Source organism: Kitasatospora sp. NPDC002551 (genome assembly GCF_040296005.1).
Lineage (GTDB): Bacteria > Actinomycetota > Actinomycetes > Streptomycetales > Streptomycetaceae > Kitasatospora.
Genome location: NZ_JBEOWI010000034.1, coordinates 1 through 102,194 on the forward strand (window position 1 = coordinate 1; position 102,194 = coordinate 102,194).

At 74.6% G+C, this 102,194-nt stretch carries 98 protein-coding genes and 3 pseudogenes; 53 read left to right on the forward strand and 48 right to left on the reverse strand.

Going from position 1 to position 102,194, the window contains the following annotated elements; translation table 11 throughout:
- Positions 1-233 precede the first annotated feature (233 nt).
- Positions 234-1,694, forward strand: a complete 1,461-nt coding sequence (locus tag ABT093_RS25735) for a dihydrolipoyl dehydrogenase family protein (protein ID WP_350568531.1) — start codon at positions 234-236, stop codon at positions 1,692-1,694.
- A 190-nt stretch (positions 1,695-1,884) separates the two neighbouring features.
- Complete coding sequence (locus tag ABT093_RS25740) at positions 1,885-3,009, forward strand: WD40/YVTN/BNR-like repeat-containing protein (protein WP_350568532.1); 1,125 nt, start codon at positions 1,885-1,887, stop codon at positions 3,007-3,009.
- 51 nt (positions 3,010-3,060) lie between these two features.
- Here ABT093_RS25740 and ABT093_RS25745 read toward each other — a convergent pair whose 3' ends face one another.
- Positions 3,061-3,513 carry a hypothetical protein gene (locus ABT093_RS25745; RefSeq protein ID WP_350568533.1) on the reverse strand — a complete coding sequence of 151 codons (453 nt, stop codon included), beginning with the start codon at positions 3,511-3,513 and terminating at the stop codon, positions 3,061-3,063.
- 192 nt (positions 3,514-3,705) lie between these two features.
- Between ABT093_RS25745 and ABT093_RS25750 the strand changes: the two genes are divergently transcribed.
- A complete protein-coding gene (locus ABT093_RS25750; RefSeq protein ID WP_350568535.1) occupies positions 3,706-4,485 on the forward strand; it encodes a GNAT family N-acetyltransferase in 780 nt (259 codons plus the stop codon).
- A 31-nt stretch (positions 4,486-4,516) separates the two neighbouring features.
- Here ABT093_RS25750 and ABT093_RS25755 read toward each other — a convergent pair whose 3' ends face one another.
- Entirely contained in the window at positions 4,517-5,365 is an 849-nt protein-coding gene (locus ABT093_RS25755) for an EamA family transporter (RefSeq protein WP_350568537.1), read from the reverse strand.
- An 81-nt stretch (positions 5,366-5,446) separates the two neighbouring features.
- Here ABT093_RS25755 and ABT093_RS25760 point away from each other — a divergent pair, with 81 nt between their 5' ends.
- Positions 5,447-6,310 carry a MurR/RpiR family transcriptional regulator gene (locus ABT093_RS25760; RefSeq protein ID WP_350568538.1) on the forward strand — a complete coding sequence of 288 codons (864 nt, stop codon included), beginning with the start codon at positions 5,447-5,449 and terminating at the stop codon, positions 6,308-6,310.
- Positions 6,311-6,449: 139 nt separating this feature from the next.
- Positions 6,450-7,484: a LacI family DNA-binding transcriptional regulator gene (locus tag ABT093_RS25765; RefSeq protein WP_350568539.1), complete on the forward strand. Its 1,035-nt coding sequence runs from the start codon at positions 6,450-6,452 to the stop codon at positions 7,482-7,484.
- A gap of 47 nt (positions 7,485-7,531) precedes the next feature.
- Here ABT093_RS25765 and ABT093_RS25770 read toward each other — a convergent pair whose 3' ends face one another.
- The 5 genes from ABT093_RS25770 to ABT093_RS25790 form a co-directional block, all read right to left on the reverse strand.
- On the reverse strand, positions 7,532-8,824 hold the full coding sequence (locus ABT093_RS25770; protein ID WP_350568540.1) for an FAD-dependent oxidoreductase: 1,293 nt from the start codon (positions 8,822-8,824) through the stop codon (positions 7,532-7,534).
- A 120-nt stretch (positions 8,825-8,944) separates the two neighbouring features.
- Positions 8,945-9,988 carry an ABC-2 membrane transporter-related protein gene (locus tag ABT093_RS25775; protein WP_350568541.1) on the reverse strand — a complete coding sequence of 348 codons (1,044 nt, stop codon included), beginning with the start codon at positions 9,986-9,988 and terminating at the stop codon, positions 8,945-8,947.
- Entirely contained in the window at positions 9,985-10,920 is a 936-nt protein-coding gene (locus ABT093_RS25780) for an ABC transporter ATP-binding protein (RefSeq protein ID WP_350568542.1), read from the reverse strand. Before ABT093_RS25780 ends, ABT093_RS25775 begins: the two co-directional genes overlap by 4 nt.
- Before the next feature lie 18 nt (positions 10,921-10,938).
- Positions 10,939-11,385 carry a GntR family transcriptional regulator gene (locus ABT093_RS25785; protein WP_350568543.1) on the reverse strand — a complete coding sequence of 149 codons (447 nt, stop codon included), beginning with the start codon at positions 11,383-11,385 and terminating at the stop codon, positions 10,939-10,941.
- A gap of 87 nt (positions 11,386-11,472) precedes the next feature.
- Positions 11,473-12,969: a DUF2079 domain-containing protein gene (locus tag ABT093_RS25790; RefSeq protein WP_350568544.1), complete on the reverse strand. Its 1,497-nt coding sequence runs from the start codon at positions 12,967-12,969 to the stop codon at positions 11,473-11,475.
- A 181-nt stretch (positions 12,970-13,150) separates the two neighbouring features.
- Between ABT093_RS25790 and ABT093_RS25795 the strand changes: the two genes are divergently transcribed.
- Entirely contained in the window at positions 13,151-14,209 is a 1,059-nt protein-coding gene (locus ABT093_RS25795) for a fatty acid desaturase family protein (protein WP_350568546.1), read from the forward strand.
- A gap of 45 nt (positions 14,210-14,254) precedes the next feature.
- On the opposite strand, the gene ABT093_RS25800 is transcribed toward ABT093_RS25795, so the two are convergent.
- Positions 14,255-14,767 (reverse strand): GNAT family N-acetyltransferase, encoded by a 513-nt coding sequence (locus ABT093_RS25800; RefSeq protein WP_350568547.1) that lies wholly within the window; start codon positions 14,765-14,767, stop codon positions 14,255-14,257.
- Positions 14,768-14,855: 88 nt separating this feature from the next.
- On the opposite strand from ABT093_RS25800, the gene ABT093_RS25805 reads away from it, so the two are divergent.
- Positions 14,856-15,980: a DUF4034 domain-containing protein gene (locus ABT093_RS25805; protein WP_350568549.1), complete on the forward strand. Its 1,125-nt coding sequence runs from the start codon at positions 14,856-14,858 to the stop codon at positions 15,978-15,980.
- Between the two features lie 67 nt (positions 15,981-16,047).
- Here ABT093_RS25805 and ABT093_RS25810 read toward each other — a convergent pair whose 3' ends face one another.
- Positions 16,048-16,374, reverse strand: coding sequence for a rhodanese-like domain-containing protein (locus ABT093_RS25810; protein WP_350568551.1), 327 nt, complete (start codon positions 16,372-16,374; stop codon positions 16,048-16,050).
- Between the two features lie 86 nt (positions 16,375-16,460).
- On the opposite strand from ABT093_RS25810, the gene ABT093_RS25815 reads away from it, so the two are divergent.
- Positions 16,461-17,075 carry a TetR/AcrR family transcriptional regulator gene (locus ABT093_RS25815; RefSeq protein WP_350568553.1) on the forward strand — a complete coding sequence of 205 codons (615 nt, stop codon included), beginning with the start codon at positions 16,461-16,463 and terminating at the stop codon, positions 17,073-17,075.
- Between the two features lie 7 nt (positions 17,076-17,082).
- Here ABT093_RS25815 and ABT093_RS25820 read toward each other — a convergent pair whose 3' ends face one another.
- Entirely contained in the window at positions 17,083-17,448 is a 366-nt protein-coding gene (locus tag ABT093_RS25820; protein ID WP_350568554.1) for a nuclear transport factor 2 family protein, read from the reverse strand.
- A gap of 192 nt (positions 17,449-17,640) precedes the next feature.
- Here ABT093_RS25820 and ABT093_RS25825 point away from each other — a divergent pair, with 192 nt between their 5' ends.
- Both ABT093_RS25825 and ABT093_RS25830 read left to right on the forward strand, forming a co-directional pair.
- Positions 17,641-18,015, forward strand: a complete 375-nt coding sequence (locus ABT093_RS25825; protein ID WP_350568556.1) for a YciI family protein — start codon at positions 17,641-17,643, stop codon at positions 18,013-18,015.
- Between the two features lie 95 nt (positions 18,016-18,110).
- A complete protein-coding gene (locus ABT093_RS25830; protein ID WP_350568661.1) occupies positions 18,111-19,385 on the forward strand; it encodes an RNA polymerase sigma factor in 1,275 nt (424 codons plus the stop codon).
- A 21-nt stretch (positions 19,386-19,406) separates the two neighbouring features.
- On the opposite strand, the gene ABT093_RS25835 is transcribed toward ABT093_RS25830, so the two are convergent.
- Positions 19,407-19,922: a MarR family winged helix-turn-helix transcriptional regulator gene (locus tag ABT093_RS25835; protein WP_350568557.1), complete on the reverse strand. Its 516-nt coding sequence runs from the start codon at positions 19,920-19,922 to the stop codon at positions 19,407-19,409.
- Positions 19,923-20,074: 152 nt separating this feature from the next.
- On the opposite strand from ABT093_RS25835, the gene ABT093_RS25840 reads away from it, so the two are divergent.
- Positions 20,075-20,857 (forward strand): dioxygenase family protein, encoded by a 783-nt coding sequence (locus tag ABT093_RS25840; protein ID WP_350568559.1) that lies wholly within the window; start codon positions 20,075-20,077, stop codon positions 20,855-20,857.
- A gap of 16 nt (positions 20,858-20,873) precedes the next feature.
- Here ABT093_RS25840 and ABT093_RS25845 read toward each other — a convergent pair whose 3' ends face one another.
- Positions 20,874-21,533, reverse strand: a complete 660-nt coding sequence (locus tag ABT093_RS25845) for an NAD(P)-dependent oxidoreductase (protein WP_350568561.1) — start codon at positions 21,531-21,533, stop codon at positions 20,874-20,876.
- A gap of 139 nt (positions 21,534-21,672) precedes the next feature.
- Here ABT093_RS25845 and ABT093_RS25850 point away from each other — a divergent pair, with 139 nt between their 5' ends.
- Positions 21,673-22,263 (forward strand): maleylpyruvate isomerase N-terminal domain-containing protein, encoded by a 591-nt coding sequence (locus ABT093_RS25850; protein WP_350568562.1) that lies wholly within the window; start codon positions 21,673-21,675, stop codon positions 22,261-22,263.
- 30 nt (positions 22,264-22,293) lie between these two features.
- On the opposite strand, the pseudogene ABT093_RS25855 reads toward ABT093_RS25850, so the two are convergent.
- From ABT093_RS25855 to ABT093_RS25865, 3 genes and pseudogenes are all read right to left on the reverse strand, one after another.
- Positions 22,294-22,665 (reverse strand): annotated as a pseudogene (locus ABT093_RS25855) (VOC family protein); the annotation flags it as partial.
- Positions 22,666-22,704: 39 nt separating this feature from the next.
- Entirely contained in the window at positions 22,705-23,241 is a 537-nt protein-coding gene (locus ABT093_RS25860) for a GNAT family N-acetyltransferase (protein ID WP_350568566.1), read from the reverse strand.
- Positions 23,238-23,696 (reverse strand): group II truncated hemoglobin, encoded by a 459-nt coding sequence (locus ABT093_RS25865; RefSeq protein ID WP_350568567.1) that lies wholly within the window; start codon positions 23,694-23,696, stop codon positions 23,238-23,240. The genes ABT093_RS25860 and ABT093_RS25865 overlap by 4 nt, the downstream gene beginning before the upstream one ends.
- Positions 23,697-23,929: 233 nt before the next feature.
- Between ABT093_RS25865 and ABT093_RS25870 the strand changes: the two genes are divergently transcribed.
- A complete protein-coding gene (locus ABT093_RS25870) occupies positions 23,930-25,462 on the forward strand; it encodes an AMP-binding protein (protein ID WP_350568568.1) in 1,533 nt (510 codons plus the stop codon).
- 18 nt (positions 25,463-25,480) lie between these two features.
- Here ABT093_RS25870 and ABT093_RS25875 read toward each other — a convergent pair whose 3' ends face one another.
- Positions 25,481-26,254: a LuxR C-terminal-related transcriptional regulator gene (locus tag ABT093_RS25875; protein ID WP_350568569.1), complete on the reverse strand. Its 774-nt coding sequence runs from the start codon at positions 26,252-26,254 to the stop codon at positions 25,481-25,483.
- A 217-nt stretch (positions 26,255-26,471) separates the two neighbouring features.
- On the opposite strand from ABT093_RS25875, the gene ABT093_RS25880 reads away from it, so the two are divergent.
- Complete coding sequence (locus ABT093_RS25880; RefSeq protein WP_350568570.1) at positions 26,472-27,302, forward strand: TIGR03084 family metal-binding protein; 831 nt, start codon at positions 26,472-26,474, stop codon at positions 27,300-27,302.
- Between the two features lie 89 nt (positions 27,303-27,391).
- Positions 27,392-27,925, forward strand: a complete 534-nt coding sequence (locus tag ABT093_RS25885; protein WP_350568572.1) for a hypothetical protein — start codon at positions 27,392-27,394, stop codon at positions 27,923-27,925.
- A gap of 299 nt (positions 27,926-28,224) precedes the next feature.
- On the opposite strand, the gene ABT093_RS25890 is transcribed toward ABT093_RS25885, so the two are convergent.
- From ABT093_RS25890 to ABT093_RS25905, 4 genes are all read right to left on the reverse strand, one after another.
- Entirely contained in the window at positions 28,225-31,470 is a 3,246-nt protein-coding gene (locus ABT093_RS25890) for an error-prone DNA polymerase (RefSeq protein ID WP_350568573.1), read from the reverse strand.
- A 59-nt stretch (positions 31,471-31,529) separates the two neighbouring features.
- Positions 31,530-33,467 carry a DNA polymerase Y family protein gene (locus ABT093_RS25895; RefSeq protein WP_350568574.1) on the reverse strand — a complete coding sequence of 646 codons (1,938 nt, stop codon included), beginning with the start codon at positions 33,465-33,467 and terminating at the stop codon, positions 31,530-31,532.
- 1 nt (position 33,468) lies between these two features.
- On the reverse strand, positions 33,469-34,212 hold the full coding sequence (gene imuA', locus ABT093_RS25900) for a DnaE2-dependent mutagenesis accessory factor ImuA' (protein ID WP_350568576.1): 744 nt from the start codon (positions 34,210-34,212) through the stop codon (positions 33,469-33,471).
- Between the two features lie 311 nt (positions 34,213-34,523).
- The gene (locus tag ABT093_RS25905; protein WP_350568577.1) at positions 34,524-35,636 is read right to left on the reverse strand and encodes a basic secretory protein-like protein; all 1,113 of its coding nucleotides are present in this window, start codon (positions 35,634-35,636) and stop codon (positions 34,524-34,526) included.
- A gap of 250 nt (positions 35,637-35,886) precedes the next feature.
- Between ABT093_RS25905 and ABT093_RS25910 the strand changes: the two genes are divergently transcribed.
- Entirely contained in the window at positions 35,887-38,028 is a 2,142-nt protein-coding gene (locus ABT093_RS25910; RefSeq protein ID WP_350568579.1) for a serine/threonine protein kinase, read from the forward strand.
- Positions 38,029-38,258: 230 nt separating this feature from the next.
- On the opposite strand, the gene ABT093_RS25915 is transcribed toward ABT093_RS25910, so the two are convergent.
- A complete protein-coding gene (locus ABT093_RS25915; protein WP_350568580.1) occupies positions 38,259-41,285 on the reverse strand; it encodes an AfsR/SARP family transcriptional regulator in 3,027 nt (1,008 codons plus the stop codon).
- A 342-nt stretch (positions 41,286-41,627) separates the two neighbouring features.
- On the opposite strand from ABT093_RS25915, the gene ABT093_RS25920 reads away from it, so the two are divergent.
- Complete coding sequence (locus ABT093_RS25920) at positions 41,628-42,263, forward strand: DinB family protein (RefSeq protein ID WP_350568581.1); 636 nt, start codon at positions 41,628-41,630, stop codon at positions 42,261-42,263.
- On the opposite strand, the gene ABT093_RS25925 is transcribed toward ABT093_RS25920, so the two are convergent.
- Positions 42,254-43,231 carry a helix-turn-helix transcriptional regulator gene (locus ABT093_RS25925; RefSeq protein WP_350568582.1) on the reverse strand — a complete coding sequence of 326 codons (978 nt, stop codon included), beginning with the start codon at positions 43,229-43,231 and terminating at the stop codon, positions 42,254-42,256. The genes ABT093_RS25920 and ABT093_RS25925 overlap by 10 nt on opposite strands.
- Positions 43,232-43,347: 116 nt before the next feature.
- Here ABT093_RS25925 and ABT093_RS25930 point away from each other — a divergent pair, with 116 nt between their 5' ends.
- A complete protein-coding gene (locus tag ABT093_RS25930; RefSeq protein WP_350568583.1) occupies positions 43,348-43,761 on the forward strand; it encodes a DUF3224 domain-containing protein in 414 nt (137 codons plus the stop codon).
- Positions 43,762-43,990: 229 nt separating this feature from the next.
- Here the strand turns inward: ABT093_RS25930 and ABT093_RS25935 are convergent, their stop codons facing one another.
- Both ABT093_RS25935 and ABT093_RS25940 read right to left on the reverse strand, forming a co-directional pair.
- The gene (locus ABT093_RS25935) at positions 43,991-44,845 is read right to left on the reverse strand and encodes a class I SAM-dependent methyltransferase (RefSeq protein ID WP_350568584.1); all 855 of its coding nucleotides are present in this window, start codon (positions 44,843-44,845) and stop codon (positions 43,991-43,993) included.
- Positions 44,846-44,948: 103 nt separating this feature from the next.
- Complete coding sequence (locus ABT093_RS25940) at positions 44,949-45,350, reverse strand: YciI family protein (RefSeq protein WP_350568586.1); 402 nt, start codon at positions 45,348-45,350, stop codon at positions 44,949-44,951.
- Positions 45,351-45,533: 183 nt separating this feature from the next.
- Here ABT093_RS25940 and ABT093_RS25945 point away from each other — a divergent pair, with 183 nt between their 5' ends.
- The gene (locus tag ABT093_RS25945; protein ID WP_350568587.1) at positions 45,534-46,469 is read left to right on the forward strand and encodes an oxygenase MpaB family protein; all 936 of its coding nucleotides are present in this window, start codon (positions 45,534-45,536) and stop codon (positions 46,467-46,469) included.
- A gap of 168 nt (positions 46,470-46,637) precedes the next feature.
- Positions 46,638-47,201, forward strand: coding sequence for a hypothetical protein (locus ABT093_RS25950; protein ID WP_350568588.1), 564 nt, complete (start codon positions 46,638-46,640; stop codon positions 47,199-47,201).
- Between the two features lie 69 nt (positions 47,202-47,270).
- Here the strand turns inward: ABT093_RS25950 and ABT093_RS25955 are convergent, their stop codons facing one another.
- Positions 47,271-47,711, reverse strand: coding sequence for a MarR family winged helix-turn-helix transcriptional regulator (locus tag ABT093_RS25955; protein WP_350568590.1), 441 nt, complete (start codon positions 47,709-47,711; stop codon positions 47,271-47,273).
- Between the two features lie 94 nt (positions 47,712-47,805).
- Between ABT093_RS25955 and ABT093_RS25960 the strand changes: the two genes are divergently transcribed.
- From ABT093_RS25960 to ABT093_RS25970, 3 genes are all read left to right on the forward strand, one after another.
- Complete coding sequence (locus ABT093_RS25960) at positions 47,806-48,921, forward strand: ABC transporter substrate-binding protein (RefSeq protein WP_350568592.1); 1,116 nt, start codon at positions 47,806-47,808, stop codon at positions 48,919-48,921.
- A gap of 196 nt (positions 48,922-49,117) precedes the next feature.
- Entirely contained in the window at positions 49,118-50,557 is a 1,440-nt protein-coding gene (locus ABT093_RS25965) for an APC family permease (RefSeq protein ID WP_350568593.1), read from the forward strand.
- On the forward strand, positions 50,554-51,573 hold the full coding sequence (locus tag ABT093_RS25970) for an acetamidase/formamidase family protein (RefSeq protein WP_350568595.1): 1,020 nt from the start codon (positions 50,554-50,556) through the stop codon (positions 51,571-51,573). Before ABT093_RS25965 ends, ABT093_RS25970 begins: the two co-directional genes overlap by 4 nt.
- Positions 51,574-51,580: 7 nt before the next feature.
- Here ABT093_RS25970 and ABT093_RS25975 read toward each other — a convergent pair whose 3' ends face one another.
- Positions 51,581-52,027 (reverse strand): SgcJ/EcaC family oxidoreductase, encoded by a 447-nt coding sequence (locus ABT093_RS25975; RefSeq protein WP_350568596.1) that lies wholly within the window; start codon positions 52,025-52,027, stop codon positions 51,581-51,583.
- 140 nt (positions 52,028-52,167) lie between these two features.
- Between ABT093_RS25975 and ABT093_RS25980 the strand changes: the two genes are divergently transcribed.
- Complete coding sequence (locus ABT093_RS25980; protein WP_350568597.1) at positions 52,168-52,932, forward strand: MerR family transcriptional regulator; 765 nt, start codon at positions 52,168-52,170, stop codon at positions 52,930-52,932.
- Positions 52,933-53,257: 325 nt separating this feature from the next.
- The gene (locus ABT093_RS25985; RefSeq protein WP_502884317.1) at positions 53,258-54,304 is read left to right on the forward strand and encodes an isopenicillin N synthase family dioxygenase; all 1,047 of its coding nucleotides are present in this window, start codon (positions 53,258-53,260) and stop codon (positions 54,302-54,304) included.
- A 104-nt stretch (positions 54,305-54,408) separates the two neighbouring features.
- Here ABT093_RS25985 and ABT093_RS25990 read toward each other — a convergent pair.
- Together ABT093_RS25990 and ABT093_RS25995 are read right to left on the reverse strand one after the other, a co-directional pair.
- A pseudogene (locus ABT093_RS25990) lies at positions 54,409-54,570 on the reverse strand (transposase); the annotation flags it as partial.
- A 399-nt stretch (positions 54,571-54,969) separates the two neighbouring features.
- The gene (locus tag ABT093_RS25995; RefSeq protein WP_350568599.1) at positions 54,970-56,865 is read right to left on the reverse strand and encodes a CocE/NonD family hydrolase; all 1,896 of its coding nucleotides are present in this window, start codon (positions 56,863-56,865) and stop codon (positions 54,970-54,972) included.
- Between the two features lie 204 nt (positions 56,866-57,069).
- Between ABT093_RS25995 and ABT093_RS41030 the strand changes: the two genes are divergently transcribed.
- Both ABT093_RS41030 and ABT093_RS41035 read left to right on the forward strand, forming a co-directional pair.
- Positions 57,070-57,288: a transposase gene (locus tag ABT093_RS41030; protein WP_502884318.1), complete on the forward strand. Its 219-nt coding sequence runs from the start codon at positions 57,070-57,072 to the stop codon at positions 57,286-57,288.
- Positions 57,289-57,291: 3 nt separating this feature from the next.
- Positions 57,292-57,849: pseudogene (locus ABT093_RS41035) on the forward strand (IS5 family transposase); the annotation flags it as partial.
- Positions 57,850-58,082: 233 nt separating this feature from the next.
- Here the strand turns inward: ABT093_RS41035 and ABT093_RS26005 are convergent.
- A complete protein-coding gene (locus ABT093_RS26005) occupies positions 58,083-58,283 on the reverse strand; it encodes a hypothetical protein (RefSeq protein ID WP_350568600.1) in 201 nt (66 codons plus the stop codon).
- 328 nt (positions 58,284-58,611) lie between these two features.
- Between ABT093_RS26005 and ABT093_RS26010 the strand changes: the two genes are divergently transcribed.
- The 3 genes from ABT093_RS26010 (at position 58,612) to ABT093_RS26020 (ending at position 61,745) form a co-directional block, all read left to right on the forward strand.
- Positions 58,612-59,433 (forward strand): AfsR/SARP family transcriptional regulator, encoded by an 822-nt coding sequence (locus tag ABT093_RS26010; RefSeq protein ID WP_350568601.1) that lies wholly within the window; start codon positions 58,612-58,614, stop codon positions 59,431-59,433.
- Between the two features lie 4 nt (positions 59,434-59,437).
- Positions 59,438-60,907 (forward strand): AfsR/SARP family transcriptional regulator, encoded by a 1,470-nt coding sequence (locus ABT093_RS26015; RefSeq protein ID WP_350568662.1) that lies wholly within the window; start codon positions 59,438-59,440, stop codon positions 60,905-60,907.
- Positions 60,908-61,007: 100 nt separating this feature from the next.
- The gene (locus ABT093_RS26020; RefSeq protein WP_350568603.1) at positions 61,008-61,745 is read left to right on the forward strand and encodes a MerR family transcriptional regulator; all 738 of its coding nucleotides are present in this window, start codon (positions 61,008-61,010) and stop codon (positions 61,743-61,745) included.
- On the opposite strand, the gene ABT093_RS26025 is transcribed toward ABT093_RS26020, so the two are convergent.
- From ABT093_RS26025 to ABT093_RS26040, 4 genes are read right to left on the reverse strand one after another with little or no spacing between them, the layout of a single operon-like run.
- Positions 61,746-63,923 (reverse strand): 3-hydroxyacyl-CoA dehydrogenase NAD-binding domain-containing protein, encoded by a 2,178-nt coding sequence (locus tag ABT093_RS26025; protein ID WP_350568604.1) that lies wholly within the window; start codon positions 63,921-63,923, stop codon positions 61,746-61,748.
- A 40-nt stretch (positions 63,924-63,963) separates the two neighbouring features.
- Entirely contained in the window at positions 63,964-65,178 is a 1,215-nt protein-coding gene (locus tag ABT093_RS26030) for an acetyl-CoA C-acetyltransferase (protein WP_350568605.1), read from the reverse strand.
- A gap of 46 nt (positions 65,179-65,224) precedes the next feature.
- On the reverse strand, positions 65,225-66,367 hold the full coding sequence (locus tag ABT093_RS26035; RefSeq protein WP_350568607.1) for an acyl-CoA dehydrogenase family protein: 1,143 nt from the start codon (positions 66,365-66,367) through the stop codon (positions 65,225-65,227).
- Positions 66,368-66,394: 27 nt separating this feature from the next.
- Entirely contained in the window at positions 66,395-67,564 is a 1,170-nt protein-coding gene (locus ABT093_RS26040) for a CaiB/BaiF CoA transferase family protein (protein ID WP_350568608.1), read from the reverse strand.
- Between the two features lie 269 nt (positions 67,565-67,833).
- Here ABT093_RS26040 and ABT093_RS26045 point away from each other — a divergent pair, with 269 nt between their 5' ends.
- From ABT093_RS26045 to ABT093_RS26075, 7 genes are all read left to right on the forward strand, one after another.
- Positions 67,834-68,322 carry a hypothetical protein gene (locus ABT093_RS26045; protein WP_350568610.1) on the forward strand — a complete coding sequence of 163 codons (489 nt, stop codon included), beginning with the start codon at positions 67,834-67,836 and terminating at the stop codon, positions 68,320-68,322.
- Positions 68,323-68,341: 19 nt separating this feature from the next.
- Positions 68,342-70,483 carry a DUF6571 family protein gene (locus ABT093_RS26050; protein ID WP_350568612.1) on the forward strand — a complete coding sequence of 714 codons (2,142 nt, stop codon included), beginning with the start codon at positions 68,342-68,344 and terminating at the stop codon, positions 70,481-70,483.
- The gene (locus ABT093_RS26055; RefSeq protein ID WP_350568614.1) at positions 70,483-71,553 is read left to right on the forward strand and encodes a hypothetical protein; all 1,071 of its coding nucleotides are present in this window, start codon (positions 70,483-70,485) and stop codon (positions 71,551-71,553) included. The genes ABT093_RS26050 and ABT093_RS26055 overlap by 1 nt, the downstream gene beginning before the upstream one ends.
- Positions 71,554-71,647: 94 nt before the next feature.
- Positions 71,648-72,517 carry a hypothetical protein gene (locus ABT093_RS26060; protein ID WP_350568616.1) on the forward strand — a complete coding sequence of 290 codons (870 nt, stop codon included), beginning with the start codon at positions 71,648-71,650 and terminating at the stop codon, positions 72,515-72,517.
- A 2-nt stretch (positions 72,518-72,519) separates the two neighbouring features.
- Positions 72,520-73,827, forward strand: coding sequence for a sensor histidine kinase (locus tag ABT093_RS26065; RefSeq protein ID WP_350568663.1), 1,308 nt, complete (start codon positions 72,520-72,522; stop codon positions 73,825-73,827).
- Between the two features lie 92 nt (positions 73,828-73,919).
- A complete protein-coding gene (locus tag ABT093_RS26070) occupies positions 73,920-74,576 on the forward strand; it encodes a response regulator (protein WP_350568664.1) in 657 nt (218 codons plus the stop codon).
- 147 nt (positions 74,577-74,723) lie between these two features.
- A complete protein-coding gene (locus ABT093_RS26075) occupies positions 74,724-75,383 on the forward strand; it encodes a Pr6Pr family membrane protein (RefSeq protein ID WP_350568617.1) in 660 nt (219 codons plus the stop codon).
- Between the two features lie 82 nt (positions 75,384-75,465).
- Here ABT093_RS26075 and ABT093_RS26080 read toward each other — a convergent pair whose 3' ends face one another.
- Both ABT093_RS26080 and ABT093_RS26085 read right to left on the reverse strand, forming a co-directional pair.
- The gene (locus ABT093_RS26080) at positions 75,466-75,837 is read right to left on the reverse strand and encodes a toxin Doc (protein ID WP_350568666.1); all 372 of its coding nucleotides are present in this window, start codon (positions 75,835-75,837) and stop codon (positions 75,466-75,468) included.
- A 56-nt stretch (positions 75,838-75,893) separates the two neighbouring features.
- Positions 75,894-76,106: a hypothetical protein gene (locus ABT093_RS26085; protein ID WP_344322900.1), complete on the reverse strand. Its 213-nt coding sequence runs from the start codon at positions 76,104-76,106 to the stop codon at positions 75,894-75,896.
- Between the two features lie 238 nt (positions 76,107-76,344).
- On the opposite strand from ABT093_RS26085, the gene ABT093_RS26090 reads away from it, so the two are divergent.
- Positions 76,345-77,817 carry a S41 family peptidase gene (locus ABT093_RS26090; RefSeq protein WP_350568619.1) on the forward strand — a complete coding sequence of 491 codons (1,473 nt, stop codon included), beginning with the start codon at positions 76,345-76,347 and terminating at the stop codon, positions 77,815-77,817.
- 10 nt (positions 77,818-77,827) lie between these two features.
- Here ABT093_RS26090 and ABT093_RS26095 read toward each other — a convergent pair whose 3' ends face one another.
- Positions 77,828-79,435: an ABC-F family ATP-binding cassette domain-containing protein gene (locus ABT093_RS26095; RefSeq protein WP_350568620.1), complete on the reverse strand. Its 1,608-nt coding sequence runs from the start codon at positions 79,433-79,435 to the stop codon at positions 77,828-77,830.
- A gap of 490 nt (positions 79,436-79,925) precedes the next feature.
- Between ABT093_RS26095 and ABT093_RS26100 the strand changes: the two genes are divergently transcribed.
- The 5 genes from ABT093_RS26100 to ABT093_RS26120 all read left to right on the forward strand — a co-directional run bounded on the left by ABT093_RS26100 (position 79,926) and on the right by ABT093_RS26120 (position 84,858).
- A complete protein-coding gene (locus tag ABT093_RS26100; RefSeq protein ID WP_350568622.1) occupies positions 79,926-81,197 on the forward strand; it encodes a trypsin-like serine peptidase in 1,272 nt (423 codons plus the stop codon).
- A 166-nt stretch (positions 81,198-81,363) separates the two neighbouring features.
- Positions 81,364-83,019: an ABC-F family ATP-binding cassette domain-containing protein gene (locus tag ABT093_RS26105; protein WP_350568623.1), complete on the forward strand. Its 1,656-nt coding sequence runs from the start codon at positions 81,364-81,366 to the stop codon at positions 83,017-83,019.
- Between the two features lie 79 nt (positions 83,020-83,098).
- Positions 83,099-83,788: a nitroreductase family protein gene (locus ABT093_RS26110; RefSeq protein ID WP_350568624.1), complete on the forward strand. Its 690-nt coding sequence runs from the start codon at positions 83,099-83,101 to the stop codon at positions 83,786-83,788.
- Between the two features lie 74 nt (positions 83,789-83,862).
- A complete protein-coding gene (locus ABT093_RS26115) occupies positions 83,863-84,510 on the forward strand; it encodes a GNAT family N-acetyltransferase (protein WP_350568625.1) in 648 nt (215 codons plus the stop codon).
- Positions 84,511-84,615: 105 nt separating this feature from the next.
- Positions 84,616-84,858 carry a hypothetical protein gene (locus ABT093_RS26120; RefSeq protein ID WP_350568626.1) on the forward strand — a complete coding sequence of 81 codons (243 nt, stop codon included), beginning with the start codon at positions 84,616-84,618 and terminating at the stop codon, positions 84,856-84,858.
- Positions 84,859-84,890: 32 nt separating this feature from the next.
- Here the strand turns inward: ABT093_RS26120 and ABT093_RS26125 are convergent, their stop codons facing one another.
- The 4 genes from ABT093_RS26125 to ABT093_RS26140 form a co-directional block, all read right to left on the reverse strand.
- Positions 84,891-85,847 carry an aldo/keto reductase gene (locus ABT093_RS26125; RefSeq protein ID WP_350568627.1) on the reverse strand — a complete coding sequence of 319 codons (957 nt, stop codon included), beginning with the start codon at positions 85,845-85,847 and terminating at the stop codon, positions 84,891-84,893.
- A gap of 349 nt (positions 85,848-86,196) precedes the next feature.
- The gene (locus ABT093_RS26130; protein ID WP_350568629.1) at positions 86,197-87,033 is read right to left on the reverse strand and encodes a hypothetical protein; all 837 of its coding nucleotides are present in this window, start codon (positions 87,031-87,033) and stop codon (positions 86,197-86,199) included.
- An 88-nt stretch (positions 87,034-87,121) separates the two neighbouring features.
- Positions 87,122-87,409 carry a DUF6191 domain-containing protein gene (locus ABT093_RS26135; protein ID WP_350568630.1) on the reverse strand — a complete coding sequence of 96 codons (288 nt, stop codon included), beginning with the start codon at positions 87,407-87,409 and terminating at the stop codon, positions 87,122-87,124.
- A 96-nt stretch (positions 87,410-87,505) separates the two neighbouring features.
- Positions 87,506-88,597: a restriction endonuclease gene (locus ABT093_RS26140; RefSeq protein ID WP_350568632.1), complete on the reverse strand. Its 1,092-nt coding sequence runs from the start codon at positions 88,595-88,597 to the stop codon at positions 87,506-87,508.
- Positions 88,598-88,729: 132 nt separating this feature from the next.
- Between ABT093_RS26140 and cutA the strand changes: the two genes are divergently transcribed.
- A complete protein-coding gene (gene cutA, locus ABT093_RS26145) occupies positions 88,730-89,062 on the forward strand; it encodes a divalent-cation tolerance protein CutA (RefSeq protein WP_350568633.1) in 333 nt (110 codons plus the stop codon).
- 43 nt (positions 89,063-89,105) lie between these two features.
- On the opposite strand, the gene ABT093_RS26150 is transcribed toward cutA, so the two are convergent.
- Positions 89,106-89,264, reverse strand: coding sequence for a hypothetical protein (locus ABT093_RS26150; RefSeq protein ID WP_350568635.1), 159 nt, complete (start codon positions 89,262-89,264; stop codon positions 89,106-89,108).
- A complete protein-coding gene (locus ABT093_RS26155; protein ID WP_350568637.1) occupies positions 89,248-89,727 on the reverse strand; it encodes an ATP-binding protein in 480 nt (159 codons plus the stop codon). The genes ABT093_RS26150 and ABT093_RS26155 overlap by 17 nt, the downstream gene beginning before the upstream one ends.
- 167 nt (positions 89,728-89,894) lie before the next feature.
- On the opposite strand from ABT093_RS26155, the gene ABT093_RS26160 reads away from it, so the two are divergent.
- Together ABT093_RS26160 and ABT093_RS26165 are read left to right on the forward strand one after the other, a co-directional pair.
- Positions 89,895-90,746, forward strand: coding sequence for a helix-turn-helix domain-containing protein (locus ABT093_RS26160; RefSeq protein WP_350568638.1), 852 nt, complete (start codon positions 89,895-89,897; stop codon positions 90,744-90,746).
- Between the two features lie 2 nt (positions 90,747-90,748).
- Complete coding sequence (locus ABT093_RS26165; RefSeq protein ID WP_350568640.1) at positions 90,749-90,934, forward strand: DUF397 domain-containing protein; 186 nt, start codon at positions 90,749-90,751, stop codon at positions 90,932-90,934.
- Between the two features lie 63 nt (positions 90,935-90,997).
- On the opposite strand, the gene ABT093_RS26170 is transcribed toward ABT093_RS26165, so the two are convergent.
- The 4 genes from ABT093_RS26170 to ABT093_RS26185 form a co-directional block, all read right to left on the reverse strand.
- A complete protein-coding gene (locus ABT093_RS26170; protein ID WP_350568642.1) occupies positions 90,998-91,948 on the reverse strand; it encodes a methyltransferase domain-containing protein in 951 nt (316 codons plus the stop codon).
- A complete protein-coding gene (locus ABT093_RS26175; RefSeq protein ID WP_350568644.1) occupies positions 91,945-92,607 on the reverse strand; it encodes a Scr1 family TA system antitoxin-like transcriptional regulator in 663 nt (220 codons plus the stop codon). Before ABT093_RS26175 ends, ABT093_RS26170 begins: the two co-directional genes overlap by 4 nt.
- A gap of 43 nt (positions 92,608-92,650) precedes the next feature.
- The gene (locus tag ABT093_RS26180; RefSeq protein ID WP_350568646.1) at positions 92,651-93,145 is read right to left on the reverse strand and encodes a DUF6879 family protein; all 495 of its coding nucleotides are present in this window, start codon (positions 93,143-93,145) and stop codon (positions 92,651-92,653) included.
- A gap of 147 nt (positions 93,146-93,292) precedes the next feature.
- Complete coding sequence (locus tag ABT093_RS26185) at positions 93,293-94,138, reverse strand: oxidoreductase (protein WP_350568648.1); 846 nt, start codon at positions 94,136-94,138, stop codon at positions 93,293-93,295.
- Between the two features lie 106 nt (positions 94,139-94,244).
- Here ABT093_RS26185 and ABT093_RS26190 point away from each other — a divergent pair, with 106 nt between their 5' ends.
- A complete protein-coding gene (locus tag ABT093_RS26190; RefSeq protein WP_350568649.1) occupies positions 94,245-94,691 on the forward strand; it encodes a LysR family transcriptional regulator in 447 nt (148 codons plus the stop codon).
- A gap of 28 nt (positions 94,692-94,719) precedes the next feature.
- Here ABT093_RS26190 and ABT093_RS26195 read toward each other — a convergent pair whose 3' ends face one another.
- On the reverse strand, positions 94,720-95,955 hold the full coding sequence (locus tag ABT093_RS26195; RefSeq protein ID WP_350568650.1) for a GNAT family N-acetyltransferase: 1,236 nt from the start codon (positions 95,953-95,955) through the stop codon (positions 94,720-94,722).
- 229 nt (positions 95,956-96,184) lie between these two features.
- On the opposite strand from ABT093_RS26195, the gene ABT093_RS26200 reads away from it, so the two are divergent.
- Positions 96,185-96,625: a hypothetical protein gene (locus tag ABT093_RS26200; RefSeq protein WP_350568651.1), complete on the forward strand. Its 441-nt coding sequence runs from the start codon at positions 96,185-96,187 to the stop codon at positions 96,623-96,625.
- Between the two features lie 18 nt (positions 96,626-96,643).
- On the opposite strand, the gene ABT093_RS26205 is transcribed toward ABT093_RS26200, so the two are convergent.
- Positions 96,644-97,438: an SDR family NAD(P)-dependent oxidoreductase gene (locus ABT093_RS26205; RefSeq protein ID WP_350568653.1), complete on the reverse strand. Its 795-nt coding sequence runs from the start codon at positions 97,436-97,438 to the stop codon at positions 96,644-96,646.
- Between the two features lie 138 nt (positions 97,439-97,576).
- Here ABT093_RS26205 and ABT093_RS26210 point away from each other — a divergent pair, with 138 nt between their 5' ends.
- From ABT093_RS26210 to ABT093_RS26230, 5 genes are all read left to right on the forward strand, one after another.
- Positions 97,577-98,170 carry a TetR/AcrR family transcriptional regulator gene (locus ABT093_RS26210; RefSeq protein ID WP_350568655.1) on the forward strand — a complete coding sequence of 198 codons (594 nt, stop codon included), beginning with the start codon at positions 97,577-97,579 and terminating at the stop codon, positions 98,168-98,170.
- A gap of 266 nt (positions 98,171-98,436) precedes the next feature.
- The gene (locus ABT093_RS26215) at positions 98,437-99,642 is read left to right on the forward strand and encodes a cytochrome P450 (RefSeq protein WP_350568656.1); all 1,206 of its coding nucleotides are present in this window, start codon (positions 98,437-98,439) and stop codon (positions 99,640-99,642) included.
- 83 nt (positions 99,643-99,725) lie between these two features.
- The gene (locus ABT093_RS26220) at positions 99,726-100,886 is read left to right on the forward strand and encodes a type III polyketide synthase (RefSeq protein WP_350568657.1); all 1,161 of its coding nucleotides are present in this window, start codon (positions 99,726-99,728) and stop codon (positions 100,884-100,886) included.
- Positions 100,883-101,587 carry an NUDIX domain-containing protein gene (locus ABT093_RS26225; protein ID WP_350568658.1) on the forward strand — a complete coding sequence of 235 codons (705 nt, stop codon included), beginning with the start codon at positions 100,883-100,885 and terminating at the stop codon, positions 101,585-101,587. Before ABT093_RS26220 ends, ABT093_RS26225 begins: the two co-directional genes overlap by 4 nt.
- A gap of 148 nt (positions 101,588-101,735) precedes the next feature.
- Positions 101,736-102,158 (forward strand): SHOCT domain-containing protein, encoded by a 423-nt coding sequence (locus tag ABT093_RS26230; RefSeq protein WP_350568659.1) that lies wholly within the window; start codon positions 101,736-101,738, stop codon positions 102,156-102,158.
- The last annotated feature ends 36 nt before the right edge of the window (positions 102,159-102,194 follow it).

The window sequence follows — 102,194 nt, forward strand, 5'->3', positions numbered from 1 at the left end:
CCGGAGAGCTACGCGGCAGGCCTGCACCTCCGCGGATCGATCATGTGGCTGAAGTCTCTGACCCCAGCCACATGATCCGAACCTTGAACAGCTCCAGCGGGCACGGCGGCGGGGCACCCGGTACGGTGGCGCGGACCGGTGCCCCGCCCGCGTGTTCGGCTGCGCCGGGCGGCGCGGCGGCGCAGGATGGGCACGGCACCACGGCACACGCGCGAGAGCACGGAGGAAGACGGATGACCTCTCCCCAGTCCACCGCCCCCGAGGAGTACGACGTCATCGTGGTCGGCGCCGGGCCGACCGGCGAGAACGTCGCGGACCGGACGGCCGCCGCCGGGCTGCGCACCGTGATCGTGGAGAGCGAGCTGGTCGGCGGCGAGTGCTCGTACTGGGCCTGCATGCCGAGCAAGGCGCTGCTGCGCCCGGTGGCCGCGCTGGCCGACGCCCGCGCGGTGGCCGGCTCCCGGGAGGCGGTCGGCGGCAGGCTGGACCCGGCCGCGGTGCTCGCCCGGCGCGACTCGTTCACCTCCGACTGGCAGGACGACGGCCAGGTGCGGTGGCTCCGCGACACCGGCATCGACCTGGTCCGCGGCCACGGCCGGCTGGCCGGCGAGCGGCAGGTGACGGTGGAGGCGGAGGACGGCAGCGAGCGGCTGCTGGTGGCCCGGCACGCGGTGGCGATCTGCACCGGCAGCCGGCCGGTGCTGCCGCAGGGCGTCCCCGGGCTGGCCGACGCGCACCCGTGGACCAACCGGGAGGCGACCGGCGCGAAGAGCGTCCCCGGCCGGCTGGCGGTGGTCGGCGGCGGCGTGGTCGGCGTGGAGCTGGCCACCGCCTGGCGGGCGCTGGGCTCGGAGGTGGTGCTGCTGGTCCGCGGCGGCGCTCTGCTGCCGCGGATGGAGCCGTTCGCCGGTGAGCTGGTCGCGGACGGCCTGCGGGCGGCCGGGGTGGACGTCCGGTTCCGGACGGAGGTCGCCGCGCTGGAGCGGCGGACGGCGGACGGCGGTGCCTCCGAGGTCGCGCTGGTGCTGGGCGACGGCGGGCGGCTGACCGTGGACGAGGTGCTGTACGCGACCGGCCGGGCCCCGCGCACCGCGGACGTCGGCCTGGAGCAGGTCGGTCTGCACCCCGGCGGCTGGCTCGACGTGGACGACAGCTGCACGGTGCTCGGGGTCGACGGCGACTGGCTGTACGCGGCCGGGGACGTCAACCACCGGGCGCTGCTCACCCATCAGGGCAAGTACCAGGCGCGGATCACCGGCGCGGCCATCGTCGCGCGCGCCCAGGGGCGCCCGTTGGACACCGCGCGCTGGGGCGCGCACGCCGCGTCCGCCGACAGCGCGGGCGCGCCGCAGGTGGTCTTCACGCACCCGGAGGTCGCGGCCGTCGGCCTGACCCTGGACGCCGCCGAGCGGGCCGGGCTGCGGGTCAAGGCCATCGACCACGACCTCGGCGCGGTCGCCGGCGCCTCGCTCTACGGCGACGACTACACCGGCCGCGCCCGGGTGGTCTTCGACCTGGACCGGGAGGTGCTGGTCGGCGCGTCGTTCGTCGGGCCGGGCGTCTCCGAGCTGCTCCACTCGGCGACCGTCGCGGTGGTCGGCGAGGTGCCCATCGACCGGCTCTGGCACGCGGTGCCCGCCTACCCGACGATCAGCGAGGTCTGGCTGCGGCTGCTGGAGGGCTGCCGGGGCTGACCGCACCCGCGTCCGCCCGTGCCGCCCCCGCCGGTGAACGGTCCGGGCGGTCCGGGCGGCGCGGCCCGGCACGGAGCCGGCCCGGAGCCGGCCCGGCGCGGCGAGATGTGGCGGGCCTTCGACAGCGGGACACTGGCCCGGGGAGGGGTGTCCGGGCGGGGCCGTTTCACCGAGCGGGTGGTGTGTGGCGATGAGTGAAGTGCTGTTGGCCGTCGGAACCGAGAAGGGCCTCTTCCTCGGACGCAGCCGCGACCGGTTGAACTGGACGTTCGACGGGCCGCACTTCCGGATGAACGCGATCTACTCCGTGGCGATCGACCGCCGGGACCGCGGCGACGGCGGGCCCCGGCACGACGGCGGTGTCCGGCTGCTGGTGGGTGCCGACAGCAGCCACTGGGGTCCGTCCGTCTGGCGCTCGGACGACCTCGGCGCCAGCTGGTTCGAGCCGCCCGTCCCGGCGATCCGCTTCCCCGAGCACACCGGCGCCTCGCTCACCCGGGTCTGGCAGCTCCAGCCGGCCGGTCCCGAGGCGCCCGGCGTGGTCTACGCGGGCACCGAACCCGCCGCACTGTTCCGCTCCGTCGACGGCGGCGAGAGCTTCACGCTGATCGAGCCGCTCTGGAACCACCCGCAGCGCAGCGAGTGGGGCGCCGGCTACGGCGGCCAGGGGCTGCACACGATCCTCACCGACCCGCGCGACCCGGAGCGGCTGCTGATCGCCGTCTCCAGCGGCGGCGTCTACCGCAGCAAGGACGGCGGCGGCAGCTGGGCGCCGTCCAACTCCGGCCTGCGGGCCGAGTTCCTGCCGGAGGAGAGCCAGTACCCCGAGTTCGGCCAGTGCGTGCACAAGATCGCCCGGGACGCCGTGAACCCGGACCGGCTGTACCTGCAGAACCACGGTGGCGTCTACCGCAGCGACGACGGCGGCGAGAACTGGCGCTCGATCGCCGACGGGCTGCCCGCCGACTTCGGCTTCGCGATCGCCGCCCATCCGCGCCGCGCCGACACCGCGTACGTGTTCCCGCTCGGCGGCGCCGACGACCGGATCCCGCCCGGCCGGCGCTGCCGGGTCTTCCGGACCACGGACGCCGGGGACAGCTGGCAGGCGCTCGCCGACGGCCTGCCGGGCGAGGACCACTACGGCATCGTGCTGCGCGACGCGCTGCGCACCGACGACGTCGAACCGGCCGGCATCTACTTCGGCAACCGGACCGGCGACGTCTACGCCAGCCACGACGAGGGCGAGCACTGGTCGCTGCTGGTCTCCCACCTGCCGGACGTGCTGTGCGTCCGGGCGGCGGTGATCGCGGACTGACCCGCCGACCGGCACGCGGACCGGCACGCGGCCGGGACCGGGGCGGCGGGCTCAGGTGTCGTACGTGCCGTCCCACGGGGCGTGGAAGCCGAGGCGGTCGGGGTAGAGCTCGGCCCAGTCGTCCTCCGTCGCGCCCTCGTGGTGCCGTTCGAGGACCAGGCCGAAGAGCACGCCGTCGACGTGCACGGCGAAGGGCGCGATCGCGACGTCCCCGAACTCCCGCTCCGGCAGGGCGTCCAGCCACCGCTCCAGCAGCCGGCCGGCGCTCTTCGCGACCTCGGCGCCGAAGGCACCGGGCACCGCCTCGATCCGGGAGTCGAGGTGGCGCCCGCCCTCGTCGAAGCGGTGCAGGACCGCGAAGCAGGACGGCACCCGCGGGTCCGCCGCGCCCTCCGGGAGGGCGAAGGTGACGGAGGCCAGGAACTGGCCGCCCCGGAAGCGGCCGATGGTGTCGGTGCGGTAGTCGGGCTCGTAGGCGATCGGGACGACCTCGGGGACGCTCATGCCCGAACGGTAGACCCCGGCACCGACAGTCCCGGCCCGCCCCCGGCCGGCTCGACGGTGGGCGCGGAGCAGGACAGGGCGCGGCCCACTCGGCGGGGCCGATCGGTTGATCCGGAGGGGACCGTTCACCGAGCATGGCGGGAACGGGCGCGCCGAGGGGTGCGCCGAAGCGGCGAGGATCGGACGAACGGCGTGTCGCAGACGGAAGTTGACTGGCAGTACGGCTACGGACCCGACGGCGCCGCCCTCCTGCGGTACGGGCTCGGGGAGCGGGAGGGACGGCCCTGGGCGGACCAGCTGGAGGTGCTCGACCCGCGCGCCGACCTGGCCACCGCGGTCGCGTACGTGCGGACCGAGCTGGCGGGCTGGGTGGTCTCCGGCCCGGTCGAGCTCGGCGAGGAGCTGGTGCGGCAGGGCGCGACGGTGCTGCGCCACGGCCACACCATGCGGCGCGAGCTCGCCGACGCGCCGCCGCCTGCGGAGGGCTGGGAGGCCTGGGCGCGGACCCCGCTGCGGGACGGGTTCCGTGCCGTCGCGTGCGACCGCGGCGCCGCCGCGCTCGTCCCGGCCACGCTGGCCGCCTTCGGACCCGGTCACCCCGACCACCGCCCGGAGGAGGCGGGGGACGACCAGCCCGCGGTGCAGCGGCTCGCCGAACTGCTCGCCGGGGAGATCATAGGGCCGCTGCTGCCGTCCAGCGCCCTGGTCGTGGACGACACCGACCGGGTGGTGGCCGGAGCCGTCCTGACCGACTGGGACGGACTGCCCTGGATCGCGAGCGTGTTCCGCGACCCGGCGCTCGGCTACCCCGGCCTCGGCCGCGACCTGCTGCGCCGCGCCGTCGGGGAGGTCGCGCTCGCGGGCGGGAACGCGGTCGGGCTGGCGGTGACCGAGGGCAACCGGGCCCGGCGGCTGTACGAGGAGATGGGTTTCACGGCGACCGGCACGTCGCTGACGGTCGTCGTCCCCTGAGCACCGGGCACCGCCGTCCTGGAGCCGGCCCTCAGGGGTGGGCCAGCTCCAGGACGGCTATCCCGGCCAGCACGGCCGCGCTCGCCGCCATCCGCAGCCGCCCGAGGCGCTCGCGGAAGACCAGGGCCGCGATCAGCGCGGCGATCACGATGCTGGTCTCGCGCAGCGCGGCGATCGTCGCGAGGTTCCCCCGGGACTGCGCCCAGACCACCAGCCCGTAGGCGGTCAGCGACAGCACGCCGCCGAGCACCCCGAAGGGGACCGCAGGGCCGGCCCCGGTCAGCAGGCCGCGCCCCCGGCGCGCCCAGGCGATCAGCGCCAGCACCGGCCCCTGGAGCAGGAACAGCCAGGCGACGTAGCCGCCGACCGTGCCCGCGTGCCGCACGCCGCCGCCGTCCGCGACGGTGTACGCGGCGATCATGACCCCGGTGCCGGCCGCCGCCGCGAGCGCGGGCAGCTGGGCCCGGCCCGGTATCCCGTGGGCCAGGGCCAGCCCGGCCAGGCCGCAGGAGATGACGGCCACGCCGAGCAGTTCCCCGCCGCCGGGCCGGTCGCCGAGCAGGGTGACCGACAGCACCGCCACCAGCAGCGGCGCCGAACCGCGCGCGATCGGGTACATCTGCCCGAAGTCCCCCAGCTGGTAGGCGCGCAGCAGGAGCAGCTGGGAGGTCACCTGCAGCACCGCGGAGGTGATCAGGTACGGCCAGGCGGCGGCCGCCGGGAGGGGGTTGAGCACCACCAGGACCAGCGCGCAGGCGGTGTACGCGAGGTTGATCAGGGCGAAGCCGACCAGCTTGTCCCGGATCCGGTGTGCCAGCCCGTTCCAGACCGCGTGCAGCACGGCGGCGCTCAGGACGGCCACGGGGACGGCGGCGGACATGACGGGGCTCCCCTCCGACGGTCGGCCGAGGGGCCGGCGGACCACCGCCCTCGGAATCATGTTCCACGCTACACTGCCGTCATGGAAGAGCGTTCCGAATTTTCTCCGCTGGAGTCCCAGCTGGCCGCGCACGTCCGCGCCCACCTCGGCGACCTGCGCGGCAGCGAGGCCCGGGTCGCCCAGGTGGTCCTCACCCGGGGCGCCGATCTGGTCCGCCTCAGCGTGAGCGACGTCGCCGAGCTGGCCGGGACGGCGCCCTCCTCGGTGGTCCGCGCCTGCCAGCGGCTCGGCTTCCGGGGCTACCAGGAGCTGAAGATCGCCGCCGTCCGGCAGGCCCCGGCCCCCGCCGCCGACCCCGCCGACGCCCGGGACCCGGCCGCCCGGGCGCTCGCCGACACCGTCCGCGCCGCCCGCGAGGCGCTCGACGGGATCGCCACCACGCTGCCCGCCGACCGGCTGCGGGCGGCGGCCGGGGCTCTGGACGCCGCCGACCACGTGCTGGTCCTCGGCGAGGGCCTGTCCGGCGCGGTGGTCCTGGACGCCGCGTACCGGCTGCGCGCGCTGGGCCTGCGCACCGACGCCCCCGCCGACCCGATCACCGCCCAGCTGGCCGCCGCGCAGCTGCCGGCCGGTGCCGCCTGCCTGGCCGTCAGCCACACCGGCGCCACCCGCACCGTGGTCGACGCCGCCCGCCTCGCCCGCGACAACGGCGCCACCGTGGTCGCGCTCACCAGCTACGCCCGCTCGCCGCTCGCCGACACCGCCACCCACACCCTGGTCGCCGGCGGCCAGGACCTCGTCTTCGGCCTGGAGACCACCGCCAGCCGGATCGCCCACCTGACGGTGCTGGACGCGCTCGCCCTGACCCTGCTCGCCCTGCGCGGCGAACCGGCCGAGCGGGCCCTGCGGCTGTCCGCGGACGTGACGGCCGAGCACGCGTACTGACCACGGACCCTGACGGCCGAAAGCGCCCTTCCCTTCCACCGCGGCACGCCATCGCACCCCCGCCGCAGCGCCGCCGCCCGGCGGTCCAGCCGGTGAAACGGCCGCGAGGGCGGCCGGTGGCGTGTGTAGGCTCGCGGGCATGGCAAGGGTGACGCGGGACGACGTGGCGAGGGCGGCGGGGACGTCGACCGCGGTCGTGAGTTATGTGATCAACGACGGACCGCGACCGGTGGCGGCCGCGACCCGGGCACGGGTGCTCGCCGCCGTCGAGGAGCTGGGGTACCGGCCCAACCGGGTCGCGCAGGCGATGGCCCGGCGGCGCACCGACCTCATCGGCATGGTCGTGCCGGACGCCCGCCAGCCCTTCTTCGCCGAACTCGCGCACACCGTGGAACGCGCGGCCGCCGAGCGCGGGCGGCTGCTGCTGATCGGCAACTCCGACTACGCGGACGAGCGCGAGGCCCACTACATCCGCGCCTTCCTGGGCATGCAGGTGGACGGCCTGATCCTGGTGACCCAGGACCCGTCCGCCCCCGGTGTCACCGGCGTGGACGCCCCCGACGGGACGCCGGTCGTCCTGCTGCACCACCGCGCCGAGACCGAGCGCGGGATCGCGGTGGTCGCGGACGACGAGGGCGGCGCCCGCGAGGTGGTCCGCCACCTGCTCGGCCACGGCCACGCCGAGGTGCACTGCTTCGGCGGCACCTTCTCGCTCAGCCCGAGCGACCCGGTGACGGTCCGCACCGCCGGCTGGGCCGCCGCCCTCGCCGAGGCCGGCCTGCCCACCGAGGGCCGGCTGACCCCGGCGCCGTTCGACCGCGTGCGGGCGCACCGGGAGGCGCTCGCGCTGCTGGCGCGCGCCGACCGGCCGTCAGCCGTCTTCTGCGCGACCGACGACCAGGCGATCGGCCTGCTGCGGGCCGCCGACGACCTGGGCATCCGGGTGCCGGAGGACCTCGCGGTGGCCGGGTTCGACGACATCGCCGAGGCGGTGATCGCCGGACCGCCGCTGACCAGCGTGGCCACCGCCCAGGCGGACATGGCGCGCGCCGCCGTCGACCTGGTGCTCACCGCGGGCACGGGCGCGGACGGCGAGCCGGCCCCGGCCGCCGGCGCCCGGATGTTCCCGGCCCGGATGGTGGTCCGCCGCTCCTGCGGCTGCACCGGAGCCTGAAGCCGCCGACCGGAGCGGACCGCCCGGCGTGATCCGGAGGGGAGGACCTACGCGCCGTCCGCCGCTCCGGGCGGCGGGCCCGCCATGAGGTGCAGGTTCTCGTGCCCGTCGGGCGCCAGCACCCGGTCGTGGTTGAACGCGGAGATCCCGGCCCAGAACGCGCTCCGCTCGAACATCGCCTTCTCGTAGCCGGCGACGGCGGCGTCGAGGGCCTCCGCGTCCCGGGAGCCGTCGGCCCGGGCGAGCACCGGGGCGACGGCGAGGGCGAGTTCGGCGGCGTCCCACATCGCGAGGTTGACGCCCTGGCCCGCGAACGGGGACATCAGGTGCGCCGCGTCCCCGACCAGCGTGACGCCCGGGCGGCGCGGCCAGCTCAGGCCGACCGGCAGCTTCTCCAGCCGCTGGGTGCGCAGCGTGTCGTCGCAGGCGGCCAGGGCGGCGCGGAACTCCGGTGCCCAGTCGGCGAAGTGACGGGCCACGGTGGCCCGGGTGCGGTCCGGGTCCTGGGCGGAGAGACCGGCCTCGGTCAGCCAGTCCTCGGGGCACCGGAAGAAGGCGTAGATCCGGATCCGGCCGTCGCTGTTGCGCTGGAGGACCAGGCCCTTGTTGTCGTGGAAGGCGAACAGGCTGCCGTGGCCGACGGCGGCGGCCGGCCCGGGGGCGGTGCGGTCGGCGTCGGGGATGCCGAGTTCGACCAGGCTGACGCCGGTGTAGTGGGGTTCGGCGGCGGTGAGCAGCGGGCGCACCCGCGAGTGGGCGCCCTCGGCGCCGACGAGCAGGTCGCAGGTCTCCACCGCGCCGTCGGCGAAGTGCAGCCGGTGCCGGCCGGCGCCGAGCGGTTCGGCGCGCTCCAGGCGGTGGTCCCAGCGCACGGCGGCCGGGTCGAGCGAGTCGAGCAGGAGGTCGCGCAGGTCGCCCCGGTCGATCTCGGGGCTCCCGGGAAGGCCGTCGGCCCCGTCCGCGCCGCCCGTTCCGGGGGGAGGTCCGGCCTCGAAGGCGACGTGCGCGGTGCCGTGCTTGTCGACGACCCGGAAGGCCTCCCCCTCCGGCCGGGACTTCGCCCGGAACTCCTGGGTCAGCCGCGCCTCCTGGAGAGCGCGCTGACCGGTGTCCCCGTGCAGGTCCAGGGTGCCGCCCTGGCCCCGGACGTCCCGGGCGGGCTCGCGCTCGTACACGGTGGCGGCGATGCCGTGCACCCGCAGGATCCGGGCGAGGGTGAGACCGGCGGGGCCGGCGCCGATGACCGCGATCCGCGGGGTGTCCGGGGCGGCGTCCTGCGTGGGGTCCGTATGGTCCGTATGGTCCGTGGGGTCCGTGGGGTCCGTCGTCGCTTCGGTCATGCTGCGCCGTGCTCCTTCCGGGACGGGGGAGACGCGTCGGGCCGTGACGCCGTCCCAGTCTGGTCGGCCGGACCCACCGGCAGTAGACCGGAACCGGACGGCGCGCGGCGGACCGTCCGGTCAGATCCCGGCCCGGGTGAGCCGGCGGAACACGACGACCACGACGACGGCGGTGAGCGCCAGCAGCAGCCCGGCCTCGACGAGTTGGATCGGAACGAGGTGCGAGACCGGGTGGTACTGCCCCCAGGAGGTGGGCGCCGCCGAACAGACCTCGGACGACGCCATGCATGCGTCGGACGTCATCCTGGTGCCGTCCGCGAGCACCACCCCGTGCTCCACCAGCCAGGCGTTGGTGGGCTGACGGAAGCCGCCCAGGGTGTCGTTGTACGGCTGCTCCCGCTCGACGACCGGCCAGAGGTGGGGCCGCAGCATGATCATCGCGGTGTGGGCGAGCGCCACCGCCGCGCCGCTCACCAGCACGGCGGCGACGGTGCGCCGCAGCAGCTGTCCGACCAGCACGCCCAGCGCCAGGCCGAACAGCGACCAGGCGACGGGGGCCACGCCGAGCACGGGGTAGGTGAACCCCTGGAACGGCGGGTCGAAGGCCCCGAAGGCCCCCCGGCTGTGCACGATGTCCGACCACCACACCCAACTGGTCAGCGCGGCCACCACGGTGGACAGCAGCAGCACGGCGGCGGCCGGGACGGCGAGCCGGGCCGCCAGCCAGCGGCCCGGGCCCACGGACTGCGCCAGCACCATCCGCAGGGTGCCGCGCTCGTACTCCTGGGCGAGCAGCGGCCCGCCGAGGAACGTGCCGAGCAGGATCGGGACGGCCGTGATGGCCGGTTGCAGGATGTCCGTGAACATCCGGAGCAGCATCTCCAGCCGGCCGTACTGCACCCGGCACTCCAGGGTCCATTCCCCCGAGGGTTCGCAGCCGGTCCGTGCCATCAGCTCGGCCCGGTCCTGGATGAGGAAGTGCAGCGCGACCAGGATCAGCGCGGTGAGGACCGCCGGAATGGCCATCGTCCGTACCGCCACCCGGCTCTGCTGCCACGACAGCCAGAACACGCCGCGCGGACCTCGGGAGCGGCGGGCCGCCGCGGGTCGTCCGGCCGTACGGCCCGCGGGGGCGGGCGGGCCGGTCAGGGTGCTGGTGCTCATGCGGCGGCCTCGCGATCGGGGGCGGTGGCGGGGATCCGGGGCGGGGTGCGGAGGTAGGCCAGCAGCAGTTCCTCCAGGCTCGGCCGGCTCGACTCCCACGGCCCGTCGACCGGCTCGCCGGTGTGCAGCAGCGCGGTGACCTGGCGGCCCCGGACCCGCCGCTCCACCGCCATGCCGGCGGGCAGTTCGGCGCCACCGGCACCGTCGGCGACACCGGTGAGCAGCTGGTGGCCGTCGAGGATCTCCTCGAGGTCCCCGGCCAGCCGGATCCGGCCCGCCTGGACCAGCAGCAAGTGGTCGATGACGCCGTCGAGTTCGGGCAGGATGTGCGAGGAGACCAGGATCGTGGTGCCGCGTTCGGCGGCCTCGGCCATCAGCAGGCCCATCAGCTCGTGGCGGGCCAGCGGGTCGAGGTCGGCCATCGGCTCGTCGAGCAGCAGCAGTTCGGCGCGCTTGCCGAGGGCGAGGGCGAGCGCGACCCGGGTCCGCTGGCCGCCGGAGAGCGCGCCGATCCGCGAGCGGGGATGCAGCTCCCCCAGGTCGACGACGCGCCGGGCCGCCTCCTCGTCCCAGCCGGGATTGAGCTCGCGCCCCATGCGCAGCGTCTCCGCCACCGTGAAGGAGGGGTAGAGCGGCTTCTCCTGGGTGACGCAGGCGACCCGGGCGCGGGACTCCGGGGTGCTCGACGTCCCTCCGAACACCCGCAGTTCGCCCTCGGTCGGCCGGATCAGGCGGGCGACCAGGGTCAGCAGGGTGCTCTTGCCCGCCCCGTTGGCACCGACCACGCCGCAGATCCGGCCGGCCGGGACGGTGAAGTGGCAGTCGCGCAGGGCCCATTGGTCGCCCCGGTAGCGCTTGCCCAGTCCCACGGCCTCGACGGCCGGCCGCCCCTCCCCCGGTGTCCCGTCCGGTACGGATGTCGCGTCCGTCATGCGGTCCCCCCGCCCTCCCTAGTTCGGTCCGGCCGGATCCACCGGGCCGGTTGACGTGTGCGCCGCCGGGGCGACGGTGACGCCGGTCTCGAAGCGCTGCTCCAGCACCGAGGCCATCAGCGCGGCGATGTCCTCCCGGTCGAGTCCGGCGGCGCGGGCCTCGTCGACCCACCCCACCAGTCCCGCCCGCAGCGGGCCGTCGGCGGCCGCCCCGGGCCGGGCGAGCGAGCGGCGGACGAACGTGCCGAGCCCCGGGCGGGGCTCGACCAGCCCCTCGCGCTCCAGTTCGCGGTAGGCCTTCAGCACGGTGTTCGGGTTGATCGCGGTCTGCTCGACCACCTCCCGCGCGGTCGGCAGCTTGTCCCCGGGCCGGAGCACACCGAGCCGCAGCGCCTGCTTGGTCTGCTGCACGATCTGCTGGTAGGTGGAGACGCCGCTGCGCCGCTCGATGCGGTACTCGATCACACCCGGCTCACCCTTTCACTAGTTCATTAGTGGAATCGTGGCGGACCACGGCATGCCGGTCAAGTCGGACCAGGGGGGTCGGGCGGGTCAGGGGCGCCGCAGGAGGCGCAGGTCCCCGTCGTCCACGACCCGCCGGTAGCCGAGCCCCTCGTAGCGGCCGAGCATCCGGAGGGTGTCGGCGATCGCGCAGGGCGCGTGCACGCTCGGATCGGCGAGGTCGACCACCACCCACTGCGGCCCGTCCTGCAGCGCGTCGGCCAGTGGCGGCGCCGGCTCGCGGCAGACCAGGCCGACCGTGGTGCGCCCGGCCAGTTGGGCGGCGAGGCGGTTGGACGCGGCGACGGTGGCGCCGTCGGGTATCCGGGCCAGCATCTCCCTGCTCCGGGCGAGGCGGGGCGAGGTGTCCCAGGCGCCGGGGGCGGCGAGTTCGCGCAGCGGGTAGAGCGGCAACGTGACCGCGCCGACCAGGCCGGCGACCGCCAGCGCACGGCGGGTCCGGCGGGCGGCGCGGCCGTCCGCACCGGTCGGCCCGTCCAGGGAGTCCACCCCCGCGCCCGGGTCGGCGGCCGGTCCGGAGAACGCGCCCGAGCGGCGCACGGTGTCCACCAGGGCCGCCAGCAGCAGGGGCATCAGCACCGCGCTGTAGTGGTACCCCACGCCCCAGTAGTGCGGGTTGTCGGCGAGCAACCGCCAGGCCAGGGTGGGCACGCAGAGCAGCGCCAGCGGCGAGCGCAGCCCCAGGAACCCGGCGGTCGCGGCGGCCAGGGCGAGCAGCAGCCACTTCAGCGGCGGCCAGAACAGCCGGGCCGCCGCCTCCCACGGCGCGCCGACGGCGTCCCCGGCGCCCATCTGCCCCCAGTAGTCGAAGTCGCCCCGCGGGTTGAACGAGGGCAGCACCACCAGCATGGTCAGGGCCGTCGCGGCGAGGCCGAACAGCGCGGTGCCGAAGCCCAGCGCCCGGATCCCGCTGCCGCGCGGGGCGCGCACGCACACCAGGGCGCCGACCACGGCCACCGTCAGCCCGAGGTCCTCCTTCACCAGCACCAGCGGCAGCGCCCAGAGCACCGCCGCGACCGGCCGCCCCCGCCCCAGCGCGGTGGCCGCGAACGCCAGCAGCGGCACGGCGAACGCGATCTCGTGGACGTCGTCGGCCACCGCCTCGACGATCCCCCAGGACGCCCCGGTCAGGCAGCCGACGAGGGCGGCCAACCGCCAACCGCCGATGTCGTGGGCCCAGCGGCTGAGCGGCACCACGGTCAGCGCCATCAGCACGGCCTGCGCGAGGAGCAGCGTCACGGCGCCCGGGAACACCCGGTACAGCGGGGCCAGGGTGGCGAGCAGCGGGTGGAAGTGGTCCCCGAGCAGGTGGTAGCCGGGGCCCTTGAGCAGCACCTCCGGCGCCCGCCCCTGCGCGTAGGCGCGCACCGCCTGCTCGAAGATGCCCAGGTCGTAGGCCTGGGTCAGCATGCGCCGGTGCCGGTTGACGGCGACACAGGAGTAGAGCACGGCGAACAGCCCGGCCAGCCCCCAGGACAGGACCCGGGGGCGCCGGAGGGAGCGGAGCACCGCGCGGAGCACCCACATGACCAAACCACCCTTCCACTATTGAATTAGTGAAAGGGTGGTGGAACCCTGGAGCTGCCGTCAACCCCGTCCACACCGCCGACGGGGGGCTTCCCCGCCCCGCGAAGGGGGGTTAACTCCCCCACCGGAAAGGGGGTTTCTCCCGTTCTCCGATCCCGCCGCGATCAGCAGACTTCCTGTCATGAGCCCAGAGCCCACCACCCTCCCGCCCCCGGTCGCGGCCGCACCTGCGCGCCGTGCCCCGGACGGCAGCGACTTCGCCCAGCTCACCCGCCGGATAGTCGAGGAGGGGCTGCTCGCCCGCCGTCCCGGCTACTACGCGGCCCGCTTCGGCGTCACGCTGGCCGCGTTCGCGGGCGGCTGGTACGCCCTGTTCGCGCTGGGCGACACCTGGCTGCAGCTCGCCCTGGCCGCCGCGATGGCCGTCGTCTTCGCCCATCTCGGGCTCCTGGCACACGATCTGGCGCACCGTCAGGTGTTCGCCGGACGGCGCGCCGGCGAGATCGGCGGGCGGATCGTCGCCAACCTGCTGATGGGCATGAGCTACGGCTGGTGGATGAACAAGCACACCCGCCACCACGCCAACCCCAACCACGAGGGCCGGGACCCGGACGTCGCCCCGGACATCGTGGTGTGGTCGCAGGACCAGGCCCGGCGGGCGCGCGGGATCCCCCGGTTCATCGGCCGGCGGCTGGCGTTCCTGTTCCTGCCGCTGCTCCTCCTGGAGGGCCTCAACCTCAGCTACAACAGCTTCCGGGCACTGCGCGGCCCGTACCTGAAGCGCCCCCGGCTGGAGGGCACCCTGCTCGTGCTCCACTTCGCGGCCTACTTCGGGGCGGTGTTCACCGCGCTCCCGGCCGGCCGGGCGGTCGCCTTCCTCGCCGTCCACCAGGCCCTGCTCGGCGTCTACCTGGGCTGCGTCTTCGCGCCCAACCACAAGGGCATGCCGATGGTGACGCCGGAGATGCGGCTGGACTTCCTGCGCCGCCAGGTGCTGACCTCGCGCAACGTCCGCGGCAACCCCGTCCTGGACACGCTGATGGGCGGCCTCAACTACCAGGTGGAGCACCACCTCTTCCCGAGCATGCCGACGCCGGCACTCCCCCGGGCCGCCCGGATCACCCGGCGCTTCTGCGCGGAGAAGGGCATCCCGTACCACGAGACCGGCCTGCTCCGCTCCTACCGCGAGATCCTCGCCCACCTCCACCGCACCGGCGAGCCGCTGCGCGCGGACCACTGACCGCCGACACCGACCGCCGGCCGGGGAAGCGAACGCCCGGGCCCGCTAGCGGAGTTCGGTGGCGAGCAGGTCCATCAGGAGGTTGTCGTGCCACGTCCCGTCGGGGCCGCGCTCGTACTGGCGCATCACCCCCACCGGGCGGAAGCCGACCTTCTCGTAGCAGCGGATCGCCGCCGCGTTGTCGACCGCCGGGTCGATGATCAGCCGGTGGTGGCGGTGGTGGCCGACGAGGTGGCGGGCCAGGGTGCGGACGGTGTCGGTGCCGAGGCCGCGGCCGTGCACGGCCGGGTCGAGGTAGAGGTCCATGCCGGCGTGGCGGTACTCGTCGTCGTCGTTGGCGTACCACTGGACGGCGCCGACGACCCGGCCCTCGGCCTCGATCACGAAGCTCTCGGTGTCCGGCTCGGCGAGGTCGGTGGTGACGGCGTCGGTGAGGTCGTCACCACCGCGCCAGCGGGCGTAGACCTCGGGAGTGCGGCGGATCGCGACCAGGGCCCGGATGTCGCCGGCGGCGGCCGGGCGGAGCGTGACGTGCGCGCCGTGCAGGATCGTCCCCATACCAGCGGATGCTGCCACGGACCGCCGCGTTCGGCGAACCGTTTTCGGCTTTGCGCGCGCCGCCTCCCAGCGGGGATGATTCGCCGTCGTGATACGTCTGTCGATCTTCGTTCTCGCCGTGGTGGTCTACATCGTCTACCGGATCGTCCGCCGGCGGCGCCATCTTCGGTGGGCCCGCGACGGCTTCGACCCGGCCGCGTACGGCATGCCCCCGCGCGAGCGCCTCGACCCGGCCCGCCCCGGTCCGCCGACCCCGCTGGAGCAGCGGCAGCGCTCGCAGGCGGTCGCCGACGCCGCCTGGGCCGGGGACTGGCGCCCGGCGGCCGCGTACGTCGCCGAGCCCGGGGACCACTGGGACGAGCGGTGGTCGCGACTGGAGCTGCTCGGCGCGATCGCCGAGGAGGGCGACGGCTGGCTGAGCGCCTGGTGCTCCGCCGAGCCGGGCAACTGCGACGCCGCCACCCTGGAGGCGAAGCTGATGGTGCGCCGGGCCTGGGAGGTGCGCGGCTCCGGCTACCGGCACGAGGTCGGCGACGACGCGATCAACGCGTTCCGCGAGCTGCTGCCGGCCGCCGTCGAGGCGGCCCGCCGGGCGGCCCTGCTGGACCCGGCGAACCCGGGCCCGTGGGTGGTGATCGTGACGGCGGCGCGCGGCGCGCAGTTCACGCCGGAGCAGTTCCAGGAGGCCTGGGACGAGCTGGTCAAGCGCGCCTGGTACCACTACGAGGGCCACTGGCAGGGCATGCAGTACTGGTGCGAGAAGTGGTTCGGCTCGAACAAGCAGATGATGGCCTTCGCCGAGCGCGCCATGGACGCGGCCCCGCCCGGGAGCCCGCTCGGCGGGCTCTACCTGCACGCGCTCGCGGAGCTGGAGAGCCGCAGGAGCATCGCGTCGACACTGGCGGCCGACAGGACGAAGTGGCGGATCGAGAACCTCGCCGCCCAGCTGCGGCAGGTCCGGCCGGACGACGAGCACCTGCCCCGGCTGCGGCACCTGCTGGCGCACTTCGCCGGCGAGGTGGAGGCGTACGACGTCGCGCTGGAGCAGTTCCGGGCGATCGGGCCGTGGTGCGGGGCGTACCCGTGGACCGAGCAGGAGGACCCGGCGGCGGCGTTCGACCTGGCCCGCGCGCTGGCGGTGAAGCGGGCCAAGGCCGAGCCGCCGGCGGACGAGCTGCGGCCGCGGAAGAACGCGGGGGCGCAGCAGCGCTGACCGCCGTACCGCACGGGAGGGGCGTTCCCCGCGCACCGCCCCTCCCCCGCGGATCCTCCGGCCGGGATCAGACGGTCTCGACCGGGAGGCCGGACTCGGCCCAGTCCTGGATGCCCTCGCGGTACTTGCGGACGTTGGTGTAGCCCAGGGAGGTCAGCCGGTCGGCGACCTGGCCGCTGTTGGGGCAGGCCTCGTTGGAGCAGTAGGTGACGATGGCGGCGGCGCGGTCCGGGAGCAGCTCGGGGGCGAGCCGGTCGACGTCGGCGCGGACCAGCTCGATCGCGCCGGGCAGGTGCTGCTGGGCGTAGTAGTCGCCGCCGAGGGTGTCGACGACGGTGACGGAACCGGTCTCGATGGCGCGGGCCAGCTCGTCCCGGGTGATGAGTGCGGTCATGCTGCGGCCTCCTGGGGCAACGCGGCGATTCGGACTATAGTCCGCTTATGACTCAGGACAATACCGGACCGCAGTCCGCTTACGCAATGCCCACGGATGCCGTGCCGCTGGAACTGCTGCGCACCCCGCCGCCCGTGGAGCGCGCGGACGCCGCCCGCAACCGGGCCGCCGTGCTGGAGGCGGCGGCGCGGCTGTTCGCCGAGCACGGGGTGGAGTCGGTCTCGATGGACCAGGTGGCCGCCGCGGCCGGCGTCGGCAAGGGCACGCTGTTCCGCCGCTTCGGCGACAAGGCCGGGCTCGGCGCGGCCCTGCTGGACGCGCGCGAACGCGCGCTCCAGGACGCGGTGCTGCGCGGGCCGGCGCCGCTGGGCCCGGGCGAGGAGGGCGCCGGGGCGCCGGCCGGCGAGCGGCTGGCGGCGTTCGTCACCGCCTACCTGGACTACCTGCTGGACCACCTCGACCTGGTCCGGATGTCCGAGACGGCCGGCCGGGGGTCGCGCTACCGCATCGGCGCGTACCGGTTCTGGCACCGGCACGTCGCGCTGCTGCTCGGCGCGGGCGGGCACAGCGCGGACCCGGAGCACGACGCGCACGCCCTGCTGGCGCCGCTGGCGGCCGAGCACGTGGCCGCGCTGCTGCCGGAGCTGGGCGAGGAGCGGATCCGGGCGGGAGCCCTGCGGCTCGCCGCCCGGCTGGGGTGAGCCCGGCTCAGCTCTCGGGCCCGTACGCGCCGAAGCCGCGGCAGACCAGGCCGTCCCGGAAGGTCAGCGCCTCCGCGACGGCCACCCCGCGCTCGTTGCGGTAGTCGATCACGATCGTGTCGACCGCCACCCGCACCGAGTCCAGGGTGAAGTGCAGGCCGGGCAGCAGCGCCAGCGCCTTGCCCCAGTACGCCCGCAGCGCGTCCTTGCCGCGCACCTCCCCCGACGGCTCCCCGAGGACGCTGACGGCCCGGGGCGAGACGAACACGACGTCGTCCGTGTAGTGCGCGAGAACACCCTCCAGGTCGCGGGAGTTCCAGGTCGCCACCCACTCCTCGGCGAACCGCTGCGCGAAAGCATGATCGATGGTCATACCGCCATCCTGCCCGCCACGGGGCGCGCCGGGGAGGGGAACGGACACCGCCGGGGTCGCGGGCCCCGGTGGCCGGGCCGGGAATCCCCCGCGAGAATGTCCGGGCCGGCTGTCGAAACGGCCTCCGCCCGTTCGACGCAGGGGTGAGCGGCGGGGAGAGGCCCCGCCCGCACCGACGAGGAGTGAGCCATCATGCCGCGCTTCATGACGCTGATCCGCATCGACGAGCAGCAGGCCTCCGAGTTCCAGCCCGACCCCGGCTTCGAGGAGCGGATGGGAGCCCTGTTCGCGGAGATCACCAAGGCCGGGGTGATGCTGGACACCGCCGGGCTGCTGCCCACCGAGGAGGGCACCCGGCTGCTCTGGGAGGGCGGGAAGGTGAGCTGCACCGACGGCCCGTTCACCGAGACCAAGGAGGTCGTGGGCGGCTACGCCCTCCTGCAGTGCAAGGACAAGGAGGAGGCCGTCGAGTGGACCAGGCGCTTCCTGGAGACGCACCCGGCGCACTGGACGGTCGGCGCCGAGCTGCGGCAGATCGACGAGAGCACCACGCCGCCGGAGGCGTGAGCGGCGGGGCGGCGGTTTGCCCCGGTGGGTGGCGGCTGCTCTGATGGGTGATCGTGACGGAGCGCAGCGCGGGGGCGGCGGAGACGGCCGGCAGGGTGGAGACGGCCAGGACGGTCGAGACCGTCTTCCGGATCGAGTCCGCCCGGATCATCGCGGGCGTCGCCCGCATCGTGCGTGACGTCGGCATCGCCGAGGAGCTGGCGCAGGACGCGCTGGTCGCCGCCCTGGAGCGGTGGCCCGAGTCGGGCGTCCCGGACCGTCCGGGCGCCTGGCTCATGGCCACCGCCAAGCACCGCGCGATCGACCTGGTCCGCCGCCGCGAGACGTACGCCCGCAAGCTCGCCGAGGTCGGGCGGACGCTGGAGGACGTCCCGCCGCCGGAGCCCTCCGGGCCGGACGACATCGACGACGACCTGCTGCGGCTGATCTTCACCGTCTGCCACCCGGTGCTGTCGGCGCGGGCCAGGATCGCGCTCACGCTGCGGCTGCTCGGCGGGCTGACCACGGCGGAGATCGCCCGGGCCACCCTCTCCACCGAGCCGGCGGTGGCCCAGCGGATCGTGCGCGCCAAGCGGACGCTGGCGCGGGCCGGGATACCGTTCGAGGTCCCGTACGGGCGGGAGCGGGCGGAGCGGCTCTCCTCCGTGCTGGAGGTCATCTACCTGATCTTCAACGAGGGGTACGCGGCGACCGCCGGCGACGACCTGCTGCGGCCCGCGCTCTGCGAGGACGCGCTGCGCCTGGCCCGGGTGCTGGCCGCGCTGATGCCCGAAGAACCGGAGGCGCACGGGCTGGCGGCGCTGCTGGAGTTCCAGGCCTCCCGGACGGCCGCGCGCACCGGGCCGGGCGGCGAGCCGGTCCTGCTCGCCGAGCAGAACCGCGCCCACTGGGACCGGCTGCTGATCCGGCGCGGGTTCGCCGCCCTGCCGCGGGCGGGTGCCGGGCCGTACGCCGTCCAGGCCGCGATCGCCGCCTGCCACGCGCGGGCCGCGCGTTACGAGGACACCGACTGGGCCACCATCGCGGCGCTCTACGGCCGGCTGATGGCGCTGACGCCCTCCCCCGTGGTGGAGCTGAACCGGGCCGTGGCGCTGTCGATGGCGGAGGGGCCGGAGGTGGCGCTGGAGGTGGTGGACGCGCTGGCGGCCGAGCCGGCGCTGCGCGGGTACCACCTGCTGCCCGGCGTCCGGGGCGACCTGCTGGCGCGGCTGGGGCGGGGCGCCGAGGCGCGGGCGGAGTTCGAGCGGGCGGCGGGGCTCACCCGCAACGTCCGGGAGCGGGAGCTGCTGCTCGCCAAGGCGGCGGAGGCGGCCGAGGCGGCAGCAGCCCGGGCGGACGAGGGTCGAGGGGTGGAGGGTCGAGGGGTGTGAGGGTCGTCGGGGGTCGGGGACTCAGAGCGCGTCGTCGAGGCGCAGCCGGGCGCTGACCTGGCCGAGGCCGTCGGCGAGCACGGCCAGCTGCTCCCGGGTGAGCACGTCGATGAGCAGCTCGCGGACCAGCGCGACGTGGCCGGGGGCCGCCTCGCGCAGCATCTCGTCGCCCTGCTCGGTGAGCTCGGCGAAGACGCCGCGCACGTCGCTGGGGCAGGAGCGGCGGCCGACCAGGCCCATCTTCTCCAGCTGGGTGACCTGGTAGGTCAGCCCGCTCTTGGAGGTGACCAGTCTGTCCGCCAGCTCGGTCATGCGCAGCGAGCCGGCCGGGGCGGCGGAGAGGTGGACGAGGATCTCGTACTGGGTGTGGGAGAGGCCCGATTCCTCCTTGAGCTGGCGTTCCAGGCGGCGGTTGAGGAGGTTGCTCGCGGTGACGAAACTCCGCCAGGCGGCCATCTCCTCCTCGTCGAGCCAGCGGGGCTCGCGCGAGGAGGCGGCGGAGGGGGGCGCCGAGGGTGCGGACGAGGTGGAGGGCATGGGGTGATCGTACTCCTATTGTTCAAATTCGAACGAAGGTGTACGGTCTAAGTGTCGGTGTTCAAATTTGAACTACCGGCCCGTAGGCCCGCCGCCGCCACAAGCCGGGGCCCAGGACAGGCCGAACCGAGGGCCAGAGGAGAAGAGCCGCCATGAGCACCACCGCACCCGAGCGCATGCCCGCCCTCTACCTGTCGCACGGCGCGCCGCCGCTCGCCGACGACCCCGTCTGGCCCGGTGAGCTGGCCGCCTGGTCCGCCGACCTGCCCCGCCCCAAGGCCATCCTGATGGTCTCCGCGCACTGGGAGGAGGCCCCGCTCGCGCTCGGCGCCGTCACCACCGTGCCGCTGGTCTACGACTTCTGGGGCTTCCCCGAGCACTACTACGGCGTCCAGTACGCCGCCCCCGGCGCACCGCAGCTCGCCGAGCGCGTGCGCAAGCTGCTGCGCGCCCCCGGCACGCCCGTCCAGGACATCCCCGACCGCGGCCTCGACCACGGCGCGTACGTCCCGCTGGTGGAGATGTTCCCGGAGGCGGACATCCCGGTCCTCCAGGTCTCCATGCCGACCCTGGACCCGCAGCGGCTGCTGGAGATCGGCCGCCGGCTCGCCCCGCTGCGCGACGAGGGCGTGCTGATCGTCGGCAGCGGCTTCTTCACCCACAACCTGCGGGCACTCAGCCGCGACGGCCGGGTCACCTCGGTGATGGCCGAGTTCGACGACTGGGGCCGGCGCGCCCTGGCGGCCCAGGACCTCGACGCGCTGCTCGACTTCGAGCGGAAGGCCCCGGCCGGCCGGCTCGCCCACCCGCGCACCGAGCACTTCGCTCCGCTGTTCGTCACGCTCGGCGCGGCGGAGGGCGAGCTGGGCAGCCAGCGCACGGTGATCGACGGGTTCTGGATGGGCCTCGCGAAGCGCTCGATCCAGGTCGGCTGACGGCCGCGCGCTCCGTTCAGAGCGCGCAGCAGGTGAAGCGCTCGCCGATGTGCTCGGGCTGCTCGATCTCGTCGACCAGCGCCGCGGCGTAGTCGGGCACCGAGATCCGGCTCTCGCCCTCGGCGTCGGTGAGCAGCTGCTCCAGCGCGGTGCGGTAGCGGCCGGTGCGCTCGCCCGGGCCGATGTGGGCGGCCGGGCTGAGCACCGTCCAGCGCACGTCGGCGACCGTCCGGTAGTACTCCAGGGCGTCGCCGTGGGCGTGCATGATCTGCAGCACCGCCTCCGGCAGGCCCGGGGTGTCCCAGACCCGGATGCCGGGCGCGGTCTCCAGGCTGCCCGCGCCGCCGACCGCGACCAGCCGCGGCGCCTCGCCGCCGAGCCGGCGCAGCCCCTCGACCAGCGACCGGGCCGCCGGTTCGATCAGCGCCAGATGGCCCGGGCCGTCACCGCCGCCGACCGCGCTCACCAGGGCGTCCCGGCCGGCCGCGACCCGGGCCACGTCCGCCGGGTCCAGCACGTCCCCGGCCTCGACGGACACCTCCCCCGGATGGCGCGCGGCGTCGAAGCGGGACGGGGTGCGGACGACCGCCGTCACCCGGTGACCGCGCGCGGCGGCCTCCGCGACGACGGCGCTGCCGATGGTGCCGTTGGCGCCGAACACGGCGATCCTGGCCATGGGGTACCTGCCTGTTCTCCGGAGGGCCGGTGAGGTGGGGGCCGGTGGGGTGGGGCCGGCGGGGATCCGGAGCCAGCAGTAGCACCCGGGGCGGCCCGCACCCTGGCGGACACGCGGAGGCGGATGAGACGGTGGGCCGATGACTGATCGTCCGTTGAACGGTGATGACGTCCGGGCCGCGCTGGGCGAGCTGACGGCCGCCGTGGGGCCCGCGGCCGAGGAGGGCGGCGCCCGCTGGGAGGCGCCCGCCGGGCCGCTGGAGTGGAGCTGCCGGGAGACCGCCGCGCACATCGCGCACGATCTGCTCGCCTACGCCGGCCAGCTCGCCGCCCGGCCCGGGGACCGCTATCTGCCGCTGGACCTGACCGTGCGCCCGGAGGCCGGACCGGCCGAGGTGCTCACCGTCGTGACGGCCTGCGCCCAGCTGCTGGCCACCGCCCTGGACGCGGCGCCGCCCGAGCTGCGGGCCTACCACTACGGGCCGTGCGACCCGGCCGGCTTCGCGGCGATGGGCGTCACCGAGACCCTGGTGCACACCCACGACATCACCCTCGGGCTCGGCCTGGAGTGGCGGCTGCCGGAGCGGCTCGCCTCGGCCGCGCTGGCCCGGCTCTTCCCCGACGCGCCCGGCGGCGACCCGGCGGACGTACTGCTCTGGTGCACCGGGCGCGCTGAGCTCGACGGCCGCCCGCGCCGGACCTCCTGGAGCTGGCGGGCGGCCGTCGGGTGAGCCCCGGCGTCAGGCGGTCGCGGTCTCGGTGGCGATCCGCTCGGCGGCGCTGCGCTCGACGCAGAACTCGTTGCCCTCGATGTCGGTGAGGGTCGCCCAGCCCTTGCCGTCCGGGGTGCGGTGGTCCTCGAAGAGCGTCGCCCCCAGGGCGAGGAGGCGCTCCACCTCCTCGTCCCGGGTGCGGTCCTGCGGCTGGACGTCCAGGTGGACGCGGTTCTTGACGCTCTTGCCGTCGGGCACCCGGATGAAGAGCAGCGCGGCGCCCGCCGACTCGACCAGCGCCTCCGGGTCACCGGGGTTGTCGTCCTCGGACAGGGTGGCGTCCAGCACCTGCGCCCAGAACCGGGCCAGGGTGTAGGGGTCGGCGCAGTCGATCGTCACATGTCGTACCAGAGAAGCCATGGGGTCACTCTGACCTCGATCGTCCCGCCGGTCCAGTCGTTATCGGACCGGCCGGCTGTGCCAGTGGCCGTCGCCCGGGTAGCGCGGCGGGGCGGCCGGGACGAGGGCCTCGAAGGGGTATCCGGCCTTCTCGGCCACCCGGCAGGAGGCCTGGTTGTCCCCCTCGTGGAAGAGGTCGAGGCGGACCAGCCCGTCGGCGGCGAAGGTCTCCCCCGCCCAGGCGGTGAGCGCCGCCAGCGCCCGCGGGGCCACGCCCCGGCCGCGCGCGGCGGCGGCCGTCCAGTAGCCCACCTCGGAGCCGGCGCTGCCCGGGGCGCCGCGCTTGAGCACGACGTTGCCGACCAGCGCGCCCTCCTCCAGGACGGCGAAGGCGTACCGGCTGCCCTCCGCCCGGCCCCGCTCCTGGTCCTCCAGCCAGCGGGCGGCGTCGGCGGGCTCGTTCACCTGGTTGCGGATGAAGCGGCGCAGCGTCGGGTCGCGGTGGATCTCCAGCAGGGCGGGCGCGTCCCGCGGGAGGAAGGGGCGCAGCAGCAGCCCCTCGGCGCGCGGCGCGGCGGCGGCGAGCACGGCCGTCACCGCAGACCCTCCCAGCCCCAGCGCGGGGTGGGTCCCGGTTCTCCGAGGTCGGTGCCGGCCGGGGAGGCGGAGACGTCCTCGGCGATCCTGGTGCCCCAGTCGAAGTACTCCAGGACGCGGCGGCGCAGCAGCTCGTCCCCGGGCAGCTCCGCGCGCACCGCCTCGGCCATCAGCTCCATCCAGCGCAGGCGCTGCTCCTCGGTGATGGCGAGGCCGAGGTGGGCGCGGAGCAGGGCCTGGTGGCCGCCGAGTTCGGCGGTGAAGCGGTCCGGTCCGTCGAACACCTCGGCCAGCCAGACGGCGACGTGCTCGACGTGGGCGGGCGTGAAGCGGGCGAAGACCGGCGCGAGCAGCGGATCGGCGAGCACGCCCCGGTAGAACGTGTCGCTCAGCCGCCGCAGGGCGTCGAGGCCTCCGATCGCCTCGTACAGGCTGCCGGAGCGGTGGTCGGTCATCGGTGTCTCCCCCGTGCGCGGATGTCCTGTGCTCTTCCTATCACTGGCGGCAGGGTCGCGGGCTCGCGGAGGTGAACGGGACGACGGCGCGCGCGGACGAGGCGGTGGGGCGGCGGCCCCGGGTGGCGGCCGTCGGACGCCGGCCGGGCGCCCGGCCGGCCCGAGGGCCCCGTCCGGGTGACACCCCCGATCGGGGGTGTGCAGGGGGCGGCGGGCGGAGGACAGTGGGGCCCATGCAGATTCCACTCTCCGTGATGGACTTCCTCGACCGGGCCGAGCTGGTCTACGGCGACCGGGTCGGCATCGTCGACGAGCCGGTCCAACCGGCCGCACCCTGGACCGATCTGACGTACCGTCGGGTCGCGCAGCTGGCGCGGGCGCAGGCGGCCGGGCTGGACCGGCTGGGGGTCGGCCCCGGCGAACGGGTGGCGGTCGTGTCGCACAACTCGGCCCGGCTGCTGACCTCGCTGTTCGGCGTGAGCGGGCACGGCCGGGTGCTGGTGCCGGTGAACTTCCGCCTCAAGGCGGAGGAGGTGTCGTACATCGTCGAGCAGAGCGGCGCCTCCGTGCTGCTGGTCGACCCGGAGCTGGCCGAGCCGCTGGCCGGGGTGGTCGCCAAGCACAAGTTCGTCATCGGGGCGGACAGCGACGCACTGCTGTACGACTTCGGGAACGCTCCGCGCCGGTACGCGATCGACGAGAACGACACCGCGACCATCAACTACACCAGCGGAACCACCGCCCGCCCCAAGGGCGTTCAGCTCACCCACCGCAACATCTGGCTGAACGCGACGCTGATGGCCCTGCACTTCGGGGCGGGCGACCGCGACGTCTACCTGCACACCCTGCCGATGTTCCACGCCAACGGCTGGGGGCTGCCGTTCTCGCTCACCGGACTGGGCGCCCGGCACGTGGTGCTGCGGAAGGTGGACGGCGCCGAGATCCTGCGCCGGGTCGAGCGGCACGGGGTGACCTTCCTGTGCGGCGCCCCGGCGGTGGTGCAGATGGTGCTGGACGCGGCCGCCGAGTGGGACGGCCCCGTTCCCGGCCGGGACCGGGTGCGGATGGTGGTGGCCGGCGCGCCGCCGCCGACCTCGGTGGTGCAGCGGGTGGAGTCCGAACTCGGCTGGGAGTTCATGCAGATCTACGGCCTGACCGAGACCTCCCCGGTGGTGACGGTCAACCGCACCCGCGCCGAGTGGGACGAACTGCCCGCCGAGCGGCGGGCGGAGAAGCTGGTGCAGGCGGGCGCGCCGGCGATCGGCAACCAGGTGCGGGTCGACGAGCAGGGCGAGGTGCTGGTCCGCTCCAACGTCGTGCTGGACGGCTACTGGCAGCAGCCGGAGGCCACCGCGGAGGCGCTGCGGGACGGCTGGTTCCACACCGGCGACGGCGGCGTGCTGGAGGACGGCTACCTGACCATCTCGGACCGGAAGAAGGACGTCATCATCAGCGGCGGGGAGAACGTCTCCTCGATCGAGGTGGAGGACTGCCTCTACGACCACCCGGCGGTGGCCGAGGTCGCGGTGATCGGCGTGCCGGACGCCAAGTGGGGCGAGACGGTCAAGGCGCTGGTGGTGGCGAAGCCGGGCGCGGAAGTCACCGAGGCGGACCTCATCGCGCACTGCAAGCAGCGGCTGGCCGGCTACAAGTCGCCCACCTCGGTGGAGTTCCGGGACGCGCTGCCGCGGACGACCACCGGGAAGCTGCAGAAGTTCCGGCTCCGCGAGCCCTACTGGTCGGGCCGGGAGCGGAAGGTCAACTGACCCGGCCCGCCCGGGGGTTCAGTCGAGCAGTCCGGACTCCCGTGCGGCGAGGGCGAGTTCGGTGCGGTTGCGGACGCCGAGCTTGTGCATGGCGCTCTTCAGGTAGCCGGTCACCGTGTTGCAGGTGAGGCCGAGCTGGGCGGCGATCTCCGGGTTGGTCCGGCCGGTCGCCGCCCAGCGGAGCACCTCGTGCTCGCGCCGGGTCAGCGGAGGTCTTCGCACCGCGCCGGCGGCCGGGGCCGTCTCCGCCGGCGGGGTCTCGCGCCAGGCCTGGGCCCCGGCGAGCGCCCGGGTGGCGGCCTGGGCGAGCCTGGCCACGGCGGCGATCCGGACGTCCCCGAACGGGACCACGGCGCGCAGCGAGGCGTACACCACGCCGTGCACGGTGCCGCCGTGCAGCAGCGGCACGGTGAGCATCGCGTAGAGGTCCTCGGCGGTGACGGCGGCGTCGTAGTGGTGCGAGATGGTGGTGGCGGCGCGGTAGTCGGGCACCCAGGTGGGCTCCCGTTCGGCGAGCGCCCGGCCGCCGAGGCCGGTGCCGGCCGGCACCGGGAGGTCGTGCAGCAGCTCCGCCCGGGTGCCGGCCCAGTGCCGCAGCACCATGCCCTCGCCGCCGGCCCCGGTCACGCCCGGCTCGGGCACGCCGACCAGGCCGACGTCGGCACCGCAGTCGGCGACCACCCGGCGGGCGAGATCGCCGAGCACGGCGTCCCGGACCAGCTCGGCGGCCCGGGCGGCGAGGTCGTCCGGGGCCTCGGCGCTGCTCTTCGGCGCGGTCGGGGCGGTCGTCATCGCGCGATTGTCACACGCCCTCCCGGCGGTGGGGAGGGGTCGCGAACGGGTTCGGCGTGCGTGTCGTGTGGAGTTGCGCGGAGTTCCGGGTGGGCGCGGGCCCGGCGGCGTAGGGTGCGGGCGCGAGGTTACCGGCGGGTCACCCCAGGGTCCCGCCGCCGCCTTCCGGTGTTTCCGTGGCTTCCAAGGTGTTCCGATGCTTGCGAAGGGGAGATCCATGGCGGATCCGAACGTTCCCGGGGCTTCGCCCGTGCTGGCCGGGCTGCTCGCCGATCTGCGGGCCGAGAGCGGGGTGCTGGACGGGCTGGTCGCCGGACTGGAGCCGGACGACTGGGCGCTGGACACGCCCGCGCCGGGGTGGACGGTGGCGCACCAGATCGCCCACCTGGCGTGGACGGACGACTGGTCGGAGCTGGCCGCACGCGATCCGGAGGCCTTCGTCGCGGAGTCCGGCCGGGTGTTCGGCGAACTGGTGGCGGCCGGGGCGGACCCGGTGGAGGAGGGCGCGGCGCGCGGGGCGGGCGAGCCGCCGGCCGCGCTGCTGGCCCGCTGGCGCTCCGGCCGGGAGCGGCTCGCGGCCGCGCTCGCGGCGGTGCCGGCCGATGCCAGGCTGCCCTGGCTGGGCCCGCCGATGAAGGCCGCGTCGATGGCCACCGCGCGGCTGATGGAGACCTGGGCGCACGGGCAGGACGTGGCGGACGCGCTCGGCGTCCGCCGGGAGCCGACGGCGCGCCTGCGGCACGTCGCACACCTGGGGGTGCGGACCATGGGGTTCGCGTTCACGGTGCACGGACTGCCCGCCCCGCAGGCCCCGGTGCGGGTGGAACTGACCGCGCCGGACGGCGGATCGTGGGCCTGGGGGCCGGCGGACGCGGCGGACCGGGTGACCGGCCCGGCGCTGGACTTCTGCCTGCTGGTCACCCGGCGCCGGCACCGGGACGACCTCGCGCTGAACGCCGCCGGCGAGGTCGCGACGGCCTGGCTGCCGATCGCCCAGGCCTTCGCCGGACCGCCCGGAGCGGGCCGGGAGGCGGGGTCGTCGCTTTAGCCGATGAATCGTCAAATAGGCCAGGTCGCGCGGTAAACCACACGTTTCGGCGATATACAGAGTTCGTCGGCGAATGATGGACTTCGGGCATGACGCGAATGAAGCTGACGCGAACGAGCCCGGCGCGAACGAACCCGGCGCGAGTGCCCTCGATGCGCACCGTCCTCGCCGGGGCCGCCGCCCTGCTCGCCGCCGGTGGCCTCATGGCCGCCCCCGCCCAGGCCGCGTTCGCGCTGCCCGCCGCCCCGGCCGCGGCCGCCGCGCCGGCGCAGGTCCGGGCGGGGACGCCGGCCGCGCACCAGGTGTTCACCTTCTTCGAGGCGTACCGGGGGGCGGTGCTCGGCGAGACCGGCGAGACCCCGCGCGCCGTCCGCGAGCGCTACCTCTCCCCGCACCTCAACGTCCGCCTGGACGCCTGGGCGCAGCAGCACGACGCCGATCCGGTGTTCCGGGCCCAGAACGTCCCGGTGGACTGGTCGGTCCAGCAGGTGAAGGACGAGTACGGCTTCGCCTCGGTACGGCTCACCGAGCTCTGGGACGGCGGCGGCAGCCAGGACGTCTGGTACACGGTGCGCCTGAGCGACCTGCGGATCGTCGAACTGAACGACCGGCCCGCCTTCTGACCGGCCCTCGGGCGGCCGGTCACCACGGACCCCGGCGCGGCGCAGGCATCCCCCCACGACTGCGCCGCGCCGGTCGCACAGCACTGAATCCCGCCGCTTGCCGCCTACTTCCCGCCGTCCCGCAGGAGCAGCAGCCCGCGGCCCCGCTCCAGGGCGCCCGCCGCCCAGGCCGGGAGGAGTTCGCCGAGAAGCCACTCGGCCTCCTCCGCCGCGTCCTCGTCGCCGCCCGGCAGGTGTTCGGGCTCCCGGTGGATCCGCTCGGTGTCGAACCCGGCCAGGACGCCGCCGCCGCGGTGCCGTCACAGCCCGATCCGCAGCGGGGTGAGCCGGGTGGCGACCAGGTTGGTGGCACCCCGGTCCCGTTCGACGTGCCCGTGCACCAGGAGCCCGGCCCGGTCCAGGGCGGTGCGGCGCTGGGACTCCCAGACCGGCCGGCCGCAGATCACGTTGATCAGCCCGGTCTCGTCCTCCAGGCTGAGGAAGAGCACCCCGCCCGCCGTCGGCGGCCGCTGCCGGTGGGTGACCAGGCCGCCGACCACCACCGCCGTGCCGGCCGGCACGTCCGGGAGTTCGGCGGCCGAGAGCGCGCCGCCGCGCTCCAGGTGGGCGCGCAGGTGCTGGAGCGGGTGGCTGGTCGCGGACGTCCCGGTGGCCCAGAGGTCGGCGATGGTCTCCTCGATCGGGGTCATCGCGGGCAGGTCCGGCGCCTCGGTGCCGGGCGTCGTGCCCGGGATGAGGTCCGCCGTGACGCCCGCGAAGGCGCCCGCCGCCCAGAGCGCCTGCCGCCGGCCGAGCCCGAAGCAGCCGAACGCGCCCGCCGCGGCCAGCGCCTCCAGGGCCGGCGCGGGCAGCCCGGTGCGGCGGGCGAAGTCCTCCAGGTCCGCGTACGGCTGCCCGGCCGCGATCGCCCCGGCCTGCGCGGTGCCGATGCCGCGCACGGTGTCCAGCCCGAGCCGGATCGCGGGCTGCGGCTTCCCGGCGGTGAGCGGCGGTTTCGGCGTCGGCCCCCGGTACGGCTCCAGGGTGGGCCCGGGCCCGCTGGCGTTGACGTCCACCCCGCGTACCCGCACGCCGTGCCGCCGGGCGTCCGAGATCAGGCTGAGCGGCGAGTAGAAGCCCATCGGCTGGTTGGCCAGCAGGGCGCAGGTGAAGGCCGCCGGGTAGTGGTACTTGAGCCAGGCACTGGCGTACACCAGATAGGCGAAGCTGATCGCGTGGCTCTCCGGGAAGCCGTAGTTGGAGAAGGCCTCGATCTTGGTGTAGACGTCCTGCGCCACCTCCTCCGGGATGCCGCGCTCGGTCATGCCGCCGAGCAGCCGCTCGCGCAGCCGGGCGACCCGCTCGTGCGAGCGCTTGGCGCCCATCGCCTGGCGCAGCCGGTCCGCCTCGGCGGGGGTGAACCCGGCGCAGTCGATGGCGAGTTGCATCATCTGCTCCTGGAACAGCGGCACTCCGAGGGTCTTGCCGAGCGCGTTCTCCATCAGCGGGTGCGGGCAGCCGGCCGGCTCCAGCCCGGCGCGGCGGCGCAGGTAGGGGTGGACGGAGCCGCCCTGGATCGGGCCGGGCCGGATCAGCGCGACCTCCACCACCAGGTCGTAGAAGTGGTCCGGCTTGAGCCGGGGCAGGGTGGCCATCTGGGCGCGCGACTCGACCTGGAAGACGCCGACGGTGTCGGCCCGCCGCAGCATCGTGTACACGCCCGCGTCGTCGTCCGGGATGGTCGCCAGGTCGTAGTGCTCGCCGTGGTGCCGGGCGACCAGGTCGCAGGTGTCGTGCAGCGCGGCGAGCATGCCGAGGCCGAGCAGGTCGATCTTGACCAGCCCGGCGCCGGCCACCGATTCCTTGTCCCACTGCAGTACGGAGCGCCCCGGCATCCGCGCCCACTCGGTCGGGCAGATCTCGGCGATCGGCTCCCGGGTGAGCACCATGCCGCCCGAGTGGATGCCCAGGTGGCGCGGCAGGCCGTGGAGCTGCCCGGCGAGCGCGAGCACGTCGGCGGGGATGACGGCGTCCGCGCCGGGCGGTGAGCGGAAGTCGGCCTGCCGGCTGAACGCGTCCACCTGCCCCTGCGGGTAGCCGAGCACCCGGGCGGCGTCGCGCAGGGCCAGCCGGGGCCGGTAGGTGATCACATTGGCGACCTGGGCGGCGTGCTCGCGCCCGTACCGGCGGTAGACGTACTGGATGACCTCCTCGCGGCGGCGGTTCTCGATGTCCAGGTCGATGTCCGGCGGCCCGTCCCGGGCGGTGGAGAGGAAGCGTTCGAAGAGCAGCTTGTAGTGCACCGGGTCGACGGCGGTGATCCCGAGCGCGTAGCAGACCGCGGAGTTGGCCGCAGAACCGCGCCCCTGGCACCAGATGGACTCCCGGCGGCAGAAGTCGACGATGTCGTGGACGATCAGGAAGTAGCCGGCCAGGTCGAGTCGTTCGATGACGTCCAGCTCGCGGGCGAGCTGGCGGCGGGCCGGGCCGTTGCCGGGCCCGAACCGGGCCGGGCCGCCCTCGGCGACCAGGGCGCGCAGGTGGCTGATCTCGGTGTGGCCGGGCGGGACGGGATAGCCGGGCAGCTCCGGGTCCAGGGTGGCGAAGTCGAAGGCGCAGGCCCGGGCGAGGTCCACGGTGGCCTCGCGCACGCCCGGGAAGCGGGCCAGCCGGGCCGCCATCTCCCGGCCGGAGCGCAGGTGGGCGGTGCCGGCGGCCTGCGTCCAGCCCACCGCCTCGGGGAGGGTGCGGCGCTCGTGCAGGGCGGCCAGGCTCTGGGCGAGACGGCCCTCGGCGGGGCTCGCGTGGTGGGCGTTGGTGGAGGCGACGGTGGTCAGGCGCAGCCGGCCGGCGAGGGCCGCGAGCGCGTCGTTGCGCTGGTCGTCGCCGGGGAGCCACTGGTCGATCAGCTCGACGTGGACGTTCTCGCGCCCGAACGCCTCGGTGAGGGTGCGCAGTTGGACCTCTGGTTCGGCCGGTCCGCCGCCGGCGGCGGCCAGCGCGGCGGGGACGCGGCCGAGGCGGCAGCCGGTGAGGACCGCCCAGTGGCCGCCGTGCGCTTCGGCGAGGGCCTCGACGTCGTAGATCGGGTTCCCCTTGGCCCCGCCGGCGAGTTGGGCCGCGCCGATGACGGCGGAGAGGCGGCGGTAGCCCTCCGGGTCGCGGGCCAGCACGAGCAGGTGCTCGACGCCGCCCTTCTCCTGGCGAAGTGTCAGTTCCGCACCGAAGACGGTGGACACGCCCGTTCCGCGGGCCGCCTCGGCGAGGCGGACCGCGCCGTAGAGGCCGTCGTGGTCGGTGAGCGCGAGGGCCTCGACGCCCAGCCGGGCGGCCTCGGCGACCAGCGCCTCGGGGTCGCTGGCGCCGTCGAGGAAGCTGAAGGCGGAGTGGACGTGCAGTTCGGCCCAGGCCGGTCCGGCGGGCGGCCTCCCGGCGGGCCGCTCGGCGGGCCCGTCCGGGGTGTCGCCGGCGTGCGGGCGCAGCGGGACGACGTCGCCGCCGCCGTCGCCGGTCAGGCGCCGGTGCAGTTCGCTCCAGGGGAGGAGGGGATGGCTGGTGAATCCCATCGGGGGTGGTGCCTTCGGTCTCTCGCTCGTCTTCTCGGGCCCCCTCGGCGTGCCGGCCGTCAGTCGTACCCGGCCTCCACGAACCAGGCACCCCCCTCCACCGTGAGCAGCAGCGCCCGCCCGTCCGCCACCGTCACCTGGAACCGGGCCCGGCGGCGGGCGCGCGCCTGGTCCCACCAGTACTCGACCGCCGGCCAGGGGCCGGTCCAGCCGTCCACCGCCAGTTCCCGCCCGCGCACCGCCACGGTGGCCGGGCGGGCCGACACCCCCGCCCGGCCGTCCACCGTCACCGGCCGCCCGGCCGCGTCCAGCACCGCCGCCGGCACCGGGACGCGGTGCACCACGGCCGGCCAGACGTCCCGCGGGCCGCCCAGCCGCCCGGGCCAGGGCGCGTCGGCGGGCGCCGCCGGGTCGTACGGCTCGCCCCAGGGCACCCGGACCGCCTGGTCGTCCGGCCCCCGGCCGCCGGCCGGCTCGATCCGGCGCAGCCCGGCGTGCCCGAGCACCGCCTGTACCCGGGCCACCGCGCGCTCCACCCGGTCGTCCGCCACCGCCTGCCCCCAGAGGGCGAGTTGGCGGCCCTGGTCGGGGGTGAGGTCGTCGGGGACGAGCCGCAGCGCGGTGAACCCGCCCGGTTCGGGGGCGTGGGGGCCGTCGGCGCGGTCGAACGTGCCGGTGCTCTGCCAGGCCTGGAGCTGCCAGCGGACGCGCTCGGCGAGCGCCGTCGCGGAGAGCCGGCCCTCGTGGCGCCAGAGCCGCGCGACCGTCCGGCCGTCGGCGCACACCACCTCGACGGCGACCCGCTGGCAGGTCAACCCCGCCCCGGCGAGCCGCTGGTGCAGCCGCTCGGCCAGGGTACGGGCGACGAACACCAGCGGTTCGGCGAGCGGCTCGGGCGGGTCGAAGCGCTGCTCGACGGAGAGGTCCGGGCCCTCGGCGCGCGGCACCAGCGGGCGCGGCTGCAGCCCGCGGGCCAGCCGGTGCGCCACCGTGCCGGCCGGGCCGAAGCGGTCGGCCACCGATTCGGCGGGCAGCGCGGCGAACGCCCCGACCGTGGGCAGGCCCAGCCGCTCCAGCAGTTCGGCCAGCTCGGCGTCGCCGAGCGCGGCCACCGGGTAGGGCGCGAGGAACTCCGCCGTCCGCCCGGCGGGGACCAGCACGCCGGCCCGGGCGGCGAGCACGGCGGCGAACAGGCCGTCGGCCACGCCGACCCGGCCGAGCGGCGGCGCCGCCTCGGCGGGGGTCCCGGCGCCGGGGGTCGCGCCCCCCGGGGCGGGGGCCGGCGGGTAGGCGGGCGGGCGGGCGAAGCCGCCCCGGGCGCCGTCCCGGGCTGCGGGCGCGGCGGCGAACAGCTCGTCCGTCCCGGCGACCGGCCGCCGGGACGCGGGCGGCCGCTCGGCGTCGGCGGGGTGCAGCGGGACGACCTCGGCGAGGCCGCCGTCGTTCCCGGCGCCGACGGCGCCGGGGCTCCCGGACGGCTCCGCGTCCGCCGGGTGCGCCTGGGGACCGGCGGTGTCCGCGGCCGTGTCCTGTTCACCCGCGGCGGCCGTCGTCGCCGCCGCGAGGGCGGCCGTGACCGCCCCCTGGACCTTCGCCGCCAGGGCCTCCTCCCCGCCGAAGTAGCGGGCCGGCCCCTTCACCGGGATCGCGCACAGCCCCGGGCGCAGCACCTCCACCCGGGGGGTGAACGCCTCCACCGCCGCGACCACCGGCTCGAACCGCCGGGCCTCCGCCTCCGGGTCGCGCTCGCGCAGCTCCAGCGCCGGGCAGAGCCGCTGGGCCAGCTTGAGCCGCTGCCCCTGCCGCACCCCGGCCGCCCGGGCCTCCGCCGAGCAGGCCAGCACCCGGCCGCCCTCGACCACCGCCACCGGGACGTCCCGGTCCTCCCCCGGACGTTCGGCGGCCACCACCGGCCAGTCCGGACACCACACCACCAGCACCCGGGGGGTGACCGCACCACCCGCCCCGGTGGACCCGGCCATCTCTCCGCCGGTCATCTCACACCACCGCCATACGGTCGAGGCCCGCTCCGGCCCCCGACACCGCGTCCTCCCCCACCTCGTCCACGATCCCGGCGCCGACCGTCTCCTCCACGGTCCGCACCGCGCCCTGCGCGTCCGGCAGCCAGAGCCGGGCCGTCCGCCCGCGCCCCGCCGATCCGCGCCCCTCGGCCACCACCTCCACCTGCCGTCCGGTGAGCCGGCCGTGCCCGTCCCCCAGCCCGAACCAGCGCCCGGAGCGCACGCCCAGCCGCAGTCCGGCCCCCGGCCAGGGCCCGGCCACCAGCAGCACGCAGCCGCTGCGGCGCAGCACGGCGGCCAGGCGGGCGGCCAGGTTCGGCGGGACCGGGCCGTCCGGGCGCAGCATGATCAGTTCGACGGCGCCGGCCAGCACGGACACCACCTCGGCCCAGTGCGGGCCGGGGTCGTCGGCCACCAGCAGCCGCCGCAGGTCGAGCCCGTACCCGGCGGCCGCGGCCAGCCCGAGGTCCGGCAGCCCGACCGCCGCGGCCCAGCCGCCGTCGGTCTCCCGCACCCCGGCGGCCAGCGCCAGCAGCAGCCCGGCGTCCCCGCCCGCGACCGACACCGCCGTGCCCCGCCGCAGCCCGCCCTCCGGCAGCAGCCCGCTCAGGGCGGGCACCACCGGCAGCAGCCCCCGGCCGGGGGCAGCGGTCGACGCCACCGGCCGGAGCGCGGGCTTCCGCTCGACGGTGGATTCGAAAACAGATTCGAAAACGGGCACACCCCCAGGATCGAACATTCGTTCGCAAAGATTCAAGTCCGAATCGCCCGCCCCACCCGTCACCCTCCGTACCCGCCCCGTCCTGCGGACGGTCGGCGGGGGGGAGGGGTGGGTCACCGACGGGGGGGGGAGTCCGACGGGCGGTGGGCGGCAGGGCCGGGCGCCGGGCGGGCAGTCGGGGGCCGAACCGCGGACGGGGCGGAGCCCGGCAGACGGCGACGGGGGGCGGACGGCCGGGGGCCGGGGGCGCGCAGGACGGCCGCCGCCGGTGGGGCGGCCGTCCTCGGGGTGTCGGCCCGGCCGTACGTGGCCTACTTGGGCATCTCGTTCCAGAGCTGGTCGGCGGTCTTGCCGGTGAGCTGGACCCAGATCTGGCCGGTGTTGTCGTAGTCCCTGGTGTTCAGCAGGTACGGCAGGTCGGGCCGCTGGTAGGCCCTCATGACGTAGTCGATGAACCGCGCGGTGGCGCTGTAGCCGCTGTTGTACCGGTCCCCCGGGGCGAGCGGGTGGACGGTGCCGGGCTGGAAGTTGTAGTAGCGCACCCAGTCCGCCAGCCCCTCCTCCAGCCATCCCGGGCGGTACGGGTGGCCGAAGAACGCCACGTGCGCGGCCTCGTGCAGCAGGAAGCCGGTGTCGCCCCGGTTGTTCCGGGTGTAGTTGATGTTGACGTGGATCTCGGGCACGGCGCCGGACCGCGCCTCGGCGGGGTAGTTGACGATCTGCGGGTCGAGGACGATCCGGAACCGGGGGGCGGCGGTCCACGCACCCTTGGTGACCAGGTTCGAGATCGTCGGGTAGTAGTTCGCGACGGTCTGCTTCTGCTGCTCCAGCCACGGGCCGAGGTCCGGGGCCTGCGAGTAGTCCAGGTCGATGACCGGGCGGCCGGGGTTCGGCGGGGTGGTGCCGGTGTTCCGGTCGAGGTTCCAGTTCTGCGCCGGGTCGCCGGCGTCGCAGGCGGCCACCTTCGCGTTCAGGTCCGCGCCGCGGGTGAGGCAGAGGCTCGGGTCCGAGACGTTGCGCAGCAGCCACCCCCTGCCGTCGCCCAGCGAGGTGTTGTGCAGGCTCCACCGCTGGTTGTCCGCGCCCACGTAGTTCCAGGCGCCGACGGTGTTCCGGCCCATGTCGCGGTCGATCGCGTTGTTGGTGCCGGGCACCTTGACCGACCAGGTGCCGGCGCCCTCGTCCTTGATCGTCCAGACCTGCTGGGCGGACGTCTCGTTCCAGTCGCGGACCACCACGTTGGACCCGGTGGTGCGGCTGTCCCACTGCAGGGCTCCGCCCGCCTTGCTGGAGAGGCGGTACTCGGCGCCGCTGACCGGCAGCGGCAGGTCGGTCGCGCTCGCGGTCCCGGCCCCCAGGGCCGTCCCTGACACCGCGGTCGCGGCGACCAGGACCGCGGCGGCGGCCGTACGACGGTTGATCATCTCGGGTTCCCCCTTCCGGCCGGCTCCCCGGTGGAGTCGACCTGTCGCCATGTCACCGCTCCGCCGCACACAGCGAGTCGACGGACCGTCCACGGACGCGTTGACAGGAGGGCCGGACGGCCCGACCCGGGGGTTTCGGTGCCCACGCCAAGTCGGCGTTTATTTCCACCCGGCAGGATTCGCCGGTGCGACCGAGGGCCGGCCCGGCCCCGGCGGCGGTCGCGGCGACGAAACGAGGTCGAGGAGAATCATGCGTGGCACCACGCTCGGTGACCGCTACCGGCTGGACGACTGGCTCGGCGGCGGTTCGATGGGCGATGTCTGGCTCGCCAGGGACCAGGTGCTCGACCGCCGGGTGGCCGTCAAGGTCCTCAAACCCGCCCTGCTGGACGAGCCCGGCTTCGCGGAACGGTTCCACGACGAGGCCCGGGTGATGGCCCGGGTGCAGCACCCGGGCATCGTCGGCGTGTACGACTTCGGCCCCGGCCGCACCGCCGAGAACGTCCCCTCCTGGGGCGCGCCGCCGGAACCCGCCGCCCGCCCGGTCGCCTACCTGGTGATGGAGCTGATCGACGGCGAGCCGCTGAGCGCCGTGATGGAACGGCGCGGACCGCTGACCGTCCCGCAGGCCCTCGGCCTGGCGCTGGAGGTGCTGGCCGGGCTCCAGGCGGCGCACGAGGCCGGCATCGTCCACCGGGACATCAAGCCGGCCAACCTGATGGTGCGTGACGGCCACGTGGTCATCACCGACTTCGGCATCGCCCGCCCGGGCTGCGACCCCCGGCTCACCGTGCCCGGGATGGTGCTCGGCACCGCCGCCTACCAGGCACCCGAACAGGCCTCCACCGGCACGGTCACCGCCTCGGCGGACCTGTACGCGCTCGGGGTGGTGCTCTACGAGTGCCTGACCGGGCGGCTGCCGTTCGAGGGCGAGACCGCCCTGGAGCTGATCCTCAAGCACCTGACCGATCCGGTGCCCCCGCTGCCGGACGACGTCCCGGCCCCGGTCCGGGCCCTGATCGAACGGGCGCTGGCGAAGGACCCGGCCCTGCGCTGGCCGGACGCCGCCGCCATGACCACGGCCGTCCTGGCGGCCCTCGCCGGCGCACCGGCCGAGGGCCCGGCGGCCGGGCCGTCCTGGGCGGCGGTGGTCCGGTCGACCGGCGCGCTGGCGGCGCTCCGGGCCACCGGGTCGGCGGTCCGCCCGGCGGTCGCGACCGAGGCCGCCGCCGCGACGCCCTCGCGCGCGGCCCGGTGGCGGGCGGCGCTGTTCGGCAGCCGGCGCCGGACCCTGCTCGTGACCGGCGCCGCCGCGCTCTGCTGCGCCGTCACCGCCACGACGGCCGTCGTCCTGCACCGGGCCGCGGGGCCGGCCGAGCTCCGGGCGGGCGACGCGGCGGCGGCCTCCGCCCCGTCGGGCCTCCCGCTGTCGGCGCCCGTCGGCCTGCTTCCCGACCAGGGCGCGCCGTCCCCCTCCCCCGGTGCGCCGGCCCCGTCCGGGGAACCCTCACCGACCGGGCCGGCCGTCCCGGGCGCGCCGCTCCCCGAGGCGGGCGTCACGGGCGGCGCGGCTCCGGGCGGGACGGCGGGCGGAGTCCCGGGCGGAACGGCCGGCGCGGCGGTGGGCGGGAACGGTGTCGCGCCGAACGCCTCCGCGAACCTCCCTGGCACGCCGGGGACACCGGGCGGGGCGGCCGGCTCCGGGACCGCGGGCGGCGCGCCGAACGCCCCCTCCTCCGCACCCGGGCAGCCGTCCGCCCCGGGCAGCCCCGGGTACACGGCCGCGCCGCCGAGCGCCCCGGCCTACACGGCCACCCCGCCGCGGACCACCTCCCCCGCCTACACGCCCGCCCCGGGGTACACCACGCCCCCGCCGGCGTACACCACTCCCCCGCCGTACACCGCCTCCCCGTCGCCCCCGCCGCCCGGGACCGTGCCGACCGATCCACCCGTCAAGCCGCCGGTCCAGCCGGGCGGCCCGCTGCCGCACCTCGCCCGGCTGTCCAACGGCGGGTCCGTGCTGTACGACCAGGCCTCTCTCGACGTCGACGGCAACCCGGTGGTCCTCACCTCCGACGACGGCGGCCCGGGCGGCGTCTGGCAGCTGACCCCGCGCACCGACGGCGGGTACTCCCTCACCAACGCCGCCAGCCGGTCCGGCCGGGTCCTGGACCTGGAGGGGACCCGCTCGCAGACCCGGCTGCTGTACCCGCCGATCCCCAGCACCCCGAACCAGATCTGGTCGTTCACCCCGACGCGCGGCGGCTATCTGGTGACCGTCGCCCGGGATTCGCAGCGCTGCCTGTCGGCCGCCGGGCCCGACGCGCCCGCCACGGTCCGCGCCTGCACGGGCTCCCCCGACCAGGTGTGGACGGTCTCGGCGGCGGCCTGACCCGGGGGCCCGCCGTCGAACCCCCGCCGTCCGCCCGGAGGGCGGCCCGGGCAGTTCCCCCGGCCGTCCGCGACCGAGGACAACGCCGCGCGGAGCGGACCCCCCGCCCGCCGGGCCGGAGGCACATCGCCCGGCGGGCGGGGGGGCGAAGACAGGCCCCGGACCCGCGCGGACGGCCGGGGCCGGTCGCCCACGCGGGCCAGGAGCACGAGACGGACCGGCAGCCGGGGTCAGGCCGGGAGCCAGGAGGGCCAGGACCGCCGGGGCGGTCCGGCCGGGCGGTCCTCGCCGAGCAGCGGCAGCAGGCGCTCGGCCTCCGGCGAGCCGATCGGGGCCAGGATGCCGTGCGCCTCGGCCCAGCAGGCGCGGGCCCGGGCCAGGTCACCGGGGCGCTCCAGGTCACCGGGCCGCTCCGGGTCGCCCGGGCGGGGGTCCGCCAGGGCGTCGCCGAGGGCGGCCAGGGCGAGGCCCCGGCCCCGGTGGTCGCCGTCCAGGGTCAGGACGTCGACCGCCCGCTCGGCCGCCTCGACCGCCTCCGGCACGCGCCCGGCCGCGCGCAGCGACTCGCCGAGCCGCAGCAGGATCCGGCCGGTCCGCCGGTGGTCGTCCGGGTCGGTCAGGGCGAGGGCGGCCCGGCGGTGGGCGACCGCCTGGTCGGGCCGGCCGAGGTCGTGGGCGATCGAGCCGAGCGAGTCCCGGGCGCGGGCCTCCAGTTCGCGGTCGGCCAGGTCGTGGCCGATCATCAGGGACTGGTCGACCACCCGGCTCGCCGCGCCGAACCGGCCCTGGCGGGCGAACGCCCCCGCCAGTTCGAGCAGTTCGACGGCCAGCGCGCGCCGGTCGCCGAGCTGCCGGCGGACCGCCACCGCGGCCGAGAAGCCGGCCACCGCCTCGTCCGCGCGGCCGAGCTGGAGGAAGCAGGCGGCGAGCGAGCCGTGCGCGAGGGCCAGCAGCGGCTGCGGCAGTCCGTGCGCGGTGCACAGATCGCGGACCCGGAGCAGCTCGGCGAGGGCCGAGGAGGCGGAGCCGACCTCGGCCAGCAGCCGGCCGAGCACCAGGCGGGCCCGGGCCTCCGCGGTCCGCTCGCCCTCCTCCAGGGCGGCGCGCAGCAGGGCGTTCGCGGCGTGGCCGAGCGGCCGGACGGCGTGCCCGGAGTCCGCCGACAGGCAGACGCCCAGCAGGAGTTCGGCGAGCCGGCCCAGGCCGGGCGCCGCGCCCGGGGGCCGGCCCGGGAGCTGCGCGCACTGGCGCACCAGCGCCCCGACGGCCACGTAGTCCGCGACGGCCGGGGAGGCGCTCCGGGCCGTCGGTGCCCGGAGCGCGGCCGTCACCCGCGCGTGGTGGTGGTCCACCAGCCGGGCCAGCGCGGCCACCCGCTCGCCGTCGACCTCCGCCTGATCGCTCGGGCCGCCCGGGCAGAACCGGTCGACCCGCTGGGCGAAGTCCCGCAGCAGATCGTGGTAGCGGTAGCGGTCGGGGCTCGCCGAGACCTCCAGCATCGAGCAGTCCACCAGCGACTCGGCCAGCTCCTCGGCGAACGCCTCCGGCCGGTCCAGGACCGCCGCCGCCTCCGCCGCCGACAGGTCCGGCACCTCGGGAACGGCCAGCATCCGGAAGGCGCGCGCCTGTTCGGCGTCCAGCTGGTCGAAGCCGAAGCGGAACGAGGAGTCGACGGCGAGGTCCCCGCTGCGCAGCGCGTCCAACCGGTAGCGGCTGCCGCCCAGTTGCTCCACCAGCCGGGTCACGCTCCAGCCGGGGCGGCAGGCCAGGCGGGCCGCGAGGATCCGCACCGCCAGCGGCAACTGCCCGCACAACCGGACGAGTTCACCGGCCGGACCGGCCTCGGCCGCCACCCGCTCGGCGCCCACCACCCGGGTCAGCAGGGTGACCGCCTCCTCGGCGGGCAGCACCGGCAGTTCGGTGAAGCGGGCGTTGGGCAGCGCCCCGATCCTGGTCCGACTGGTGACCAGGACGGCGCAGCCCGCGGCGCCGGGGAGCAGCGGGCGGACCTGCTCGGCGTCACGCGCGTTGTCGAGCAGGACGAGCACCCGCCGCCCGGCGAGCAACGACCGGTAGCGGGCGGCCCGTTCGGCCGCGCCCGCCGGGATCGCCTCGACGGGGACGCCGAAGGAACGCAGGAAGACCGCCAGCGCCTCCTCGGGGCGGGTCGGGCGGCCGTCCGCGCCGTGCAGGTCGAGGTAGAGCCGGCCGTCCGGGAACTCGTCGGCGAGGCTGTGCGCGACGTGCAGGGCGAGCGCGGTCTTGCCGACCCCGCCCATGCCCGCGACCGCCGCCACGGGCACGCAGCCCGGCTCCCGCAGGGCGGCCCGCACCGCCGCCACCTCCGCCGCCCGGCCGGTGAAGTCGGCGACGGCGGCCGGGAGTTGGTCGGGCCGCAGGGCCGTGGCCGGATCCGGCCCGGCCGCGGGCCCGGCGCCGGCCGGGGTCCGGTCCTCCTCCGGGAGCTCCGTCCCGGACGGCGGCCCGGCGGGCGCCGCCAGCGACGCGTCCGCCGCCAGGATCCGCCCGTGCAGGTCGCGCAGCCCCGGGCCGGGGGCGACGCCCAGCTCGGTGCGCAGCCGGCGGTCCGCCGCCCGGTACACCTCCAGCGCGCCCGCCTGCCGTCCGGAGCGGTACAGCGCGAGCATCAGCAGCTCCGAGAGCCGCTCGCGCAGCGGGTGCTCCTCGGCCAGGGCCGCCAGTTCGGCGACCGACTCCGCCGACCGGCCGCCCTCGACCTCCGCCTCCAGACAGGACTCCAGGACGGCGAGCCGGCGCTCCTCCCACTCCCGGCGCTGGCGCTGCACGTACGGACCGGGCACCCCCGACATCGGCTCGCCCCGCCAGAGCGCCAGCGCCGCCCGCAGGACGGCCGCCGCCTCGGCGTGCCGCCCCTCGGCGCGCAGCGTCCGCGCCCGGGCCAGCCGCGCCTCGCAGCGCGCGGTGTCCAGGGCCTCGGGGTCGGCCACGAGCAGGTACCCGCCGCCGAGCGAGGTCAGCACGTCGGGCCCGAGGACCCGGCGCAGCCGGTGCACGTACGTACGGATGACGCCGTGCGCGCTGGCCGGCGGGTCCTCGCCCCACAGGTCGTCGATCAGCTGGGTGCCCGAAACCTGCCGGCCCGCCCGGAACAGCAGGGCGAGCAGCAGCCCCTGCTGCTGCGGCGAGCCGAGCGCCAGCTCCACCCCGTCGCTCAGGCCGCGCACCGGCCCGAGCACTTCGAACCGCAGTCCGCCCGGCCGTGTCCCCTGGTCCACTCGATCGACTCCCCCCGTGCCGTACGACTCCCCCGTCCGCATGATAACCATCGGCATTCCCCCTGCTCAGATCGGACGGAGCGGCTCCGGCGGCGATGCTTGACTTCGAGTCACCCCCGGCGAACGGCCTCGGCGGAACGGACGACCGGGAGGGGAGACACCCCCGTGAGCACCGGCAGCGGCGACCACCGCGGCTTCCCGGGGCCCCGAACGCCGCCTCCGTCACGAGGAAGGTCTTCGGCGGGCACGGCCTGCCGCCCGTGGGCGGGCCCTGACTCCCGCGAACTCCCGCGCCGGGAAAACCCGGTGAAGGACGGGAACCGCGGCGGCAGACTGGCCGGCATGACCGAGGAGACGCTGGAAGCGTTCAAGAAGGACCTGCTCACCTATCTGCAGGACGCCCGGGACGCCCTGCTGTGGAAGCTCGAAGGACTGTCCGAGTACGACGTCCGCCGGCCGCTGACGCCGACCGGGACCAATCTGCTGGGGCTGGTCAAGCACGCGACGGCGGCGGAGGCCCTGTACTTCGGGGAGACCTTCGGGCGGCCGTTCGACGCGCCGCGGCCGTGGATCGTCGGGGACGCCGAGCCGAACTCCGACTTCTGGGCGACCCCGGAGGAGAGCCGGGAGGAGATCGTCGAGCGGTACCGCGCGGCCTGCGCGCACGCCGACGCGACGATCGCCGCACTGCCGCTGGACGCGGTCGGCCGGGTGCCCTGGGGCCGGCGCGCCGAGGTGACGCTGCACCACGGCCTCGCCCACATGACCGCCGAGACCCAGCGGCACGCCGGTCACGCCGACATCGTCCGCGAGCTCGTCGACGGCGCGACCGGCCAGCGGCGGGGCGGGGAGAACACGGCTCCCGGCGACGCGGCCTGGTGGGCCGGGCACCGGGACCGCGTGGAGCGCGCCGCCCGGGAGGCCGCCCGGGCGCGGGCCGGGGAGCCGGCGGGGAGGCGGGCGCCGGTTCAGGCGTAGCGGCGGGCGACGGCGGTGGCGGCGTCCGCGACGGCCGCGCGCAGGCCGGGCGGGCCGAGCACGACGGCCTCCGGCCCCAGCCGCAGCAGGTCACCGACGGCCACCGGCGTGCTCTCGACGGCGAGGTCCACCTCCACCCAGCCGTCGGCGTCGGGCGGGCCCGCGGTGTCCAGGGCCCGGGCGCCGGCGGCGCCGAACTGCATCGGCAGCAGCCTGCGGGCCTGCGGGGAGATCCGCAGCCGGGCGGTCTGCCGGTGGAGGGCGGCGGTCAGCCGGCGGGCGGTCTCCGTCCAGTGGGCGGCCAGGTCGAAGCCGGCGGGGCGCTCGAAGGTGCGGTCGGCGACCTCGACGGCGAGCAGCCGGGAGACCCGGTAGGTGCGGACGGCGGCGTCGTCGGACCCACCGGCGGCCCGCGCGACCAGGTACCAGATGCCGCCCTTGAGCACGAGGCCCAGCGGGTGCAGCTCCCGGTGCACCTCGCCGCGCCAGCGGCGGTAGTGCACGCCCAGCACCCGCTGCTCCCAGACCGCCCGGGCGACCGGGGCCAGGTGGGCGACCGGGTCGGCGTCGCGGAACCAGGCCGGGGCGTCCAGGTGGAAGCGGTCCTGGACGCGGCGGGTGCGGTCGGCGAGTTCGGCGGGCAGCGCCGCCTGGAGCTTGAGCTGCGCGGTGGTCAGCACGGCGCCGAGGCCGAGGTCGCGGGCCGGCCCGGGGGCGCCGGTGAGGAACAGCGCGTCGGCCTCGGCGTCGGTGAGCCCGGTGAGCCTGGTCCGGTAGCCGTCCATCAGCCGGTAGCCGCCCTCGGGCCCGCGGTCGGCGGTCACCGGGACACCGGACGCCGCCAGCGCCTCGACGTCCCGGTAGACGGTGCGGACCGACACCTCCAGCTCGGCGGCGAGCTCGCCGGCCGTCATCCGGCCGCGGTTCTGGAGCAGGAGCAGCAGGGCGAGGAGCCGGTCGGCGCGCATGCCCCCATTCTGCCGCCCGTACCTGACAGAAGGTGTCAGGTACGGGCGGCAGGGTGATCACCGAGCGCGCGGCACATCCGCCGCCCGCCGCCCCGAGCACCATCCGAAGGACGACCATGAGCACTTCCACCACCGTCACCGGCAGCTTCGGCTACGCCGACTGGGCGGAGACCGCGATCGGGCCGACGCAGACCCTGCCCCGGCTGGCCCGGGCCTCCGTCGTCAACGCCTTCACCGGCGGCATCGAGGCGGCGGCGACCGTCTGCGAGTACGTCTTCGTCTACGCCACCGAGAAGACCGGCACCTTCACCGGCCTCCAGCAGCTCACCGGCCGGCTGGACGGCCGCGCCGGCGGCTTCACGGTGGAGGAGCGCGGCACCTTCGAGGAGGACGGCACCGTCCGCTGCACCTTCGAGGTGGTCCCCGGCACCGCCACCGGCGCCCTCACCGGCCTGCGCGGCACCGGCAGCTACCTCTACCGCCCCGGCGAGTCGCCCGTCCCCTACACCTTCGCCTACGAGCTCGCCTGAGCCGGCGCCGGTGAGCGCGGGAGGCGCTGTCCGAGCCGCCTGCCGGGGCCGGCGGCCTGGACCTCCCCGACGCGCTCGCCCGGGCGGCGGCGGCCCTGACCGCGCCGTGGGGGCACCCCGGTGGCCTGCCCGCGCGGTGGGACGGGCCGATCCGGAGCTGCCGGTCCAGCTCTTCCGCGCGGTCGGCGAGGCCGCCGCGCTGCCCGGGTGAGCCGGACCGGCGCCCGGGCTACCGCCGGCCGGTGAGGAGGGAGATCCGGACGTGTTCCGGGTAGCCGGCGGGGGTGGGCGGGGCGGGGAGGGCGGCGCGCAGGCGGGCGGCGAAGGCCGGTCGCTCGGCCTCGGCGGGGAGGGAGGGGGCGGGGATGGCGGAGTAGAGGGTGCCCAGGAGCTGATCGGCGGTCAGGGCGTCCTCGTACGCGATCACCGTCTCCCGCACGTCCGTGAAGCCGGCGGCGGTCAGCGCGGCGGCGTAGCGCTCGCGCTCGGCGGTGTCGGTGCCGCAGGAGGCGGTGACCGGGCGGCCGAAGTGCTCCTCCAGCGCGGCGCGCAGGGCGCGCGACCAGTCGGTGTCCTGGGCCCAGACCGGCGCGCCGTTGGCGATCACGGCGACGCCGCCGCCCGGGCGGGTGAGCGGGTGCAGGGCGCCGAACAGCTCCGCGGGCCGCATCCAGTGCAGGGCGTTGCCGATCACGGTGACGCCGAGCGGCCGGTCGCCGGGCAGCAGGGCCGCGAGGGCGGGGACGTCGGTGTCGGTGCCGAGCAGCCACAGGGCGTTGCGCACACCCGCCCGGTCGGCGGCGGCGCGGGCCTGGCGGAGCATGTCCGGTTCCGGGTCCATGCCGATGACGCTCCGGACTCGGGCGGCGAGCGGGAGGGCGAGCCGGCCGGTGCCGCAGCCCAGGTCGAGCGCGAGGTCGCCGATGCCGGAGTGGGCGTCCAGGCCGAAGGTGCGGTCGAGGGCGTCGAGGACGGCGGGCGGGTAGCCGCGGCGGTACTCGGCGTAGAAGGCGGCCACATCGCCGGAGAAGTCCGGGAGGGCGGGGCCGGTGGGACCGGTGGGGCTGATGGAGGAGGCGGTCATGACCGCGTACCTGCCCACCGGCGCCGGACGCAGTCGGCCGATCGCTGTCGGCGGACAGCCGACGGCCCGCGGCGGGCGGGTCCGCCGCGGGCCGCGGGTGCCCTCAGACCTCGACGGGCGACTCGGACATGATCCGGCGCACCTCGACCGGCATGTCGAGCGGCCCGCCCCGCGGGCCGGGGGCGGCGGAGACCCTGGCCGCGATCTCGACGGCGCGCGGCTCGCCGTCGCAGTCGACGATCCACCAGCCGGCCAGCCACTCCTTGGTCTCCGCGAACGGGCCGTCGGAGACCACCGGCGCGCCGTCGCCGTGCGAGCGCACGATCCGGGCGGTGTCCGGCCGGTCCAGGCCCTGGGCGTCGACGAGTTCGCCGGTCGCGGTGAGCTCGGCGTTCAGGTCCCGCATGTACCGCACGTGGATCCGGACGTCCTCGACCGGCCACTCCTCGACCTTCGGGACGTCGACGTCCTTCGCGCTGAACTGCATCAGCAGCATGTACTTCATCGTTCCGCTCCTCGTTCGTCCGCGGGCTCTCACCGGAGGGTCGGAGCTCGCCGCGCGTTCTCGACATCCCTTCGGCATCCCGGCGGGCGGGATTCCGGGAGGAGACGGTAGCGGCTCCCCCGCCCGGCTCCCGGGAGCGAGGCCGTTGACCGGGCGCTGAACAGGCCCCTAGGGTCGGGATCCGTGCAGCGATACGACTGGCTGAAGAAGATTCAGCGCATGGACCCGGAGACCGAGTTCACCGAGATCTACCGGATCAGCAGTTGGTACGAGTTCCCCTGGGACTACACCCAGTCGCTCGGCTTCGCGCTCTACCGCACCTACGCCGTCCCGAGCATCGGCCGGCTGCTGGCGCGGACCGGCGAGTTCACCCGGCGCACGCAGAAGCGCTACGACGACACCCTGCTGATCCTGGAGGCGGTGGTCGAGCACGGCTTCGACTCCTCCCGGGGGCGCGAGGCGATCCGCCGGATGAACCAGATGCACCGCCGGTACGACATCCCGAACGACGACTTCCGGTACGTGCTCGCCACCTTCGTGGTGACACCCAAGCGCTGGATGGACGACTACGGCTGGCGCCGCCTCTCCCCGCACGAGATCCGGGCGGGCGTCAACTACTACCGCGAGCTGGGCCGGCACATGGGCATCGGCGGAATCCCGGAGACCTACGAGGAGTTCGAGCGGCTGCTCGACGACTACGAGCGCGAGCACTTCGCCTTCGACCCGGGCAGCCGGGCGGTCTCCGACGCCACGCTCGGCCTGATGGCCTCCTGGTACCCGGTGCCGCTGCGGCCGTCGATGCGGTTCTCCTCGGTCTGCCTGCTCGACGACCCGCTGCGCGAGGCCTTCGGCTACCCGGCCCCGCCGGCCGCGCTGCGGCACGCCGTGCGCGCGGGGATGCGGATGCGCGGGCGCTTCGTGCGGCTGCTGCCCCCGCGCCGGCGGCCGCACCTGGGACGGGACGGCTGGCAGGTGCGCAGCTACCCCGGGTACCCGTACGGCTATCGGATCAGCGACCTGGGCACCTTCGAGGAGAAGGACGGCGCCCGGCCCTCCTCCGGCGGCTGCCCGTTCCCGCACCCCCCGGCGGCCGCGGACGGGGGCCGCGACCGCGGCTGAGGTGCAACCGGCCACCCCCATTCCTTCGTATACGCAGTCGTGCGAAGGCGCACAGGGCGGATCACCCGCCCCGGAGCCGGCGCGGATCGCGCGCCGGCCGGGCGACATCGAGGTGGCATGCGGCAGGAGAAGAGCAGGTGGGGGCGGGCGCCGGGCCGAGGAGCGGCCGTGCGCCCGGCCGGGGCGGGGCCGGACGGGGTTCGGCGGGCGGTGCGGCGCGCGCTCGCGGGCGCCGCGGTGGCCGTACTCGCCGTGGCGGTGCTCGGGGGCTGTTCATCGACCGGCGCCGACCAGCCGGCACCCCCGGGAAGTCCCGGTGCCAGGAAGCTGGAACCCGTGCTGAACGCCTTCGGGCTCGTGCTTCCGGACTGCCGGGTCGAGGACCTCCGGTTCGCGGGCACGGCGAGGCGGGGGGAGGAGAGGCTCGCCCTGAGGTTCCGGGCGCCGCACGACTGTGTCCAGGACTTCCTCAAGGCACAGCGGGCGGACGTCGCCCGCCCGCTGCACTGGACGCCGGGGCGGGAGAGGGAGACCAACGACGCCGGACTCCCCCCGATCCTCACGTCGCGGACCGACGAACTGGGGTGGACCTTCGACCCGGCGGTGGCGTACGAGGAGTACGTCGACACCGAGACGCCCAACGGGAGCCTGTTCCTCGTCCTGGTCGGACCGGGCGGCCCGACCGATCAGGTGTTCATGGACTCCGCGCGGGCGGGCCGCACGGTGGACTGACGCCGCGGCCCCGGGGGCCCGTCACCGGTCACCACCGGTGGCGGCCCCCCGGCGCTCCCGGGGCGGGAGCTACACCCCGGTGAGGTGGCGCAGCAGCGGGCCGGGGTCGTGGCTGCCGCACGCGGTGCGGACGGCGGCGTCGTGGGCGGCGGCCAGGGCGTCGAGGCGGGCGAGGCGGGTGTGGCCGAGCCGGGAGAGGTGGGCGGTGACGCGGCGGCGGTCCTGCTCGTCCTGGCGGCGGTAGACCCAGCCGGCCTCGGTGAGGGCGTCGACGATGCGGCTGAGGCTGGCCTGCGGGATGAGCAGGGCCTGCGCGAGGTCGCCCATCGAGCGGCCGGTGCCCTCGGTGAGCGCGCGCATGACGCGCCACTGGTCCAGGGTGCAGCCCTCGGCCTCCAGGCGGGCGGCGAGGTCACGGGCGAGGCGGCGCTGGGCGACGGTGAGGAGCTCGATCAGCAGGGGCTGGTCGGTGGCGACGGCGTCCGGGGCGGTGGTGGCTGGTGGTGTCATGGCCGTGTCTCGTTTCCCCGTCAGTGGTCCCGGTGGTTCCGGTCGTTCCGCCCTCGTTTGGCCGGATCGGCTGCCATGACGATACTCGCAAGCGATGAGCGCCGACGTGAAGCTGCTGGAGCCGCTCGACGCGCGGTTCCTCCCCCGGGAGGCGCCCGCGCTGCGGGTGGGCCTGGTCGTGCCGCAGTCCGGGCCGCTCGGCCTCACCGGGCCGTCGGCGCTGGACGGCGCCCTGCTGGCCGCGCACGAGGTGAACGCGGGCGGCGGCGTGCGCGGGCTGCCGCTGGAGCTGGTACTGGTGGACGGCGGCGGCGCCCCGGCGGCGGTGGCCCGGGAGGTGGCGCTGCTGCTGGACGCCGGGGCGGTGGACGCGGTGGCCGGCTGTCACTCCAGCGACGTGCACCGGGCCGTGGAGGCGGTGACCACCGGGCGGACCGCGTACGTGTTCACGCCGCCGCACGAGGGCGGCAACCGGCTGCCGGGAGTGCTCTGCACCGGGGCGACCCCGGCGCGCCAGCTGGAGGGGGTGGTGGAGCGGCTCACCGAGCGGCACCGGCTGCGGCGGTGGGCGCTGGTCGGCAACGACTACATCTGGCCGCACTCCGTGCACCGCGCGGCCGGGGCGGCGGTGGTCCGGGCCGGGGCGCGGGTGGTGCTGGAGCGGTACCTGCCGTTCGGGACGGCGGAGCGGGCGCTGGAGCCGCTGCTGGACGCGCTGCGCGCGGAGCGGGCGGACGCGCTGCTGCTGAGCCTGATCGGCGCCGACCTGGTGCGGTTCAAGCGGGCGCTGCGGCGCAGCGGACTGGACCGCCGGCTGGTGCGGCTGTCCGGCGCGCTGGAGGAGAACAGCCTGCTGGCGTACGGCGGGGACGGCACCGGCACGCTGTACGCCGCGATGCCCTCGTTCGCCTCCCTCCCGGAGGAGCGGCGGGTGCGGCTGGCGGAGCGGCACCGGGCGGTGTTCGGACCGTACGCGCCGGTGCTGGACGCCTACGCGGTCGGGTTGTACGACGGGCTGCACCTGCTGGCGGCGCTGGCGGCGCGCGGGGAGCTGGTCGCCGACGGCGGGCTGGGCCGGGCGGCGGCGCGGCTGCTGCGCGGGGACGGCGCGGCGGTGCGGCGGGCGTGGGCGCGGGCGCCGCTGGGGCCGGCCCGCGACGGGGTGCACCTGGCGCGGGCGGAGGGGCTGGGGTTCACGGTCCTGTCGTAGCGCGCGCCCGTGGCGTGCGCGGGGTGCCGGGGCACGGGCGCGCGGGGCACAGGGGTGCAGGGGTGCAGGGGTGCAGGGGCGCCCGCCATGTGGACGACACTCCCCAATACCCTTCCATTTGGAAATAACTGCCTCTAGGGTCTCCCCACCACCTCGGGTCGCCCCGCCACGGGTCGTCACGGAAGAGAGCCCCCACATGTCCGAAGCACCCGCCTCCCCCGCCGGCATCGAGAGCTACGGCTACGAACAGGAACTGCGCCGCAGTCTGCGCTTCACCGACCTGCTGGTCTACGGCCTGGTCTTCATGGTGCCGATCGCCCCCTTCGGCATCTTCGGCAGCGTCTTCCAGGGCTCGGGCGGCATGGTCGCTCTGGCCTACGCGCTCGGCATGGTCGCGATGATGTTCACCGCGCTCTCCTACGCGCAGATGTCCCGCGCCTTCCCGATGGCCGGCTCGGTGTACACCTACGCCGGACGCGGCATCGCGGCGCCGGTCGGCTTCCTGTCCGGCTGGATGATCCTGCTGGACTACGTGCTCGTCCCCGGCCTGCTCTACCTGATCGCCGGCGTGGCGATGAACTCGCTGGTGCCGGCGGTGCCGGTCTGGCTGTGGCTGGTCGGCTTCGTGCTGCTGAACACCGCCGTCAACTACCTCGGCGTGGAGATGACCTCGAAGGTCAACAAGGCCATGCTGATCGGCGAACTCGTCGTGCTGCTGGTGTTCGTCGGCTTCGGCCTGGCGGCGCTGGCCTCCGGCAAGGGCCGCGGCTTCGACTTCACACCGGTCTACAACTCCCAGACCTTCTCCTGGAGCCTGGTGTTCGGCGCGGTCTCGGTGGCGGTGCTGAGCTTTCTCGGCTTCGACGGCATCTCCACCCTCTCCGAGGAGAACCGGGACTCCGCCGAGGCCATCGGCCGCTCGATGATCGCCGCGCTGCTGCTGGCCGGCTCGCTGTTCATCGCGCAGACCTGGATCGCCTCGCTGCTCGTCCCGGACCCGGACGCGCTGGTCGCCGACGGCGACCCGGACGGCACCGCCTTCTACGACGCGGCGCGCGTCGCCGCCGGCGGCTGGCTCGCCACGGTGACCGCCGCCGCGACCGCCGTGGCCTGGGGCTTCGCCAACTCGCTGGTCGCCCAGGCGGCCACCTCGCGGCTGCTGTTCGCGATGGCCCGCGACCGGCAGCTGCCCGCGTTCCTCGCCAAGGTCCACCCGCGCCACCGCGTCCCGGTGAACGCCACCCTGCTGACGGCCGGCGTCTCGCTCGTGCTCGGCCTCTACACCGCCTCGCGCGAGGACGGCATCACGCTGCTGTCCACGCTGGTCAACTTCGGCGCGCTGACCACCTTCCTCGTCCTGCACGTGTCCGTGGTGGTGCACTACGTGTTCCGCCGCCGCAGCCGCGACTGGTGGCGCCATCTGATCGCCCCGGTCCTCGGCTTCGCCATCCTGGCGTACGTGGTCGTGAACGCCGACATCGCCGCCCAGCGGCTCGGCTTCGTCTGGCTGGCGATCGGCGGGCTCGTCCTGGCCGGGCTGCTGGCCTCCGGCCGCCGCCCGAACCTGGCCGCGGTGGCCACCGACGCCACCCCCGACCCCGCACCCGCCGCACCCGCCCGCAAGGAGAACCCGTGAGCCTGCCCGACGTCGTCACCCTCAACCCCACACCCGACGACTACGCCTACACCTTCGGCGGACGCGCCCCGCTGGTGACCGTCCGGCCCGGCACGGTGGTCGAGCTGACCACCGAGGACTGCTTCGGCGGCCGGGTCCGCGACTTCGCCGACCTGCCGAGCGCGGTCTGCGAGTTCCCCTACCTCAACCCGGTCACCGGGCCGATCGCGGTGGCCGGCGCCGAGCCCGGCGACACCCTGGCCGTGCACTTCGTGGAGATCACCCCGGCCCGCGACTGGGGCGTCTCCAGCACCTTCCCGCACTTCGGCGCGCTCACCGCCACCCACACCACCGCGATGCTGCACGCGCCGCTGGAGGAGCGGGTCTGGGTGTACGAGCTGGACACGGCGGCCGGCGTCTGCCGGTTCCGGGCCCGCAACAGCGACTTCACCGCCGAGCTCCCGCTGGACCCGATGCACGGCACGGTCGGCGTCGCCCCCGCGGGCGGCGAGACCCTGATGTCGATCACCCCGGGCGCGCACGGAGGCAACCTCGACACCCCCGAGATGCGGGCCGGCACCACCGCCTACTTCGGCGTCAACGTGCCCGGCGGCCTGCTCGCCATCGGCGACGGCCACGCCCGCCAGGGCGAGGGCGAGGTGTGCGGGACGGCGGTCGAGACGGCGATGCGCACCACCGTGGTGGTCGACCTCATCAAGGGCGGCGGCCCGGCCTGGCCCCGGCTGGAGAACGACCGGTACCTGATCTCCACCGGCTCGGCCCGGCCGCTGGAGGACGCCTTCCGGATCAGCCAGCACGATCTCGTCCGCTGGAGCGGCGAGTTGCTCGGCCTGGACCTGCTGGACGCCTACCAGCTGGTCAGCCAGGCCGGCCGGGCCCCGGCGGCCAACGTCTGCGACACCAACTACACGATGGCCGCCAAGCTGCCCAAGTCCCTCCTGGGCCGCACCCGGGCGTACGACGGCCTGCACGACCGGCTCCGGGAGACCGCCGCCACCTACCTGCGCGACCGTTGAAGAGGCGTCAGGTTCCCTGCACAACGGTGTTCTGATTGGCGGTGAGCAGCCACCGGCCGTTCTCCTTCGCCATGACGTACAGCGGGCTGCCCTCCTCCCCGATCTGCCCGCCGTCGCCGTCGAGGTAGCGCTGGCGCACCTTGACGGCGGCGACGTCGGGGCGGAGGAAGAGCACGTGCACCACCTCGTAGGTGGCGGTGCTGCCGCTCTCCGCGAAGGTCCCGGGCAGTACCTTGCGGGTGAACTCGGCGATCTCCTCCCGCCCGCGCAGCAGCAGGCCGTGGCCGGTGGTCCAGATCGCGTCGGCCCGGAACAGGCCGACGAACTCCTCGGTGAGCTCGTTGACCTGCGCGTGCTGCACGGTGGCGACGACCTGCTGGATGGCGGCGATCTCGGCCTCGGCGGAACCGGCGTTCATGAGGGCGTTCGTGGTGGCGCTCGTGGTCGCGTTCATGGAGACCATGATGGAATCTCAAGTCGGCTTGAGGTCAAGGCCGGACGCCTTCCGGGCTTGCGGTTGCCGCAACGGCAGCCTCTACCGTCCTGACCAGGGCCGGACGGACCGGCCCGGTGGGACACGTGAGGGAGAGCGGGATGGCTGCCTGGCCGATCGAGGAGGTCGCCCGGATGTCCGGGGTGACGGCCCGGACGCTGCGGCACTACGACGAGATCGCGCTGCTGCCACCCGCCCGGACGGGCGCCAACGGGCACCGCTACTACGGGGAGCCGGAGCTGCTGCGGCTCCAGCAGATCCTCGTGCTGCGGGCGCTCGGCCTGGGGCTGTCCGAGATCGGCCGCGTCCTGGCCACCCAGGTGGACGAGCTGGAGGCGCTGCGCGGCCACCACCGCCGGCTGCTCACCGAGCGCGACCGCCTGGACGAGCTGGCCGCGACGGTCGCCCGCACGATCACCGATCTGGAGCGATCCAGGAAGGACGGTACGCCGATGACCGCGATCAACCGGCCGGAGAACCTCTTCGAAGGGGTCCGGCCCGCCGACTACGAGGCGGGCATGCGCGCGTTCCCGGAGCTGGCCGAGGCCGCCGGGCGGGCCGTGGCGGCGATGACGCCGGAGGAGGTCGAGGCCGGGCAGCGCGAGCGCACCGCGCTGATGATCAGGCTCGCCGAGCTGATGGCGGCCGGGCTGCCGGTCGACGCCGAGGAGGTGCGGGCCGAGATCGCCGGACAGTACCGCGCGCTCACCGCCGTCCGGCCGGTCTCCGCCGCGGACTTCCGGGCGATGGGGCGGGCCTGCGTGGAGAACGAGCCGTGGCGGGCCGCCTACGAGTCGATCGCGCCGGGGCTGGCCGGCTACCAGCGGGACGCGATCGAGGCGTACGCGGCGACGCTGCCGGCCTGACCGACTCCGCCCGGGGCCCGGGGCCCGGGGGACGGGGTCCCGGGCGGAACGGGGGAAACAGGGGGAGGGGGAACGGGGGCGCCGCCACCATCCGAACGGGTGATCTAGGCTGGTGGGGTGCCCCTTCTCGTTCGCCGCCGCCACGTGGACCTGCTCCGCGTGACCAGCATGTCCTGTCGACGCTCCGGCTGAACCTCGTACCCCTCCCCTCAGCGCGGCCCGCAGCGGCCGTGTCCCCCTCCCGGCCCCGGGCACCCCCGCCGCACCAGGCGCGTCCCCGGCGTTCCCGGTCACCACCGGAGCCGGCCGGGACGAGACCCAGCGGATGTCACCCATGACGCAGCAGCACCAGTCCACCAGCCCCGCCGGGGCCCGCGTCGACGCCCTTCCGGTGATCGACCTCTCGCTCGCCGGCGGCAGCCCGGCGGACCGCACCCGCCTGCACGACGAGCTGCGGACCGCGGCCACCGGCGTCGGCTTCTTCCAGCTCGTCGGCCACGGGGTCACCCCGGCCGAGACGGCCGCCCTCACCGGCGCCATGCGGGCTTTCTTCGCCCTCCCCGAGGCCGAGCGCCTCGCCGTCGCCAACCTGCACTCCCCGCACTACCGCGGCTACACCCGCACCGGCGACGAGCGCACCGGCGGCAGCCGGGACTGGCGCGACCAGCTCGACATCGGCGCCGAGCTGCCCCCGCACGTGCCCGCCCCCGGCGAGCCCCCGTACTGGTGGCTGGAGGGCCCCAACCAGTGGCCCGCCGCGCTCCCGGAGCTGCGCACCGCCGCCCTGGCCTGGATCGACCGGCTCGGCGCGGTCGCCCGCACGCTGCTGCACGAACTCCTCGCCGCGATCGGCGCCCGCCCCGACTTCTACGACCCCGCCTTCGCCGGCCACCCCCACCTGCGGCTCAAGCTGGTCCGCTACCCCGGCACCGCACCCGACGGCGCCGCCCAGGGCGTCGGCGCGCACAAGGACTACGGCTTCATCACCCTGCTCCTCCAGGACACCGTCGGCGGCCTCCAGGTGCAGCGCCCGGACGGCTCCTTCCTGGACGTGCCGCCGCTGGAGGGCGCCTTCGTCGTCAACCTCGGCGAACTGCTGGAGGTCGCCACCGACGGTTACCTCAAGGCCACCAGCCACCGCGTGGTCAGCCCGCCCGGCGCCCGCGAGCGCTTCTCCGTCCCGTTCTTCTACAACCCCCGCCTGGACGCCCACATCGAGCCGCTGGACTTCCCGCTCGCCCACCACGCCCCCGGCGTCACCCAGGACCCGGCCAACCCCCTCCACGCCGATTTCGGCTTCAACGAGTGGAAGGGCTACACCCGCGCCCACCCCGAGGTCACCCGCCGCCACCACCCCGACCTCGCCGCCTGAGAAAGTGTTGGGTAATCGGGTGATCACTCGTTCTTGAGGTCGTCGGCGAGGCGGCGGGCTGCTTCGGTCTCGATGGGGCCGCCCGGTTCGATCTCCTCGCCGACGAGGCGGGCGGCCATGAGCCGGATCATGGCGACCTTGATCATCGCTTCGGCGTGCGCGGTCTTGCGCTCGTAGTCCCGTGCCAACCGTCTGCACCGTCCCAGCCAGGAGAATGTCCGCTCGACCACCCACCGGCGGGGCAGCACCCGGAACCCTTTCACATCCGCGTTGCGCGGCACCGCCACGACCGCCAGACCCTCGTGCTCCGCGGCCCAGCCGACCAGGCCGGCATCGACGACATTGACGTAGCCGCCGTCGACCCAGACCATCCCAGCGAGTAGCCGGGGGGAGTCTCACCCCCCGGCTCTCTCAGAACCGTGCTTGATCGTCTCCGATCACACGGCTCCCATCGTCCAGTCGTTCACGGTCAGGGCTTGGTGAGTTTCCAGTGGGCGAAGAGCCCTGGGTACACGCGCGGGTGCCTCCTCGTCGAAGAGACGGCTGATGAGAGCGGCGCGCCGCGCACGAGTACCATCGCCCCCCGGCTGCCAGGCGGTCACACTAGTGGATCATCCGCAGGAACATCACCGGGGTTTCAGAGTGGGATGCCGGGCCCGCCGGGGTCAGCCGACCACCGGCAGGTCCAGTGTCGAGGCCCGCCCGCCGCCGTGGCCGATCAGGTAGGCGGCCCGGCCGTCGGCCGGGAGCAGTTCGAAGGAGTCGGGGTTGGCGGCGGCGATGCTGAGCCGGATCCGGTCGCCCGCGCGGAACAGCGCCGAGACCGGCTGGAGGTCGATCACCACGCGCTGGGCGCGGCCCTGCGGGAAGGGTGCGGAGTCGGCGGCGGCGTAGGTCCGGGGCGTGCGCAGCCGGCGCCAGTCGGGGTTGTCGTCCCGGTCGGCCACGGCCCTTTCGGTGAGGGAGAGTTGGCCTTCGGTGAGGTAGGTGACGCGGCCGTCCGGGGCGACGTGCTCCAGGTAGGCGTGCAGCGCGCCCCGCTCGGAGCCGGCCAGACCGGTGACGTCGAGGGTGACCTTGGCGCTGCCGGTGATCCGGGTGTCCTCGGTCAGCGGGGCCGTGGTGTAGCTGAGCAGTTTGGCGTCCACGGCGGCGCGGTCGGGGTAGCTGACCTGATCGCCGCTGAGGTTGGTGTTCCAGCGGTCGAACTCCCCGGTGCCGGCGGTCGGGTCGAGGACCAGCCGGTCGGTTCCGGCGCGCTCCGGGCGGCGGCGGTCGAGGGTGTGGTCCTGGCCGAGGTGGAGCCGGCGGGTGCGGGTGCCGGCCACCGGCCAGCGGTCGGTGGTGCGCCAGGTGCCCTCGTTGAAGGTGTAGTAGTGCACCCGGCGGCGGCCGTCCGGGCGGGCTCCGTCGCGCACGTAGTGGTCGAAGAAGGCGACGACGCGCTGATCGTTCTCCTCGCGTTCGGCGGCGGTGACCGGGCGGGCCGGGCGGAACGGGTCGGCGAACCAGGTGGCGCTGTGGTTCCAGGGGCCGATCCAGTCGTCCTGGGTGTTGGACAGGGCGCTGAACTGGGAGAGCACGCCGTTGGCGGTGCCCGCGTCGAGCCAGCCCGCCCTGGTGAACACCGGCACGCCGCCCGCCTCGATGGCCTCGGTGCGCTCGGCGACGCTGCCGGCCTTCCAGGCCTTGGGCCCGTCCCGGTAGTCGCGGTGAGTACCGGCGCGCGCCATCTCGGTCTGATTGACGTTGCCGGCGTGCTCGGCCCGGGCGGCGGCCAGCAGGGCGGGGCCGTCCGGGCCGTCCACCGGGCGGGGGGTGACGCCGTGCAGTCCGACGAGGTCGCAAATCCTGCGGGTCTCCTCGTCGGTCTCGCAGGTGGTGCCGCCGGTGCCGTCGAGGATGCGCAGCAGCATCGCGTACGGGGCGAGCCGGGGTTCGATGAGCAGGCCGCCGGGGCGCGCCAGGTCCTCGTTGGCGTCGAAGTCGTAGGAGATCGGCGCGGCGGCGGCGATGTGGTGGTTGCCGAGGGAGGCCGTGAGCATGGCGGTGTCGCCGCCGTAGGAATCGCCGGTGGTGCCGACCCGGCCGTTGGACCAGGGCTGGGCGGCGATCCAGTCGCTGAGCGGGCCGGCGTCGGCGGCGGCCTCGTCGCTGGGCTCGGAGGTCAGGGTGCCGAAGGAGGCGCCGGTGCCGCGCAGGTCGGCGGTGACGTAAGCGTAGCCGCGGGCGGTCCAGCGGCGGGCGGCTTCGGTGATGCCTCCGCTCCGGCCGGCCTCCGCCCGGGCGCGCCAGTAGCGCTGCACGGTCAGGACGGTGGGCAGGTCGGCGCCGGCGCCCGGGGCGGTGCCGGCGGGGAGGTAGACGTCGACGGCGATGCGGACGCCGTCGGGCATGGTGACGTAGCGCGACTGGAGTCGGGGGTCGGCGTCCTCCTGCGGCGCCGCGGCGGCGGGGCCCGGGACGGCGGCGAGGGTGAGCGCGGCGGTGGCCGCGAGCACGGCGGCGAGCCGGCGGCGGGCGGCCGCGGGCGTGGTGGTGGGGCGGCTGGTCCTGCGCATGGTGCGGTGGTTCATCCGATGGCCTGGCCTCTCCTGGTACGACGGAGTTCCTGGCTCGCCCCCCTGCCTCCGATGGGACCACGGGCGGGCGGCGGGCCGCCATGGCCACCGACCCCGGGAGAACCCTGAGGGACGGCGGGGTCCCTCAGGGTTCTCCCTGAGAAAGTGTTGGGTGATTGATCAACTGCTTGGCGTGATGCGCTGGTGGTGATCTTCGCGGTCGAGGCGTCCGCGAAGATCACCACCATGTGTATCTGTGCGTGCAAGCCGTCCTACGGGTCGTCGTTGACGGATGCTCAGTGGGTGGTGATAGAGCCGTTGCTGCCGGTGCGGGATCCGCGCCGGGCGGGGCGGCCGTTGAAGGTTCCGCGTCGGCTGGTCGTGGACACGGTGTTGTACGTGCTGGTCAGTGGCTGTGCGTGACGGCTGGTTCCCCACGACCTCGCGCCGTGGGACGTGGCCTACCGCTGGTTCCGTGCGTGGACGGCGGACGGGACCTGGGACCGGGTTCACGATGCCCTGCGCGACCGGGTTCGGGTGGCGGACGGCCGCGACCCGCAGCCGTCGGCGGCGGTGCTGGATTCGCAGTCGGCCCGCAGTCACCAGGGCGGCGAGGCGATCGGCTACGACGCGGGCAAGCGTGTGCGGGGGCGCAAGCGGCACCTGCTGGTGGACACCTGCGGGCTCGTGCTGCGGGCGGTGGTGCACTCGGCCTCGGTGCAGGACCGGGCGGGCGCGAAGCTGGTCCTGGCCGGTATCAGGGAGGTGTTTCCGCAGGTCGGGATGGTCTGGGTCGACGGCGGCTACGTCAATGTCGTCGATGCCGGCCTGGTCGGCTGGGCCGCGGAGCACGAGGGTCTGGCGGTCGTGGCGGTGCCGCGCAACGCGGATGTGAAAGGGTTCCGGGTGCTGCCCCGCCGGTGGGTGGTCGAGCGGACATTCTCCTGGCTGGGACGGTGCAGACGGTTGGCACGGGACTACGAGCGCAAGACCGCGCCGAAGCGATGATCAAGGTCGCCATGATCCGGCTCATGGCCGCCCGCCTCGTCGGCGAGGAGATCGAACCGCGCGGCCCCATCGAGACCGAAGCAGCCCGCCGCCTCGCCGACGACCTCAAGAACGAGTGATCACCCGATTACCCAACACTTTCTGAGGCCGCGAGACCGCCCCGACCACCGTGCCCCGTCCCGGCCGCTGCCGGGACGGGGCACACGCGGTTACCGAATCGGCGGAACGGTGATCATCGCCCCCATCACGTAGAGGATGGCGGGCAGGGCCCCGAGCACGGCGGTGACGGCCGTGAGCACCATGACCGGGCGGCGCGCGTGGCGCAGAGCCCAGACCAAGAAGCCCACCAGCACGAAGAACGCCAGGGCGGTCGCCCCGGCCACGAGCAATGCAGAGATCTGCAGCCCCATAGCAACTCCAGTGGTGACGTGCCTAGTCCTGAAGCCGGACCCACGCCGAACGACACTCAGAACGTCCTCTTGGTAGGAGAGGTGGTCGAGTGACGCGGTCCAGCGATCTGACGATAGCTCAATTCGGGTGCCGCGCAATAGGCTTCAGCGCGCACAGAAGAGTGCGGGTATCCTCGGGCTACCACCCCCGAGGACCCCGCACCAAAGAACGGCAGGACTAGGCAAGTCACTCCGCTGCCACAGGATCCTTCCAGCCGATAAACGACCGATAAACGACCACCCTGCAATACCGCTTAACGGCCAATAAATGTGCGGCTACCATGCCGGTGTGACCGTTAATCAGTTCAGGATCCTCGGTCCGGTTTCGGCTCTTCACGGCGAAGCCGAGATCGCCGTCGGCCCGCCCCAGCGACGTGCGCTGTTCGGCCTGCTCCTGCTGGCCGAACAACAGAGCGTCACCGTCGCCCAACTGCAGGACCGCCTCTGGGGGCCGGAACGTCCCGCGAGTTGCATCACCGCGATCCAGGGCCATGTGCACCACCTCCGCAGGGCCATGCGAGAGACGGGCCGTCCGGCCGCCGGAGGCCCCGAACTCGTCTCCTATCCCGGGCATTCACGGGAACAGGCCAGCTACGCGCTCCTCACCGCCCCAGCGACCGTCGACTTCCAGGAAGCCCGCCGACTCGCCGCCGAAGGCCGCGACCACCTGCTCCGCCACGCCTACAAACCCGCCCTCGCCTCCTGCCGCCGGGCCCTGTCCCTCTGGCGCGGCGAGCCGCTCGCAGGTCTGCCCATGACGTCGTACCTGACCATCGCCCGCAACGGGCTCAACGAGATGCGCCGGAGCCTGCGTCACCAGGCCGCCCGGGCCGAGCTCGCGCTGGGGCGCCCGGCCATTGCCGTCGAGGGGCTGCAACAGCTCTGGAACGAAGAGCCGCAGGACGAACACACCGCCGTCGTCCTGTCCGTGGCACTGTGCCGGGCAGGGGCACCGTCCAGGGCGTTGGCCATCATCGACGGCCAGCTGGAGCGTTGGAGGGCCCAGTACGGGATGACACCGCCCGACATGGTCCAGCACCGGAACCGCATCCTTGCCGGCACGTTCGACGCGGCACGGGACTTCGACCACACGGCAGAACCGTGGTGGTGACCACATGACCGTCGAGGCAAGAGTGCTGGGCCCGGTCCGCATCATCGTCGACGGCACGGATGTCACCCCGACGGGAACCCGCGCCAGGACCCTCCTCGCCGCACTCATGTCGGAGCCGGGTACGCCGGTTCCCACAAGCCGACTCATCGGCGATCTCTGGGGCTCCCGGCCCCCACGGGATGCGCCCGGTCAGCTGATGAGCCACGTCTCCCGGCTAAGGCGCCGGCTCGCGGAGGCGGGGGACGCCGCGCCGGCCGTCGTCCACCGACACAAGGCCTACCTCCTGGCCATCGAAGCGGGGCAGCTCGACGCCGACCTGTTCACCGACCTCGTCGGCCGGGGGCGGTCGGAGCTCGCGCACGGGAGGGCCACCGAGGCGCACCGGCTCCTGGTCCGGGCGCTGGTCCTGTGGCGGGGCGACGCCTTCACCGGCGTGCCCCTGCACGGAAGGCTCGCGGAGCAGAAGCGCCACCTGCAGCAGGCGCACACCGCCGCGCTCGCCCTGCGCGTCGAAGCCGAACAGGAGCTCCGGCCGTTCCCCGACCTGACCCACCTCAACGCCCCCTTCACCGCCACCTCGAAGAGCCGGTCCTCCCGCACCCCGGCCACGTCCCCCGCCCCGCGCGCCGCCGACCGCCCGGAGACGCCGCGCCGCGCCGGTGCGGACGACCAGCAGCCGGTCATCCGCCTCCTGGGAAGACCCCGGATCCGCCGCGAAGCGGAGGAGGTCCGCGCGGGGTCGCCCGGTCAGGCCGCTGTGCTCGCCATGCTCGCCGACCGGCCGGGAGCGCCGGTCGCAACGGATGAGCTCATCGACGGCCTCTGGGGCGAACAGCCGCCCGGAAGCGCCATGGCGATCATCCGGAACTACGTGTCCCGGCTGAGGCCCTTGCTGCGCCACGCCAGGACACCCGGGATCGCCGACATCCTGGTCCACCATGCCGGCGCATACACCCTGCACGTCGCGCCCAAGGCTGTCGACGTCCCTCTCGTGACGACCCGCGCCCGTGAAGCCTCCGCCGCCCTGTCCGCCGGCGACCCCGCCCGCGCCAGGGAACTGGCCGCCGCCGGACTCGCGTTGTGGACCGGGCGTGCCCTCGTGGGCGTGCCGGGCCCGTTCGCCGACCAGCGACGCCTCGCCCTCCACGAAGAGCTCACGAGACTGCAGGTCCTCCATGCCGAGGCCGGCATCGACCTGGGCCTCGTCGAGGACGCCGTGGCCTCGCTGACCACGCTCTCCGCCGAGCATCCACTTCACGAAGCCGTCGCCGCATTGCTCATGCGCGCGCTGTTCCTGGCCGGACGCCGCGACGACGCCCTCGCCCACCACGCCTTCACAGCCCGGATCCTGGGCGAGGAACTGGGAGTCGACCCGGGCGACGCGCTCACCTCGATACGCGATCGCATCACGGCCGCCGCGTCGGAGCCGAGACCGTCGTCCAGGAAACGGCGCCAGCTCGATTCCCGGCCTTAGGGCACGAAGCCCTGACGAAGCCCGGCCGCGTGGACCCGGTGGGACAGTGGTGTCACACTGCTGGTGTCACAGTGGTGGTGCTACGGGACGGGAGGCGGGGGTGGAGGTGCGGCTGACGGTGGACGAGTTGGCGGCGCGGGCGGGGGTGACGGTGCGGACGGTGCGGTTCTACGGGACGAAGGGGCTGCTGCCGCCGCCGGTGCTGGGGGCCCGGCGGGTGGGGTGGTACGGGGCGGAGCACCTGGACCGGCTGGGGCTGATCGAGGAGCTGCAGCGCCAGGGGCTGACGCTGGCGGCGATCGAGCGGTACCTGGCGCGGCTGCCGCGGGAGACGACGCCGCTGGACCTCGCGATCCACCGGGCGCTGGTGGCGTCCTGGACACCGGAGACGCCGGAGGAGGCGGGCCGCGGGGAGGTGGAGCGGCGGGCCGGACGGCGGCTGTCGGAGGAGCAGCTGGACCGGCTGGCCGCGATGGGGGCGCTGGAGCGGACGGCGGACCCGGAGGTGTTCCGGGTGGACCAGGGGCTGCTGCCGCTGGGGGTGCGGATCCTGGACGTGCCGATCCCGCTGGAGACGCTGCTGGCGGCGCGCGCCGTGGTGGTGGAGCACAGCCGGGCGACGGCGCGGGAGCTGCACCGGCTGTTCCGGGAGACGGTGTGGAAGCCGTACCGGGAGAGCGAGCCGGCGCCGGACGACGTGGAGCGGATGAAGGCGCTCACCGACCACATCCAGCCGATGGTGGCGCAGGCGCTGGTCACGGCGTTCCAGCGGTCGTTGCGGGAGGAGCTGGGCGAGGCGGCCGCCGAGGAGCGGCGGGCCGCCCCGCCCGAGCGGTGATCAGTCCGTGAAGGTGCGCCCCTCGGCGGCGATCCGCTCCAGCAGGGCGGGCGGCGCGAACCGCTCGCCGTACGCGGCGGCGAGCTCGCGGGCCCGCGCCGCGAAGCCGGCCGGGCCGCCCGGGTAGCCGTTGACGTACTGCAGCACGCCGCCGGTCCAGGCCGGGAAGCCGATGCCGAGGATGGAGCCGACGTTGGCGTCCGCGACGGAGGTGAGCACGCCCTCCTCCAGGCAGCGCACCGAGTCCAGGGCCTCGCTGAAGAGCATCCGCTCCTTGAGGTCCTCGAACGGCACGGAGACGTCCGGGCGCGTGAAGTGCTCGCGCAGGCCCGGCCAGAGGCGCCCGCGGGTACCGTTCTCGTCGTAGTCGTAGAAGCCGGCGCCGCCGCTGCGGCCGGGGCGGCCGAACTCGTCGACCATCCGGTCCACCACCGCGTCCGCCGGGTGGGCGGTCCACTCGCCACCGGAGGCCTCGACGGCGCGCCGGTACTCGTCGCGGATCCTGCGCGGCAGGGTGAGGGTCAGCTCGTCGAGCAGCGAGAGCACCTTGGCCGGGTAGCCCGCCTGGGCGGCGGCCTGCTCGACGCTGGCCGGGTCGACGCCCTCGCCGATCATGGCGACGCCCTCGTTGATGAACTGGCCGATCACCCGCGAGGTGAAGAAGCCGCGCGAGTCGTTGACCACGATCGGGGTCCTGGCGATCTGCCGGACCAGGTCGAAGGCGCGGGCCAGCGCCTCGTCCCCGGTCCGCGGGCCGCGGATGATCTCCACCAGCTGCATCTTGTCGACCGGCGAGAAGAAGTGCAGGCCGATGAAGTCGGCGGTGCGCCGCACGCCCTCGGCGAGCAGGCCGATCGGCAGGGTGGAGGTGTTGGAGCAGAGCAGGGCGTCCGGCGCGACGACGCCCTCGATCTCCTGGAACACCTTGTGCTTCAGCTCGGGGTTCTCGAAGACCGCCTCGATCACCGCGTCGCAGCCGGCCAGGTCGGCGGCCTCGGCGGTGGGGGTGATCCGGGCGAGCAGTTCGTCGCGCTGCGCCCCGGTGCTGCGCCCGCGGGCCACCGCCTTCGCCAACAGGCCCTCGGAGTAGGCCTTTCCGCGCTCGGCGGCCTCCAGGGTGACGTCCTTGAGCAGCACCTCGATGCCGGCCTTGGCGCAGGCGTGGGCGATGCCGGCGCCCATCATGCCGGCACCGAGCACGGCGACCTTGCGGACCGTCCGCTTCTCCACCGAAGCGGGCCGCCCGGCACCGGAGTTGACCGCCTGGAGGTCGAAGAAGAGCGCCTGGATCATGTTCGTGCTGGTCTGCCCGCAGGCCAGCTCGGTGAAGTAGCGGGCCTCGACCGCCATCGCCGTGTCGACGTCCACCTGGGCGCTCTCGACGGCGGCGGCGAGCACGTTGCGCGGCGCCGGGTAGGGGGCGCCGGCCAGTTGCTTGCGCAGGTTGGCCGGGAAGGCCGGCAGGTTGGCGGCGAAGGCCGGGGGGCTGGGGGTGCCGCCGGGGATCTTGTACCCCTTGACGTCCCAGGGCTGGACGGGGGCCGGGTTGGCCTCGATCCAGGCCCGCGCCCGGGCGGTCAACTCCTCCGGAGTGTCGACGAGTTCGTGGACCAGTCCGTGCTCCAGGGCCTGCGCCGGGCGGTACTGGCGGCCCTGCAGCAGGAACTTCAGCAGGGCGTCGGTGATGCCGAACAGCCGCACGGTGCGGACGATCCCGCCGCCGCCGGGGAGCAAGCCGAGGGTGACCTCGGGCAGGCCGATCCGGCTGGCGGGGGTGTCCAGGGCGATCCGGTGGTGACAGGCGAGGGCCAGCTCCAGGCCGCCGCCGAGCGCGCTGCCGTTGACCGCGGCGACGACCGGCTTGCCGAGGGTCTCCAGGGTGCGCAGGGCGCGCTTGATCCGCATCGACTTCTCGAAGACGGCGGCGGCGTCCCCGGGGCCGGCGGCCGAGAGCATCCGCAGGTCGCCGCCGGCGAAGAAGGTCTTCTTGGCGGAGGTGACGACCACGCCGCGCAGCCCGCCGGCCGCGGCGAGGGCGGCCAGCCGGGCCACGACGGCCTCGAAGTCGGCGGTGAACGCCTCGTTCATGGTGTTCACCGACTGGGCCGGGTCGTCGAGGACGAGGGTGACCACGCCGTCCTGGTCCTGCTCCCAGCGGATGGTGGTGGTGTCGCTCATGGGTTCTGGTCTCCGGAGGAGGTGGGGAGGAGGACGGGGGTCAGACGCGCTCGACGACGGTGGCGATGCCCATGCCGCCGCCCACGCAGAGGGTGGCCAGGCCGTAGCGCAGGTCGCGCCGCTCCAGCTCGTCGACCAGGGTGCCGATGAGCATCGCGCCGGTGGCGCCCAGCGGGTGGCCGAGGGCGATCGCGCCGCCGTTGACGTTCACCTGCTCCGGGGAGAAGCCCATCTCGCGGATGAAGCGCAGGGCGACGGCGGCGAAGGCCTCGTTGATCTCGACCAGGTCGATGTCGGCGGCGGTCAGCCCGGCCTTGGCGAGCGCCTTGCGGGTGGCGGGCGCGGGGCCGGTGAGCATGATGGTCGGCTCGGAGCCGGAGACGGCGGCGGAGACGATCCGGGCGCGCGGCCGCAGCCCGTAGCGCTCACCGGTCTCCCGGTTGCCGATGGCGACCAGGGCGGCGCCGTCGACGATGCCCGAGGAGTTGCCCGCGTGGTGGACGTGGTCGATGGCCTCCACCCAGTGGTACTTCTGCAGGGCGACGGCGTCGAAGCCGCCGGCCTCGCCGATCGTGGCGAAGGAGGGCTTGAGCGCGGCCAGCGTCTCGACGGTGGTGCCGGGGCGGATGAACTCGTCGCGGTCCAGCACCACCAGGCCGTTGCGGTCGCGGACCGGCACGACCGAGCGGTCGAACAGGCCGTCGGCCTGCGCCTTGGCGGCGCGGGCCTGGGACTCGGCGGCGAACGCGTCGACGTCGGTGCGGGAGAAGCCCTCGATGGTGGCGATGAGGTCGGCGCCGATGCCCTGCGGCACGAAGTTGGTCTCGTAGGCCGTCATCGGGTCGGCGAACCAGGCGCCGCCGTCGGAGGCCATCTTCACCCGGGACATCGACTCGACGCCGCCGGCCAGGACGAGGTCCTCCCAGCCGGAGCGGACCTTGGCGGCGGCCAGGTTGACGGCCTCCAGGCCGGAGGCGCAGAAGCGGTTCTCCTGGACGCCGGCGACGGTGTCGGGCAGGCCGGCGGCGATGGCGGCGATCCGGGCGATGTCGGAGCCCTGGTCGCCGACCGGGCTGACCACGCCGAGCACGATGTCGTCGATCGCCGCCGGGTCCAAGTCCGGGAAGCGGCGGCGGATTTCGTGGATCAGGCCGACGACCAGGTCGATCGGCTTGGTGCCGTGCAGGGAGCCGGTGGCCTTGCCCCGGCCGCGCGGGGTGCGGATCGCGTCGTAGACGTACGCTTCGGTGGTCACGGTGGGGAGCCTTTCGGGGCGGGGGTTGGACGCCGGAGAGCGGGGGTCAGTCGAGGAGGGAGCGGCCCACGATCTCCTTCATGATCTCGGTGGTGCCGCCGTAGATGGTCTGGATGCGGCCGTCGGTGAACGCCCGGGCGACCGGGTACTCGGCCATGTACCCGTAGCCGCCGTGGAGTTGGAGGCATCGGTCGGCGGTGCGCTTCTGCAGTTCGGTGGCCCACCACTTGGCCATCGAGGCGTCCGCCGGGGTCAGCGCGCAGCGGTTGTGCTCGGTGATGCAGCGGTCGACGAACGCGCGGGTGACGGCGCACTCGGTGGCCAGTTCGGCGATCTCGAAGCGGACGTGCTGGAGCTTGGCCAGCGGGCGGCCGAACGCCTCGCGCTGCTTGACGTAGGCGGTGGTGATCTCGACCAGGTGCTCGGCGCCGGCGATCGCGGCGGCCGCGATGGTGAGCCGCTCCTGGGCGAGGTTGCGCATCAGGTACAGGAAGCCCTGGTCGAGCTCCCCGAGCAGGTTCTCCTTGGGGACGCGGACGTCCTGGAAGAACAACTCGGCGGTGTCCTGGGCCTTCTGGCCGATCTTGTCGAGGTTGCGGCCGCGCTCGAAGCCGGGCATGCCGCGCTCGACGACCAGCAGGCTCAGGCCGTGCGCGCCGCCCTCGGGGGTGGTGCGGGCGACCACGACCACCAGGTCGGCGAGGATGCCGTTGGAGATGAAGGTCTTGGCGCCGCTGAGCAGGAAGTGGTCGCCCCGGTCGACCGCCCGGGTGCGGATGCCCTGGAGGTCGGAGCCGGTGCCGGGCTCGGTCATCGCGATGGCGGTGATCAGCTCGCCGGTGCAGAAGCCCGGCAGCCAGCGGCGCTTCTGCTCCTCGGTGGCGAGCGAGGTGAGGTAGGGGCCGATGATGTCGTTGTGCAGGCCGAGCGCCAGGCCGGAGGCGCCGGCCCGGGCGAACTCCTCGGCGAGCACGGCGGCGTAGCGGAAGTCGGCGGTGCCCCCGCCGCCGTACTCCTCGGGGACGGCAAGCCCGAGCAGGCCCTGCCGGCCGGCCGCCAGCCAGGCCTCGCGGTCGACGATGCCGGCCTTCTCCCAGCGGTCGCAGTGCGGCAGCACCTCCTTGGCGAGGTAGGCCCGGACGGTGGCCCGGAAGTCCTCGTGCTCGTCGGTGAAGAGGTCGCGTTGCACGGCAGTCTCCTTGGCGGGGTCGGAGGTTCAGGCGGTCGGCGGCCGGCCGAGCGAGGGCACGCCCCAGTCGGCGGCGACCTCGGCGGTGTCGGCGCCCGGCCGGGCGGGCGGGCGGCGCAGCGTGCCGGGGGTGGCGGAGAACCGCGGGGCGGGGGCGGGCTGGGTGACGCCGTCCACCTCGACGTAGCTCGCGCGGCTCGCCAGGTGCGGATGGGCGTGCGCCTGACGCATCGTCAGCACCGGTTCCACGCAGGCGTCGGAGCCCGCGAAGACGGCCTCCCAGGCGGCGCGGGGGCGGGTGGCGAAGCGGGCGGCGATCCGGGCGCGCAGTTCGGGCCAGCGGTCGGTCTCCCACTGGCCGGGCGCGTCGGGGCCGAGTTCCAGCAGCCGGGCGAACTCGGCGTAGAACTGCGGCTCCAGGGCGCCGACGGCGAGGTGGCCGCCGTCGGCGGCGGGGTAGACGGCGTAGAACGGCGCGCCGCCGTCGAGCAGGTTGACGCCGCGCCGGTCCTGCCACTGCCCGCCGGCGAGCAGGCCCTGGAGGACGGCGGTGAGGTGGGCGGCGCCGTCGACGACGGCGGCGTCGACGACCTGCCCGGTGCCGGTGGCGCGGGCGTGGTGGAGGGCGGCGAGCAGGCCGACGACCAGGTAGAGCGAGCCGCCGGCGTAGTCGCCGAGCAGGTTCGCGGGCAGCGCGGGCGGGGCCTCGGGCGTGTCCGCGGCGGTGGCCGGCGCGACCAGGCCGAGGACGCCGGCCACCGCCGTGTACCCGATGTCGTGCCCGGCCCGGGCGGCCAGCGGCCCGTGCTGGCCCCAGCCGGTCATCCGCCCGTACACCAGCGCGGGGTTGCGGGCCAGGCAGGCCTCGGGGCCGACGCCCAGGCGCTCGGCGACGCCGGGCCGGTAGCCCTCGATCAGCAGGTCGGCGCGGGCGGCCAGGTCGAGCACCCGGCCGGGCCCGTCGGGGGACTTGAGGTCGACGACCACCGAGCGCTTGTTGCGGCCCGCGACGTCGAAGGCCGGGTCGATGCCGAGCGGCGGGGGCTCGGGCCGGTCGACCCGGACGACGTCGGCGCCGAGGTCGCCCAGCAGCATCGCGGCGAACGGCCCGGGGCCGATCCCGGCGAGTTCGACCACGCGGACGCCGGCCAGCGGTCCGCCGCGCTCGCTCCCGCCGCTGTCACGTTCGGACGCCACTGCCCCTCCGGGGATCGACGAAGTCTGACAGTAAAGCTGTCACACTCGCGATGATAGGGAAGCGACCGTTCAGTAACAAGACCTTCCGGACGCGGCCCGGCCCTCGCCCCGGCCCTCGGTCCGGACCCCTGACGCGACCTTGACGCGCACCGCGCAACCGCCGCCGCGGAGGGTGGGTCCGTACACCGACGGACCCGCCGGGTACCGTCGTCCCCGGCGGGGGGCTGCTGACCTCCCGTCGGATCCGGAGGAAGGAAGAGCAGCCGCACATGGTCTACCCAGGGTTCACCACCGGGCCGGTCGCGCCCAGTTCGTCCCCGTTCGCCAACCCCACACCCCGGCCCACCCCGGCCCCCGGCCCGACCCCGGCCCCCGCCGCGGGCTCGCCCGCCGCCACGCCGGGCCCGGTGCCGTCGCCCTCCCCCGGTGTGAACCCGTCCGGCACCACCACCCGGCTGGACCGCCCGTACGAGCTCAACGCCTCGGCCGGCATCGCCCGCCAGATCGCCGCCGACCTCGACAAGGCCAACGGCAAGGGCGGCAACAACCTCGCCGAGCACGCCTCCACCGCCGCCGGGCGGATCCGCGGCTTCGCCTTCGGCGGCGCGCTCACCGCCTCCACCGAGCGCTGGCTCCAGCAGTGCAAGACCCTGCACGACAAGCTGACCGGCACCGCCGACAACCTGGACGCCACCCAGCGCTCCTACCGGTCCAACGAGACGTCCACCGCCGGCCAGTTCGGCCAGGCCGGCCGCTGAGCGGAGAGGAGCAACCCCCATGGTGTCCTTCAAGGAACTCCACGAGGCCGACTTCGCCGGCGTCACCGAGACCGCCGAGGCCTGGACGAAGATGGCCACGGCCCTCGACGGGCTCGACGCGCGCGTCGCCCGCGACCTCACCGGCACCCCGCAGCGGGCCGGCTGGGAGGGGCCCGCCGCCATCCAGGCGGGCGCCACCCTCAAGGGCGTCGACACCGACGTCACCCAGGCCGCCGGCGTCGCCAAGGCGCTCGCCGCGATCATCCGCGACGCGGCCGCCGACTTCACCGCCGCCCGCAAGGACCTCGACGCCGCGATCCACGACGCCGAGTCCCAGACCATGACGGTCGGCGCCGACGGCGAGGTCCGCTGGCCGCCGATGCCCGGCTCGCGCAACGACCCGGACGCCGGCCCGGCGATCAAGAAGTACGACGACGAGATGAAGGCCAAGGCGGAGGCGATATCCGCCCGGCTCACCAAGGCCGTGCAGCAGGCCACCGCCGCCGACCAGCGCGCCACCGTCGCCCTGCAGACCGACGTCGGCACCAGCACCACCGCGTTCAACGCCAAGCCCTACGGCGGCGGCGACACCGCCGACGCCCGGCGCGCCGCCGACCTGCTGTCCAAGGCCGGCAGCCTCTCCGACACCGAGCTCCAGCGGCTGCAGAACCTGATGGCCTCCGGCTCGGGCTCCAAGGAGTTCTCCACCAGCCTGCTCAACACCCTCAACGCGGGCGGCCACGGCGGCCCCGAGGCGCTGCTCGACTACGCCAAGGTCTACGGCGACCTCGCCCGGGGCAACCACAACGCCCAGCAGTACCAGGACGTCCACGGCAGCCTCGGCCAGGTGCTCGCCACCGCCACCAGGGACGGCGGCATGGGCCGGGCCTGGGAGGACGAGCTGCTCAAGGCCGCCCGCAAGCCGGGCGGCTCGGCCGCCGGGTACAACGAGAACTACCGGACGCTCACCGAGCTGATGGGCGCCGAGGGTGACTTCGACAAGCCGTTCCTGACGAAGGTCGGCAACGACCTGGTCGACTACGAGCGCGGCAGCAAGCTCAAGGGCGAGGAGCTCTGGGGCCCCGACTACTCCGCCGTCACCGGCCGCCAGGGCGACCCGATGCGCGGCCTGATGAAGGCGATGAGCCACAACCCGGAGGCGTCCAAGGAGTTCCTCGACCCCGGCGCCAGCAAGAACCTCGACTACCTGCTCAAGGAGCGCAGCTGGCCCAACCAGGGCTACGAGCACCAGCAGACCGACACCCTCGCCCGGGACACCTCGCGCGGCGCGTTCGGCGACGCCCTCCAGGCCGCCACCACCGGCCGGGACCCGCACGGCGACCAGCCGCCGGTCCGCCCGCACGACGAGGCGATGGCACGGATCATGTCCGAGACCGTCACCCACTTCGGCGGCGACAAGGCCGGCCACGAGAACGAACTGCCCGCCGCCCTGCGCCGCCCGCTCGGCGAGATGATCGCCGACTACGCCGCCGACACCTACGAGATCCTCGGCAAGGAGACCGGCGGCACCTCCGAGACCAGCAGGCTCACCATCGGCCGGGAGCAGCTGCTGCGGACCGTCCGCGGCGTCGCCGAGGACCCCGAGGCGTTCAAGCTCGTGCACTACGCGGAGAGCCAGGAGGTCGCCAAGCGGCTGAACGACTACCCCGTCGAGGCCTTCCAGCCGGACCAGACCGGCCGCCCGAACCACCGGATCCAGGGGTTCACCCGCGAGGCCGGCGAGGTGATGGGCACGCTCAGCGGCGTACGCACCGACGTCATCGCCGACCACCGGGACGACGCGATCTTCCGCAACAACTGGAACGCCAAGATGGACTACCACGTGCTCGGCGCGCCGGTCACCGGTCTGCCGGTGGTCGGCGACACGATCCAGCGCCTGGTGGACGTCGGTACCTCCGCCTACGCCAACAACCTCAACAACGACGAGAGCCTGAAGGCCACCGAGCAGATCTCGGACACCTTCCGGGCCGGCGACGAGCAGCTCAAGGCGATGATCCGGGCCCGCGCGCTGGCCGCCGGCATCCCGGAGAGCGAGGTCAACGCCACCGGCGGCGTCACCACGACGCTGCTGGCCGACGTCAACACGAGCTACCAGACCGGCGTCGACGACGCGTACCGCCGGGCCCTCGGGCGGAGCTGATGGACGAAGCGACGACGGAGCACCGGCCGGTCGGCGACCGGGTCGACGAGGCACTGAGCGGGCGCGGGTTCACCACCCGGGCACTGCGGCTGCGGGCGGCCGGCGTGCTGCTGGCGATCACCGCCGGGGTGTCCGGGGTGCTGCTGTACAACCTCACCAACGTCTTCGGGCCGGACAGCGTCTGCGGGGGCGCGGCGAGCGCCGACGCCGTGCACGCCGCCCTCGGGCCGGGGCGGATCAGCGAGGAGAAGTCCGCCGGCTACGTCCCGACCGCCGTCGACCCGGCGCAGTACTGCCGCGCCACGGTGGACTTCGGCCTGTTCGGGGACACCGGGCAGAGCGTCTCGTTCGGGCTCTCCGTGACCCGGAGCGCGGGCGCCGAGTCCCGCCCGGCGGCGCGGCTGTTCGCCGAGGGCGGCGCGGTGGGCGCGGTGACGCCGGGCGGCGCGTGGGCGCTGCTCCCGGAGGGCTGTCCCACCGGCCTGCGGGCCTCGGTCGGCACCGGGCACGACGGGAAGGACGGCGACCACGCGGAAGGGATCGCCCGGCTCGCGGTCGGGCTCGCGGGCCTGGCCGCGAAGGACCGCGACTGCGGCGGCGCACCGCCCGCGCCGAGGACGCTGTCCCCGGTGGGCGCCGAGCAGCCGGTCGACTGGGGCAACCTCTGCGGTCTGCCCGGCATGGCCGTCACCAGGGCGCCCGACGCGGACCACGAGGAGCGGTACCGCCAGCAGGCCACCACGGCCTTCTCCCCGTTCTGGTCCTGCGAGGTGACCGACAGCGCGAGCGGGACACCCGTGGCGTCCTTCGCCGTCGTCACCGAGCCGCGGCTGGTCGACCTCCCGGCGGACAAGGAGCGCTCCACGGCGTTCGGCCGGAGCACCTGGACCGGTTCCTCGAACGAGGACGTGGTCACCACGTGCCAGGGCCGCAGGACGTACTTCCACTACTCCTGGCGATCGGCGCCGGCCCTCAGGGACCGCGTCCTGCTGCCCGACACGACGGCCGTGTGGACGCAGTTCCTCACCGCCGCCGGCAAGGCGATCGGCTGCGAGCCGATCCTCCCGTAGGACTGCCGCCTCCGCCTCGGTTCCCCCCGGCGGGGGAGGCGGATCGGGTCGCCGGAGGAGGTGCGGGCGGGCGGGTGCGCGGGAGCGTGGGGGCATGACCTCGACGCTCCCGCTCCCCTCGGCGACACCGGCCGCCGCACCCGTCGGCCGGCTGCGGGTCGTGACGGCCGGTGTGGCCGTCGCCGCGACCCTGCCCTACCTCACCCTCAAAACGCTCTGGCTCACCGGCCACCCGGTCGGGGCCGGTGACACCATGGACGACCTGTGGCTCGCCAACCTGCTCACCTTCGGCATGGACGCCATCGCCGTCCTGCTGGCGCTCGCCTTCGTCCGGCCGTGGGGGCGGCGGGCGGCGGCCGGGCTGCTGGTGTTCCCGATGTGGGTGGCGACCGGCCTGCTCGGGACCATCCTGGTGGCGGTGCCGTTGTCCATGCTCGGCACCCTGCTGTTCGGGCCCGAGAAGTCCACCGGCAACGCGGCCGGCGGGGTCTGCGACTGGGTGTTCACCGTCGTGTACGGCGGCTTCGCCGTCCAGGGCCTCGCGTTGATCACCGGCTTCCTGCTGTACGCCCGGCAGCGCTGGGCCGGCCTGCTGCGCGACCGGATCGGGGACCTGCCCGACTCCCCCACGCTCACGGTGCAGCGGTCGCTCGCGGGCGTCTCCGCACTGCTCGCCGCCGCAGTGGCGGCGGCCCGGTGCTACTGGGCGCTGGGCGGGGACGCCGGGCTGCCGGCCGAGTGGCGGGAGCACCGCGGACGGAGCCTGGACGTGATGGACGGCGTCGCGGCCGTGATGGCGCCGGCCGCGGTGACGGCGCTGCTCGTGCTGGTGTTCCGGGTGCGGCCCGAGCGGCGGCTGCGGGTGCCGCTGATGGTGGTGTGGACGGCGGCAGCCCGGGACACCGCGTGGAACACCACGACTCTCCGCCCCTCCCGTACTGCTGACGTAGAGTCTGCGCCGTGATCATGGGCGCGGGGGCCACGGACATGGGTGCGGGCGGGACGGCGGTGCGGCACGCGGCACGGCGGGCGGCGGGCGCCCTGCTCGGGCGGCGGTCCCGGCTGCGCTGGGTGCACCTGGTGCTCGGCGGCGCGCTGCTGATGCCGTACTGGCTGCTCGCGACGGTCGTCCTGGGCACGCTCGACCCGCGCAAGGACTCGCTGGTCCAGATCCTGCTCTACTTCGCCGCGCTCGGCGCCTCGCTCCCGATGGCCGCCGTGACCGCTCTGGTCCCGACCGTCCGGGCCCTGGAGGGCGCGGCGGCCCGGGCGCTGTGCGCACCCCGGCGGGCGGCGGAGGTGGTCACCGGACCGGCCCGCTCCTGGGCGGCCCGGCGGCGGACGGCCGCGTGGTTCGTGCTGCACCTGCTGTTCGGCGGCATCGTCAGCGGGATGACGCTGGCCGGTGCGCCGTTCGCCGTGATGCTCGTGCTGCGGCCGGCCGGCACCGAGGAGCTGTGGCGGTTCTGGGAGGAGCGGGGCGTGCCCGGCTGGCTGCCCGGCCCGGTGCTGGGCACCGCGCTGCTCGCGCTGATCATCGGCACCAGCGCCGGCCTCGGCGCGCTGCTGGCGCGGTGGGCGCCGGTGCTGCTCGGCCCGACCCCGGAGGAGCGGCTGGCCGACGCCGAACGGCGGGCCGCCGTGCTCGCCCAGCGCAACCGGCTGGCCCGCGAACTGCACGACTCGGTCGGCCACGCGCTGAGCGCCGTCGGCATCCAGGCCTCAGCCGCCGCCCGGGTGCTGCGCTCCGACCCGGAGTTCGCGGCGGAGGCGCTGGCCGCCATCGAGGAGACCGCGCGCGGCGCCGTCGCCGAACTGGACGCGGTGCTGGGGCTGCTGCGCGAGGAGGACGGCGACGCGGCCGGGCCCGCCGGACCGACCCTCGCGGGGCTGGACGACCTGCTGCGGCAGCTGGCCCGCACCGGGCTGATGGTGGACGCCGAGGTGGCTCCCCGACTGGACCGGCTTCCGGCCGCGCTCTCCCGCGAGGCCTACCGGATCGTCCAGGAGGGCCTGACCAATGTGCTGCGGCACGCCGGCCCGGCCGGCCCCGCGCCCGCCCGGCTGCGGGTCGCCCCGGCGGGCGGGCGGCTGGAGATCGAACTGACCAACCCGCTGGGCCGGTTGCGGGCCGGCCGGCCCGGCGGCGGGCGCGGGCTGCGCGGGATCGGCGAGCGCGCGGCGGCGCTGCGCGGCGGCTGCGAGGCCGGGCCCTCGGACGACGGGACGACATGGCGGCTGGCCGTCTGGCTGCCGGTGGGAGGAGAACGGTGAACGACAGCGGGAACGCCGGGAACGCCGGGAACGCCGGGAACGCCGGGAACGCCGGGGACGGTGCGGGGAACGCGGCCGGCGGCCCGGTCCGGGTGGTGATCGCCGACGACGAACGGCTGGTGCGCACGGGCCTGCGGGTGGTGATCGACGCCGAGCCGGACCTCAGCGTGGTCGGCGAGGCGGCCGACGGCGCCGAGGTGGTGCCGCTGGTGCGCCGGCTGCGCCCGGACGTGGTGCTGATGGACGTCCGGATGCCGGGGATCGACGGCATCCGGGCCACCGAGCAGCTGGTCGCCGGGATGGCCGAACCGCCCCGGATCCTGGTGGTGACCACCTTCGAGCACGACGACCACGTGTACGACGCGCTGCGGGCGGGGGCGGCCGGGTTCCTGCTCAAGCGGGCGCGGGCGGAGGAGATGGTGCAGGCGGTGCGGCTGATCGCGCGCGGCGACTCGCTGCTGTTCCCGGCGGCCGTGCGCGACCTGGCCCTGCGGTACGCGGCACCGGCCGGGCAGGCGGCCCGTCCCGCGCCCGGCGGCGGTCCGATCGGGCGGCTCACCGGGCGGGAGGGGCAGGTGCTGCGGCTGATGGCGGCCGGGCTCAGCAACGGGGAGATCGCCGCGGAGCTGGTTCTCAGCCAGGAGACGGTCAAGACGCACGTGGGCGGCGTGCTGGCCAAGCTGGGCGCGCGGGACCGCACCCAGGCGGTGATCGCGGCCTACGAGTCGGGGTTCGTGCTGCCGGGCTGACGGGGAACCTACGGGGGAGCCGATGGGAAGCCGACGGGGAGCGGGGGAAACGTTTCTTTCGTCCCCGTTCCACCGGCGGGTAGAGTGCGCTCCTTCCCCTCGACCGTCCGATACCTCCCGTATCGCCTGAAACGAACTGGTGACCGCATGTCAGTCCGGACCAGCCCCGCGCTCTGGTGGCGCGCCGGCATCGTGCTCTCGGCGGGCCTCGGCCTGACCCTGCAGACCGCACCGCTGGTGTACTTCACCGTCGAGAGCAACGTGATCGTGCTCGGCTACTTCGCCGGCGCCGTCTACTGGATGCTCAAGCGCGGCACCACCGACGCCCCCGCGCCCCGGCTGCGCGGCGCCGCCACCCTGTACATCCTGATCACCGGCCTGGTCTCGCACATCCTGCTGGAGCACGGCGCCAACCCGCTGCCCGGTCTGTTCGACGGGCCGGACAAGCTGCAGCACTGGTCGTCGTTCTTCCTGCACTACGTCACCCCGGTACTGGTGATCGTCGACTGGCTGGTGCTCAAGCCGCGCAACGCCTCCGCCTGGCGGGACGTGCCGCTCTGGCTGGCCTTCCCGCTCGGCTACGCGGCGGTGGTGCTCACCCGCAACGCGCTGTTCTCCAACTTCCCGCTGCCGTACCCGTACTTCTTCTTCGACCCGACCACCAAGGGGTACGGCTACGTCTGGGGACAGATCGCGCTGCTGACGGTCGAGTTCGTCCTGCTGGGCGCCGCCGTGGTCGGCCTGGACCGGCTGGGCACCCTGGTCCGGGCCCGGCTGCGCCGCGGCCCCGCCCCCGCCGGGGCCTGATCCCGCCTCCCCCGCCGGCGGCCGGCCCCCGGGCCCGGTTCAGCGCTCGGGTCCGAGCCCGGGCGAGCGCCCGGATCGGCGCTCAGATCCGCCAGGACCGGATCCGGTCGGCCGCCGCGAACACGTCCGCCCGCCCCTCGGCGATGTCCCGGGCCAGCTCCACCAGCGTCCCGTACGGCGGGTCGATGCCCTCCCCGGCCGCGTGCATGTACGCGGCCGTCGTCATGCAGGCGTACAGGTTGTTGCGCACCGGGAGCGGGCGCAGCAGCACGATCGTGTGCATCAGGGTGGCCGCGCACCAGGAGGGGTCGGCGTCGTGGCCGAGCTGCGCGGTGTTCACCCGGTGCCGGGCGACGGCCGCCTGCAGCGCCGAGTAGTCCCGCACGCTGAGGTCCTCGGGCGAGGCCAGCTCCTGGACGTCGAGCAGCCAGCGCAGGTCGACCTGCAACAGCATCATCGCGGCACCCTCATCGCTCCCGCCGATCGCCGGCGCCGATCGCCCTCGCCCGCTCAGGCCGCCGGCGCGTCCTCCGGGAACTCCCGGTCGAACTCCTCGCGGTGGGCGTTCCAGAACGCCACCGCGTGGGAGACGAACACCCGGCGCTGCTGCTCCCGCACACTCAGGTCGTGCACATACGCCTTGACACTCTTGCCGTCGGCGGCGGCCGCCTCGCGGATGGCGGCGAGTTCGTGCTCCGTGTACTCGATGTTGAGTGCTGGCATGGCGCCGATGGTACTGGAGCGCACGGGAGTTGGACACCGAGCCGGTGACCCCGAGGGGGTGCCGGGGGCACGTACGCCGCCGGTCGTAGACCGCCGCGCCGGGAGTACCTCCTCGGTCGGGGGCGCGGACCGCTCCGCAGGCTGACGCGCGGCGCCCGGACCGGCCCCTACCGTCGACCCGTGGGCGGCGGAGGGGTTCCGCGGGGGAGGCCCTGAGCTGGAAACGGCGGGCAACGGCATGGGTATCGGACACCGGAGGCCGGTGGCCAGGGCGGCGGGGATCGCGGCGGTCGCGCTCGCGGTCACGGCGGGGACGATCGGGGCGGCGGGCGCGGTCGGGGCGGCACCGGACGGGGACGGCGCGGCCGAGCGGCCGGGCGTCAACCGCCTGGAGGGCGTCTGGCGGACGGACGGGTACGGCACGATCCTGGAGATCCACGGCACCACCTTCACCACCTACGACGTGACCCGGCTCGGCTGCACCCCGGGCTTCCTGAGCGGCACGCAGGTCGGCGTGCCCGGGCGCGGCGGCGCCGTGCGCTACGGCGGCCCCGGCAAGAGCTTCGGAGAACTGACCGTCACACCCCTTGGGCACGACCGGGCCGTGTCCAAGGAGGACAGCTCCGCCGGGACCAAGAACCTGTCCCGGCTGCCCGGCGGGCTGCCGGTCCAGTGCACGCAACCGGTACCGCAGGACGCGCTCGCGGTCTTCGACCGGTTCTGGGCGACCTTCGAGGAGAACTACCCGTTCTTCGCCGCCAAGGGCATCGACTGGCGGGCCCGGGGGGCGCAGGCACGGGCCACCATCACCCCGCGGACCGACACCACCGCCCTCACCGGGATCATCGGCGGCCTGCTCGAACCGCTCGGCGACGCGCACACCTTCCTGGGGCGCAAGGCGGCCGACGGCGGCTACGACCTCGTCTTCGGCGGTCTGCGACCGGGCACCGAGGAGCCCACCGACCAGGTACGGGAGCAGGCCGGGCGGGCGGTCGCCGCCCAGTTGCTCGCCCCCGAGCGGACCTTCGGGCGCGAACGGCTGGGCGTCGGCGAACTCCCGGGCGGCATCGGCTATCTGCGGGTGAGCGCCTTCGACGGGTACATCGACGACGGCTCGTACCAGGAGCAGGCGGCCGAGCTGGACAAGGCACTGGACCTCCTGCTGGCCCACCCCGAGCGGCTGACCGGGGTGGTGGTCGACCTGCGGCTGAACGGCGGCGGCTCGGACGAGCTGGGCCTGCGGATCGCCTCCCGGCTCACCGACCGGCCCTTCCTCGCCTACCGCAAGGCGGCGCGCAACGACCCGGCCGACCCGACCGCCTTCACCCGGCCGCAGCCGATCACCGTCCGCCCCGCGGCCGGGGCGACCCGCTTCACCGGGCCGGTCGCCCTGCTCACGGCCGGCTCGACGGTGAGCGCGGGCGAGACCTTCACCCAGGCGCTGATGGCGCGGCGCCCCGCGACGGTCCGGATCGGCGAGAACACCCAGGGCGTCTTCTCCGACGTGATGTTGAAGCCGATCTCCGACGACCTGCTCATCGGCCTGCCGAACGAGAAGTTCCTCACCCCGGCCGGCACCACCTTCGACGGCCCGGGCATCCCGCCGGACGTCCGCACCCCGGTCTTCACCCCGGAGGAGCTGGCCGGGCTGAAGGACTCCGCCCTGACCGAGGCCCGGCGGATCCTCTCCGCCGGGGCCGGCCACCGCTAGGGGTGCGTCGTCACATCGGGTCCACCGCCCTCAGCGCGCCGTCCAGCTCCAGCCAGCGGGTGACGCCCAGGCCGCGCAGGAACGGCAGGTCGTGGCTGGCGACGATCAGTGCCCCCTGGTAGGCGGCGAGCGCCTGGGTGAGCTGGCGGACGCTGGCCAGGTCCAGGTTGTTGGTCGGCTCGTCGAGCAGCAGCAGCTGCGGCGGCGGGTCGGCCAGCAGCAGCGCGGCCAGGGTGGCCCGGAACCGCTCGCCGCCGGAGAGCGTGCCGGCCGGCTGGTCGGCACGCCCGCCGCGGAACAGGAAGCGGGCCAGCCGGGCCCGGATCGCGTTGTCGCCCGCGCCCGGCGCGAACAGCTTGACGTTGCCCACCACGGTGAGCTTCTCGTCGAGCAGGTCGAGCCGCTGCGGGAGGTGGCGCAGCGGCACCGGGGTGATCACCTCGCCCGCCGACGGGGCGATTTCGCCGGCGATGGTCCGCAGCAGGGTGGACTTGCCCGCGCCGTTGCGGCCGACCAGGGCGATCCGCTCGGGCCCGCGCAGTTCGAGGTCGGCGGTGATGCCGTGCGGCATCCGGACCTTGTCCAGGGTGAGCACGGTGCGCCCGGCCGGGACGGCGGTGCGGGGGAGGTCGATCCGGATCTCGGCGTCGTCCCGCACGGCCTCCTCGGCGGCGGTCAGCTTGCGCTTGGCCTCCTCCAGGCGCTCGGTGTGCATGCCCTGGAGCCGGCCCGCCGTCTCCTGGCCCTGGCGTTTGAGCTTGCCGGCGACGATGTGCGGGTCGTTGCGGGTGACCGAGCGCTTCCTGCCGTAGCTCGCGCTGCGATCCAGCCGCATCCGGGCCTCGGCCAGGTCCCGCTTCTGGCGCTGGACGTCGGACTCGGCGTTGCGCAGCAGCCGCTCGGCGGTCTCCTGCTGGGCGGCGAGGGTGCGCTCGTACTCGGCGAAGTTGCCGCCGTACCAGGTGACCTGGCCGCCCCTCAGCTCGGCGATCTGGTCGACGTGCTGGAGCAGCTCGCGGTCGTGGCTGACGATCACCATCACGCCGCCCCAGCCGGCCACCGTCTCGTAGAGCCGCTCCCGGGCGGAGCGGTCGAGGTTGTTGGTCGGCTCGTCGAGCAGCAGGACGTCGGGGCGGCGCAGCAGCAGGGTGGCCAGCCGCAGCAGGACGGCCTCGCCGCCGGAGAGTTCGCCGGTGGTGCGGTCGAGGCCGAGCCGGTGCAGGCCGAGCCGGTCGAGCAGGGCGCGGGCGCGCTCCTCGACGTCCCAGTCGTCGCCGACCGCGTCGAAGTGGCGCTGGTCGGTGGAGCCGGCCTCGATCGCGTGCAGGGCCTCGCGGGCGGCCCGGACGCCGAGCGCCTCGTCGACCCGCAGGCCGGTGTCCAGGGTGAGGCCCTGCGGCAGGTAGCCGATCTCGCCGCCCGCCCTGACGGTGCCCGAGGTGGGGGTGAGTTCGCCCGCCAGCAGGCGCAGCAGGGTGGACTTGCCCGCGCCGTTGAGCCCGATCAGGCCGGTGCGGCCGGGGCCGACGGCGAGGTGGAAGCCGTCGAGGACGGGCCTGCCGTCCGGCCACTCGAAGGAGAGGTCGGTGCAGAGGAGCGAGGTGGTGGGTTGTGCCATGGAAGCCTCCCGAAGGTCGCCGTACGTGGTCGTGGAGCAACACGGGGAGACACCGCGGGTGCGGGCGGGGACCGGGAGAGGAGGGCCGGGGGTCGTCAGAGCGACGGGGGACGCCGGACCGGCTCACCACTGAGGTCGGGCACGCGCACACTCACGGACCGCGGGCAGCGACAAGGCCGGTCGAAAGGCCGGCGACATGGCCGGTGACAGAACCGGCGGCAGGGCTGCGGTGCGGCGGGGGCGGTGTCTCGGGACCTCAGTAGTTCAACGGCGTTCTCCTGTTCGGGCGAGTGGCAGGCATCACGCTACGGAGGGCCCCGAAGGCGTGCAACCGGTTTTTTCGGTGCCGATCACGTGCCGATCCGGTGACGGCCTCGCCCCGGACCGCTCCGGTGGCCGGAGAGCGTCCGCCGCGCGTGGCAGACTCCTCCCCTGCCAGCCGCTCGACACTCTCGCGGCCGTGGCGTGCATTCACAGGGGGAACCAACTCATGTCACCGATATCCCGGGCGACGCGTGCCGCGCTGGGCGCGTCCGTCGTCACGCTGACCATGGTCGTCGCGACGGCGTGCGGCCCGGAGAACAGCGACCCGGTCGCCGGCCCGTCCGCCGCCCAGACCGCCGCGACCACGGCGGCCACGGCGGCCACCGCGGGCTCCACCGGCAAGCCGGGCGGTCTGCCGCCGATCAAGCTGCCGACCGCCGACGAGCTCGGGAAGTGGAGCTTCGAGGACTGGGACAAGTGGGCCCAGCAGAACGTCATCACCCCGGCGGTCAAGGGCTTCTGGGACCTGCAGAAGATCCTCAAGGCCAAGCCCTACAAGCCGGGCCCGGGCTCCCAGCCCACCGGCCAGCCGTCCGCCCAGCCGACCGCCCAGCCCACCTCGGCGGCCCCCGCGGCCCCGACGGCGCCGCCGACGAGCGCCGCGCCCGCCCAGCCCGGCGGCGGCAGCGGCGGAGGCCAGAACGACCCGCAGCCCAAGCCGGTCGAGATGAAGCCCGTCGCCCACCCGTACGCCAAGCCGGCCCACGTCAACGGCAAGCTGTTCTTCCAGGACGGCAACCAGGACTACGTCTGCTCCGGCACCGTCGTCTCCGACCCGGCCAACCCGGGCCGGAGCAACCTGGTCTGGACGGCCAGCCACTGCCTGCACGGCGGCAAGGGCGGCAAGTACCACACGAACATCACCTTCGCCCCGGCGTTCAACAGCAGCGGCGCGGTCAGCGGCGGCAGGAAGGGCTCGCTCGCCGAGGCCGAGCCGTACGGCGAGTGGGGCGCCGTCGCGGGCATGATCTCCCCGCAGTGGGCGGCCGAGGCCGACCCGGAGAACGGCGGCCCGTGGAGCCAGTACGACTTCGGCATCCTCAAGGTGGCCAACCCGGACGGCAGCGGCAAGTCGCTGGAAGAGGTCGTCGGCGGCTCGGTGCCGGTCTGGTTCAACGCCCCGCGCGAGCAGATCGCCGCGGTGAGCACCTACGGCTACCCGGCCGGCAAGCCGTTCGACGGCATGGAGCTGGAGCGCTGCGAGGCGGGCAAGCCGGCCCGCCGCTCGATGGACCCGTCCCGCCCGACCATGTTGATGACCGGCTGCAACGGCACCGGCGGCGACAGCGGCGGCGGCTGGTTCGCCACCAGGGACGGCAAGCAGGTGCTGGTCTCCGACACCTCCATCGGCGGCTTCGACAACACCTGGGAGGCCGGCCCGTACCTGGACGACGTCGCCCAGCACGCGCTGGAGTACTTCTCCAAGAAGGCCAAGTGACCCCGGTCACGGCCTGAACGACGCTGAACGGCACTGCGCGGCACTGAGCGGCACTGAGCGGCACGGCGCCGAGCGGCGCCGAACCCGCTCCGCCGGGGGGCGGTGGCACCGAGGTGCCGCCGCCCCCCGGCGGCGTCCGCGCCCGCCCGCCTAGAATCGGGACATCATGAGCGCCACACTCGTCGTCAAGGACCTCGCCGCCGGCCACGGCGACCGCACCCTCTTCTCCGGCCTGGACCTGGTCGTCGCCCCCGGCGACGTGATCGGCCTGGTCGGCGTCAACGGAGCCGGCAAGTCCACCCTGCTGCGGCTGCTGGCCGGCCTGGACACCCCGGAGGGCGGTTCGGTGCGGCTCAGCCCCGCCGCCGCCAACGTCGGCCACCTCCCGCAGGAGCCCGAGCGCCGCCCGGAGGAGTCGGTGCGCGACTTCCTGGCCCGCCGCACCGGGGTGGCCGCCGCGCAGGCCGCACTGGACGAGGCCACCCAGGGCCTGGTGGACGGCGTGCCCGGCGCCGACGACGCCTACGCGGTGAACCTGGACCGCTGGCTGGACCTCGGCGGCGCCGACCTGGAGGAGCGGGCCGAGGAGGTCGCCGACTCGCTCGGCCTCAAGGTCTCGCTGGACCTGCCGATGACGGCCCTGTCCGGCGGCCAGGCGGCCCGCGCCGGCCTCGCCTCGCTGCTGCTCTCCCGCTACGACGTCTTCCTGCTCGACGAGCCCACCAACGACCTCGACCTGGACGGCCTGGAGCGGCTGGAGTCCTTCGTCAAGGGCCTGCGCGCGGGCACCGTGGTGATCAGCCACGACCGCGAGTTCCTGGCCCGCACCGTCACCAAGGTGCTGGAGCTGGACCTGCACCAGCGGCAGATCAACCTCTACGGCGGCGGCTACGAGGCGTACCTGGAGGAGCGCGCCACCGCCCGCCGGCACGCCCGCGAGGAGTACGAGGAGTACGCCGACACCAAGGCCGGCCTGGAGGCGCGGGCCCGGATGCAGCGCGGCTGGATGGAGAACGGCGTCCGCAACGCCCGCCGCAAGTCGAGCGACAACGACAAGATCGGGCGCGCGATGCGCACCGAGTCCACCGAGAAGCAGGCCGCCAAGGCCCGGCAGACCCAGCGGATGATCGAGCGGCTGGACGTGGTCGAGGAGCCGCGCAAGGAGTGGGAGCTGCGGATGGAGATCGCCTCCGCGCCGCGCTCCGGCTCCGTGGTCGCCACCCTGCGCGGGGCCACCGCCCGGCGCGGCGACTTCACGCTCGGCCCGGTGGACCTGCAGATCGACTGGGCGGACCGGGTGGCCATCACCGGCGCCAACGGCTCGGGCAAGTCCACCCTGCTGGCCGCCCTGCTGGGCCGGCTCGAACTCGACTCCGGCAGCGCCGTGCTGGGCTCCGGCGTGGTGGTCGGCGAGGTGGACCAGGCGCGCGGGCACATCTTCAAGGACCAGCACGGTCTCGGCGGGGGGCCGCTGCTGGAGGCGTTCGCCGCCGCCGTCCCGGAACTCGCGCCGGAGGAGGTGCGCACCCTGCTGGCCAAGTTCGGCCTGAAGGCGGCGCACGTGCTGCGCCCGGCGGACACCCTCTCCCCCGGCGAGCGGACCAGGGCGGCGCTGGCGCTGCTCCAGGCGCGCGGGGTGAACCTGCTGGTGCTGGACGAGCCCACCAACCACCTGGACCTGCCCGCGATCGAGCAGTTGGAGCAGGCGCTGGGCTCGTACAACGGCACCCTGCTGCTGGTCACCCACGACCGGCGGATGCTGGACACGGTCGCGGTGAACCGGCGGATCGAGGTCGGCGGCGGCAGGGTCCGCGAGCTGTAGCCGCCAGGGACGGGCCACGGGCCGGGGACGAGGTCCAGACCTCTTCCCCGGCCCGCCGTCATGTGCTGTGCTGTCGCCCATGGTTGACAGCACAGCGCTCGACAGCGCGGTGGCGGACGCGTCCTACCCGACCGTTCCGCTCACCCCCATGACCGTGCCCGCCCACGAGGCCGAGGCCCGCAGCAGGTCCTTCCACGACGTGATGGACCAGCGCCGCACCGTCCGCGACTACTCGACCCGGCCGATCCCGGACGGCGTGGTCGAGTGGGCGGTCCGCACCGCCAACACCGCCCCCAGCGGCGCCCATGTGCAGCCCTGGCGGTTCGTGGTGATCACCGACCCGGAGCGCAAGCGCCGGCTGCGGGAGGCCGCCGAGGCCGAGGAGCGCGAGTTCTACGCGCACCGGGCCTCCGAGGAGTGGCTGGCCGCGCTGGCGCCGATCGGCACCGACTGGCACAAGCCGTTCCTGGAGGACGCGCCGGCCGTGATCGTCGTCTTCGAGGTGCACAAGGGCCCCACCTCGCCGCGTCCGTACTACACCAAGGAGTCGGTGGGGATCGCGGTCGGCCTGCTGCTCGCCTCGCTGCACCAGGCGGGCCTGGCCACCCTCACCCACACGCCGAGCCCGATGAAGTTCCTCAACGAGGTGTGCGAACGGCCGCAGGAGGAGCGGGCCGCCTACGTCATCCCGGTGGGCTACCCCGCCGAGGGGGCGCGCGTCCCGGACCTGCGGCGCAAGGCGCTCGACGAGGTAATGGTCCGCCTCTGACGCGCCCCCGGACGACGCCGGCGCGCGGCGGCGGCCGGTGGTGACAGGTACAGGACGCCGAGATAATCGCTGTCATGAATCACGTCATGCCGCCGCCGAACGGGGGCACGCCCGCATTCGTGCCCGTGCCCGCGCCCGGCGCACCCACCCCCGGCCGGCCGCCCGAACTGCTGCGGCCGGCCGAGGGGATCGTCCTGCGGCGGCGCTCCCCGGCCCAGGCGCCCGCGCTCAACGCCGCCGTCCGGGCCGACCTCGACCACCTGCGCCCCTGGCTGGAGTGGGCCGCCGAGGCACCCTCCCCCGCCCGGACCGCCGAGCTCACCGCGGCCGGCGTCGCCGCCTGGGACGCCGGCACGGACTTCATCTACCTGGCCGGCCTGGACGCCGAACCCGGCCGGGTGATCGGCTCGTTCGGCCTGCACGGCAGGATCGGCCCGGGCGCGCTGGAGATCGGCTACTGGGTGAGCGCCGCGCACGGCCGCCGCGGCATCGCCACCGCCGCCGCCCGGTCGGTCGCCGCGGCGGCGCTCGCCCTGCCCGGGATCCACCGGGTCGAGATCCACTGCGACCCGGCCAACACCGCCAGCGCCGCGGTCGCCCGCCGGCTCGGCTTCCGGCTCGACCGGACGGTCGACACGCCGGTGCGGGCGCCGGGCGAGACCGGCCGCAAGCAGATCTGGATCCAGGAGCGCCGCCCGCCCGGCCCGTGCACCGACCGGTGACGCCGAGGCCCACCGCCCCGACCACGTCCCGCCGTTCCCGCCCGATCCGCGCGGCGCCGGGGCGGCGATCCGCTACGGTGGACCCCCCGAACACCGGAGGCCCCCGTGCCGGAAGAACCGCCGCTGCCGAACTACCTCGCCTACAGCGGGGAGGACGAGGCCACCGGCGCCCGGTTCGTGGTCCTCTACCCGGGCGACGAGGAAGCCGACGACGACCGCAAGGCGCAGCTGCGCGCCATGGTCCAGCGGATGATCGACGATCTGCCGGACGAGCGGCCGCAGCCGGGCCCGGGCCCGGCGGAGACCGCCCGGCCCGCCCTGCGCCTGGTACGCGGCGACGGCTCCTGACCCTCCACGGCGCCGGAGCCGCCCGCCGCCGCTCAGTACCGCCCGCCCGCCGGGGCCGGCAGCGCGTCCAGCTCGGCGAGGTCCGCCGGCGAGAGCACCAGGTCGGCCGCCGCCGCGTTCTCCGCCAGGTACTTCGGCGTCCTGGTCCCCGGGATCGGCAGCACGTACCGCCCCTGGGCCAGCACCCAGGCGAGCGCCACCTGCGCGGGCGTCGCGCCGATCCGCGCCGCGACCGCCTTCACCCGCTCCACCAGCGCCAGGTTGGCCTTCAGCGCCTCCTGCTGGAAGCGCGGCAGCTGGCGGCGGAAGTCGTCCGCCGGCAGTTCGTCGAAGGAGGCGATGCCACCGGTCAGGAAGCCGCGGCCGAGCGGGGAGAACGGCAGGAACGCGATCCCCTGCTCCTCGGTGTACGGCAGCACCTCGGCGAGCGAGTCCCTGGTCCAGAGCGACAGTTCGTTCTGCACCGAGGCCACCGGGTGCACGGCCTGCGCGCGCCTGATCTCCTCGACGTCCACCTCGGAGAGCCCGATCCGCAGCGCCTTTCCGGCCGCCACGGCCTCGGCGAGCGCGCCCCAGGACTCCTCGGCCGGCACCTCCGGGTCGATCCGGTGCAGCTGGTACAGGTCGACGTGGTCGGTGCCGAGGCGGCGCAGGCTGTCGTCGATCGCCCGCCGGATGTGCTCGGGCCGCCCGTTGCGCAGCACCCGCTCCTCGGCGTTGCCCGGCACCAGGCCCACCTTGGTGGCGAGCACCGCGCGCTCCCGGTGGGGCCCGGCCAGCGCGGCGCCGACCACCTCCTCGTTGCTGTACGGGCCGTAGATGTCGGAGGTGTCGATCAGCGTGACACCGAGGTCCAGTGCCTGCCGGATCACCCGCACCGAGTTGTCGTCGTCGCGGTTGTGGACGTCGTAGGCCCAGGTCATCCCCATGCAGCCGAGGCCGACGACCCCGACCTCGGGACCCTCGCTGCCGAGCGTGGCGTTGCGCATGACGGTACTCCTCACTGTTGTCGGCCCCGTGGCGCCGACCGCGGTCGGATCAACGGGCTACAGCCTCCCCCTTGGAGTGCGCTCTAGGTCAAGCCGTCACCGCCGGGGGGGGTGGGCCGCCGGAACCTTAAGGTCCGCGTAAGCCTCTCCATCAGCCGCCTTTGATGCACCGGAAGTTCTTGACGCCCTCAGGTGGTCTAGTCCAGGTTGAAGCTCAGCACCGCGCACTCCCCCCACTGGACCACCCTCCAACGCCGCCCGCCCCGCGCCTCCTCCCCCCCGCGCGCGGCGGGCGGCCCCCGCCCCCCCCGGGGGGCGTCGGCGTCGCGGTACGTCAGGGACCGGCGCGTCAGACCGGCGCGTCGACCTTCTCGGCCGGGCCGAAGTCGCGGAAGGTGCCGTGGGTGCGCATCGGGACGCCCCGCAGCTCGGTCTTCCGGTCGTAGCGGACGGTGCGGCCCCGGGCGTCGATCCACTGGTCGAGCTGGAAGCTCGCCACGCCCTTGCCCTTGTAGATCTTGTACTGCTCGGGCTCCACGGCCTTCATCCGCTCCATGTCGAGCGTGCCGGAGAGGTGGAAGCACGGCGTGCCGTCGCAGTCCTCCATCCCCTTGCGGGCGGACGGGCCGACGGCCAGCAGCGCCTTGGCGTAGCCGTGGTAGTCGGGGATCCGGTCGCCGAGCGGGGAGGTGCGCCAGCCCCCGCCGCTCTTGATGTAGGTGGTGCCGTCGTCGGTCACGATGACGGTCGGGCCGCCGTCACCGGCGCCACCGAGGAGGTCGCTGCCGCCCGCGCTCATGGACTCGGTGATCCGGCCGGAGCGGACCGGCCCGTTGAGGTTCACCCGCGCCTTGGTGGCGGCGCTGAGCGGACCGCCCTCGGTCGTGAAGTCCTGGGTGGCCGCGTACGGCGTCTTCTCGGCGAGTGCGAGCGCCTTCTCCGGGTCGATCACCCCACCCGCCGTCGTCGCAACGGCGGTGGCGGTGGGCGTGGGGGTCGGCGTCGGGGTCGGCGTGGGAGTCGGCGTCGGCGTGGCCGTCGGGGTCGGTACCGCCTCGGGCGTACTCGTGGCCGTCGTGGACACGGTCGGGGACGCGGTCGGCGCCGCGTCGTCGTTGCAGCCCACCAGGCCGACGAGGCAGGCCGCCGTGGCGGTGACGGCGAGCACGGTGGAGCGACGCATCATCAGAAGAACCCCCGGGTCGAACAAAGAGACGGGGCGCATCCTGACACACCGGCCGGTCCGTGGGCGAACCGTTTCCGCGCTCCGCCGCTCACCCCCGGGGACGGACCCTCGCGACACCCGCGTCCAGGTCGACGCCCGCCCCGGGCGGAGCGCCGGCGTGCTCGTCGTCACGCAGGACGAGCTGTGCCTGGCGCTGTTCGATCTGGACCCGTTTGTTGGCGTTGAACAGCGCGTGCAGTTCCTCGACCGCCGTCATCCCGAGCCCGCCCGCCACCGTCCCCGCCCGCGAGCGCCGACGCCCGGTGCGCAGCGCCGCCATCACGAACAGCGCGGTCACCAGCGCCGTCACCGCCAGGACCACCGTCACCACCACCATGCCCGGGCCAACGAACGCCCGGCACACGATCGTTCCGGCCGGCCCGCCCGTACAGGAAGTCGGACCCGCCGACTTCCTGTACGGGCGGGCCGGGCACTACGCCCCCGCGGCCACCGCCTCCTCGTCCGCGACCTCCAGGCCGTAGGCGACGACGGCCTGCCGCAGACCGCCCGGGTAGCCGGCCAGGGCGGGGGTGAAGTCCCAGTTCCCGGCGTCGTCGCGGTCGAAGCGGCCGAGCCGCATCGCGATGTTGGACTCCGCGCCGTCGGCCAGGTGCACGACGGCGGCGTCCTGGTCGGCGCCGGCCTCCAGGATCAGCGCCGGTCCGGCGAACCCGGCCATGGTGGCGCCGGGATGGTTCTCGGTGTCGGCGGCGGCGATGACGACGAGCCGGTCGGCCTCGGCGGGGAGAGCCTCGAAGTCAACCATCAGGCAGGCGTTGGCGTCCTCGTAGCCCGTGACCAGACGGACCGAACCGTCCGGCGTGGAGGCGTTGTTGTAGAAGACGAGGTGGTCGTCGGAGAGGGCGCGGTTGCTCTGGCAGACGAGCGCGGCGATGTCGTACTCCTCCTCCCCCGTCCAGTGCAGCAGGAGCCGGGCCGGCTCGGCGGCGACCTCGATCGCCGGCTGCGCGGCACCGGCGCCCTCCTCGATCTCCCCGTAGGCGGGGGCGAAGATCTCGTGGAAGCCGTGGTGCTTGAGCAGACCGACCAGCTCGGCCCCGTTGATCAGGGTGATCGGCTTGCCGGACACGAACTGGTGCGAGCTGGGCCCGAACTTGCTGGTGGTGACCAGCACGGCCTTGGTGGCCTCCCGGTCGTGCTGCAGCGTGCCGAAGAGGTCGCGGACGGCCGACGGCGTGACCGTGTCCCGGTACCGCTTGACCTGCACGATCACGTTCCCGCCCCGGAACGGGTCGGTGTCGATGCCGCGGACGTCCACCCCGCCGTCCTTCGACCGGGCCGTGAGCTCGACCCGCATGCCCATGGACTCCATCAGCCGGGCTATCAGCCCCTCGAACTCGATCGGGTCCATCTCCAAGAGGAGCTGGAGTTCGCGCACCCGCCGCGCCAGCCGGCCGCGGTTCGCGTTGGTGTCGTCGCGCAGATGCCGGAACAGCATGCGCTGCGCGCGGCGCTCGGCGGTGTCGGGGCTGCTGAGGCGGTGGAGCTTGCGGCTCCGGGACATAGGTACTCCCTAGAGCGTGCCGCGACACGACGGATCGTCAGGCACGCGTCAGAAAAGGCGATTTCAGGATGGCTTTGGGTGTGTCCCCCGCTGGGTGAGTGAGTAGGTTACCGCCGCTCCTAGGCTTTCTGCATGACGACGAACAAGAGCGACCTTCTCGTGATCACCACGACCCATGACGACGAGGCGAAGTCCCGGGCGCTGGCGGCGGCCGTGGTCCGGGCCCGGCTCGCGGCGTGCGCGCAGGTGTACCGGATCCAGTCCGTCTACTGGTGGGAGGGCGCGGTCCAGGACGCGGCCGAGTGGCGGATCGACTTCAAAACCCGCGCCGAACTCGCCGACACTCTGGCGGACTTCGTGAACGAGCACCACGACTACGACACCCCGGAGGTCGTCGCCGTCCCCGTGGTGGCGGGCAGCACCGCGTACCTGGACTGGGTGAGGACGGAGACCGCGGCGAGGTGAGAGCGCAGGAAGTCGGTGGGGCCGACTTCCTGCGCGGGGGGGGTCAGGGGGCCGCGGTCGCGGTGGCACCGGGAGCAGCGGGTGGACGCTCCGCGGGGTGGGGGAAGACCCACGCGGCGAGGGCGAGCAGGAGGGCGATCGGGAGCACCGTCAGCACGGTGACCGTGGTGGGGGTGGCGGGGAGCTCAGAGGACGTCGGCATGGACCGGGGCGAGGTCGAGTTCGGCCCAGACCGTCTTGGAGTTGGGCTCGCGGGGGACGGTGCCCCAGCGGTCGGCGAGGGCGTCGACGAGGGTGAGGCCGCGTCCGGAGCACGACTCGCCGGGGCAGCCGCCGGCGGAGGGCAGGACGGGCTGCCGGTCGCCGCGAGGGTCGGACACCTCGATCCGGAGCACGGAGGTGCGCGAACGGCGCACGGTGGTGAGTGAGAGCGCGAGTTCGAACCCGCGCCCCGGCACGCGCCCGTGGATCGAGGCGTTCGCGGCCAACTCCGCGACGATGAGGAGCGCCGATTGATAGGCCTCCGGGGAAAGGGAGTTGACCCCCCAGGTGGCGAACTGTTGTCTGGCGATCCGACGCCCGGCGGCGGCGCCCCTGGGGGTGGAAGTCAGGAGTGCGGTGTGGGCGCGCGGGGTGGGGTTGTCGAGGGGAAATTCGGACTTCATGTGACAAAGCCTGGGGGGTCAGCCGTACGCTGACCACGCAATCGCCAGGTACGCAGAGTGCCTGTGCACGCGCGGACAGTGGCTTGTCGGGCCGGTTGCGGGAAATCGCTCGAAGGCGCGGTCATACGAGAATGGGGTGGTTCACGGTGGGCGGGATCACGGGAAGCGTGTTCGAGAACGACGAGTCGGTGGGCGACGCCGAGGGGGTCTCGGAGTTCTACAGCGCGGTGGGGAAGATCATCAAGATCCTGCGCGAGCGCGCCGGACTGACGCAGCGCGAGATGGCCGAAAGGCTCGGGTACAGCGAGGACCTGATCGGCGCGATCGAGCGCGGCCGACGGACGCCGCGCGTGGAGTTCCTCAACGCGGCGGACGAACTGCTCGGTGCTGGCGGGCTGTTGAAGGCGATCGCCGACGACGTGATGAAGGCGAAGATCCGGGTCAGCACCCGGCACCCCGCCTTCTCGAAGGCCTTCACGACCGAGGAAGCTCAGTCCGTCGAGATGAACGACTGGTCCACGCTTGACATCCCGGGACTACTGCAGACAGAAGCACACGCGCGGGCACTGTACGAGATGCGCAGGCCGACGCTCCCCGACGACATGGTCGAGAAGTGGGTGGCAGCCCGCATGGCCCGGCAAGAGGTCCTGACTCGCACCCCGCTCCCGCTGATGAGCTGGGTTATCGACGAGAGTGTGCTCCGCCGCCCCATCGGAGGCTGGGACATCCACGAGGGCCAGCTCCGGCACCTGCTCAAGGTCGGAAATGTGCGCGGCCTTGAACTGCAGGTGATGCCACTGGAGCGAACGCATCACGCAGGCATGGGAGGCTCATTCATCCTCCTCACTCCCAAGGGCCGGCCGCAGATCGCCTTCGCCGAGGTCCAGCACGTCAACAGGCTCATCACCGACGCCGATCAGGTCCGTATCATGAACGCACGGTACAGCAGCATCAGGGCGCAGGCTCTGGACCTGGCGGAGTCCCTGGCCTTGATCGAGAAGATCCTGGGAGAGCGGTAGGCATGGCCGAGCTTGCGTGGTTCAAGAGCAGCTACAGCGGTAACGAGGGCACTGCTTGCGTCGAGGTGGCCGAGACGGCTCACGCCGTCCTCGTCCGCGACTCCAAGGACAAGAGCGGCCCCCACCTCACCTTCACCCCCGACAGCTGGCAGGCCTTCATCACCTTCGCCGCCACCGTCGAGGCCTGAAACACCGAACGGCCCGCCGCTCCAACCCTGGAGCGGCGGGCCGTCCACGCGATTCGCGGCTTCTCAAGGGAGCCGACGGACCTCCTGTGCCCGCTCGTCCAGCCAGACCAGGTGCTCCTGACCCTTGATCGTCAGCCCGAACCGATCCGGCGACGGGGATCCCGCAGCCTCCCACCAGTCGTACGCCGCCTGCACCTCGTCCCACAGCCGACGCGGCCCGTACTGCCAGACGGTGTACCGGTCGCCCGCCGCGCCGTCCGAGTCCACGGCAGCCCAGGACCGGGCGTCCGTGGTGGCCACCCAGAGCCGCGATGCCACGCCCTCGACCTCCGGCTCGTGGTCCCACGCCGTCCAGACGTCCCCCAACCGCAGGCCGAGCGCGAAGCGCGCCTCCCAGTCGTCACCGCCGACCTGCCAGGGGGAGAGCGCTGGCCGCCCCTCCACAGGCTGTTGGTCGTCATGGACGACATCACGGAAGATCCGCAGATCGGTCCGCTGATTGCGCATCAGCATGAACGATGAGTATGCGCTGAAGCGTCCCTCCGCCGTCGCGTCCTCCCCGGCCACCAACCTGAGCATCCCCCAGTCCAGCATCGGGCTGTCCCACGGAGTGGCGATGACACCACCGGGTCTGGTCTGTTCGATCCAAGCCACTGGTACTCGTCGCACGGCGCAGGTGACAACGATCCGGTCGTACGGCTGCCGGCCAGGCCATCCTCTCGATCCGTCGCCGCACACGACTTCCACTCCCGAGCCGGCCGCGTGCAGAACCCCCCGGGCATGCCGGGCGAGGGCCGCGTCGATCTCGATCGAGGTGACGTTCTCGCCACCGACGCGGTGCGCGAGCAGAGCGGCGTTCCAGCCCGTCCCGGTACCGATCTCCAGGACGCTCAGACCCTCCCGAAGGTCAAGGTCCTCCAGCATCCGCACCACCATGGCGGGCGACGATGCCGAGGAGGACGGCAGAGCGTCCTCCTCGGCATCGGCCTCCGCCCCGTCATTGAGCTGCGTCACGACCGGGGCATTCGCGTACGCGGCCTCGCACCACCGCCCCGGTTCGTCTCGGAGCTCGCACGGCGCGAGTCCGCCGTCGTCCCTCTCCACCCAGATCCGGTCGGGCAGAAAGCGATGGCGTGGAACTGCGATGACGGCTCCAGTGCGAAGGTCCGGCCACCCGAGAGGACCATCTCCTGCCTCGCCATCCTCGCGTCAACGGCTGCGACCACATCGTCGATGACCGTGCGGGACCGCTGAACGGCTTGCAGGACCGCCGTGGTGTACTCACGCGTCTGGACCATGCCGGGAACAACCCTGCTCGCGTACACCCGGAAGGCACGGGTGCGCTCATAGATGTCACGGACGGCCTCCTGCGCCTGGCGCAGGCCGGCCCGTTCCATCCGGCGCCAATCCATGTACATCGTCTCGGCCGTGCGCGAGGCAGTGATCAGCTCGTCGATCCGGTCGGCGGCACCACAAGCGTGGCACCAGGCCCTGATGTCACTCTCCGTCGGCGCCGACAGCCCTGCTTGGAGGCGGGACGTCTTGGACTTGTGCCAGCCACAGCGCTCGGACAGCTCGCTGCTGGTGAGACCGGCATCGGCACGGATGTCGCTGAGACGGGTCGCCAGGGCTTTCCGAGCCGCGACGACGCTGGAGGACGGCGTGTAGGACATGCTGTTGCCGACCGTCGTCCGGATCCCGCCCCGTCCCCCGGTTTCAGACTCGGTAGTCGTCGTGCGGAACGGACCGGGTCCACACCGCCTCGAAGGCGCCGCGGCAGAGCTGCACCGCGGCCTCGTCCTCGGTGAGTTCGCCGCCCAGCGAGTCGCCGTCTCCGGAGAAGTACCCCCACCGGACGAGCTTGTCGTCGAACAACCAGAAGTCGTTCCCGGGCAGGGCCAGGTCGGATGCGCGGCGGCGCGGGAGCCAGCGCACCTGCTCGCCGGCCACGACGTTCGGGAACGTCACGTCGTACTCGTACCGGATGTAATCGCTGACCGGCTCCGAGACGATCCGGGCGCGACGGATCGCCACGCCCCGGCCGACGGCCTCGTGTTCGGGAATGCTACCGGCCCTCCGACACTCGGCCGCCGTGGATTCGTCGACCTTCCAGCCTTGGATCACCAGGTCGGCCGTGGATTCGTCGACCCAGATGGTGGGCGACTCGCCATCGGCGCTGTTGGGATCCTTGGCAACGAACCCTAGCGTCATGGGTCCTCCTGCGCTCTGTCTGCGAGGTGGCACTTGCCTTGGCCGGTCCCATGGTGAGGGCCAAGGCAACCCTGCGTCAGGCAAGCGTCGTATCCCGCTCGCTCTTCACACCTGGCAGTGGAACGGCGGGCCACCGCCCCGGGAATGTCACCGGGGGTCGAAGGCCGTGGCGCGGGAGGTCTGTTCCCAGGTGGTGAGTTCGGCGCGGACGGCGTCGAGGTGGGCGAGGAGGGCGTCTGTGGCGTCGGCGCCGAGGGCGAGGCGCAGGGGGGTGTTCTCGGCGTCCAGGGCCAGGCGGATGGCGGCGGCGGCCTTGGCCGGGTCGCCGGGCTGGGCGCCGTTGCCGTCGCGGACCAGCTTCCTGGTGGCGCCGACCTTCTCGGTGTAGGCCGGGTGCTCCTCGGAGAAGTGGGCCGCGTCCTTGCCGAAGAGGTTGGTGCGGAACGCGCCGGGCTCCACGATCAGCACCTTGATGCCGAACGGCGCCACCTCGTCGGCGAGGCCCTCCGACAGCTGCTCCAGCGCCGCCTTGGTCGCGCTGTACGCGGAGAACCCGGCGAAGGACAGCTGGCCGCCGACGCTGCTGATGTTCACGATCGATCCGCCGCCCTGCTCCCGCATCTGCGGCAGCAGGGCCCGGGTCAGCCGCGCGGGACCGAACACGTGCAGCTCGAAGAGGTCGCGCAGTTCACCGTCGGTGGTCTCCTCGAACGCCCCGACCTGCGTGCGGCCTGCGTTGTTCACCAGCACGTCCACCCGCCCGTAGCGCGCCAGGACGTCGGCGGCCACCGCGTCGATCCGCGCGCCGTCGGTGATGTCCAGGCCGACGGCCTCCACCCGGTCGGGATGCCCGGCGACCAGGTCGGCCAGCGCCTCGGGCCGCCGGGCCGTGCCGATCACCGTGTCACCGGCGGCGACCGCCGCCTCGGCGATGGCCCGCCCGAAGCCGCTGGTCGCGCCGGTGACCAGCCAGACCTTTCCGCTCCCCGTCATCGCTTCGTCTCCCCTGTCGGCTGCCGCCGGGGCCCTCCCGCCGGCGGCTCCCATCCTTCGCCGCGATCCGGTCCGCGTCCAGGACCTGTCGTGAGAGCCATGGGTCATGGACGTCCACGGGCGCGATCTGCGCCACTTCGCGGCGGTCGCCGAGGCGTTGAACTTCACCCGGGCCGCCGAGCGGCTGTTCGTCTCGCAACCCGCGCTCAGCAAGCAGATCCGGATGCTGGAGCAGCAGCTCGGCGCACCGCTGTTCCACCGCGACCGGCGGGCGGTGCGGCTGACCACCGTCGGGGAGGCCCTGCTGCCGCACGCCCGGGGGATGCTCGCCGCCTGGGAGGACGCCGAGACGGCGGCCGCCAACGGCCAGGGGGTGGTGCTGCCGGCCGCCGGCAACGCCCCGCTGGTCGCCCGGGACGAGGTGGTCGCCGTACCGGTCCGGGGCGTCTCGCCGTCCCGGCTGGCCGTGGCCGCCCGACGGGGCGACGAGCGGCCCCTGGTGCTGGCCTACCTGGCCGCGGCGGCCGCGGTGGGAGCCGGCACCGCCCGGTGACGCACCCGTCCACCGGGCGGCCCGCCGGTCAGAACCAGTGCAGGCATTGCGGGGGCCGGGGAGTGCGGAAGAGGGCGTCGGCGAGCGCGGCGGCCTCGGCGTGGTGGGCGCGGATGTGGCCGGCGCGGACCAGGGTGCTGGGAGTGGTACCGCCGAGGTAGACCGAGCCCAGGTCGCTGACGTCGAGCGACAGGTCCGGGTCCCGGTCGGTCGGGACGCACTCGGCCTTGCCGTCCCGCACGGTCAGCAGCCAGCGACCGTGCTCGCCGAGGAAGGAGTCCCCGACGTCGAGGACGAGCTCGCCGTCCGCGAACCAGCCGCGCGCGGTCAGCGCGCGCGGCACGTCCAGCAGCCGCACCCAGAGCCAGTCCATCTCCAGGCCCGTCGCGCCGGCCCGGAGGTCCTCCAGCTGCCAGCGCAGCGGGTGCGAGGCCGGGACGTGCTTGAAGACGGCCTCGGTGATCAGGTCGTGGCCGAGCACGTAGCGGGCCAGGGCCGTGAACGCCGTGTCGTCGAGGGCGATGGTCTCGTCCACCGTCAGGGTGATCGCCCTGGTCACGGGGTCGGGGTCGCTGAGGGCGTAACTGGCGTAGCCGTCCGGGACGCCGTCGGCGTCCCGGTGCACGGCGACGTAGCGCGGCGCCGGGGAGATCGGGGGCTGGCCCGCGCGCAGGGCCCACCAGCGGTGCGGCCGGGAGATCGCGCCCGGCTGGGCACGGCGGTAGCGGTCGTAGACCTCCTCCAGGACCTCCCGGCACTCGGTGCTCCGCAGCACCTCGACGGAGCCGGTGTCCCCGCCCCCGCCCCCGGCCCGGGGCTCAGCGAGGGCGGCCCGGTGACGCGGAACCGTCAGCCGCCCCGTGTACGTGGCCGGCCCGTAGCCGAACCTGCGGTAGATCAGGGCCTCGGAGGCCAGCAGCACCGACAGGAACTCCCCGCGCTCGCGCAACTCGGCGAGCTGGTGGCGCATCATGGCGCTGAGGACGCCCCGGCGCCGGTGCGAGGGCAGCACACCGACGGCGGTCACCCCGGCGACCGGGACGATCACCTCCCCCGGCAGGGTCAGCTCGAAGGAGTACGCACCGGCCGTGCCGACGGGCCGCCCGTCCGCCGCCACGGCGAGCACCCCGCGGTCCAGCTCGAACGCCGACCACCACGCCCCGCCCCCGTCCTCGGTGGTCTCCCCCGGGAAGAGCCCGAACGCCGCGTGCATCGTCCTGACGAAGACCTCGCGGTCCCGTTCGGTCGTGGAACGAATCTCCATCGCTACTGCCGCCTCCCCAGGTCACCGGCACCACGACGCATGGTGCCCGGCCCAGTGCAACGCCGACCCGCAACCAGGTCAAGCGATTTTTCTTCCGGCCCGTTTCCGGCGCGGAGCCCCGGGAGGGCAGCGGCGGCGGAGCCGGTCCCCGGCGGGGTTCGCCCCCGACCGACCCCCGAACTGGCGGACTGTTAGAGTCGCTTGGCGTTCCGACCGGGGGAGGCACCCGATGAAGCACCGTGCGCTCACGATCGGCGTGAGCACCGTGGCCGCGCTCCTGATCGCCGTCGCCTTCCGGCCGACCGGCGGTGCGCCGGCGCCCGGGCCGGCTCCTCGGCCGACCGCCCACGCGCCCTCCGTCATGCCCTCGATGCCCGGGGCCGAGGACAGCACCGCCGCCTTCACCCGGTGGGTCGAGCAGCACGGCACCGAGGAGCAGCGGGCGGCCGTCGTGGGCCACGTCACCGCGCTCAACCGGGCCGTGAAGCAGGACGACCACGTCAACACCTACCTGGCCACCGACCACCCGGACGCGGTGGACGCGCGCAGCCGCGCCATCATCCGTGCCTACCTGGCCTGGGCCGGGCCGCTCGACCCGGCCCGGATGCTCGTCCTCTACAACGCCTCGGGCGGCGTGATGAGCGCCGTCGACACCGCCGACTGGCGCTGAGCCCCCGGGACGCGGGCCTCAGGCCATGGCGTCCCGCACGCCGCGCGACATCCGCTCGGCGATCGCGGCGACCAGGGCTCGCGGGCGGCGCGGGGCGAGGTGGGCGCCGATCGCGTTGGAGCGGCCGGGGACGACGTAGGAGCGGTCGGCGTCCAGGGCCCGCAGCGCCGCCCGGACCACCGACTCCGCGGTGGTGAACGCACCCGTGACGGCGGCCTTCCGGGTGCCGATGACGTCGAAGAACCCCGTCTCCACCGGCCCCGGGCACAGGGCCAGGACGCGGATGCCGCGCCGGCGGTACTCCTGGCGCAGCGCGAGGCTGAAGTTGAGCACGAAGGCCTTCGACGAGCCGTAGACGGCGAAGTACGGGGTCGGCTGGAAGCCCGCCGTGGAGGCCACGTTGACCACCGCGCCCCGGCCGCGCGCGAGCATGCCGGGCAGCAGGGCGTGGGTGAGGTCGACGAGCGCGACGACGTTGACCATCAGCTGCTCGTGGTCGCGCTGCCCGTCGATCGTCTCGAACCGGCCGCAGGTGCCGAAGCCGGCGTTGTTGACCAGCAGGTCCACGCTCAGGCCCCGGTCGGCGAGTTCGGCGGCCACCCGGCGGGCGGCGTCGGGGGCGGAGAGGTCCTGGACGAGGACGTGGACGGTGACGCCGTGGGCCTTGCCGAGGCGCTCGGCGAGGTCGTGCAGGCGGTCGGCGGAGCGGGCGACCAGGACGAGGTCGTGGCCGCGCGCGGCGAGTCGGGCGGCGAACTCGGCGCCCAGGCCGGAGGAGGCGCCGGTGATCAGAGCGGTGGTGGCGGTGCGCACGGTGGTGCTCCTTGTCTCTCTATCTGTGACAAGAGAGTATCGGATAATCGAAAAAATGCGACACCTTTGTTTCACTTAATCGTCGAGCCGCTTCCCCGCTGTACCGTTCCCCGGGTACGCCAGAGCTGGAGGCACACGATGAGCAGCACGCCCGCACGCCCGTTGCGCGCCGACGCCGAGCGCAGTGTCCGCGCGATCCTCGCCGCGGCCGAGCGCGTCCTGGCCGAGACCCCGGGCGCGTCCATGGAGCAGATCGCCGAGGCCGCCGGGGTCACCCGGACCACCGTCCACCGCCGCTTCGCCAACCGGCAGGCACTGGTGGACGCGCTGGCCGCCGAGGCCGCCGCCAAGCTCGCCGAGGCGGTCGAGGACGGCCGCCCGGACACCGCCCCGCCGCTGGTCGCGCTGCACCGGGCGACGGCCAACGTGCTGCGGGTCAAGGCCGCCTGGGGCTTCGCCCTCGGGCCGGCCGTCGTCCAGAGCGAGCAGGCGGCGCGGACGCACGAGGCGATCGCCCGCCGCTGCCGGGACCTGCTCGGCCGGATCCGGGACGAAGGGTTCATCGCCCCGGACGCGGACCTGGAGTGGGTGCGCCGGGTCTACTACGCGCTCATCGGCGAGGTCCTGCACGGCGACGGCGGCGCGGGGCCCGCCGAGGGCGACCCGGACACGCTGGCGGCCCGGATCGTCGACACCGTCCTGTACGGCGTGGGCCCGCGCACCGCGCGCTGAGCCGCCCCGCGGCACGCCCGCCGACGCGCTCGCCCGGTCAGCCGCAGGCCCGGTCGGGGCGCCGCCGCGTGCCGGTGCGGCGCCCCGGAAGAGGCCGCGGACGGCGCCCTCAACTCCCCCATATCGCATGACAATCGTCAATCTCCCTCGATCGAGGGAACTATCAGCCGAGTCCCCGCTTTCCCGGGCCGTTGGGGGCAACATCAGCACGTCCGCGCCCGAACAACCTCGTCCGGGCGGCAGAATCCGGCCCCTGGGACCAGCCCGTGACTACCTCCGCCCCCGTGTGGGACTGCCCCTTCAACCACACCGACGGCCTGGAGTTCGACCCCCTGCTCAAGCGCCTGCTGACCGAGGAGCCGATCGCCAGGATCCGTCTGCCGCACGGCGAGGGCGAGGCCTGGCTCGCCACCCGCTACGAGGACGTCCGGGTGGTCACCACCGACCGCCGGTTCAGCCGCGCCGCCGGAATCGGCCGCGACCTGCCCCGGATGACGCCCGCCCCGATCGCGCAGGTCGAGTCGATCAACCTGATGGACCCGCCGGCCCACAACCGGCTGCGCCGCCTGGTCGCCCAGGGCTTCACCAACCGCCAGGTGGAACGGCTGCGCCCGCACACCCAGAGCGTGGTCGACGGCTTCCTCGACGAGATGACCGAGCACGGCGCCCCGGCCGACCTCGTCCGCTTCCTCTCCGCCCGGCTCCCGCTCACCACCATCTGCGAGCTGCTCGACATCCCCGCCGGGGACCGCGCCGAACTCCGCGGCCACGCCGTCGCGATGATGTCCATGGGCCCCGGCAGCGGCGCCGGCCAGGTCGACGCCAAGGCCGCGCTGCGCGCCTACTTCGCCGAGCTCACCGCCGCCCGCCGCCGCTCGCCCGGCGAGGACCTCATCAGCGCGCTCGCCACCGCCCGGGACGGCGCCGAACTGCTGGACGACGACGAACTCGCCGTGATGGCCATGGTCCTGCTGGTCACCGGCCACGACACCAGCACCTACCAGCTCTCCAACATCACCTACACCCTGCTCACCCACCCCGACCAGCTCGCCAAGCTGCGCGCCGAGCCGGACACGCTGCCGCGCGCCCTGGAGGAGCTGCTGCGCTTCATCCCGTTCCGCCAGGGCGTCGGCATCGCCCGGGTCGCCACCGAGGACGTCGAGCTCGGCGGCGTGCTGATCAGGGCCGGCGAGCCGGTGCACGTCTCCTACCTGGCCGCCAACCGCGACCCGGCGGTGTACGAGCGGCCCGACGAGCTGGACCTCGACCGCGGCGCGCCCACCCACATGACCTTCGGCTACGGCACCCACCACTGCCTCGGCTCGCACCTGGCCCGGATGGAGCTCCAGGTGGCCATCGGGACTCTGCTGAACCGGTTCCCCAAGCTGCGGCTGGCCGTACCGCCCGCCGAGCTGGACTGGCGGACCGGCTCGATCTGGCGCTACCCGCAGACCCTGCCGGTCGCCTGGTGACCACCGTCCGGTGACCGCGCCGCGCCACCCCCCGCCGCACCCGGCCGCGCCCCCTCGGCCACTTGCCCCTCGGAGACCTCCCCATGGCCACACTCTGCCGACCCGCCATCGCCGTGCCCGAGCACGTCATCACGCTCGAGGAGACCCTCGACCTGGCCCGCACCCTGCACGCCGACCACCCGCAACTCGGCCTCGCCCTACGGCTGATCGAGAACACCGGGGTACGGACCAGACATCTGGTCCAGCCCATCGAGGAGACCCTGCACCACCCCGGCTTCACCGTTCGCAACGCCGTCTACGAGCGGGAGGCCAAGCGCCGCGTCCCCGAGGTGGTCGAGCGCGCCCTCGGCCACGCCGAGCTCGCCGCCCGGGACATCGACCTCATCCTCTACGTGTCCTGCACCGGCTTCATGATGCCCTCGCTGACCGCGTGGCTGATCAACTCCATGGGCTTCCGCTCCGACACCCGGCAGCTGCCGATCGCCCAGCTGGGCTGCGCGGCCGGCGGCGCCGCCGTCAACCGGGCGCACGACTTCTGCCGCGCCTATCCCGGCGCCAACGTGCTCATCGTGGCCTGCGAGTTCTGCTCGCTCTGCTACCAGCCCACCGACATCGGGGTCGGCTCGCTGCTCTCCAACGGCCTGTTCGGCGACGCGATCGCCGCCGTCGTGCTGCGCGGCCGCGGCGGCACCGGCGTCCACCTGGAGCGCAACGGCTCGCACCTGGTGCCGGACACCGAGAACTGGATCTCCTACGGGGTCAAGGACACCGGCTTCCACTTCCAGCTCGACAAGCGCGTCCCGGGCACGATGGAGATGCTCGCCCCCGCCCTGCGCGCGCTGGCCGTCGAGCACGCCTGGAACGTCTCCGGCCTCGGCTTCTACATCGTGCACGCGGGCGGCCCGCGGATCCTGGACGACCTCTGCCAGTTCCTCGGCCTGGAGCCGGTCGCGTTCCGGTTCTCCCGCGCCACGCTCACCGAACGCGGCAACATCGCCAGCGCCGTGGTCTTCGACGCGCTGGCCCGGATGTTCGAGGAGGGCGGGGTCGAGGACGGCACCCAGGGGCTGATCGCGGGCTTCGGCCCGGGGATCACCGCCGAGATCTCGCTGGGCAGTTGGGCCGGAAGGCCGCTGGAAGCGGTGGTCCCGCGCCGGTCGCGCGCTCTCGACGCCACGGAGCTGACGCTCGCTCACCGGACGGGCCCCGTGCCGCATCCGGCCGGGACTACGATCACCGAATGACCGATACCACGGATGCCACCCACACCTCCGGCACCGCCGACACCTCCGAGCCCGGCGGCCCCACCGGCGGCACCGGCACCACGGGCACCGCCACGCCACCGGACGGTGCCGGGGCCCCGCTGATCCCCAGACCGCCCCGCCCCGCCGAGGCCGGCCGGGCCGCCGAGCTGGCCGCGCTCTTCCCCGCCCTGCACGCCCCCCAGTACTGGGCCTGGGGCCGCTACGACGCGCAGTTCTCCACCGTCCTGCCGCCGGACGAGCTGGTCACCAACATCCACCTGGTGGGCTTCACCGCCGACGACCGGGTGGTGCTCTGCCGCGACGAGCGCGACCACTGGTTCCTGCCCGGCGGCACCCGCGAGCACGGCGAGTCGGTGGCCTCCTGCCTGGTGCGCGAGCTGCGCGAGGAGGCCGGCGCGCGGCTGCTCGGCGAGCCGGTCTGGCTGGGCGCCCACCGCTGCGTGACCGACGACCCGGTGCCCTACCGGCCGTGGCAGCCGCACCCGGAGAAGGCCTGGCTCTGGGGCTGGGCCGAGGTCACCGTGGACTCCGTCCCGACCAACCCGGACGACGGCGAGCAGGTGGTCGAGGTCCGCGCGGCGGACCCGGCCGAGGCGCGGGAACTGCTGCTGCGCGGCCACGAGGCGTGGTGGGGCGAGCTGATCGGCCTGGCCCTGGAGCTGCGGTCGCGTCCGCGCTGAGCCGCCACTGTTCCCCTGAGCCGCCGCTGTTCCCCTGCTCCCCGAAGACCACCGGAATGGCGCAGCAGCGGGCCCCGGTGTCCGATATCCGGTGATATGACTCGAAGGGACTCGGGTCCGTCTCGGGCCCGCACCGACGGGAGCCGTCATGGACAACTACCCGCTGCTCAACATCTTCTGGACGATGCTGGAGCTGTTCCTCTGGATCCTCTGGTTCTTCCTGCTCTTCAAGATCATCACGGACATCTTCCGCAGCCACGACATGGGCGGCTGGGCCAAGGCCGGCTGGATGCTCCTGGTGATCCTGCTGCCGCTGATCGGTGTGCTGGTCTACGTCATCGCGCGCGGCAAGGGCATGGGTGAACGCGACATCGCCCAGGCCCAGAAGGCGGACGCCGCCTTCAAGGCCTACATCCGGGACGCGGCGGCGACCACGCCCGGGGCCGAGCCCGGGGCGGCGCCGCCCGGCCCCAGCCATGTCGAGGGCCTGGCCAAGCTGGCCGACCTCAAGGCCTCCGGGTCCATCTCCGAGGAGGAGTACCAGAAGGCCAAGGACAAGCTGCTGGCCTGAGGTCCGCGGGGGGGCGGCCGGCGGACGGGTGTCCGC

What these genes read in the sequence shown, in the direction of transcription:
- ABT093_RS25735 (WP_350568531.1), top strand. Translation starts at nt 234, where the DNA reads ATGACCTCTCCCCAGTCCACCGCCCCCGAGGAGTACGACGTCATCGTG.
- ABT093_RS25740 (WP_350568532.1), top strand. Translation starts at nt 1,885, where the DNA reads ATGAGTGAAGTGCTGTTGGCCGTCGGAACCGAGAAGGGCCTCTTCCTC.
- ABT093_RS25745 (WP_350568533.1), bottom strand. Translation starts at nt 3,513, where the DNA reads ATGAGCGTCCCCGAGGTCGTCCCGATCGCCTACGAGCCCGACTACCGC.
- ABT093_RS25755 (WP_350568537.1), bottom strand. Translation starts at nt 5,365, where the DNA reads ATGTCCGCCGCCGTCCCCGTGGCCGTCCTGAGCGCCGCCGTGCTGCAC.
- ABT093_RS25760 (WP_350568538.1), top strand. Translation starts at nt 5,447, where the DNA reads ATGGAAGAGCGTTCCGAATTTTCTCCGCTGGAGTCCCAGCTGGCCGCG.
- ABT093_RS25765 (WP_350568539.1), top strand. Translation starts at nt 6,450, where the DNA reads ATGGCAAGGGTGACGCGGGACGACGTGGCGAGGGCGGCGGGGACGTCG.
- ABT093_RS25770 (WP_350568540.1), bottom strand. Translation starts at nt 8,824, where the DNA reads ATGACCGAAGCGACGACGGACCCCACGGACCCCACGGACCATACGGAC.
- ABT093_RS25775 (WP_350568541.1), bottom strand. Translation starts at nt 9,988, where the DNA reads ATGAGCACCAGCACCCTGACCGGCCCGCCCGCCCCCGCGGGCCGTACG.
- ABT093_RS25780 (WP_350568542.1), bottom strand. Translation starts at nt 10,920, where the DNA reads ATGACGGACGCGACATCCGTACCGGACGGGACACCGGGGGAGGGGCGG.
- ABT093_RS25790 (WP_350568544.1), bottom strand. Translation starts at nt 12,969, where the DNA reads ATGTGGGTGCTCCGCGCGGTGCTCCGCTCCCTCCGGCGCCCCCGGGTC.
- ABT093_RS25795 (WP_350568546.1), top strand. Translation starts at nt 13,151, where the DNA reads ATGAGCCCAGAGCCCACCACCCTCCCGCCCCCGGTCGCGGCCGCACCT.
- ABT093_RS25800 (WP_350568547.1), bottom strand. Translation starts at nt 14,767, where the DNA reads ATGGGGACGATCCTGCACGGCGCGCACGTCACGCTCCGCCCGGCCGCC.
- ABT093_RS25810 (WP_350568551.1), bottom strand. Translation starts at nt 16,374, where the DNA reads ATGACCGCACTCATCACCCGGGACGAGCTGGCCCGCGCCATCGAGACC.
- ABT093_RS25815 (WP_350568553.1), top strand. Translation starts at nt 16,461, where the DNA reads ATGCCCACGGATGCCGTGCCGCTGGAACTGCTGCGCACCCCGCCGCCC.
- ABT093_RS25820 (WP_350568554.1), bottom strand. Translation starts at nt 17,448, where the DNA reads ATGACCATCGATCATGCTTTCGCGCAGCGGTTCGCCGAGGAGTGGGTG.
- ABT093_RS25825 (WP_350568556.1), top strand. Translation starts at nt 17,641, where the DNA reads ATGCCGCGCTTCATGACGCTGATCCGCATCGACGAGCAGCAGGCCTCC.
- ABT093_RS25835 (WP_350568557.1), bottom strand. Translation starts at nt 19,922, where the DNA reads ATGCCCTCCACCTCGTCCGCACCCTCGGCGCCCCCCTCCGCCGCCTCC.
- ABT093_RS25840 (WP_350568559.1), top strand. Translation starts at nt 20,075, where the DNA reads ATGAGCACCACCGCACCCGAGCGCATGCCCGCCCTCTACCTGTCGCAC.
- ABT093_RS25845 (WP_350568561.1), bottom strand. Translation starts at nt 21,533, where the DNA reads ATGGCCAGGATCGCCGTGTTCGGCGCCAACGGCACCATCGGCAGCGCC.
- ABT093_RS25850 (WP_350568562.1), top strand. Translation starts at nt 21,673, where the DNA reads ATGACTGATCGTCCGTTGAACGGTGATGACGTCCGGGCCGCGCTGGGC.
- ABT093_RS25865 (WP_350568567.1), bottom strand. Translation starts at nt 23,696, where the DNA reads ATGACCGACCACCGCTCCGGCAGCCTGTACGAGGCGATCGGAGGCCTC.
- ABT093_RS25870 (WP_350568568.1), top strand. Translation starts at nt 23,930, where the DNA reads ATGCAGATTCCACTCTCCGTGATGGACTTCCTCGACCGGGCCGAGCTG.
- ABT093_RS25875 (WP_350568569.1), bottom strand. Translation starts at nt 26,254, where the DNA reads ATGACGACCGCCCCGACCGCGCCGAAGAGCAGCGCCGAGGCCCCGGAC.
- ABT093_RS25880 (WP_350568570.1), top strand. Translation starts at nt 26,472, where the DNA reads ATGGCGGATCCGAACGTTCCCGGGGCTTCGCCCGTGCTGGCCGGGCTG.
- ABT093_RS25885 (WP_350568572.1), top strand. Translation starts at nt 27,392, where the DNA reads ATGACGCGAATGAAGCTGACGCGAACGAGCCCGGCGCGAACGAACCCG.
- ABT093_RS25890 (WP_350568573.1), bottom strand. Translation starts at nt 31,470, where the DNA reads ATGGGATTCACCAGCCATCCCCTCCTCCCCTGGAGCGAACTGCACCGG.
- ABT093_RS25895 (WP_350568574.1), bottom strand. Translation starts at nt 33,467, where the DNA reads ATGACCGGCGGAGAGATGGCCGGGTCCACCGGGGCGGGTGGTGCGGTC.
- ABT093_RS25905 (WP_350568577.1), bottom strand. Translation starts at nt 35,636, where the DNA reads ATGATCAACCGTCGTACGGCCGCCGCCGCGGTCCTGGTCGCCGCGACC.
- ABT093_RS25910 (WP_350568579.1), top strand. Translation starts at nt 35,887, where the DNA reads ATGCGTGGCACCACGCTCGGTGACCGCTACCGGCTGGACGACTGGCTC.
- ABT093_RS25920 (WP_350568581.1), top strand. Translation starts at nt 41,628, where the DNA reads ATGACCGAGGAGACGCTGGAAGCGTTCAAGAAGGACCTGCTCACCTAT.
- ABT093_RS25925 (WP_350568582.1), bottom strand. Translation starts at nt 43,231, where the DNA reads ATGCGCGCCGACCGGCTCCTCGCCCTGCTGCTCCTGCTCCAGAACCGC.
- ABT093_RS25930 (WP_350568583.1), top strand. Translation starts at nt 43,348, where the DNA reads ATGAGCACTTCCACCACCGTCACCGGCAGCTTCGGCTACGCCGACTGG.
- ABT093_RS25935 (WP_350568584.1), bottom strand. Translation starts at nt 44,845, where the DNA reads ATGACCGCCTCCTCCATCAGCCCCACCGGTCCCACCGGCCCCGCCCTC.
- ABT093_RS25940 (WP_350568586.1), bottom strand. Translation starts at nt 45,350, where the DNA reads ATGAAGTACATGCTGCTGATGCAGTTCAGCGCGAAGGACGTCGACGTC.
- ABT093_RS25955 (WP_350568590.1), bottom strand. Translation starts at nt 47,711, where the DNA reads ATGACACCACCAGCCACCACCGCCCCGGACGCCGTCGCCACCGACCAG.
- ABT093_RS25960 (WP_350568592.1), top strand. Translation starts at nt 47,806, where the DNA reads ATGAGCGCCGACGTGAAGCTGCTGGAGCCGCTCGACGCGCGGTTCCTC.
- ABT093_RS25965 (WP_350568593.1), top strand. Translation starts at nt 49,118, where the DNA reads ATGTCCGAAGCACCCGCCTCCCCCGCCGGCATCGAGAGCTACGGCTAC.
- ABT093_RS25975 (WP_350568596.1), bottom strand. Translation starts at nt 52,027, where the DNA reads ATGAACGCGACCACGAGCGCCACCACGAACGCCCTCATGAACGCCGGT.
- ABT093_RS25980 (WP_350568597.1), top strand. Translation starts at nt 52,168, where the DNA reads ATGGCTGCCTGGCCGATCGAGGAGGTCGCCCGGATGTCCGGGGTGACG.
- ABT093_RS25985 (WP_502884317.1), top strand. Translation starts at nt 53,258, where the DNA reads ATGTCACCCATGACGCAGCAGCACCAGTCCACCAGCCCCGCCGGGGCC.
- ABT093_RS25995 (WP_350568599.1), bottom strand. Translation starts at nt 56,865, where the DNA reads ATGCGCAGGACCAGCCGCCCCACCACCACGCCCGCGGCCGCCCGCCGC.
- ABT093_RS26005 (WP_350568600.1), bottom strand. Translation starts at nt 58,283, where the DNA reads ATGGGGCTGCAGATCTCTGCATTGCTCGTGGCCGGGGCGACCGCCCTG.
- ABT093_RS26015 (WP_350568662.1), top strand. Translation starts at nt 59,438, where the DNA reads ATGACCGTCGAGGCAAGAGTGCTGGGCCCGGTCCGCATCATCGTCGAC.
- ABT093_RS26025 (WP_350568604.1), bottom strand. Translation starts at nt 63,923, where the DNA reads ATGAGCGACACCACCACCATCCGCTGGGAGCAGGACCAGGACGGCGTG.
- ABT093_RS26045 (WP_350568610.1), top strand. Translation starts at nt 67,834, where the DNA reads ATGGTCTACCCAGGGTTCACCACCGGGCCGGTCGCGCCCAGTTCGTCC.
- ABT093_RS26050 (WP_350568612.1), top strand. Translation starts at nt 68,342, where the DNA reads ATGGTGTCCTTCAAGGAACTCCACGAGGCCGACTTCGCCGGCGTCACC.
- ABT093_RS26055 (WP_350568614.1), top strand. Translation starts at nt 70,483, where the DNA reads ATGGACGAAGCGACGACGGAGCACCGGCCGGTCGGCGACCGGGTCGAC.
- ABT093_RS26060 (WP_350568616.1), top strand. Translation starts at nt 71,648, where the DNA reads ATGACCTCGACGCTCCCGCTCCCCTCGGCGACACCGGCCGCCGCACCC.
- ABT093_RS26065 (WP_350568663.1), top strand. Translation starts at nt 72,520, where the DNA reads ATGGGCGCGGGGGCCACGGACATGGGTGCGGGCGGGACGGCGGTGCGG.
- ABT093_RS26075 (WP_350568617.1), top strand. Translation starts at nt 74,724, where the DNA reads ATGTCAGTCCGGACCAGCCCCGCGCTCTGGTGGCGCGCCGGCATCGTG.
- ABT093_RS26080 (WP_350568666.1), bottom strand. Translation starts at nt 75,837, where the DNA reads ATGCTGTTGCAGGTCGACCTGCGCTGGCTGCTCGACGTCCAGGAGCTG.
- ABT093_RS26085 (WP_344322900.1), bottom strand. Translation starts at nt 76,106, where the DNA reads ATGCCAGCACTCAACATCGAGTACACGGAGCACGAACTCGCCGCCATC.
- ABT093_RS26090 (WP_350568619.1), top strand. Translation starts at nt 76,345, where the DNA reads ATGGGTATCGGACACCGGAGGCCGGTGGCCAGGGCGGCGGGGATCGCG.
- ABT093_RS26095 (WP_350568620.1), bottom strand. Translation starts at nt 79,435, where the DNA reads ATGGCACAACCCACCACCTCGCTCCTCTGCACCGACCTCTCCTTCGAG.
- ABT093_RS26100 (WP_350568622.1), top strand. Translation starts at nt 79,926, where the DNA reads ATGTCACCGATATCCCGGGCGACGCGTGCCGCGCTGGGCGCGTCCGTC.
- ABT093_RS26105 (WP_350568623.1), top strand. Translation starts at nt 81,364, where the DNA reads ATGAGCGCCACACTCGTCGTCAAGGACCTCGCCGCCGGCCACGGCGAC.
- ABT093_RS26110 (WP_350568624.1), top strand. Translation starts at nt 83,099, where the DNA reads ATGGTTGACAGCACAGCGCTCGACAGCGCGGTGGCGGACGCGTCCTAC.
- ABT093_RS26115 (WP_350568625.1), top strand. Translation starts at nt 83,863, where the DNA reads ATGAATCACGTCATGCCGCCGCCGAACGGGGGCACGCCCGCATTCGTG.
- ABT093_RS26125 (WP_350568627.1), bottom strand. Translation starts at nt 85,847, where the DNA reads ATGCGCAACGCCACGCTCGGCAGCGAGGGTCCCGAGGTCGGGGTCGTC.
- ABT093_RS26130 (WP_350568629.1), bottom strand. Translation starts at nt 87,033, where the DNA reads ATGATGCGTCGCTCCACCGTGCTCGCCGTCACCGCCACGGCGGCCTGC.
- ABT093_RS26135 (WP_350568630.1), bottom strand. Translation starts at nt 87,409, where the DNA reads ATGGTGGTGGTGACGGTGGTCCTGGCGGTGACGGCGCTGGTGACCGCG.
- ABT093_RS26140 (WP_350568632.1), bottom strand. Translation starts at nt 88,597, where the DNA reads ATGTCCCGGAGCCGCAAGCTCCACCGCCTCAGCAGCCCCGACACCGCC.
- cutA (WP_350568633.1), top strand. Translation starts at nt 88,730, where the DNA reads ATGACGACGAACAAGAGCGACCTTCTCGTGATCACCACGACCCATGAC.
- ABT093_RS26150 (WP_350568635.1), bottom strand. Translation starts at nt 89,264, where the DNA reads ATGCCGACGTCCTCTGAGCTCCCCGCCACCCCCACCACGGTCACCGTG.
- ABT093_RS26155 (WP_350568637.1), bottom strand. Translation starts at nt 89,727, where the DNA reads ATGAAGTCCGAATTTCCCCTCGACAACCCCACCCCGCGCGCCCACACC.
- ABT093_RS26165 (WP_350568640.1), top strand. Translation starts at nt 90,749, where the DNA reads ATGGCCGAGCTTGCGTGGTTCAAGAGCAGCTACAGCGGTAACGAGGGC.
- ABT093_RS26175 (WP_350568644.1), bottom strand. Translation starts at nt 92,607, where the DNA reads ATGTCCTACACGCCGTCCTCCAGCGTCGTCGCGGCTCGGAAAGCCCTG.
- ABT093_RS26180 (WP_350568646.1), bottom strand. Translation starts at nt 93,145, where the DNA reads ATGACGCTAGGGTTCGTTGCCAAGGATCCCAACAGCGCCGATGGCGAG.
- ABT093_RS26185 (WP_350568648.1), bottom strand. Translation starts at nt 94,138, where the DNA reads ATGACGGGGAGCGGAAAGGTCTGGCTGGTCACCGGCGCGACCAGCGGC.
- ABT093_RS26190 (WP_350568649.1), top strand. Translation starts at nt 94,245, where the DNA reads ATGGACGTCCACGGGCGCGATCTGCGCCACTTCGCGGCGGTCGCCGAG.
- ABT093_RS26195 (WP_350568650.1), bottom strand. Translation starts at nt 95,955, where the DNA reads ATGGAGATTCGTTCCACGACCGAACGGGACCGCGAGGTCTTCGTCAGG.
- ABT093_RS26200 (WP_350568651.1), top strand. Translation starts at nt 96,185, where the DNA reads ATGAAGCACCGTGCGCTCACGATCGGCGTGAGCACCGTGGCCGCGCTC.
- ABT093_RS26210 (WP_350568655.1), top strand. Translation starts at nt 97,577, where the DNA reads ATGAGCAGCACGCCCGCACGCCCGTTGCGCGCCGACGCCGAGCGCAGT.
- ABT093_RS26220 (WP_350568657.1), top strand. Translation starts at nt 99,726, where the DNA reads ATGGCCACACTCTGCCGACCCGCCATCGCCGTGCCCGAGCACGTCATC.
- ABT093_RS26225 (WP_350568658.1), top strand. Translation starts at nt 100,883, where the DNA reads ATGACCGATACCACGGATGCCACCCACACCTCCGGCACCGCCGACACC.
- ABT093_RS26230 (WP_350568659.1), top strand. Translation starts at nt 101,736, where the DNA reads ATGGACAACTACCCGCTGCTCAACATCTTCTGGACGATGCTGGAGCTG.